The organism is Fodinicurvata sediminis DSM 21159 (assembly GCF_000420625.1).
In the GTDB taxonomy this organism is placed as follows: domain Bacteria; phylum Pseudomonadota; class Alphaproteobacteria; order Kiloniellales; family DSM-21159; genus Fodinicurvata; species Fodinicurvata sediminis.
Genome location: NZ_ATVH01000013.1, coordinates 336,070 through 450,334, shown reverse-complemented (window position 1 = coordinate 450,334; position 114,265 = coordinate 336,070). Strand labels below are relative to the sequence as shown.

Below are 114,265 nucleotides of genomic sequence, written 5' to 3'. Positions count from 1 at the left end.
CAAGAGCGACCGGCTTTATGTCCGCGAGCAGGAGTGGGAAGCGGCACAGTCCCTCTGGCTGTGGTGCGACCCCTCTGCCTCCATGGACTGGACCTCCGATCAGCGCCAACTGCCCACGAAGCAAGCGCGGGCCAATCTGCTGGCCATGGCGCTGGCCTGCCTGCTGCTCAAAGCCGGTGAACGCGTGGCCCTGCTGGAGTCGCCACGCCCACCGGCCACGGGCCGTGCGGCATTGTCCCGCCTGTGCCTGGAGCTTGAACAGCAGCAGGCCTCGACCGGGCCGGCCGCCGCAGACCTGCCGCATGATCCGCGTGTGCCCCGCTATGCCCGCCTGCTGCTTTTCGGCGACTTCCTGAAGGTCGACGACCAGATCCACGACCATTTGCGGCGCTATGCCGAGAACGGGATCCAGGGGCAACTGGTCCAGGTGCTGGACCCCGCCGAACTTGCCTTTCCCTATCAGGGCCGCATCCGCTTCCGCGGCCTTGAAGGCGAGCCCTCCTGGCTGGTCAATCGCAGTGAGAGCCTGCGCTCGGACTATCTGCACGCCCTCGAGAAGCAACGCGCCCGTCTGGCGGATGCCGCCAGGTCTCTTGGCTGGAGCTACAGCCTGCACAGCACCGGGTCCTCGGCAGAACAGCAACTTCTGATGCTGTATCAAGGCCTCAGTGACGGCCCGACAGCGGGAGAGCTCTGATGCTCGCTCTCGGCCCTCTTGCCTTTGCCAGTCCCTGGCTGTTACTGGCCCTTCTCGGCCTCCCGGCCCTCTGGTGGCTGATGCGCGTCACGCCACCGGCGCCGCGCCACCAGACCTTCCCGGCGATCGGGCTGCTGCTTGGCCTCAAGCCCGCCGAACAGACGCCTGCCCGCACGCCCTGGTGGCTGCTGGCGCTGCGCTTCCTTCTGGCCGGGCTGGTCATCCTGGCTTTGTCGCAGCCGCTTTTGAATCCCCAACCCGCGGCGCGGCAGGAGGGCGCTTTCCTGATCGTCATCGACAACGGCTGGTCGGCCGCCCGCAACTGGCAGCAAACCCGCAGCGTTGCCGAGCGCCTGCTGACACAGGCCGAACGCGAGAACCGTACCGTCTATCTCCTGACAACCGCCGATCCGGAAGGAGAGGATCCTGGCTTCGAGCCGCTGGATGTTGCCACGGCCCGCGAACGCCTGGCCGTGATCGAACCCAGACCCTGGCCACCGCAGCATGAAGATTTGGCAAGCGCGCTTCGCGAATTTCCACGCGACACCGATGTGGTGCCCTACTGGCTGAGTGACGGCGTCGTGTCCGACAACACGGACAGAGGTGGTATCGACAGCCTGGGCGATCGCCTGGACCGCCTGGGCGACCTGACGGTTTACCGACCCGCAAGCGAACGCCTGCCCCATCTTCTACAGCCGCCACGCGAGACCGCCAGTCACCTGAAAGTTGCCGTGCAGCGTCTGTCCGAAGGTTATGAGGAAAGCGTCGCACTGCTGGTACAGGATGGCGAGGGCCGGGTCCTGGATCGCCAACCGGCCGATTTTCCGCCCGGGAGTCTGGAAACCACAATTACGCTGGAGTTGCCACTTACGCTGCGCAACCGGGTCGAACGGCTGAGCCTGGAAGGCGAGGCTGGCGCCAATGTTGTGGCTCTCAGTGACGAGCGCTGGCGAAGGCGGCCTGTGGGACTGCCGCTGGCCAGCGACAGCGAACGCCGGCAGCCCTTGTTGAGTGACAGCTACTATCTGACACGTGCCCTGTCGCCCTTCACCCAGGTGACCGAGGCACCCCTGGCACGGCTTCTGGAAACGCCCCAGGCATTGATCGCCCTGCCGGACCGTATTCTGGACGAGAGCGAGGCTCAGCAGCTCGATCCCTGGATCCGCCAGGGTGGGCTGCTTCTGCGTTTCGCCGGACCGCGACTGGCCGAAGCGGAAAATCCGCGGTTGTTGCCCGTGGAGCTTCGGCAGGGGGGGCGTACATTGGGCGGCACACTGACCTGGGACCAGCCGATTGCCCTGGACGATTTTCCCAAAGACAGTCCACTGGCCGGACTGGAGGTATCGGAAGAGGTCACAGTCTCCAGCCAGGTCCTGGCCCGGCCTGACCTTGGCCTGAACGAGAAGACCTGGGCACGGCTGCAGGATGGCACCCCCCTGATCACCGCCGAACAGCGCGGAGAGGGCTGGCTGGTGCTTGTGCATACCTCGGCTGGGCCTGCCTGGAGCAACCTGCCACTCTCCGGTCTTTACGTAGAGCTTCTCCGCCGTCTTGTTGCCTTCTCGGCCGGAGTCAGCGGAGAGGGAGACGGCCCCCTGCCGGCCTGGCAGGTTCTGGATGGTTTCGGAAGACTGCAGGATCCGGCGCCCGAGGTGCACCCTCTGCCGCAAGAGGCAGGCACAGCCCAGATTGGACCGCGCCAGTCGCCAGGCTACTATGGGAGCGATATAAGCCGCCAGGCCCTGAATCTCGCACCTGCTCTGACTGACGCGGAAACCCTGCCCTCGCTTGGCGAATATGGCACGGAGCGCAGCCATGAAACCGGCCCCGAACGTCCCCTGTTGCCCTGGTTGCTGAGCGCAGCATTGGGACTGGCGCTGCTGGACCTCTTGATCTCCCTTGGCATGCGGGGACTGTTGCCGATCCGGCCCCAGCTGCGAAGGGGCACGGCTCTTCTGGCCTTCGCCCTGTTGGCTGGCCTCACCCTGTCAACCGATGTACAGGCACAGTCGGAGCAGAAGCAGCAGCGTGCGCTCCAGGCCAGCCTGGAAACCACCCTGGCCTATGTGCAAACCGGCGATCCCGAGCTGGACCAAAGCAGCCGGGCCGGTCTGGTCGGTCTCGGCCAGGTCCTGACGCAGCGCACGACCATCGAGCCGGGCCCGCCCATGGGCGTACGCCCCGGCGAGGACGAACTGGCCTTCTATCCGCTGCTGTACTGGCCCGTTTCGGAACAGCAGGCGCCTCCGGACCGGGCCGCCGAGAGGGCACTGCAGGATTATCTCGATCACGGCGGCACACTCCTGCTGGACCTGGGTGACGGGCGGGGCAGCCGCGTGGATGGGGACAGCCGACTGCAACGCCTGACATCCGGGATCGAGATACCGCGCCTTGTCCCCGTGCCGGAGGATCATGTGCTCACGCGGGCCTTTTACCTGCTGCAGGAATTCCCCGGACGTTATGCAGGCGAAACGCTTTGGGTCGAGGAGACCGACGAAACACGCCATGATGGCGTTGCCACGGTGATCATCGGCAGTCACGACTGGGCCTCGGCCTGGGCGGTCGACGAGGGCGGGCGTCCACTGTCCGCCGTGATCCCCGGCGGGGAGCGCCAGCGCGAAATGGCCTTCCGCTTCGGGGTCAACCTCGTGATGTATGCCCTGACCGGAAACTACAAGTCCGATCAGGTGCACGTACCCTTCATCCTTGAACGGCTGGGACAGTGACATGCTTGATGCACTTTCCCTGACCTTCAGTCCCGTTATACCCGCCTGGCTTCTGCTGGCTGCTGCGGTCCTGTCCTTGGGCCTGCTGCTGCTTGGCCTCTTCAATCGCGCATCTGGCCTGCTTCCACGCAGCCTGGTCCTGGCTGTACTGCTGCTGGCCCTGGCCAACCCTGCCGTAGTCCGTGAAGACCGCGAAGCGCGTGACGATGTGGCCCTGGTCGTGGTCGATCGTAGTGCCAGCCAGACCCGTATTGCCCCTCGTCCCGAGCAGACGGAGCAGGCGCTCATCCGACTGAGAGAAGAGCTGGAAACCCTGGACAATACCCGGATCCAGGTCCTGGAAAGCCGCGGTGAAGGCGGCGGCCGCGCCGCCGGCACGCAGCTGTTCCAGGACATTTCCACCAGCCTGTCCGACATCGGACGTGCACGTGTCTCGGCCATCTTCGTGATCAGCGACGGACGGATCCACGACACGCCTGAAGTGTCGCAGGACCTGGGCGTGGATGCCCCGGTTCATCATCTGAAAACCGGGCAGGAGGACGAACGCGACCGACGCATCACGGTCGAGGATCTGCCCGCCTTCGCCCTGGTGGATCAGCCCGAGCGCCTGCGCTTCCGCGTGGAGGACCTGGGCGGTGTTCAGGGCGACGGCCAGGCCGAGGTTATCCTTTCCCTGAACGGAAAGCCGGTGGAACGGCTCGAGGTGCCGGTGGGCGAAACCCGGGAACTGCCCTTTACTCTGGAACGCCGCGGCGCCTCCATCCTGGAACTGGAAGTGGCAGCCGCGCCCGAGGAACTGACCGAACTGAACAACCGCGTGGCAACCACGGTCAACGGCGTGCGCGACCGCCTGCGTGTTCTGCTGGTCTCCGGCGAGCCGCACCCGGGAAGCCGTGCCTGGCGCAACATCCTGAAGTCCGATCCCTCCGTTGACCTGGTGCACTTCACGATCCTGCGTCCCCCCGAAAAGCAGGACGGCACGCCCATCGACGAGCTGTCGCTGATCGCCTTTCCCACGCGCGAGCTCTTCGAGGTCAAGCTGCCGGAGTTCGACCTGGTGGTCTTCGACCGCTACCAGCGTCGCGGCGTCCTTCCAACCGCTTACTACAACAACATTGCGGCCTATGTGGAGAACGGCGGCGCCCTGCTGGATGTCTCCGGCCCGGACTATGTCTCGCCCATGTCCCTCTGGCGCACCGGCCTGCGCCGCGTGCTGCCCGCAGCCCCCACGGGCGAGATCTTCGAGCAGCCCTATCGGCCGGATGTGACGGAAACCGGCGAGCGACATCCCGTGACCAGCAGCCTGCTCAGACAGGTGCCGCGCGACAAGAACGGACAGCCGGCCTGGGGTGAATGGTTCCGCCTGATCGACAACGACCCTGGCCAGGCGGACGTCCTCATGTCAGGCGCCAGCGACAGGCCCCTGCTTCTGCTCACGCGGCAGGAGCAGGGCCGGGTGGCGCAGCTGTCCAGTGACCAGATCTGGCTTTGGGGCCGGGGTTATGATGGGGGCGGCCCCCAGCGCGAACTGGTGCGCCGGATCGCGCACTGGCTGATGAAGGAGCCGGATCTGGAGGAGGAGGACCTTCTGGCCGAAGTGCGCGAGGACCGTCTTGTGATCACGCGGCGCTCACTTGCCGACGACACGGACCCCGTGGAAGTCACCCTGCCGGACGGGCAGACCCGCAGCGTGACCCTGGAGCAGAGCGAACCGGGTCGATTCCAGGCCAGTCTGCCCATCGAGCAGCAGGGCCTCTATCGCGTGGAGCAGAGGGATTTGCTGGCGCTCGCCGCCCTGGGCGCGATCAACGCAAAGGAATTCGAAGATCCGCGCGCAACAGCAGAGATCCTGGAACCCTTGCGCGCGGACAGCGGTGGCGGCCTGGCCGAACTGCATGAGGAAACTGTGCCGGCCTTGCGCAAGGTTGCCCAGGGACGCGACCGTCACGGCGCCGGATGGATGGGTGTCCTGGACCGCCAGAGCTATCGCGTGACCGGTGTCGAGCGCACACCCCTGCTGCCCGGACTGCTGCTTCTGGCCCTGATCCTCGGCGGCCTCATGGCCGCCTGGTACCGCGAAGGGCGCTAGGGAAAAATATCCAACGTTTGATGCCCGCGCTGGACGGCGGCGTTGGAACCGCCGTCTCTTTTCGCTCAAACTTGCGCGGTCCCGATGAAGCGCCTTGTGGCGTCTATATACGGCTCCGGATGAGTGACGTGGGGAATATGCCCCGCCTGTTCGAAGCAATACACTTCCATTTCGGGTATGATGGCCGCTAGAGCATCAATAACGGGTGCGAACAGCGGCGGACTTTGGCCGCCGGTAGTGAGCAAAATGGGAAGACGCTGCTGTTGGAGAGCTTCGATATCGATCGCCATCATCTCACGATCATTGAACTCATCTAGAAAGGACGGGGCGTTCTCCGTCATTTCATCTCGGACCTCCTGCGGCATGTGTTCCCACGCTCCGGGGCCGAATATCACCTCATCCATGAAGCGTTCGGCTGCACGCGCATGTTCACCAGCATCGATATAGCTAGCTACGATCCCGAGCTGATGCTCGATCTCTTGTAACATTGGCCGTTGAGCCGGGTCTTCCGAGAGGAGCGAGAAAAGTGGCGGTTCGTGCGCCACGACGCCCCGCAGCAGATCTGGTCGCTCCGCCGCCAACCGAAGCGCAATCGACGCCCCGAGAGAATTGCCCACCACCCATGCGGGCGGCAGGCCAAGCTCCTCGATGAGTATAGCCAGGTCATTCACGTCCTCACGGATGCTCCCCTGACCCGGTGGACGCTCGCTTTGTGAATGCCCGCGTCGATCGTAGGTGAGCACACGGTGAGATTTGGAGAGTTCCGGAGCGACAAATTCCCAATCCCGGTGCGAAGCCCAGGATCCGTGCACAAGCGCGACGGCCTCCCCTACATTCCCAGAAAAATCGTAGAACAGATCGACACCGTTGACGTGAATCCTGGCCATGTCGCCCTCCCAGCCGCTTAATGTCTACCCATCGTGTTTAAGCTTGGTAACTCCAGCTTCCTCGGTCCAGCTCAAATGAACAGCTTCCCGAATCGAGCGCGGTTCCCGGCCATAGCTTCGGAAGCCAAGGGATTGGTAGAGGCGGAGCGCAGCTGTGTTGTTGGCAACCACGGTCAGCTGCAGCAGGGAAACCTCCTGCGCCGCCCGCTCTATCAGTTGAAGCAACAGTTCTCTTGCAATGCCTTGTCCGCGCTCGCTGGCCCGCACATACATGCCCCAGATCAGGCCCTTGTGCCGGAGCTTGCAGCCGCTCAGGCGTGCATAGCCGGAAATGCCCACCAGTTCGTCACCGCGAAAGGCCCCAAGCACATGCGTTTCGGCAAGCCGCTGTTGCGTATAGTCCAGGGGCAGGTGCTGTTCGTCGGCGGCGGAGTAGCGGAAGCTGGCCGGCTCCGAGGCGAAACCCTCGCAGCGCAGGCGGCAAAAGATTCCCGCATCTTCGTGCACAAGCCGGCGTATGCGTAGCGTCTCGGGCATGCGCGGGCCGGACCGTCAGCCTTCGGCCACCACTCCCGTGGGCAACGGGCAAGCGACCCCGGTACCATCCACGCCGCAATAGCCGCCCGGATTCTTCGCCAGATACTGCTGGTGATACTCCTCGGCAAAGTAGAACGGCCCGGCTTCCCGGATCTCGGTGGTAATGGCGCCATAGCCCCTGGCCGACAAGGCTTCCTGATAGGTCTTGGCACTTTGTTCGGCCTCCTGGCGCTGGGCTTCACTGCTGTAGTAGATGGCGCTGCGGTACTGGCTGCCCACGTCGTTGCCCTGGCGCAGGCCCTGGGTCGGATCGTGTTCCTCCCAGAAAACCTTCAGCAGGTCGCGATAGCTGACCTGGGCCGGATCGTAGACCACCTGCACGGCCTCCGTATGACCGGTGCCGCCCGAACAGACCTCTTCATAGGTGGGATTGGGCGTGGCCCCTCCGGCATATCCGACGGCGGTTAAGTAGACACCAGGAAGCTGCCAGAACAGGCGCTCGACCCCCCAGAAGCAGCCCATGCCGAAAACCGCGGTTTCCAGGCTCTCCGGATAGGGCGGTGCCAGGGGCCGCCCGTTCACATGGTGCGTACCGGGTTCGACGATCGCTTCATCGCGCCCGGGCAGTTCGCGACCGGGTGTGGGCATTTCCGCACTGCGCTTCAGGAAAAACATGGTTGACCCTTATGTCTGTCAGCAATCCCATGGGAGTTCCTGCAATATAGGGCCGCCCGTCGGTCATTTCACCCGGCCCGTTGTGTTTTCCGGCCAGTGCCCGGAAGCAGGCGGCCGATCAAGGCATCCAGAGACAGCAGGCCGGGCCCGCGCACCAGGACCAGCAGCAGCAGGAACATCCAGAAATAGTGCACCGGATTGGCGATGGCATTTTCCTGTCCCTGCGGCGTCTGGCCGACGACGAACTGGATCACGGCCGTCATGATCAGAAGGCCCAGGGCCGAGAAGCGCCCGGCCAATCCCGCCATCAGCAAAATCGACAGGCCCAGTTCACCCGCCGTGGTCAGCGGTGCTGCCAGGGCCGCCGGCAGGAAGGGAACCGGGTGAATCTGCGAGAACAGGAAGTCCTGGCTGCTCCAGTTGGTGATGCGCGCCCAGCCGGCATTGAAGAAGATCAGGCCGATCCAGATGCGCGCCGCAAGCAGCAGCAGCGGCATGCCCAGATACTCCAGTTGAGTCGTCCTGCGCCGCCATTGCGGCAACCATCTGGTCAAGAGATCACTCTGCGCCATCGTCCTTTGCTCCATTGAAGAGTCCATGATTTCCGTTTTCCTTTACCCGTCGTTCATCCGTCCGTCGGAAAGGTGAAGGCTCCAAGCGGCAGGAATTTCACCAGGAAATGCTGCAGGTCGAATGCCGGATCCCGCGCGAAAGCACGCTCCGCGGCCGCTTCCAGCCCCTGTCCCTCTGCCAGAGCCGTGAACAGGGCCGCCTCGCCGGGTCCAAGCACACAGACCGCCACTTCACGCTCCTTGCGCAGGATGGCCAGGTGACGGTCCGCTCGGGCAAGCGCGCTCCAGGTGATCTCTCCGGCCTTGTAGCGGTCCACAGGGTGAGCCAGGCAAAGCAGGTGCGTGGCCGGATGCAGCGGCAGACCCATCTTCAGGAGGGTTTCAGGCGCCAGAGTCTGCAGGGCTGGCAGCGTGATCGCGTCCGCGTCCTGGGCAAAGCCCGCCTGCAGGCAGGCCCATTCCAGACGCGCGAGATCGGCCAAGGCGGGTTTGCCGGCTGTGTGCCGGTAGGTCTCGAGATAGTCCGCCAATCCCTCGCCATAGAAGGCTAGAACAGCTCGGCGTGGCGGGTAGTCCATGATGAAGTCCCGGGCGAGCACACCGAAGTTCCCTGCCCCCAACACGCCTTCCAGGCAGGGATAGGCTGCGGCCAGGGTCTGGCGCAGGGAATCCTGGACCGTAATGCGATGGACCGCCAGGCGTTCAGCCGGCTGGACCCCGGCGACATCCATAGATTGCGCGGCGGTTCCCTGAAGCAGGGCCTGCGCCATGTCTCTTTGCAGGTCATGCAGCATGGCAGTCCGCTCCATTCTCGGCGAGCCTGCGGGCCGCCCCTCTTGCCTCTTCCAGCAGAACGGACAGAGGCGGAAGGGCTGTATCCCACTCGATCAACGTCGGGCGGGGACCGGAGAGCTCAAGAAGCCGCTCGTACAGCGCCCAGACTTCCGAACAGACCCGGCTGCCATGATCGTCCACCAGCAGCGTCCCATGATCGTCGCTCCGGCGCGCGTGCCCGGCCAGGTGAACCTCTCCAACCGCCTCAAGCGGCAAGCCGTCGAAACAGCTGGACAGGTCGCGGCCGTGATTGACGGCACAGACATAGAGGTTGTTCACGTCCAGCAGCAGGCCGCAGCCCGTGCGGCGGACCACCTCGGCCAGGAAATCATTCTCAGGTATGACACTCTCGGCAAGCGATAGATAGGTTGAGGGATTCTCTACCAGGATCCGGCGTCCAAAGGCCTCCTGGGCCCGGTCCACGTTGCGGCAGACAACCTCCAGCGCTTCCTCGCTGTAGGGCAGGGGCAGAAGATCGTTCAGGTAGACCCCATCGACCACGCTCCAGGCGATATGTTCCGACACCTGAGCCGGGGCAAAACGGTCATAGGCCTGACGCAGACGTGCCAGGTGCGTTTCGTTCAGCCCCTCGGCCGAGCCCAGTGAAAGGCCGACGCCGTGGAAGCTCAAGGGATAGTCGCAGGCGATGGACTCCAACTCGGCCAGGCGTGGTCCGCCGCACACAAGGTAGTTCTCCGAATGAACCTCCAGCCAGGCGACCTTCTGGCGTTGGGCAAGGAAGTCCGGAACGTGGCCCTGCCGCAGCCCCACTCCCGCGGCTGCGGGAAGGGGCCAGCGGCTGGCCGGGGCGGGCGTGGCCGTTGTGTCCGTCATGACTGGCCTCCCGACCCCCTGGATCAGGAGTCCTTCACGTTCTCTTCGTTGCTGCCCTCAAAGGCCTGGGTCTGGCCGCCCATGTCCTCGCAGGCTTCCTCGCTGTCTGCGGCTTTCCAGTCCTGGCCGGAATAGTCCTCGGTGGACTGTCCGGCGCAGGAGTGCGTTCCGGCAGCGTTGGCACAATCATTCTCACCGGCCTTGGCAATGCCGTAGCACTTTACCGTGTCATCGGCCTGCGCTTCGGAAATGCCGGTCTGGCCGCCCAGGGCCATGACACCGGCCAATGCGGCGGCAGCGGAAAGTGCGGATACGGATTTGCTGATAGTCATATGATTTCTCCCTAGTTCCTGTGGCGCAGAAATTTGCGCTACCAGAAAAACTAGGCCCTGGGCGAAACGAAGAGAAATCAAGTCCTATCACATGAGCGTGAGGAGCCTGTGAGACGGCAGAGGAGGCATGCCATACCGACCTTCAGGCGAAGGCCGCCAGCATGTGACCCAGTTGACGACCGCTGTCCCAGGCAGCCTCCGCACGGGCCCCCAGGCACCAGTCGCCACAGGCAGACAACCCCTTGTCGGTGTCCAGCAGGAACGGGGCGGACAGGGGCGTTTCGACCCGCGCGTAAAGCCAGCTGTGGCTTTCCAGATGACAGGGGTCGGGCAAGCGGCCGCCAAGCTGGCTTTGCCACTGTTCCAGCAGGGCCTCCGCCCGCTTTTCCGGCGTGACGTCCAGGAAGGACTGGCTCCACTCGGCATCGGCTTGAAGCACCCAGCAATCCGGGCCTGTTGGCCGCTGCGGCTTCGAGCTGTTCCGGGCCGCCCAGGGAACGGCCGCCTCGCGATCACAGATCACGTCCTGCCCCTCCCGGATGGACTCTTCGAAGGCAACCAGCGCCGTCATGCAGGGTGAGAGCATGCTGTCGGCAGCGGCATCGAACAGGGGGCTGTGCGGCTGCAGAACTGCGCGGGCCTGCGGAGCCGGTATGGCCGCAACCACCTGGTCGAAACAGCCCAGCGCTCCACCCTGGGCATCCAGCAGGCGCCATTGCGTGCCGGCGGGCTCAAGCTGCGCCACTGCCGTCTGCAAATGGACCTGAAGATGATCGGCCAGTGGCTGGACCAGCTGGCTCATGCCGGGACAGCCCACATGCCAGTCCTCCAGAGCCGGAAGGCCCTGCGGACTCCAGGCCGCTGCCGCCCCCGCGCAGCTCGCCCGATCCACCAGCTGGCGGAACCCCGGGCTGCGCGCCGTGACATACTGCGCTCCGTGATCGAAGCGCAGTGCGCCCCGGTAGCGGGTCGCCAGGCGGCCGCCCGTCCCGCGGCTCTTCTCGAAAACGGTGACATGGCCACCGGCGGCCTGCACCTCATGGGCACAGGCCAGCCCGGCAATCCCTGCGCCGATCACGGCCAGGTGAAAGCCTTTGTCCGGCTCCGCCTTCATGCAGGCTCCGGCGGATGGAACTGATACAGCCAGGTTTCGCTCAGGACGCCATTGTCATCCTTCAGGTGCAGGCGCAGTTCGACAGGCTCATCCCCCTCGATCTCAAGGTCGAACAGGGCGCGCCAGCGTTTGCTGTCGGGCACCGGCTCCGTGCTCTGGTTGGACAGCCCGCCGCGCCCGGCCGAAAGCTCCATATCCGGGGGACTGTCCGGGTCACGTCCCTGCAGGGCACCACCTTCGAACTCCACGACGAACTTCCAGACACCTTCCGGACGCTCTGTGCCTGCATTTCCGCCGCGCCCGATACGCGTGGCGCTGACATGAGCCAGCTCTTCGTTCGCATAGGGTTCGTCTTCCATCCAATGCAGGCGATAGCGGAAACGATAGGCTTGTCCCGCTTCGACGGGCTCATCCGGCACCCAGAAGGCCGCGATGTTGTCGTGGATCTCGTCATCGGTGGACAGTTCCACCAGTTGCACATTGCCGGCACCCCAGTCATCCAGCGGTTCGACCCAAAGCGACGGCCGCCGGTGGTAGTTCACACCATCCAGGTAATTTTCGGGGTTTCGATCTCGCTGCAGCAGCCCGAAGCCCCGCGGGTCCCGGTCTACAAAGCTGGAAACCACGGGCTCGGACGGATTGTTGAGCGGTCGCCAGATCCGCTCGTTGGCCCCGGTCCAGAGCGCCAACCCGTCGGAATCATGCACTTCGGGCCGCCAGTCTACCATCTTCGGGCGATTGTATTCCCCGTACCAGAACATCGAGGTGAGCGGCGCGATTCCAAAGCGTTCGATGGGCTGTCGCGTGAACAGATGGCTGTCCACTTCCATGACCACCCCATCGTTGCGCCGGATTTCGAAGCGGAAGGCACCGGTAACACTGGGGCCCTCAAGCAGGGCATGGACCTGCACGGCCTCTTGCTGATTGGGGGCCGAGGCAATGTAGAACTCGGTGAAGTCCGGGAACTCCTCGGGGCCCGCCGTGGCCGTGTCAACGGCGATGCCGCGTGCCGACAGGCCGTACTGGCCCAGTGCCCCTATGGCGCGGAAATAGGACGCCCCCAGGAAGGCCGCCCAGTCCTGGGTCTTCCAGTCGTCGCGCTGGCGAGCTTCATGCAAGCGGAAGCCGGCAAAGCCGCTGTCCTCGGGCAACTCCTTCGCAGGGCTGTCATCCGGCATCTCGAAGTAGTCCGGATCGTAGAGAATCTCTCTGGCCTTCCCATCCTCGACCATGTGCATGCGCACGCGCTTGGGAAAGAAGCGGCCAAGATGGAAAAAGGTAACGGGATAGACACCGGGCCCATCGGCAAACAGGGCGACATCGCGGTCGAACTGGATCGCGCCATGGGCATCATAGTCGATTTCCTGGACGACCTCGGGCGCCGGCTCATACGGGGCCTGATAGTCCTCCTGGGCCAATTGGCGGGCGCGCGCAATCAGGGCCTCGAAACTGAAATCCTGGGCGGAAGCAAACGATAGCGCCGTATCGGCCCAGAGCGGACCTGAAGGAACGCCCAGAGAAGCCAGCACGGCCGTGGCGGTTGCCGACTGCAGCAGATGGCGGCGGGAAAGATGAGCCATATAAACCAAGCCTTTCGACTGTCTACCTGAATCGCCTGCCTGTAGGACAGGACCTTGGCCTAATCTTGTACGCCGCCGCCCGGTTTCAATTACCGGCTGAACCTTCAGGCTTCACTTGAGTCTCTGGGCATGGAAGGACAGATGATCGTCGATGAAGCTGGAGATAAAGAAATAGGAGTGATCATAGCCCGGCTGGCGGCGCAAGGTCAGCTTTTGCCCCGCCTTGGAAGCGGCCTCCTCCAGCAATTCGGGCTTCAGCTGCTCTTCCAGGAAGCCGTCGGCCGTGCCCTGATCCACAAGAATGTCATCAAAATGTCCTGAAGCTGCATCTCTTGCGATCAGCAACGAGGCGTCATGCTGCTCCCAGGCTTCCGAGCGGGGGCCCAGGTAGGCCCCCAGGGCCTTCTCGCCCCAGGGGCAGCGGGTTGGTGAGGCAATGGGCGCGAATGCCGAAACCGAGGTGAACAGCCCGGGATTGTTCAGGGCCAGCGTCAAGGCACCATGACCGCCCATCGAGTGCCCCGAGATCGCCATGGGACCCTTGCGCGCCGGCAGTTCCTGCTGCACGACGGCGATCAGGTCCTGCGTGACATAGCTTTCCATTCTGAAATGCGGTGACCAGGGCGCCTCCGTTGCGTCCACATAGAAACCGGCCCCCTGGCCCAGGTCATAGCTGTCGTCATTGGCCACGCCCTCGCCACGGGGGCTGGTGTCCGGAGCCACCACCATCAGCCCCAGTTCCGCCGCCTTGCGATAGGCGCCGGCCTTGCTGGTGAAATTGTCTTCGGTACAGGTCAGGCCCGACAGCCAGAGCAGGACGGGGAAGGGGCCTTCACCTGGCGGCAGGTAGGCCGAAAATCGCATCTCGGTACCGGTGGCAGTGGAGGGGTGGCTGCAATAACGCACCTCGCCACCGAAACAACGGCTGCTGGCCCGGATTTCCAGGGTCATGTTTGCTCTCCCGATAGAGGCTGAAGCAGCAGGGCCGCCCCTTGAAGGCGGCCCCGGCTTGAGATGGTCAGTACGTGATCACGCTGCGGATCGACTTGCCTTCATGCATCAGGTCGAAGGCGTCGTTGATCTTATCCAGCGGCATGGTGTGGGTGATCATGTCGTCGATGTTGATCTTGCCGTCCATGTACCAATCGACAATGCGCGGCACATCCGTGCGGCCGCGTGCGCCCCCAAAGGCGCTGCCCTTCCAGGTCCGGCCGGTGATCAGCTGGAAGGGACGGGTCGAAATTTCCTCTCCGGCGCCGGCGACACCGATGATGATGCTCTGGCCCCAGCCCTTGTGTGCACACTCCAGCGCCTGGCGCATGACGGAGACGTTGCCGATGCACTCGAAGCTGTAGTCGACGCCGCCATCGGTCATCTCGACGATGGCCTGGGTGACGTTGTCCACATCGTTTGGATTGACGAAGTCGGTCATGCCGAACTTCTCGGCCAAGGGCTTCTTGTCGGGATTGATGTCGACACCGATGATGCGGTCGGCGCCCACCATGCGCGCGCCCTGGATGACATTCAGGCCGATACCGCCCAGGCCGAAGACGGCAACGGTCGCGCCGGGCTCCACTTTTGCGGTGAAGACCACGGCACCGATACCGGTGGTAACCCCGCAGCCGATGTAGCAGACCTTGTCGAAGGGCGCGTCCTGGCGGATCTTCGCCAGCGAAACCTCCGGCAGGACCGTATGATTGGAGAAGGTCGAGCAGCCCATGTAGTGGTGCAATGGCTTGCCATCCAGCGAAAAGCGGCTGGTGCCGTCGGGCATCAGGCCCTGGCCCTGCGTGGCCCGCACCTTCTGGCAGAGGTTGGTCTTGGGATTCAGGCAGAACTTGCACTCCCGGCATTCTGCCGTATAGAGCGGGATCACATGGTCGCCGGGCTTAAGGTCCTTCACGCCAGGACCGGTTTCCACAACGACCCCGGCGCCCTCGTGACCCAGGATGGTGGGGAAGAGGCCCTCCGGATCCGATCCGGACAGCGTGAAGGCGTCGGTATGACAGACACCCGTCGCCTTGATCTCGACCAGCACCTCGCCTTCGCGCGGCCCCTCCAGGTCAACCTCGGTGACTTCCAACGGCTTTCCGGCCTCGAATGCGACGGCAGCTCTTGTCTTCATGCCTTCCTCACTTCCTTCTTTCGGGCGACTCAAGGTAAACGATGCGAAAGCCTATCATTTCCTGTCGAACGAGCACGCGTCAATCACAGCGCCGCCGGAAATTCGGCGCCATGCGACAGCCCACCGGGTTCATCGTTTCCTCAGGCATCGACTTGCACTAACATTCCGCGTCCGGATAAAGCGTCGCAACGCTTTGCGGCCTGAGCAGAACAAGAAAAGAGACTGGGAATGGAAAAGAAAACGCCCCGGACGAACGCAGCCGAAGCCCTGGATTTTCACGCACAGGGACGGCCAGGAAAGCTTGAAATCACGCCCACGAAACCGCTGACCACACAGCGCGATCTGTCGCTGGCCTATTCCCCGGGCGTGGCCGAACCCTGCCTGCGCATCGCCGACGACGTCTCCCTGGCCTATGATTACACGGCGAAGGGAAACCTGGTCGCGGTCATATCCAACGGCACCGCTGTCCTGGGTCTCGGCAACCTCGGGGCCGCAGCTTCCAAACCCGTGATGGAAGGCAAGGCCGTCCTCTTCAAGCGCTTTGCCGATGTGGATGGCTTCGATCTCGAGGTTTCCACCGAGGACGTGGACGAGTTCATCAACTGCGTGCGCTTCCTGGGCGCCTCCTTCGGCGGGATCAACCTGGAGGACATCAAGGCCCCCGAATGCTTCATCATCGAACAGCAGCTGAAGGAGCTGCTGGACATCCCGGTCTTCCATGACGACCAGCATGGCACGGCCATCATCGCGGCGGCCGGCATCATCAACGCCCTGCACCTCACCGGACGTGAGATGCCCGAAGCGAAGATGGTCATAAACGGGGCCGGCGCGGCCGGCATCGCCTGCGCCGAACTGGTGAAGGCCATGGGCTTCAAGACTGAGAACGTCATCATCTGCGACACCAAGGGCGTGATCCACCAGGGCCGCAAGGAAGGCATGAACCAATGGAAATCGGCCCATGCCGTCAAGACGGATCGCCGGACCCTGGCCGAGGCCCTGGAGGGGGCGGATATCTTCTTCGGCCTGTCGGCGAAGGGCGCACTGACCCAGGACATGGTGAAGTCCATGGCCGACGATCCCGTGATCTTCGCCATGGCCAATCCCGACCCGGAAATCACGCCGGAAGAGGTGGCCGAAGTGCGCAACGACGCTATCATGGCGACCGGCCGCTCGGACTATCCCAACCAGGTCAACAACGTGCTGGGCTTTCCCTATATCTTCCGCGGAGCCTTGGACGTCCGCGCCTCGACCATCAACATGGAGATGAAGGTGGCCGCTGCCGAGGCACTGGCGGCGCTGGCCCGTGAGGATGTGCCCGACGAGGTGGACCGCGCCTATTCCGGCCGCCGCCTGCGGTACGGCCGAGAGTACATCATTCCCGCACCCTTCGACCCCCGCCTGATCGTCAAGGTTCCGCTGGCCGTGGCACAGGCGGCCGTCGACAGCGGCGTCGCCCGCAAACCTATCGAGGATATGGAGGGCTATGTACAGCAGCTCACTGGACGGCTCGACCCCACCGCCTCCAGCCTGCAGAACATCTTCGAGAAGGTCCGCCATTCGCCGCGCCGCGTGGTCTTCGCCGAAGGCGAGGAAGAGACGACGATCCGTGCCGCCCTGTCCTACTACAACGCCGGTTTCGGCACGCCGATCCTGGTGGGGCGCGAGGAACGCATAAAGGAAACCATGCAGGCCATCGGTCTGCAGGGCGATTTCGCCGAGATCGTCAATGCAGCGATCGGAAATCACAGGGAACGCTATACCGAGTTCCTCTACAATCGCCTGAATCGCAAGGGCCAGCTGTTCCGGGATTGCCAGAGGATGGTCAACCAGAACCGCAATGTCTTCGCCGGCTGCATGCTGGCCTGTGGCGAGGCCGACGCCCTGGTGACCGGGCTTACGCGGCCCTTCAACATCGCCTACGACGACCTCAGGCTCTGCCTGGACAGCCGTCCGAACCACCAGGTCTACTGCCTGAACATCATGGTCTATCGCGGCCGCTCGATCTTCATCGCGGACACCCAGATTCACGAGCTGCCACCTGCCGAAGTCCTGGCGGACATCACCGAACAGGCCGCCGAGACGGCCCGGGCCATGGGGCATGAACCCCGCGTGGCCCTGCTCAGTTTCTCCAACTTCGGCAATCCACCGCGCGAGAAGGCCGTACGCGTACGCGAAGCGCTGGATCTGTTGGACGCACGCCAGCCGGATTTCGAGTACGACGGAGAGATGCAGGCCGACGTGGCGCTGAACCATGACCTGATGATGGAGCTCTATCCTTTCTGTCGCCTCTCGGGGCCCGCCAACGTCCTGATCATGCCGGCCCTTCACTCAGCCAACATCGTCACCAAGCTGGTCAAGGAGCTTGGCTCCGGAACCATGATCGGCCCGCTGCTCATGGGTCTTGGCAAACCGGCCCAGATCGTCAGCCTGGGCTCAACCGTCAGCGACCTGGTCACCTCGGCGGCGCTTGCAGCGCACGGTGCGATCCAGAACCGCGGCGACTGACGTACAGGCCTTCCGCTGACGGTTTGCCCGGAGACCTCCGATGCAATCGGTCTGTCTCGGTTTTGTAACAGTCGTCTGCTAGGCTCTGGCTCGGCGTGGTCACCGCGTCGGGTCAAGGGTCCGTATCAGCAATTTCAGGGAAGGACAGGATGTCCCGCAAGGCCCAGCTCTGGCGCTATCTGCCGCTTGCCACCCTCGCCCTGTCGGCCCCGGCGGGACTGGTGCTGTTGCTGTTCCTCATCATCGGCCTCCTGCCCTGGACCTGGGCCTTATTGGGTTTCCTGGCCGTCCTTCTGGGAACCGGAGTTCTTCTGCGCCAGCATTTCCGGCATCTCCACGGGCTGTATGACTACCTCGAATCCATTCGCCAGCCCTCGCACCGATCGGCCCGGGGCATATTGCCCCGCCCGCCGTCGGCTGGCGCGGACATCCTCTCCCCGCATCTGGATGCCGCCATCTATCATACGGCCAGCGAACGCGAACGGCAGAAGCAGGAGCTGCAGGAGGTAACCGCCAACAGCCAGGCGATCCTTTCCGCCCTACCGGACCCCCTGCTGATGCTGGATCGGACACGTCGCATCCTGGGCGCCAACGAAGCCGCCCTGAAATTGCTGGGCAGCGATCTTGCCAAGCGCGACCTGCTCTCTGTCGTGCGTCACCCTTCGCTTGTCGCGGCCGCCGATGCCGTCATCGCCGGCGAAGCGGAGCAGGAAGTGGACTTCCAGCTGCACGACGATATAGAGCGACACTTCAGCGCCCGGGTCGTGCCGCTCCAAACGCCCGCATCCGACGGAACCATCGCCATCGTTGCCCTGCATGACCTGACGGCCGCCTATCGCGCCGAACGCATGCGCGCCGACTTCGTTGCCAACGCCAGTCATGAGCTGCGCACTCCCTTGTCCAGCCTGATCGGCTTCATCGAAACCCTGCGCGGCCCGGCCCGGGATGACAGCGAAGCCCGGGAGTCCTTCCTAACAATCATGCAGGATCAGACAAGCCGCATGATCCGGCTGGTGGAAGACCTGTTGAGCCTGTCTCGCATCGAGATGCGCGAGCACTCCCTGCCCGCCAGCGAAATCGCCTTAAATCCCCTGCTGGAAAAGCTCCTCCAGACCCTGGATTTCAGGGCCCGGGACAAGAACATTCGCCTGAAGGTCGAACTTCCGGACCTGCCGCCGGTGGTGGGCGACGCGGATGAATTGACCCAGGTTTTCCAGAATCTCGTCGACAACGCAATCAAGTACGGCCGTCCCGACAGTGAAGTGAAGATCAGTGGCGCAATCGTGCAACCCGACAGCGATGCCGGCGCGCGGCGGCTGGGGCGTTCAGGCCTGGCCATTCACGTCATCGACCAGGGCGAGGGCATCTCGCGTCAGCACCTGACCCGATTGACCGAACGTTTCTATCGCGTGGACAACGCCCGCTCGCGCGAACTGGGGGGCACCGGCCTGGGGCTGGCCATCGTGAAGCATATCCTCAACCGCCATCGCGGCTTCCTGAAGGTGGACAGCGAAGTAGGCAGAGGTTCGACCTTTACCGTCTACCTGCCTGCCGAAACCCGAGCGGAGCAGGAAAGCCTGAAGGATCGCCAATCCGACTAGACCTTGCGCATGAAACTTCGGTCCCGGGTCTGTAAAAAAAACGGCCGGGTTTCAAAAAACCGTAACACAAAGGTCATATAACCTTTTCCAAGTCTGGATAGGGTCAGCCGCATCGTTGAGGCCCGCAGGCACGTGACCTGTGCCTCAAGGGATCCAAATCTGAAACTGCACCCTTCAGGAGGTGAGCAACTCATGAAAAAGGTTCTTCTTGCCAGCACCCTGGCGGCCGCGGCCCTGGCTGTAGCCTCCGGCGCCCAGGCCCAGTCCCGCGAACAGCTTCGCGGCGTGGGTTCCTCGACCGTCTTTCCCTATTCCACGGTGCTCGCCGAGGAATTCGCCAACATGACCGGCAATGCGGCCCCGGTCATCGAGTCCACCGGCACCGGCGGCGGCATGCAGATCTTCTGCCAGGGTGTCGGCGTGGACCATCCCGACCTGACCGGTGCGTCGCGTGCCATGAAGCAATCGGAATACGAACTCTGTGGCGGCAATGGTGTCGACGACATCAGCGAACAGCTGCTCGGCTACGACGGCATTGCCCTGGCCACCAGCCGTGACGGCGAGGTTTTCGACATCAGCCTGGCCGAATTGCACCAGGCCCTGGCCGCCGAGGTCGCAGTCGATGGCGAGATCGTCGAAAACCCGCACGAGACCTGGACCGACGTGAACCCCGATTTCCCCGATGCCGAGATCCAGGTCATGGGGCCGCCACCGACCTCCGGCACGCGCGATGCCTGGGTCGAGCTGGTGATGGAAGCCGGCTGCAGCGAGTTCGAGGCCATCGAAGCCCTGCACGAAAGCGACGAGGTTCGCTATGAGGAAGTCTGCCAGCGCATGCGCGAGGACGGTAAGTTCATCGAAGCCGGCGAGAACGACAACCTGATCGTCCAGCGCCTCGATTCCGATCCCACGGCCTACGGCATCTTCGGCTATTCCTTCTTCTACGAGAATCAGGACAGCCTGCAGGTGGTCTCCATCGAGGGCGTCGAACCTGCGGAAGCCACAATCGCCGACGGTTCGTACCCTGTCTCCCGGCCGATCTTCCTCTATTACAAGAACGCCCATCGCGGTGTCATTCCAGGCATGGAAGCCTTCATCGAAGAGGCCACCAACGAGGCCGCCATCGGTCCGGGCGGCTATCTGACGGACATCGGCCTGGTGCCGGCGCCCGAAAACGAGCGGGCCGAAACCCGTGAGAGCGTGCGCAACGGCGAACACATGAGCCGCTTCGAGTAAGGATCCCTTCACCCGGCGGCGCGAGACCGACACAGTTTCGCGCCGCCATTTCTTCTTGGCAGGTACTCCAGCATCATGCCCCTGACCACCGTTGCCCTGATCGTCATCCTGCTGGCCGTCTACGGTTATTTCCTGGGCAAACGGCGCGCCTGGAAACTGGCAGGCGATGGTGCGGTGGCAGGCAAGCTGCACTCCCTGCCAGCCTATCACGGGTCTTACGTCGCACTCTGGGCGGCCCTGCCCAGCCTGGTGGTCCTGCTCTGCTGGAGCCTTTTCGGACAGGCGATCATCGACCAGATGGCCTTGTATTCCCTGCCTGCGGAACGGCTGGAAGGTGCGGACGCAGGCAAGCGCGGGCTGTTGCTAGCGACCATCAAGAACACGGCTTTCGGCGGGGGCTTCGCCTCGGACGATCCGGTCATCATTGCCGCGGCCGAGTACATGAACAGCCTGCAGGCGAGCGGCCAGTGGGCTGTCGGCATCCTGGCGCTGGCACTCTCCCTCATGGCGCTGGCCTTTGCCGCGCGTCATCTCGCCCCGCAGTTTCAGGCGCGCCATCGCGTGGAACGCACGGCCCAGGTGCTGATGATCCTCTGCTCGGTGATCGCCATCATCACGACCTTCGGTATCGTGATCTCACTGTTCTTCGAATCCCTGCGCTTCTTCGAACGCTATTCCATCATCGATTTTGTCTTCGGGCTGAAGTGGAGTCCGCAGACCGCCATCCGCGAGGACCAGGTGGGCTCCTCCGGCGCGTTCGGGGCCGTGCCGGTCTTCATGGGCACCATGCTGATCGCGGCCATCGCCATGGCTGTGGCCGTGCCCATTGGCCTGTTGAGCGCCATCTACCTGTCGGAGTATGCGCCTTCGCGCATCCGCGGTTCGATCAAGCCCGTGCTGGAGGTGCTGGCCGGAATTCCGACCATCGTCTACGGTTTCTTCGCCGCCCTTACGGTAGCGCCGGCCTTCCGGCAGGTCGGCGAGGTCCTGGGCCTTCCGGTCTCGGCCAACAGCGCCCTGGCCGCCGGCTCGGTCATGGGCATCATGATCATTCCCTTCGTCTCCTCGCTGTCGGACGACGCGATCCGCGCAGTCCCGCAGTCCCTGCGCGAAGGCTCCGCCGGCCTGGGCGCGACCAAGTCCGAAACCATCCGCCAGGTGATCTTTCCGGCCGCCCTGCCCGGCATTGTCGGCGCCATCCTGCTGGCCGTCAGCCGCGCGGTGGGCGAGACCATGATCGTTGTCATGGCCGCCGGCCTGTCCGCCAACCTGACACTCAACCCGCTGGAGCAGGTCACAACCGTGACGGTCCAGATCGTGGCCAACCTGACGGGCGACACGGCCTTCGACAGCGCCAAGACGCTGTCCGCCTTCGCGTTGGGCTTCATGCTCTTCCTGACCACGCTCTGCCTCAATGTCATGGCCATCCTGGTGGTCCGCAGATATCGCGAGAAATATGACTGATACGACCCCGAGCTCCTTCCCGACACACGGCCTGCACACCTCGGCGGCAGCCCAGGACCGCCTGCGCCGTCGCTATGCCGCCGAACGGCGTTTCCGGCTCTACGGCATTGCCGCGATCGTGGCGGCACTGGGCGTGCTCGCGGTGCTGCTCTTCACCATCGTCAGCCAGGGCTATACCGCCTTCGTGAACACGGAGATCGAGCTGGAGGTCTATGTCGATCCCGCCGACTTCACCTTCGAGGGGACGACGCCCACGGCTGAGGAAATCGGCGCCGGCAACTACCGCAACCTGCTGTCCAGCGCCCTCGCGGAAAACCTGCCGAATGCCGACGCTCCCGGCGCGGCGCGCGATCTGCGCGGCGTCCTCAGCGGCCAGGGCTACCGGCAACTGCGTGCGCGCCTGCTGGCGGAGCCGTCACTGATCGGCCAGCGCGTGTCCATGTCCTTCCTGGCCAGCAGCGACATCGACCAGGCCTTCAAGGGCAACACACCCCGCGTCGTCCCCGAGGAACGCCGGCGCGTCAGCAACCTGCAGTACGAATGGATGGACTACCTGGAGAACCAGGGGCAGATCTCCACCAGCTTCAACTCCAACCTCTTTACCCAGGCCGACAGCCGGCAGCCGGAACAGGCCGGCCTGTGGGGCGCCATCGTGGGTTCGTTCTATCTGATGCTGGTTGTCGCGGTCCTCTCGATCCCCCTCGGGGTCGGCGCCGCCATCTATCTGGAGGAGTTCGCGCCGAAGAATCGCCTGACCAGCTTCATCGAGATCAACATTAACAACCTGGCGGCCGTGCCCTCGATCATCTTCGGCCTGCTGGGCCTGGCGGTCTTCATCCAGGTCTTCGGGCTGCCGCGCTCGGCACCCCTGGTGGGCGGCCTGGCCCTGACACTCATGACCCTGCCCACCATCATCATCGCCGCGCGCGCCAGCCTGCGCTCCATCCCGCCCTCGATCCGCGAGGCCGCCTACGGCCTGGGCGCCTCCAAGATGCAGATGGTCTTCCATCACGTGCTGCCGCTGGCCCTGCCGGGCATCCTCACCGGCTCCATCATCGGCCTGGCGCAGGCGCTGGGAGAAACCGCTCCACTGCTGATGATCGGCATGAACGCCTTCATCACCTCGGCCCCGGACTCGATGTTCAGTCCCTCCACGGCGCTGCCCTCGCAGATCTATATCTGGGCCGATTCCTCCGAGCGTGGTTTCGTCGAGCGCACCTCGGCAGGTATCATGGTGCTGCTCGGCTTCCTGATCCTCATGAATGCAACAGCGATCTTCCTGCGCAAGCGGTTCGAGAAACGCTGGTAACGGGGCCGAACGAAAGCGACGATCATGAATTACGAGACCAAGACGGCGGAAAAGCTAATGGCGGCTGAGAACATCGGCGAAACGAAGATGCGGGCCCGTGACGTGAGGGTCAGCTACGGCGACAGCGAGGCCCTGCACGGTGTGAACCTGGACGTCCGCCCCAACGAGGTGCTGGCGCTGATCGGGCCTTCGGGCTGCGGCAAGTCGACCTTCCTGCGCTGCCTGAATCGCATGAACGACACCATCGACATCTGCCGGATCAGTGGCGAGATTACTTTGGATGGCCAGAACATCTACGATCGCTCCATCGATCCCGTCCAGTTGCGTGCACGGGTCGGCATGGTCTTCCAGAAGCCCAATCCCTTTCCCAAGTCGATCTTCGACAACGTGGCCTACGGTCCGCGCATTCACGGCTTCACACGCGACAAGGAGGAACTGCGGCAGATCGTGGAAACCAGCCTGCGCCGCGCCGGGCTGTGGAAGGAAGTGCACGACCGCCTGGACGAGCCCGGCACAGGCCTGTCGGGTGGCCAGCAGCAGCGCCTGTGCATCGCGCGCGCCATTGCGGTCAATCCGGAAGTGATCCTGATGGACGAGCCCTGCTCGGCGCTGGACCCCATTGCCACGGCCCTGATCGAAGAGCTGATCGACGAGATCAAGCAGAGCTATACCATCGTGATCGTCACTCACAACATGCAGCAGGCCGCGCGTGTCTCGCGCCGCACTGCCTTCTTCCATCTGGGCAACCTGGTGGAGGTTGGCGAGACCGAGCAGATCTTCACCAACCCCGGCGACCAGCGCACACAGGATTATATTACGGGCCGTTTCGGCTGATGCCCCCGGCCCTATCCGCGGAGAGTTACGATGACTTCAGAGCAAGGCGACCACATCATCCGGTCCTACGATGAGGAACTGGAACACCTGAAGGAACTGATCGCCCGCATGGGCGGTCTGGCGGAAACCCAGCTGGCCGACGCCGTGGATAGCCTGGTGCGCAATGACCAGGAACTGGCCACGCGCACCATCCGCAACGACGAGAAGATCGACGAGATCGAGCATGAGCTCGATACCTACACCGTGCGGATGCTGGCCCTGCGCCAGCCCGTGGCCTCAGACCTGCGCATGGTCATTTCGGCGCTAAAGGTGGCCAGCGACCTGGAACGCATCGGTGACTATGCCGCCAACGTGGCCAAGCGGGCGGTGGCCCTGCACCATCAGCAGCCGCTGGATCCCGTGCGCTCCCTGCCGCGCATGGCCAAGCTGGTGCAGACCAACATCAAGCGGGTCCTGGACGCCTATGCCAAACGCGATGCCAACATGGCGCTGAACGTCTGGGAAAGCGACCAGGAAATCGACGAGATGTACACCAGCCTGTTCCGCGAGACCCTGACCTACATGATGGAGGATCCACGCTCCATCACGTCGGGAACCCACCTGCTGTTCATCGCCAAGAACATCGAGCGCATCGGCGATCACGCCACCAACATCGCCGAAATCGTCTATTTCATGGCCACCGGCAACCAGATCATGATCGACCGCCCCAAGGGCGATACCTCCAGCTTCGCGGTTGTCGAACCGCCGAACGAGGACAAGACCCCCGGTTCGGGATCCAACAACGGAGATGAACAAAAATGAAGCCGGTCATCCTGATCGTCGAGGATGAAGCAGCGCTGGTCACCCTGTTGCGGTACAACCTGGAACGCGAAGGCTATGACCTGCTCGAGGCCCGGGACGGGGAAGAGGCCCTGACCGTCGCCCAGGAAGAGAAGCCCGACCTGATCCTGCTGGACTGGATGCTGCCGCTCATGTCCGGGCTCCAGGTCTGCCGCCAGCTGCGCCGCGATCGCGAGACCCGCGAAATTCCCATCATCCTGCTGACCGCGCGCGGCGAGGAAACCGACAAGGTGCGCGGTCTGGAAAGCGGCGCAGACGACTATATCACCAAACCCTTCTCGCCCGCCGAGCTGCTGGCCCGTGTGCGCGCTGTCCTGCGACGCGCGGTTCCTGCAACTTCGGGAGAAACCCTGAGTTTCGCGGACATTTCCGTGGATCTCAACGCCCACAGGGTGCGCCGGGGCGAACGCAACGTTCACCTGGGCCCCACCGAGTTCCGCCTGCTCAGCCACCTCATGCAGCACCCCGGCCGGGTCTTCAGCCGCGAGCAGCTGTTGGATGCCGTCTGGGGTCATGATGTCTATGTCGAGCCGCGCACCGTGGACGTGCATATACGCCGTCTGCGCAAGGCCCTGAACGAGGGCGAGCAGAGCGACTTGATCCGCACGGTGCGCTCGGCCGGCTACTCCCTGGACTCGCCCAGTGCCTGAAAGCCCGGCCTGATCAAGCCTTGCCCTGGGATTTGGCCGGCTCCAGCTTCCGGCTCACACGGACAACGTTGGTGTCTTCGGCCAGCAGGCGACGATCGAAGCCCAGATCCTTGACCAGCTGAAGCATGCGCGCATTCTCGCTCAGGACATCCCCCCAGACTTCCTGGATGCCGCGGCGGGCGGCATAATCCAGGATGCGCCGCATCAACAGGTACCCAAGACCCCGCCCCTTGATGTCAGAGCGCACCGCCACGGCATATTCTGCGCGCTCGTTCTCGGGATCGGCCGCAATGCGCACCACGCCCCACAAATCCTCCGGATTCTCCGGAGAGATGGCGACCAGCGCCATTTCGCGATTGTAGTCGATCTGGGTAAAGCGCGCGGCGGACTCATGGCTCAACTCGGCCATGTGCGAGAAGAAGCGCATGCGCACATCGTCTGGCGTCAGGTGCTTGTAGAGCTCATTCAGGGCCGGCTCGTCCTCGGGCCGGATCGGCCGCATGAAGATCTCCGTCCCATCCATCAAGTGCCCCCACTGCTCCAGCAGGCGCGGGTAGGGCCGGATGGCCAGGCGATAGGCAGGACCACGGCTGTTGTCCACCGCGTCGCGTGGCATCAGCCGCACGCGGGCATCCAGGGCGATCACGCCCTTTTCGTCGGCCAACAGGGGATTGATGTCGATTTCGCGCACTTCGGGCCGCTCGGCCGCAATCTGCGAGAGATGCATCAGCGCCGCTGCAATGGCGTCAAGGTCGGCAGGCGCCTGAGCGCGATAGCCCTTCAGGCGGTCGTGAATCCGGGTTTCGGCCATCAACGAATGAGCCAGTGTCATGTTGAGCGGCGGCAGGCCAACCGCCTTGTCACGGATAACCTCGACGGCAGTGCCCCCTTCACCAAACAGGATCACCGGGCCAAACTGGCGATCCTCGGTCAGGCCCAGGATCAACTCCTGAGCCCCGGGACGCCGGCACATGGCCTGGACGCTGAAGCCATCCACCTGGGCCTCGGGCCGGGCCTGCCGCACGCGTTTCAGCATTTCTTCGGCCGCTATCCGCACCCTGTCACTGTTGGCCAGGTCCAGCTTCACACCGCCCACATCGCTCTTGTGCGTGATGTCCGGGGACAGGATCTTGAGGGCAACGGGAAAGCCGATTTCCTCGGCCTGGCGCACGGCCTCGTCCGGATCAGCAGCCTTGCGGGTCTCCACTGTGGCGACGCCATAGCAGGACAGCAGGGCCTTGGCTTCAGGCTCGCTCAACCATTCGCGGCCTTCGGCCAGGGCCTCTTCCAGCAAGGCTTGCACCGATTCACGGTCCGGATCCTTCTCATCCGGCAGACTGGCTGGCGTTTCCATCAGCTCTTCCTGGCCGCGGCGGTAACGCACCAGGTGCATGAAGCCCCGTACTGCCCGCTCCGGCGTATCATAGGTAGGAATGTGGCTCTCGGCGAAGAGCGAACGTGACTCGGCCACGGCCTGGTCACCGAGCCAGGCGGTAAAGATCGGCTTTCGTTTCCGGGACGGTCGCGCTTGAACGGTTTCAATAACGCTCTCTGCCACGGCATTCGGGTCCGCCACCGCCACGGGACAATGCATGACCAGCAGGGCATCCACGCCCTTGTCTTCCAGCAGGTTCTGCGTTGCGTTCCGATAGCGTTCCGGATCCGCATCCCCGACGATGTCCACGGGGTTGCCGTGACTCCAGGTAGGCGGAAGGGCCGCTTCCAGGCCCTGCATTGTCTCGTCCGAAAGCTCTGCCAGGTGACCCTTGTGTTCGATCAGCGCATCGGTGGCCAGGACGCCCAGGCCGCCGCCATTGGTCAGGATGGCCAGCCGATCACGGTCCCCATGCCGCAGCGGTGTGGATGTCGCCAGTGTCTGTACCGCATCGAACAGTTCCTCCAGCGTGAAAACGCGCAACACGCCAGCCCGCCGGAAGGCCGCGTCATAGACCTCGTCCGCACCTGCCAGGGCGCCGGTATGCGAGGTTGCAGCCTTCGCCGCTTCGGCATTGCGGCCGCCCTTGATGACGATGACCGGCTTGATGCGTGCACAGGCCCGAGCCGCCGACATGAACTTGCGCGCGTCAGTGACCGCCTCGACATAGAGCATTACGGCACGCGTTTGAGGGTCCACCGCCAGGTAGTCCAGCATGTCCCCGAAATCCACGTCCGCCATGTCACCCAGGGAGACAACATGGGAGAAGCCGATGCCGCGCCCTGTGGCCCAATCCAGCATGGCCGTCACGATAGCCCCCGACTGGGTGACGAAAGCCATGTCTCCGGGCAGGGCGGCCTGGTGAGCGAAACTGGCATTCAGGCCCTGGTGTGGGGCCAGCAGCCCGACGCAATTGGGACCGACCACTCGCAGCGTGTGGGGTCGCGCGGCAGACAGCATCGCCTGACGCAGGTTATGACCCGTTTCCTGTCCGCCTTCGCCGAAACCGGCGGTTACCACCACGACAGCCTTGGTTCCGCGCTCGGCCAGCTCGCGGGTGAGGTCCGGCACGGTTTCCGGCGGGGTGCAGATGATGGCCAGGTCGGGCACGCGCGGCAGGGAGGCAACGGAGGGATAGGCCAGCACGCCCTCGATGGATTCCCGACGTGGATTGACCGGCATGATGGGGCCCTGGAAGCCGCTATGAAACAGGTTGCGGGCCAGAAAGTGACCGACCGATCCCTTGCGTCCGCTGGCCCCGATCAGGGCGACGCTGCGGGGGTGGAAGAAGGATTCAAGATTGCGCGTGGTCACGGTGCTGTCTCCCTGGTCCTGTCAGATCCACTTACAGGATGCCGCACTGCAGCGTAAACAGCGGGCAAGGACTGGCAAGTGTCATTCCGGGCTGTCCCCGGACAACAGGTCCCGGTAGACGGCGGCCGTTTCCTCATCGAAGACACAGAAGACGACCCTTGCGGGATGCACCTGCATCTTCATCGCCTCCCGCACGCTGGAGACCGCAATCCGCGCCGCGCGCGCCATGGGAAACCCGAAAATTCCTGTCGAGATGGCCGGAAAGGCGAGGGAATCCAGTCCGTTCTCCTCGGCCAGGCGCAGGCTGTTCCTGTAACAGCTGGCCAGTGCGTCCTCTTCACCGCTGTCTCCGCCCTGCCAGACCGGGCCCACGGCGTGAATGACATGGGTGGCAGGCAGGCCGAAACCCGGCGTGATCCGTGATTCGCCCGTGGGACAGCCGCCCAGCCTTCGGCAGGCCTCGGCAAGCTCAGGACCGGCCGCCCGGTGAATGGCGCCACAGACTCCTCCGCCGGGCCGTAGCTCGCTGTTGGCCGCATTGACGATGGCATCAACCGCAAGCTGGGTGATATCTCCCTTGTACAGCTCCAGTTTCCGCTCGGTCATGTTCGCAAGTCTATCAGGGGCTTTGTCGCGGTCAAAGTCTCAGCGTTGGTTCAATAAGTGGTTCATGGCTGATCCTTCCAGGGACGCCAACCGAAGCTGCGCTCGATCACGAAGCTGTGGAAGAAGGCCTCGCCTGGAAGCCGGGAGCGGTCGTAAGCGTCATCGGCAAAGATATATACCCGAGCCTGAGCCATCTACGCGCCGGCGCTATCCGAGATAACTGACCAGGTGCGTTCTTTCACGCAGCTAAATTGGAAATCAGCTCTCTCAGAAGAGGATTGGGAAACCGCCGTGACAGTGTCACCGCATAGAAGGTTTCACTTAGTTGCGGGAATCTCTCGATCTCGACAAGCCGTCCGTTCTCAAGCTCATCCTTGACCACGATCGGCGGCACGACGGCAAGACCGGCGCCTTCGCGCACAAGAAGTCGGATCATCGCCATGTCATCCACCTCCGCAGCGATGCGGGGGCGGATGTGGAGGCGGTCGAACAGGGCTTCGATGCTGGACCGGATGCTGCTCTCGATGGTTGGCAGAACAAGCGGTTTGTGCGCGAGCAGTTCCTCGAAGGGGACTCTTTCGCCGATCATTGCAGGTTTCCCGATGAGGCTGACCGGTTGTTCGGCAATTGCATGCGATATCCAGGGGGTCGCTGCATCGCGCGGAGGCGTTGTGTTGGCCAGAACCACATCGAGGCGATGCGCTTCGAGGTTCTGGAGCAGATCACGGAGCGTGCCCGAACGAATGACGACCTCGACATTGTCGCGACCGAGGAGCGGTCGCAGGAAGCCGATCTGGAAGTTTCTGGAGAGCGTAGCCATCGAGCCGACGCGAAGGATCTGCTTCTGGCCGGAGGGTCTTTCTCCGAGAGTGTTCAGGAGTTCTTCACCGGCCGCGAAGATTGAGTCGGCATGGTCGAGTGCGATGCGGCCCGCCTCCGTCAGGACAAGAGATCGCCCGCGTCGCTCGAACAGCGGTTGACCGAGCTGTTGCTCGAGTTGCCGGATCTGGGTGGAGACTGCGGACTGCGAGACGTTCAGCCGCTCAGCCGCACGGGTCAGGTTCCCCTCGTGCGCCACGGTATGGAAGTACCGGAGATGGTGGAAATTCAGTTCGTTCATATTGTTCTATAAAACAGAACGTTTTGTCTAGAACAATGTATTTTTATTGAGATTAAGGGTGGCGTACAAGCTGCGCAGCCCTGAACTATCCTGGAAAGACCTCCTGCCCATGCCCTACGATCTCATTCCATTGATCGCACCTGCAGTTCTTCTGCTGGCAGCACTGGTCAGCTTTCTGCAGCCGGGCCGGCGCCCGCCGCTCATTCCGAAGCTGACAGAAGCCGCGTCACTGACTGCTCTGGTCGCCTCGATCGGGTCCGTCGCCCTTCTGATCACTGCAGGCCCCCACACCGGACCGGACCTCGGGCTGAGCTGGGTCACTCTTTCCACACGGCTTGACGTGGTCAGTGCGACCATGCTGGTCCTGGTTGCATTCGTCGGCTGGATCGTGCTCCGCTATGCAGCGTCCTATCTCGATGGCGAGGCGCGACAGGGGGCTTTCCTTGGCTGGATGGCCGCTACTCTCGCCGCCGTTCTGCTTCTGGTCCAAGCGGGTAACCTCGTCCACTTCGTCATTGCCTGGATCGCAACCAGCCTGTGCTTGCATCGGCTTCTGCTGTTCTATGGCAGCCGTGTTCAGGCAATCCGGGCTGCCCGCAAGAAGTTCATTGTCGCACGGATCGGCGATGCGGCCCTCATCGGGGCTGCCGGCCTGCTGTTCATCGGCTACGGAACTTTCGACATCGCGACGATCCTGGCTGAGGCACGCGATGGCACCATGCCTGCCGGCGTATCCTGGGCCGCCGTACTTCTCGCATGCGCCGCAGTCTTCAAATCGGCGCAGTTTCCGGTTCATGGCTGGTTGACCGAGGTGATGGAGACTCCAACCCCTGTCTCGGCTCTGTTGCATGCCGGTGTCATCAATGGCGGCGGCTTTCTCTTAATCCGCTTTGCCGATGTGATGCTGCTTAGTCCCGTCGTACTGGCCGTGCTGGTCATGATCGGCGGCTTCACTGCACTGTTTGGCGGGCTCGCCATGCTTAGCCAGTCAGCGATCAAGAACGCGTTCGCCTGGTCGACCATCGCCCAGATGGGCTTCATGATCATGCAGTGCGGCCTGGCTCTCTTCCCGCTGGCGCTTCTGCACATCGTCGCCCACTCGCTTTACAAGGCGCATGCTTTCCTTGCTTCCGGTATTGCGGTTGATGTGGTTGCCCAGATCCACCGGCCCGGTCCGATCGCAATCCCGAGCAGCCGGTCAGTCGGCCGGGCCTTCGCGCTGGCGCTTGCTATCTATGCCGTCATCGGCCTTGGGATTGGCCTGGAAGCCAAATCGCCGCAGGCGCTCGCACTCGGTGCAATCCTGATCTTCGGCGTCTCCTACCTGCTCGCCCAAGGGCTCGCCGACGCCGCGCCATGGAAACTGACCCAGCGGACAGCCCTCTACGCCGTCGCCACCTCGGTCAGCTACTTCAGCCTTCAGACGGGTGCTGAATGGCTGACCAAGGAGACATTGCCGGCAACGCCGGCGCCCGGACCGCTCGAATGGGCGCTGCTTATGCTGACAGTCTCCAGTTTCTGCATGGTCGCTGTGGCCCAGGCCATGTTCCCTCTATGGTCGAATCACCCGGCGGCGGCTGGCCTGCGTGTGCACCTGGTCAACGGCCTTTACGTCAACGCGGTGTTCGACCGGCTGATCGGCAACTGGTCTACCAGACAACAGTCCTGACGCGAAGGGAGAGGCAAGGCTCATGACGAACGATATGGGAATGAATTTCACGGACCTCATTGCGCTTGAAGGGGTCGCCAAAAGGGCCGCTCGGCAGATACCACCGCTCTGGCCGCTGGCGTCCTCTGTGGCTGTGAACCCTTTCCTGGGTCAGACCGGGCAGACCCTGGCACTGACCGGCGCCCGCCTGAGACGTATTGGCGCCGTCCCCGTGACGATGCCACGGGACTGGTACAAGGAACGAATCGCCGCAGGACAGATCACGGATGAAGATCTTTCCGCTGCGCTCGCAGCTTCACCCCATGCCTGCAAGCCAGGCAGCCTTGCCGCCCTGAAGGCAGCGGTTTCCATGGCTGACCCCGAGATCGAACCGCTGACCACCGTCGCAGAACTGGCGTCCCGGAACTGCAACGTCGATTGGCCGGGCATAATCGCCGACCGCATCACTATCTGGGCGGGGGGATATTTCGACAACGGCCAGGCGCTCTGGAGCGCACCTCGAGACCGCTCGGCCTGGGATGCTTGGCGCGCCTATGCAACCCATGACCTGACGCCAGAGGTCATGGGGTTGAAGGGCTTCGCAGCTTTCGTGAAGGATGCACCCGAGAGGCCCACGGAAGCGATCGCCCGCGCGATTGAAAGGCTCGGCCTCTCTGAAGCCGCGCTCGACACCTACTTCCATCAACTCTTGCTGTCGATGGGTGGCTGGGCCCAATACGCGCGCTACGCGCTTTGGCGAGCGGAATTGTCGGAGAGCACCGACACCACGATCATCAGTCTTCTGGCAATACGTCTGCTGTGGGAAGAAGCCCTGTTTACGCAGCATGAAGCTGCAATCCGAGAGGCATGGGCAGTAACAGTCACGGCCCACGAAGCACCGATCGAACCCAGCAGAGACGATATTATCAACGAAATCCTGCAAGAGGCGGCCGAGCGCGCCGCCCAGGATGGCCTCGCCGACACACTCGCCGCGCCCGCGCCGCAGACTGCCGACGCGCGGCCCGAACTCCAGGCAGCCTTCTGCATTGACGTGCGCTCCGAGGTTTTCCGCCGTGCGCTGGAAGCTGTAGATCCGTCCATCCGCACGCTGGGCTTCGCCGGTTTCTTCGGTGTCTTCACGAAGCACCGCCGCTTCGCGTCGGATGTCGAGGAGCTGCGCCTGCCGGTATTGCTGAACCCGACTGTCACGTCCACCTCGGGCAACGAGAACGAACGGGCTGAAGATACCGCGTCACGCTACAAGGCGCGCGCCCAGCGCGCCTGGGGCCGCTTCAAACATGCCGCGGTTTCTTCCTTCGCCTTCGTCGAAGCGATGGGCCCGGTCTATTTCGCCAAGCTGCTGCGCGACGGACTGGGCCTGAGCCCTTTGCCGGTCGCGGAGGACCCTGCGCCACGCTTCGACCCCGCACTCGATCTGGAAACGCGCACCGCTGCGGCCGAGACGGTACTGCGCGCCATGTCGCTGACCAAGGGGTTTGCGCGGACCGTCCTGCTGGTCGGCCATGGAGCCAATGTGGTGAACAACCCCCATGCGAGCGGACTGCAGTGCGGGGCTTGCGGCGGTTATTCCGGCGAGGTGAATGCGCGCCTCCTGGCGCAGCTTCTGAATGACCGCGAAATGCGCCAGGTTCTTGCGGAGCGCGGCATCGCCGTGCCAAACGACACGATATTCGTCGGGGCGCTGCATGACACAACCACAGACCGGATCACCCTCTATGACCATGACATTCCGTCCGAAGACCACAGCACCGATCTGAGACATGCGCGCAGGCAACTCGAGGCCGCCGGAAGGATTGCGCGCGGCGAACGCGTAGCGTACCTGCCGCGCGCAGCCGATGAGAGCGAGATCGACAGGCGTGCCCACAACTGGGCCGAGGTACGGCCCGAATGGGCGCTCGCAGGCTGCAAGGCCTTCATCGCAGCGCCGCGTAGCCGCACTATCGGTCGAAACCTCGACGGGCGCGCCTTCCTGCACGATTATGACTGGAAGCAGGATGAGAAAAACGGGTTCAGTATTCTTGAGTTGATCATGACCGCACCGATCGTCGTTGCTAGCTGGATCAGCCTGCAATATTACGGTTCGACCGTGGCGCCAGAGACATTCGGCTCAGGCAACAAACTCCTGCACAACGTGATTGGCGGCATCGGGGTCTTCGAGGGCAATGGGGGGTCGATGCGCTCTGGTCTGCCCTGGCAGTCCGTACACGACGGCGAGCGCTATATCCACGATCCTCTGCGCCTTTCGGTCTGCATAGAAGCGCCCCGCGAAGCAATGACAGAGATCCTCAGACGCCATGAGAACGTCCGGGAGTTGTTCGACAATCGTTGGCTACACCTCTTCGCGATGAATGAGCAGGGGCGGCTTGCTGTCCGCTACACAGGCGACCTGGAATGGGAGCCGGTCAAGACCGCGCCCGTAGAGCGCAGCTTGGCTGCGGTCGCATGACACCTGCAGGGCAGCGAGCTCCGGCGGATCTCCAGCAAATGACTGAACTGGGGACAGTTTCTGTGCTTCTGCATCCTCTCGCTCAGGACCGGGCGCGCTGCACCAGAAGCTTTCGGTCTGTGCCACTTGCGATCACCGCACCGAGCGCCGTGTCAAAGCGGCGAAAGCTGATCCGTGTCGGCAAAACAGGCGCAATCCTTGATGTGACTTTTAACGGAAGAGGCCATGAAGAGTCAGCGAACAAGGCAGGCATTCTTGAAAGAGGCCGAGGATCGCATTGATTGGGTACTGAAGCATCCAGGCATGAGTGACTGGCTGAAGCAGGCGTTGAGGGATGCTCGGGAGAGGGACCCCGCAGCCGTGCTCAACGACCTTGAACTGCTGAATCAATTGCTGAAGCCGCGCGCCGAGACGCAGATAGATACATCGCTTTTCGACTGATATCGAAAATCCGGTGGTTTCAAACGTCTGGCAACGAGCCAGGGCTGAAGTAAGGGCGGATTGAGGTACAGGATATTGAGTCGGGTCAGGGTCCGGGGTCTCGTAGTGCGATCTCCATAACCCTGGCGCTCAATATCTCGAGACCGGACTACTCCGCTGCGGCCGGCCGCAACTGTCCCGCAGGATACAGCCGGCTGATCCAGATCAGGAGCAGCAGGCCCGGAATGGCCATCAGCGAAGTGGAGACGAAGAAGAGGACCCAGCCCATCTGGTCCACCAGCCAGCCACTGCCCGTGGACATCAGGGTGCGTCCGAACGCCATCAGCGATGTCAACAGTGCATACTGCGTTCCGGTGAAGGCCACGTTGCACAGGCTGGACAGGTAGGCCACGAAGGCCGCCGAGCCCAGACCGCCGGTGAAGTTGTCGACACCCACCACCACGGCCAGCAGCCAGAGGTCCGGCCCGTGCATCGCCAACCAGGCAAAGAACAGGTTGGTGACGGCCTGCAGGATGCCGCCGATGAACAGGGCCTTCAGCACACCGATCTTCGCCACCAGAACACCGCCGACGAAGATTCCGAACAGCGTGGCAAAGACCCCGAAGAACTTGGTGACGCTGCCGATTTCCACGCCGCTGAACCCGATCTCGTTGAAGAAGGGATTGGTCATGGTTGCGGCAATGGCGTCGCCGTACTTGTAGAGCAGGACGAACAGCAGGATGGCCACCCAGCCGCGCCGGGTCAGGAATTCCGCGAAGGGGTCCACGACCGCGCGCTTCAACCAGGCCAGGATCCGTTCGAAGCGGCTGTCCTGGGCCCGGCCCAAGGGTTCGCTCGCGGCCTGCGGCACCGCTGGTTCCGGCCCGATCAGAACGCCGATCATGCCGATCACCACCAGCGAGCCCATGGCGGCATAGACCCAGAACCAGGACACGAAATCGCTGAGCGCCAGGGCGCCAGCGCCGGCCACGATCATGCCCAGGCGATATCCCGTCTGGGTGACGGCGGCGCCGGCGCCCTGTTCGTTTTCCTCCAGAACTTCGATGCGATAGGCATCGATCACGATATCCTGGCTGGCCGAGAGGAAGGCCACCAGCAAGGCATAGGCGGCCATGACGAAGGGGGCCTTCTCAGGATCACTGGTGCCCAGCAGCAGGATACCGCCTGCCAGCAGCACCTGGACGGACAGGGCCCAGCCACGCCGGCGGCCAAACACCCGGCTCATGACCGGCAGCTTCACGTGATCGATCAGAGGCGCCCAGAGGAATTTCAGCGCAAAAGGTGTGGAAACCGCAGCGAAGAGACCGATGGTCGTCCGGTCCACGCCGGCCGTCGACAGCCAGTAGGACAGAGTGGAAAAGCCGAGCAGAAGGGGCAGCCCGCTGGAAAATCCCATCAACAGGATCGCCAGCATCCGACGGTCGTTATAGACCGCTGCAGCAGCCGCCCATCTGCTCAGAAGGGTCATACGGCCTCGCGTTGACGACTCTGGCGCTTGCGCGCGTGGTGATCCAGAAGTCCCTTTCGCAGGCGGATTGAGGTGGGGGTCACCTCGACCAGTTCATCATCCTCGATATAGGACAGCGCCTGTTCAAGCGACATTTCCCGGGGCGGCGTCAGGCGCACGGCCTCATCCTTGCCGCTGGCCCGGAAGTTCGTCAGCTGCTTGGACTTCATCGGATTGACTTCCAGGTCCACGTCGCGGTTGTGTTCACCGATGAGCATGCCTTCATAGACCGGCGTACCCGGCGTGATGAACATGATCCCGCGTTCCTCCAGGTTCCACAGCGCATAGGACGCCGCCTGCCCAGGTGAGTCCGCGATGATAACGCCGTTACGCCGGCCCTGGATCGGGCCCTTGTAGGGCGCATATCCGTCGAAGACACGGTGCATGATACCGGTGCCGCGCGTATCGGTCAGGAATTCCCCGTGGTAGCCAATCAGCCCGCGGGCCGGTGCCAGGAACCTCAGGCGCACCTTACCGCCGCCGGAGGGCTTCATTTCCTGCAGCTCCGCCTTGCGCTGGCTCATCTTGTCGACCACAGCGCCGCTGTAGTCCTCGTCCACATCAACCTGGACTTCCTCTATGGGCTCCAGGCGCTGTCCGTCATTCTGCTGTATCAGTACGCGCGGACGACTGATGGAGAGTTCGTAGCCTTCGCGGCGCATGGTCTCGATTAGGACGCCCAGCTGCAGTTCGCCGCGGCCGGCCACCTGGAAGGCGTCCTTGTCCTCGGTCTCGGTGATCTGGAGAGCCACGTTCCCCTCGGCCTCGCGCAACAGGCGATCTCGGATCATGCGGCTGGTCACCTTGTCACCCTCGCGGCCTGCCAGCGGCGAGTCATTGACCGAGAAGGTCATGGCCAGCGTCGGCGGATCGATGGGCAAGGAAGGCAGAGGTTCGTCCACCGAGGTCTCACAGATGGTGTCGGCAACGGTGGGCTTTTCGAGCCCGGCCACGGCCACGATATCCCCGGCCTGGGCCTCCTCCACGGGCACACGCTGCAGCCCGCGGAACGCTAGCAGCTTGGTCAGGCGCGCTTCCTGCAGACGCTCGCCGGTACGCGAGAGCGCCTTCACCGTCATGTTCATGCGGGCGCGGCCCGAATAGATGCGTCCGGTCAGCATGCGGCCCAGATAGGGGTCCATTTCCAATGTGGTCGCCAGCATGCGGAAGGGGCCTTCCTGCTGCGCCACCGGCGCCGGAACATGCTCGACAATGGTCTCGAACAGCGGCTGCATGTTCTCTCGCGGAGCGTCCGGGTCGGTTATGGCCCAGCCATTGAGTGCCGAGGCGAAGATCGTGGGGAAGTCCAGCTGTTCCTCGTCGGCCTCAAGTGCGGCGAAGAGATCGAACACCTCGTCCTGGACCTCGTAGAGCCGGGCGTCCGGCTTGTCGGCCTTGTTGATCACCACGATGGGTTTCAGGCCGCGTTTGAGCGCCTTCATCGTGACGAACTTGGTCTGTGGCATGGGACCTTCGGAGGCATCGACCAGCAGAACCACGCCGTCCACCATGGACAGGATGCGCTCGACCTCGCCGCCGAAATCGGCGTGGCCCGGCGTGTCCACGATGTTGAAGCGCTTGTCCTGCCATTCGACCGAGGTGCACTTGGCCAGGATGGTGATGCCGCGCTCGCGCTCCAGATCGCTGGAATCGAGCGCGCGTTCGGCCACCTGCTGGTTGGCGCGCACCGCGCCCGATTGCTTCAGAAGTTCGTCCACCAGGGTGGTCTTGCCATGATCGACGTGTGCGATGATGGCGATATTTCTCAGATGTTCAATTGGGGTCACGATTTATGTCCGTTGTCGGCTGTCCAGGGGTCTAGATATCCAGAGTCCGGGCGGCAAGCAGCGCGCCAAGACTCTGTTGGGGTCTGGGACCGACATGGGAAATCACTTCGCCGGCTGCCAGGGCCCCGATCCGCCCAGAGGTCGATGGAGGGTACCCCCTGGTATAGCCATAGAGAAAACCGGCGGCATAGAGGTCGCCGGCACCGGTGCTGTCCACCACCTCGCCCAGGGCTTCGGCGGGGACCTCAAAGCGGTTGCCATCCTGCAGGATCAAGGAGCCCGCCGCACTGCGCGTGACGACCGCTGTCGCGCAATGGTCTTGAAGCTGGGCGAGCGCCTCCTCGAGCGACACGCAGAGATAAAGGCTCTTGGCCTCCTGCTCGTTGGCGAAAAGCAGGTCCACGTGGTCGGCGATCAGCTCCAGGAAGCTGTCGCGATGCCGCTCCACACAGAAGGGATCTGACAAAGACAGGGCCACCTTGGTGTTGTTCGCCTTCGCCGTCTCCACGGCCTCCAGGAAAGCCTGCTTGGCTGCCTCGGCATCCCAGAGATAGCCCTCGAGGTATAGGACCCGTGCCTCGGCAATCAGCTCATGATTCAGGTCCTCTGGCCCCAGAGTCACCGAAATGCCGAGATGCGTGGCCATGGTACGCTGGGCATCCGGCGTCACGAAAACCAGGCAGCGGCCGGTGGGCGCACCTTCCTCGGCCGGCAAGGTGGTGAAGGCTATGCCTGTGGAACGGATGTCATGTCGGAAGATTTCACCCAACTGATCATCGCGAACCTTGCCGATGAAGCCGCCTTGACCGCCCAGCGAGGCCAGTCCGGCAAGCGTATTGGCCGCCGAACCGCCCGACATTTCTGTGGTCGGGCCTGTTGCGGCATAAAGCCGGCGCGCACGCTCGGCATCCACCAGGGTCATGCCGCCCTTCGGCAGTTCCTGTTCTTCCAGGAAGGTTTCATTGGACGTGGAAATGACGTCGACGATGGCGTTGCCGATGCCCACCACGTCGAAGTTCTTGTCCGTCATGCGAGGGGTCCGTAGCGACTTTGATTGAATTGCGGCGCCAACCTACACCTGTCCCCCGCTAGCGTCCAGCCTGCAACCCCTGTCCGGCCATCCAGGTCAGGCGCCGGGCAGGGTTTGCAGATGGAACGTACCCGTCGATCTACTCCACCGAAAGAGTTGCGATCTCCACCTTTGCCGCCGCACCGTGCAGGATGCTGGGCTGCTGATCCACGCTTTCCGGGGGGACCAGGGACGGCCAGAGCGGCTTCACCGCGGCGATCTGCTCCGCGATCCGTCCGACCGCGTCCTCGGCCTGCGCGCGCTGTTCCTCGGACAGTTGGTTCAGCATGTCCTCGGCCACACGCACGAAGCCAAGAGCATCCTGGTATTCATGGGCGTTGGAGACGCGCCCGTCGTCCTCCACGGCGATATCGTACTCCTTGGCCGCAGTGGCAAACAGACGGTGAATCACGGCCAGACGCGTATCCAGCCCGACCTGACCGGCCACGCCTTCGGCTTCGGATATGGCCGCCAGGAGCGATTTGTAGCGGCTTTCCACCTCATCGACCGGTTTCTCCGCCTCGACCGCCTCGGCAAGTGCCTGCAATTCCTCCGCAAAGCCTTCGGCGTCCCTGGCCTCGAGCGCCGGCACGAAATCGGCGTAGAGTTCGTCCTCGGGATGTTTCATGTGGGTGACGGACGCCTGCTGATGGCCCTGGCGATAGAGATCGACACCGACCTTCAGATGCCCCCGCATCAGGGCAAGCGTGGAAAGATAGGCGGCATCGTCGCTGACGGCCGCGGCGGCTTCGCCACCTTCGCCACCTTCACCGCCTTCACCGCCTTCACCGCCTTCACCGCCTTCACCGCCTTCACCGCCTTCACCGCCTTCACCGCCTTCACCGCCTTCACCGCCTTCGGCAAGCTGGACGGAGGTAAGTGCGGTCCGGACTTTCAAGTCCTCACCTTTCATAGATACCGAGTTGTCGGACGCGGCGGAGGCGGGGGCTGAAAGCCCCGTGCCCATCGCGGCGGCCATGCCCAATGCCGTAAATGCCTTGAGTTGTTCTTTCATGGCAGGAATCCTTTCTCAGTCTTTCGGAATATCGAAGGACATGCTAAAGCAAGACCATAATTGATGATGATAATCAATATCAATACTGACGTCATGTTCCGTGCATCCGGCAGGCCTTCCCATGCTCTACGTCATCGATAACATTCTCTCGACGGCGGAATGCCAGGCCATGCGGGAGGCCATGGACGATCCCGCCCTGTTCGAGGATGGGCGCAACAGCGCCGGCTGGCATGCCCGTCAGGTAAAGAAGAACCGACAGCTGAAGGGCGGTGCGCAGCGCGATGGGGTGGTCCGAAAGGTGGAGCAGGCGCTCTCGCGGCATGTGGTGTTCCGGGCCGCGGCCTGGCCCAAGCGCTTCGTGAAACTGCTTGCAAGCCGCTACGAGCCTGGCATGGAATACGGGCTTCACGTGGACGATGCGCTGATGGGCGGCCAGCGCACGGATCTCTCCTTCACCCTGTTCCTGAGCGATCCCCAGGATTACAGCGGCGGCGAACTGATGATCACGGAGAGCAGCCTGGAACGTGCGGTGAAACTGCCGGTGGGCCAGCTCGTGCTCTATCCCTCCGACAGCCTTCATCGCGTGGCGCCGGTCGAGGAGGGACTGCGCCTGGCCGTGGTAGGTTGGGTGCGCAGTTACATCCGCCGGGATGATCAGCGTGCCATCCTGTTCGACCTGGAAACCTCGCTCAAGGAAGTCTACCAGCGCGAGGGCAAGAGCAGCCTGTTCGATCGTCTGGCCCGCACCCGCAGCAATCTGCTACGTCAATGGTGCGATGATTGAGGCCATTACCGACCTCGACCTGCCCAGATTCCCCCTTGCCTGCGGCGAAAGGGCATTCTAAGCCTTCGGGTCATGATTTCCGATTTCATGAAAGCGCTGGGCATCCTGACCGAACCGGAATCGCGCCGGGTCATGCGCAATTCCTTTGGCCTGACACTGCTGACCTTCATTGTGCTCTGGGTCGCCGCCACCTTCGGGCTGAGCGCCTTCGGCGAGTATGTCTATGACTGGGCCAATGCCCAGGGCTGGGGCGACTTCTGGCTGAGCATTATCCGTTTCCTCTATGCCACGGCCGCGGTTAGCGGTGTCCTGATCGTCAGTTTCCTGCTGTTCCCGGCCGTCATCGGCCTGGTTCTCTCTGTTTATCTGGATCCGATCTGCGATGCCGTGGAAAGGAAGCATTACCCGGAACTGCCGCCGGCCCGGGACCAGCCCGTCATGGAGATGACGGGCGATGCCCTGCGCATGACGCTGGTCATCGTCCTGATCAACCTCGCGGCACTGCCGCTCTACCTGATTCTGCTGTTCTTTCCGCCCTTCAATCTACTGGTCTTCTACAGCGTGAACGGTTATCTTCTGGGACGGGAGTTCTTTGAGATTGCGGCCGTGCGCCGGATGTCCTCTGAGGAGGCCAATCGGCTGCGGCGAAGGCAGCAGGGGCGTATTTTCCTGACGGGGGTTGTCATAGCCATATTATTGACTCTTCCCGTCATCAACATCGTCATGCCAATCGTGGCAATTGCCTTCATGCTGCATGTTGTCGAGAAGATTCGGCGGCGGGAGGGCTATTCCATCCGATAGCCGCGTGAATCCCATGCGGTGATCGGCCTTTCATCCAGAAGGAGACAGGTACAGCGATGTTCGGAAAGCGAAAGAACGAGGCAGAAACCGGCACAAGGCCGGGGCCTGCAGATCCCCGCAACCAGGGGGGCGCAAAGGGACGCACCTCAAGCCGACCGGATGCTTCCGCCGTTCTCGACCGCCAGCCCGTCCCGCCCGTCCGCAGGCCTGCGGAGCAGAGTGGCGGCGCCGAGCGTCGTGGAGCGGAACAGGCAGAAGCCAGGGAAGGGAACGTGACCGAGATGAAAAACGAGGAAGGTGAAGGCAAGAAGCTGATCGTAGGCCGTGGCATAAAGCTCTCTGGCGAGATCAACGCGTGCGAGAAACTGGTGGTCGAAGGCGAAGTCGAAGCGGACCTCAGTGGGGCCCAGGTTCTGGAAATCTCGGAACACGGGCTCTTCCGCGGCCGCGCCATGGTGGACTATGCCGAGATCAGTGGAACCTTCGAAGGTGAACTGACAGTTCGCGACCGCCTGTTGCTGCATTCCAGTGGCCAGATCGATGGCGAGCTTCACTATGCCGAGATCGAGGTCGAACGCGGCGGCCGCATTCGTGGCAAGGTGTCCGAGGGCGAAGACAAGTCCAGCAAGGCCAATGCAACGGCCACGGCCAAGACAAGCGGCAGCGAAGCACCATCCGGCAGCAAACCGGCCGCCGCTGCTGCGGATAGCAGCGATGCCGGCAAGGATGAGAAGGCAACAGCGGCCGGCTGACAACAACCAGAGGCGTGGATCGGGTCTGTAGTGTCGTTCATTGTGAAGTTCCCCGTCTTGTCCCTTGTCCTCCTGTTGTTGGTGGGGGGCTGCGCCGCAACGATACAGGATCCCGGATCAGCGGGAGCCCCGGGGGTTCCCGCCTCCACACTGCACAACCAGCCGGAAAGCCTGATCGGCCTGGACCGGACAAGCTTGAGTTCGACTCTGGGTGAGCCGCGCATGCTGCGCCACGAAGCTCCAGCCGAGATCTGGCAGTACCGCAGCCAGAGCTGTGTCCTGGATGTCTTCCTTTATGAAGCGCCCGGCGGGGCAGAAAAGGTCAAGCACCTGGAAAGCCGCAACAACCTGGCAGAGGCGGTGGCAATGGACCGCTGCATGAAGTCGGTCCTGCGGAAAACCTGACGTGATCGGCTGTCAGTTGGCCGTGGTCTTTGCCTTGTAGCTGCAATAGGGCTCAACCACACAGACCGCACAATCCGGCCGACGCGCCTTGCAGACATAGCGTCCATGCAAGATCAGCCAGTGGTGAGCGTGCTGCTTGCGGTCTTCGGGAACAATCTTTTCCAGTTTCTTCTCGACCTCGAGCGGTGTCTTGCCTGGCGCCAGGCCCGTGCGATTGCTGACGCGGAAGATATGAGTGTCCACGGCAATGGTCGGTTCGCCGTAGGCGATGTTCAGGACGACATTCGCGGTCTTGCGGCCCACGCCGGGCAGCTTTTCCAGTGCCGCACGGTCCCGCGGGACCTCTCCGCCATGCTCTTCAACCAGCTGATGGGAGAGCGCGATCACGTTCTTGGCCTTGGTGTTGAACAGGCCAATGGTCTTGATGTAGTCGCGCAGCCGTTCCTCACCCAGGTCGAGCATCTTCTCGGGCGTATCGGCCACGGCAAAGAGCGGTTTCGTGGCCTTGTTGACTCCGACGTCGGTGGCCTGGGCCGACAGCACCACGGCCACCAGCAGGGTATAGGGATTGACGAACTCCAGTTCGCCCTTGGGCGCGGGATTGGTTTCTGCCAACCGGTCGAAAAAGGCAGCGATATCAGCCTTGCGCATGGGTCATTCGTCCTGAGTTACAACAGCCTTGGTCCAAGACCTTTAGAGCAGGAAATGACGGCTTGTTCAAACCCCTGGCGGCTGGCCGCCAGGGGCGGTCGCCGGCCTGGCCGGCTTGTCGGCATGATTGTCGGCCTTGCAGCCTGCCCGCCTTTCCTTTACCTCCGGACTTCTCAGCAGGAAACGGGATCCACATGAACGACAAGACAGCTCGGCACGAAGACGCTTCCTCCGAGGACGGCCTCGACCCGCTGGCCGAGACCATTCTGGCACTATTGGCGGAAAAGGGCCCTGACGGCCGGATCACGCCGACGGATGCCGCGCGCGCCTATGCCGCCACCCGTCCCGAAGCGAAGAAGAGCCGCGAACTCTGGCGCCGATACCTGCCGGCCGCACGGCAGCAGGCGCTGTTCCTGGCACGGCGTGGCGACATCGTCATCTATCGCCGCGGCGCCCCCCAGGACCCGCATGCACCGATCAAGGGCCTGATCCGCCTGGGGCTGGCCACCCCGGAGCAGTGATCCGGATTCGAGCAGCTAACCCCGGTTCCTGGAGATCCCAGATACAGTTTGTCAGGCTTGGTCTGATTGAAGATTTTGAAGGATTCCCTGGAAACGGAACGCTACCTGGCGCGTAAGAGCTCCACTATTTCCGAGAACTGCTCCGCAGGATACTCCGCATTGGTGCGTATCATGAGAAGATGATCATGGAGGGCAGTAAGCAGGACATCGCCACCTTGCGTCATTTCACCCTCGTACACTGCCGCCTTATCCATGCCTATCTCGAAGTTGGCCTCTTCATTGTCGAGCGAAACCAAGGCAATAATAGAGCCGATGGACGGATTCTCGCCAAGGCTCACCTGTAACGGGCGTTCTGTATCGACAAGCCGCATAAGCGCTTGGGAAAGATAGGCATCCTCGGGCAACCGTTTGAAGACAGCCTGAAAGTCCTCCCCTTCATTGCGATAAACCACCCTATTCTCGTCCAGGAATTCGTAGGTTAATGTAAATTCACCTTCATCTTCGGGATAGGTGATTATTATGCGATCCCCGGATACCTCATAATGCCCGCCAGAAAATCCGTTCGCCCGATCAACATTGACATCAAGGCCACGTAGGCTGCCATCAGCGCCAAGTGATTCAATCAAATAGATTTCGCTCAGATCGAATTCTTCTGAGCCTGTCGAATCGTACCAATAGCCTTGAAAACGCTCATCGGCCAGAACGGGCATGGCCGCAAACGCGAGGCATGTCGTAAGTGCGAATTTGACAAAGTTTTTCATGTCCATTCCTCAATCTGCAGCTTTCTGCGCCGATGCAATGCTCTCTTGCATGATCGTGATCATCTCGTCGAAGGCTTCGTCTGGATAGGCCGTGCCCAATCTGAAGGCGGCAAGATGCCTAGAGACAGTGGAAACCACAGGCACGCCATTCCGGTTGATTTGCCCGCGGAAGGCCTGACGTCTGTCGCTGAACAGGATGAATTGCGCGAATGGATCTTCGGTGGTCACCAGCACGGATCGCTCACCAAAGTCGCTGTCGACCTCGAGCTCCGCTTCCTCGAGCTGGCCGTTTTCGGCCAGTCCCAGAAGAGCCAGGGTTAGATGTGCATTATCGGGAAGCCGCCTGTAATACGTCTTGGCATCTTCAGGGTTTTCATAATCCCCGGCTTCATCCGTATAGAGCAGGGTATCACTATCGATGAGTTCGTATCTGTAAGGATGGCGTTCAGGCTCCTCATCCGATCCACGCGGATAGATGAATGTGATTTCATCACCTTCAACACTGTACTCTGCAGAGGTGTAGCTGCTCACTTCTTTGCCGTTGGAGCTCAGGTTTAGGATCGTACCATCAGCATAGAGGGCCCCGATATGGACGTCGTCTATTGTGAAACCAGGCGCCCCCTCTTCGAGATACCAATACCCCAGAAGCTGTTCATCGGCCTGTGCCGTCAATACTGGCAATGCCAGCCAGACAAGAAGACTCCCCAACAAACCCCTCATTAAGCCCTACCCCTTTTTTGTTCGATTTCAACGGACAAGCTACAGCTCCCCGGAGAAAAGTCCAGTCTTCAGGGCAAATGGATATGGCACATCTTTGCCCTCTGGCACTGAAGCCTGTCATGAAGACAAGGCATGCCCTAGCGGGTCGATAACCCTCTGACCAGCCGCTCGAAACGTGGCAGAAAGCTTTCCGGTCCAAGGGCCAGCGCGACGACATCATGTGAGACCGGAACCACCCAATCGTGCCCTTGACGTGTGACAGCGCCATCACTCCGCGCCCCCTCGAAGCCCAGCAGGAGAATCGACCCCCTCGCTGCATCAAGGTAGACCCGCGCTGCCTTTGGTGCCCCCAGAATATGCCGGCCATCGCCGTTCAGGAGCTGGATCGATCGTACTTCACCGCTTTCGGCAAGCTTCACTGCGGCAGCCCACAAACCGCTTTTCCCGGAGAGCGCATGGAATTCCATCGAACGATCACTACCCGATGAAAGAATAAGGGTATCCTCCCCCTCGAACCCGATCTGATGGTGGCTTTGGTCCCTGTCCGGAAAGGCAAAAGTCAAATCCTTCCCGGTAACCTCGAAGCGGCTCTCGGTGAAGATCTCCATGCGTTTGCTTGGGTCAATGAAGATCTCGACCAGGTTTCCACCTGGTCTCATCACCATGATGTATTCGGCATTCTCTACAATGGGCCCCGCCCCATCAGGAACGCGAAACCACGCACCCTGGATGCCCTCGTTGGCACTGACCCCCATTGCGAAGAGACAGAGTGCAATCGCCAGTGCACAGCGTTTCACCTTGATCATTCATCTTCCGGGAGAAGAGGACGCGAGGCTTCGGAAAGCAGGCGCGTCACCTTCGCCGGTGCTGAACCGGGAGTGAGCCAGAAGGCCATGACGTTCGGACCGAGGGGCCTCCCCCAAGGCGCCTCATCAATCTTGATGGCCCCTTCCAGTCGAGCATTTGGCATATGCACCAGCAGAAGCCGCCCATTATCGTCTTTCAGATCGACAACAACCCTCTCCGCGTCTCCGAAAAAGTCATCCGTGACAGCGGGTTGGTATCGCGCCACCTCGCCGGTCAAGGCCAGACGCAGAAGAGCAGCATGCAGGTGTGCATCCTCTGGCATTCGCCGGAGGAAGAACTCACCTTTCATGTTCACGAAGTGGATCAGATCTGCATTGAGCGGCTCATAGTAGTATTCGCTGTCATACAGAACCTCGGATGAGGTGAAGACAGCTATGTTACCCTGGATCTCGACATCCATGAATGCGATCGACTCCGCATCAGCAGACAGGGCCCTTGGAAGTATGGCTAGGCGTCCATCAGGATGAAGGGCATGGAGGGTATCTGTCCGGGCAAAGTCGGGGAAACCGTCGCGACCAGAGAGAAACCAGTAGCCATGAATCCGATCATCGGCGAGCGGGAAACTCGGCGTAAAGACCGCCAGCGAAAGAAGCACCAGCAGGGTGCGGACCATCATTACTCCTTGAGATAGGCTTAATTTCTTGCCGCGAGGAGTGCGTCCATGAGGCCGTCAACCCGATACCAGAGCGTATATTTTTCACCGTTGTCCTTGCGGAATATCAGGGAAATGCGCGGGTCCTGCATCCGGGAAAGATTAAAGGCAAACTTGCTATAGGAAACCGTGACATCCAGGGCGATGATCTGATCATCGCGATCACATGGCATGGCACGGCCCGACTTGCCGCCGGCAATCTGCGAGAAGGACTTGTGGCAGCTCGCGCAAACGGCAAAACCATCTGTCTTGGTACAGGCCTGTTCTGGCGACAGGGTCGCAAGTTCGGTTGTATCCTCACTTGCCTGATCTTCGAGTCTGAGTCCTTCAAAGCGGGCAAGATAGAACTCACGCCTCTCAAGTACCGTTTTGTGCACTAAGGAACTGAATTGCAGGCGGGCCTTCCCGACGGACTGCCCGTACAAGCACAAGGCGCGCTGTTTTCTGCCATCCTCCGATCGCTTGACGTATCCCAGTTCAGCACATTTCTCCATGGCATCCGCCAGTGCCGGCGGAAAGGGCGGTAAGAACGGACCGTCCGGATCGGTCTCGTATTCTCCAGCAACCGCATCACCCCAGTCCGCAATCCGCTTCAGGATCCTGTCGCCACCATCCCTAATATCCAGCCATTTGGACGGCAGACTGTAACTGACCATGGATCTGAGGTTGACCGTCATCATATCGAAGCGCGAATGGTTGGGCGTAATGTACATGGCCGATCCCCGATCACGTCCGCTTGCCCTTGCCTCAAGCGCGCGCCATCGCCGCTCCTTGATTCGGGGATCATCAACCTCCTCGTGGGCCAAGAGGTCGGCCATGCCATCGACCGCATCCTTGTAATCTTCCGCCCGGACATCAGCAGTCTGCCCGAGAAGGAAAATCGCGATCAAAAGCGTAACAATATGTGGATGCCAACGCGACGCTGCTTTCACATGTCGGATGATGACATGCGCCGAACTCTGTCTCATGTGGCTAATGCCCCCTGATTATGTGCCCCTGACACTAATGCCTTTTTATCCTTATCCCACAGAGTGATGGCAATCGCGACAGATAAACTTAACGGGAAGCACCGGCAGGAGCAGATCCATGAAAAAGGGGCGGATGCCTTCACCGCATCCGCCCCTGTTCTCAGGCTTATTTCACGGCCGTATCAGGCCGCCTTGTCGGACTTCATCAGGTTGCGCAGCACGTAGTGCAGGATGCCGCCGTGGCGGAAGTATTCCACCTCGTCCTCCGTGTCGATGCGACAGAGCAGCGAGACCTCCTTGGTCTGGCCGTCGGCGTAGTGAATCTGCGCCGGCATCTTCTTGCGCGGCTGGATGCCCTCTTCCAGACCCTGGATGTCGAAGGTCTCAGTGCCCTTCAGGCCCAGGGTCTCGCGGGTGGTGCCTTCCTCGAACTGCAGGGGCAGGACGCCCATGCCGACCAGGTTCGAGCGGTGGATGCGCTCGTAGGACTCGGCGATCACCGCCTTCACGCCCAGCAGGCGCGTGCCCTTGGCCGCCCAGTCGCGGGACGAGCCGGTGCCGTACTCCTTGCCTGCGACCACGACCAGGGGCGTGCCCTCGGCCTGATACTTCATGGCAGCGTCATAAATGAACATCTGTTCGCCGTCGGGCTGATGGACAGTCACGCCGCCCTCTACACCCTGTACCATCTCGTTGCGGATGCGGATGTTGGCGAAGGTACCGCGCATCATGACCTCGTGGTTGCCGCGGCGCGAGCCGTAGGAATTGAAGTCCTGCGGGCGCACCTGGTGCTCCATCAGGTACTGGCCGGCGGGGCTGTCCTTCTTGATGGCACCGGCCGGCGAGATATGGTCGGTGGTGACCGAGTCCCCCAGAATGGCCAGCGGGCGGGCACCCTTGATATCCGAGAAACTGCCCGGCTCCGGCGAGATGTCCTGGAAGAACGGCGGGAAGCGCACATAGGTGCTTCCGTCATCCCAGTCATAGGTCATGCCGGTTGCCGTCTTGATGCCCTTCCACTGCTCGGGGCCTTCGAAGACATTGCTGTAACGGCTACGGAACATCTCCGGAGTCAGGTTCTTGCGCAGGACCTCCTCGATCTCGTGATTGCTGGGCCAGATATCCTTCAGATAGACGTCCTGGCCATCCTTGCCCTTGCCCAGCGGCGCCTTGAAGACGTCGATCAGGGTATTGCCGGCCAGCGCATAGGCCACCACCAGCGGCGGCGAGGCCAAGTAGTTCAGACGTGTCTGCGGATGGATGCGGCCCTCGAAATTGCGGTTGCCGGACAGCACCGCCGCCACGTGCAGGTCGCCGTCATCGATGGCCTTGGCGATGTGGTCGGGCAGCGGGCCGGAGTTGCCGATGCAGGTCGTGCAGCCATAGCCCACCAGCTCGAAGCCCAGGGCATCCAGATCGTCCTGCAGGCCGGCCGCCTCCAGATAGTCGGTCACCACTTGGCTGCCGGGTGCCAGCGAGGTCTTCACCCAGGGCTTGGTCTCAAGACCCAGTTCCAGCGCCTTGCGGGCCAGCAGGCCGGCGGCAATCAGTACGGAAGGATTCGAGGTATTGGTGCACGACGTGATGGCGGCGATCACCGCCGCACCGTTGTCCAGGCTGTAGTCCGCGCCTTCCACCGGTACGCTCTTGGCGGGATCGGCCTTGGCGTCCGTGATGGTCGTCCGCGCATTGTTGGACAGCTCGGACAGCGCGACGCGATCCTGTGGGCGCTTCGGCCCGGCCAGGGAGGGTTCAACCGTGGAGAGGTCCAGTTCGACCACGTCGCTGAAGACCGGCTCGGGCTCGCTTGGGTCGTACCAGAGGCCCTGTTCCTTGGCGTAGGCTTCGACCAGCGCCACGATCTCGTCGCTGCGGCCGGTAAAGGCCAGATAGCGCAGGGTTTCGTCATCGATGGGGAAGAAACCGCAGGTGGCGCCATATTCGGGGGCCATGTTGCCGATGGTGGCACGATCGGCCAGCGTCAGCTTGGGCAGGCCAGGGCCGAAGAATTCCACGAACTTTCCGACCACACCCTTTTTGCGCAGGATTTCCGTTACCGTCAGCACCAGGTCGGTGGCCGTGGCCCCTTCCTTCAATGCACCGGTCAGGCGCATACCGACAACTTCTGGGATGACCATGGTGACCGGCTGTCCCAGCATCGCGGCTTCCGCCTCGATGCCGCCAACGCCCCAGCCCAAGACAGAGAGGCCATTGATCATGGTGGTGTGGCTGTCGGTGCCAACCAGGGTATCCGGGTAGGCGACACGCTTGCCGTCGATTTCCTGGTTCCAAACCACCTCGGCCAGGTACTCCAGGTTCACCTGGTGGCAAATGCCGGTGCCCGGGGGCACGACACGGAAGTTGCCGAAGGCGTTCTGGCCCCAGCGCAGGAAGGCGTAACGCTCGCCGTTGCGCTCGAACTCGTGATCGACGTTTTCCTTGAAGGCCGCGTCACTGCCGAAGGCATCGACCATGACCGAGTGGTCGATCACCAGATCGACCTGGGACAGCGGATTGATCTTGCGTGGATCCCCGCCTAAGTCATTCATGGCTTCGCGCATGGCGGCCAGGTCGACCACACCCGGCACACCGGTGAAGTCCTGCATCAGCACGCGGGCCGGACGATAGGCGATCTCCTGGTCCGAGCGCTTGTCCTTCAGCCACTGCGCCACGGCCTTGATGTCCTCGACGGTGACGCTCTTGCCGTCCTCGTGGCGCAGCAGGTTTTCCAGCAGCACCTTGAGCGAGGATGGCAGGCGCGAGACATCGCCCAGCGTCTCTTCAGCAGCCTTCAGGCTGAAATAGTCATAGTCCGTTCCCTTTACGGAAAGCGTACGGCGGGTCTTTAGGGTGTCCTGTCCGAGGCTCACGAAATCTCTCCTTCGTTCTTGACGCCGGATCGGGAGCTGCAGGAGGGGCCCGTCGCCTCGATCCGGTGTCAGTGGGTCGCTCGCGCCGGCTCTCCAGGGCAGATCCGAACGAACCTGCCTAGAGCCGCGCAGCGCTCCGCAACCGGTAGCGACCATGTCTGCGGGTAGACGCTCTGTGTGATTTATGCGCCTTATATACGCATCACGACCTGTTCAGCCAAGCCCCATGCGAACCGAATTATCGCAAGGAAGCGTTACAGGATGAACTTGGTCAGGTCGGAATTGCGCGCCAGCTCGGCCACATGGTTGTGAACCATCTCGGCGGTGATCTCGATGTGCTCGCCGCTGCGGTCGCTGGCCGTGAAGGAGATTTCCTCCAGCAGCTTCTCCATCACGGTGTGCAGACGCCGTGCGCCGATGTTCTCCACCGAGGAATTGATTTCGGCGGCCAGGTCGGCCAGCGCGTCGATGGCCTCGTCCGAGAAAACCAGATCCACGCCCTCGGTATCCATCAAGGCCTTGTACTGACGGATCAGGCTGTTTTCCGGTTCCGTCAGGATACGCTTGAAGTCGTCGCGGGTCAGCGCCTCCAGCTCCACGCGGATCGGCAGGCGGCCCTGGAGTTCGGGCAGCATATCCGAGGGTTTCGCCACATGGAAGGCACCCGAGGCCACGAAAAGGATGAAGTCGGTGTTGACCTGCCCGTGCTTCGTGGTGACCGTCGTGCCCTCGATCAACGGCAGCAGGTCGCGCTGCACGCCCTCGCGGCTGACGTCGCCACCGCCCTGCTGGCTGGACCGCGCCGTGATTTTGTCGATCTCGTCCAGGAAGACGATGCCGTTCTGTTCCACATTGCGGATTGCTTCGGCAGTCACCTTTTCCTCGTCCAGCAGCTTGTCGCTTTCCTCTGCGATCAGGACGTCATAGGAATCGGCCACTGTCATGCGGCGCGACTTGGTGCGCCCGCCAAAGGCCTTCCCGAACATGTCGTTCAGGTTGATCATGCCCATCTGGCCGCCCGGCATGCCGGGAATGTCCATTGTCGGCATCTGCATGCCGCCGCTGTCCTGGACCTCCAGATCGACTTCCTTCTCGTCCAGCTGGCCATTGCGCAGCATACGGCGGAACTTGTCCTTGGTTTCTTCGCCGGCCTTTTCGCCAACAAGGGCCTCGACCAGGCGGCTCTCGGCATTCAGTTCGGCCCGGGCATGGACCTCGCGGCGCATGCGCTCACGTGTGATGTTCAGCGAGGCCTCGAGCAGATCGCGGATAATGGATTCCACGTCACGGCCCACATAGCCGACCTCGGTGAATTTGGTGGCCTCGACCTTCAGGAAGGGCGCCTGGGCCAGCTTGGCCAACCGGCGTGCGATCTCGGTCTTGCCGACGCCGGTCGGACCGATCATCAGGATGTTCTTGGGCAGCACCTCGTCGCGCAGGTCCTCGGGCAGCTGCTGCCGACGCCAGCGATTGCGCAGGGCCACGGCCACGGCCCGCTTGGCCTCGCGCTGGCCGACGATGTAGCGGTCCAGCTCCGAGACGATCTCGCGCGGGCTGAATGCATTGGCGCTGGTCTCGGGCGCCTGTGCTTCGGGATGGTAGGCGGTTTCTTCCTGCACGTCAGATACTTTCGACAATGATGTTGTCATTGGTGTAGATGCAAATCCCAGCAGCTATGGACATGGATTTTCGGGCGATCTCCTCGGCCTCCAGGCCGTCGATGTCCACCAGGGCACGGGCGGCGGACAGCGCATAGGCCCCACCCGATCCGATGCCGATCAGGCCGTCTTCCGGCTCGAGAACATCTCCGTTGCCGGTCAGCACCAGCGAAGTCGAGGTGTCGGCCACGGCCATCATGGCCTCCAGGCGGCGCAGGTAGCGGTCGGTGCGCCAGTCCTTGGCCAGTTCCACCGACGCCCGCATCAACTGTCCCGGATGGTTTTCCAGCTTGGCCTCCAGGCGCTCGAACAGCGTGAAGGCATCGGCCGTGGCGCCGGCGAAGCCGACGATGACATCGCCGTCGCGTCCCAGGCGTCGAACCTTGCGTGCGTTGGACTTCATGACCGTGTTGCCGAAGCTGACCTGGCCATCACCAGCGATGACAGCCTTGTCGCCCTTGCGTACGGAAAGGATGGTGGTGCCCCGCCAGGATGCGGGACCGTTCTGTTCTGCTTCACTCGACATGGCCCCTCAAATGGCAGCAGAGGGCCGACGGATCAAGATATCAAGTCACGCTTTTTCGCGGAGGTGGCTTTTCCGGCCACGGCTTGGTAAAACCGCGCCGGTTCATCATCGAACCGCTCATACTGGAAAGCGGGAAGCAGGCCATGCGCACGGGCCAAATCGAGAGAAACACCAAGGAGACCCGAATCTCCGCCAGCGTCAACCTGGACGGCAACGGAAGTTATGACATCGCCACGGGTGTCGGTTTCCTGGATCACATGCTGGAACAGCTGTCACGCCACAGCCTGATCGATATCACGCTGCGCGCCGAAGGCGACCTGCACATCGATTTCCACCACACCACCGAGGACAGTGGCCTGGCCCTGGGTGAAGCCGTTGCCCAGGCTCTGGGCGAGCGCCGGGGCATTCGCCGCTATGGCTCGGCCCTGATTCCCATGGATGAGACGCTCAGCCGCGCGGCTCTGGACATTTCCAATAGGCCCTACCTGATCTGGAAGGTGGATTTCACCCGCGACAAGCTTGGCGAGATGGACACGGAACTCTTCAAGGAATGGTTCCAGGCCTTTGCCCAAAAAGCCGGATTGACGCTGCACGTGGAAACGCTGTATGGCACCAACAATCATCACATGATCGAGTCCTGCTTCAAGGCACTCGCACGCGCCTTGCGTGAGGCCATCGAGATCGACCCGCGCAAGGCCGAGGACATTCCCTCGACGAAGGGCAGTCTCTAGTTTCGGATAACCGCCGAATGACCTGTGTAATCATTGACTACGGTTCGGGCAATCTGCGCTCGGCCGCCAAGGCGCTGGAACGTGCAGCCGCACAGGGCGGCCTTGATACCGCCATCAAGGTCAGCGACCGTGCCGAAGACTTGGCCAATGCCGAGCGTATCGTCCTGCCCGGCGTCGGGGCCTTTGGCGACTGCCGGCAGGGCCTGGCCACGGTGCCCGACATGATGGACGCACTCGACATGGAAGTCCGTCAGAAGGGCAAGCCTTTCCTGGGTATCTGTGTCGGCATGCAACTGATGGCCGACCGTGGAGTCGAACATGGCACCTATTCGGGTCTGGGCTGGATCGGTGGCGAAGTGAAGCGGATCGAAGCGCCCGCCGGCTACAAGATTCCCCATATGGGCTGGAACGACCTGAACTTCAGGCCGGGCGCGCGCCACCCGGTCCTGGAAGGCCTGGACCAGGGGGTTCACGCCTATTTCGTGCACAGCTACAGCCTGCGCGCCGAGGATCCGGGTCAGGTCCTGGCCTGGACCGATTATGGCGCACCCGTCACATCCGTGGTGGGGCGAGACAACCTGATTGGAACCCAGTTTCACCCCGAGAAGAGCCAGGCCGCCGGCCTGCGCCTGCTAGCTAATTTCCTGAGGTGGACACCGTGAACAACAACTCCTCCATCAATCCGGGCAAGACTCCAGAAACCCGCGTGGAAGGTCTGACCGAGTTTGCCGGATCCGACCTGCACGATCTCTGTGACGCGGCGGAGGCCGCGATTGTCGATGGGGGCGGCTTCGGCTGGCTGACACCACCACCGCGCGAGGTGATGGAAGCCTACTGGAAAGGGGTGCTACTGATTCCCGAACGTGAGGTCTTCGTGGCCCGCCTGGACGGCGTGATCGCCGGTTCGGCGCAATTGCTTCGGCCGCCCAAGAACAATGAAGCCGGCGCCGCCTGTGGCAGCCTGACCACCTTCTTCATAGCCCCCTGGGCGCGCGGTCACAGCCTTGCACCGAAATTGGTAGGCCGGGCCGAATCTGCCGCACGCAAGGCAGGCTTCGAGGTGCTGAACCTGGATGTCCGCGCAACCCAGACCCGTGCAATCCAGGTCTATGAACAGCTGGGCTTCGTACGCTGGGGCACACACCCCTATTACGCCTATGCCGACAGCCGCTGGCTTGAGGGGCATTATTACTACAAGGACCTGACCCTACAGGACTGAGAATGAGATCGGACTCAGCATGATCCTCTATCCCGCCATCGACCTGAAGGACGGCCAGGCCGTACGCCTGCTGCGCGGCGACATGGACAAGGCCACGGTCTTCAACAAGGACCCCCTTGACCAGGCGCGTGCTTTTCAGTCCGCGGGCTTCACCTGGCTACACCTGGTGGACCTGAATGGCGCCTTCGAGGGAAAGCCGGTGAATGCCGAGGCAGTGGAGCGCATAGCCAGCTCGATCGACTTGCCCATCCAGCTTGGGGGCGGAATCCGTACGCTTGAAACCATCGAACGCTGGCTGTCCGCCGGTGTGGCCCGCGTGATCCTGGGGACCGTGGCGGTCAAGAACCCCGAGTTGGTGCTTGAAGCCTGCCGGCGCTTCCCGGGCCGCATAGCGGTGGGCATCGACGCCCGCGACGGCCGTGTGGCCGTGGAGGGCTGGGCCGAGACCTCGGACCTCTTGGCCAGTGAACTGGCGCGTCGCTTCGAAGACGCTGGTGTCAGTGCCATCATCTATACCGATATCGATCGGGACGGCGCCCTGCAGGGGGTGAATGTCGCCTCGACAGCCGAACTGGCACAGGCGGTCAACCTGCCCATCATCGCCTCGGGCGGTGTGGCAGGACTGGACGATATTGCCGCCCTGGCAGATGTCGGGCAGCAATCGGGACAGACAGAAATTGCCGGCGTGGTCTGCGGTCGTGCGCTCTATGACGGGCGACTGGATCCGGAGGCAGCGCTGAAGCTTCTGAATGAAAGGGCAGGTACCTGATGCTGAAGGTCCGGATCATACCCTGCCTGGACGTGAAGGACGGGCGCGTGGTCAAGGGCGTGAATTTCGTCGACCTGCGCGATGCCGGCGATCCCGTGGAGCAGGCGCGGATCTATGACGCCGCAGGGGCCGACGAGCTCTGTTTCCTGGATATCACGGCCAGTCACGAGAATCGCGGTACGATCCTGGATGTCGTCCGCGCAACCGCGGAGCAGTGCTTCATGCCGCTGACGGTGGGCGGCGGCGTGCGCACGCTGGAAGACATTCGCCAGCTGCTTCTGGCCGGAGCCGACAAGGTGTCCATTAACACCACCGCCGTCCACAATCCCGAATTCGTGCGCGAAGCGGCCGAGAAGTTCGGGACTCAGTGCATCGTCGTGGCGGTGGATGCCAAGCGGGGGGAAAGTGGCCAGTTCGAGATTTTCACCCACGGCGGACGCAAGCCGACAGGGTTGGAGGCCGTTGCCTGGGCGCAACGCATGGCGGATTACGGTGCCGGCGAAATCCTGCTGACTTCCATGGATCGGGACGGCACGAAGGCAGGCTTCAATCTAGAGCTGACGCGAGCGGTGGCCGACGCCGTGGAGGTTCCCGTCATCGCCTCAGGCGGTGTGGGCAGCCTGGACCATCTGGTCGAAGGCATACGCGACGGCCATGCAGCAGCCGTTCTGGCAGCCTCGATCTTCCACTTCGGCACCCATAGCATTGCCGAAGCCAAGGCCCACATGGCCGCGGCCGGCATTCCCGTACGTCCGATGGAAGAGGCCGGATCATGAGCGCGCAGGACAGCACGCCCGAAAACGCCCATGTGCTGGACGAGCTCTACGACGTCATCCTGGAACGCCGAAATGCCGATCCCGAGAGCTCCTATACAGCGAAGCTCTTTGCCAGGGGTGAAAACAAGATCGCTCAGAAGCTGGGCGAGGAAGCCGTGGAAACCGTGATCGCGGCCCTCAAGGAGGATCACGCGGCTCTGGCATCGGAAAGCGCGGACCTGCTCTACCACCTGCTGGTTCTCTGGGCCGAGAAGGGTATCGCTCCCGAAGAGGTCTGGGACAAGCTGGAGAAACGAAAGGGCACGTCCGGTATTACCGAAAAGGCCATCCGCAAGCCCGAATAAGGCCACATGACATAAACGAGTCCGGAAAAAGCCACAGCTTACAATCGCTCAAGATCTGGCCCAGGGGTGGTGTTCTCTTGTCGATTCCCCCATATGCTTGGGCGTGATACGCTTCCCAAGGGTTGATAAGGACCCGAAGCGGACCACAGCCAAAACAAGAATCGAAGGGGAAGCTGACGTGACGGATACCGCCGTTTCCTACGATCCCGAGAACATCTTTGCAAAGATCCTGCGCGGGGAAATTCCCTGCGACAAGGTCTTCGAGAACGAGCATGCGCTCGCCTTTAACGACATTAATCCCCAGGCGCCGGTTCACGTACTGGTGATCCCAAAGGGCGAATACGTTTCACCCGAGGATTTCACCGCGCGGGCCAGTGATGCCGAGATCGCCGGCTTCATGCGCGCGGTCGGGGAAGTGGCACGACAGCTCGGCCTCAACGAGAATGGCTACCGCTTGCTGGCAAACCACGGACGGGATTCCCGCCAGGAGGTCCCACACCTTCACGTTCATATTACCGGTGGTCGCGACCTGGGTCGCCTGCTGGTACCGGAAGGCTAACATCCTGCCTATTCGAACTTCGAATAGCGCACTGCTTTCATAACAAGAAGGACTCACCTCATGGGTGTCGAAGTTACAGGCATTTTCGGCCTGCTCCTCCTGATCCTTGTGATCTATGCCATAGTCAAGACAGTGCAGAGTGGCGCCTCGACGGGCGGTAAGGTGATCTGGATCGTCGTCTTGATCCTGCTTCCGCTGCTGGGCTTCATCCTCTGGCTGTTGTTTGGGCCCAAGTGATAAACTAGCAGAACGCAGCGGCTGGCTGCTGAGGAGGCCTAGCCGCTGCGTTCCTCGCTGTCTGCCTTGCTGGAACTCTCGTTTTCCTGACGCAAATCCTGGACTTCCTGCTTGATTTCGCGCACTTCAGTCAGGATCGCTTCGGCATCGGCATGGGCCGCTTCGCGTTCGGCCTCGATGTCTGTATCATGCTGGGACTGCATGGCATTCACGATGATCGCGATGAAGAGGTTCAAGACCGTGAAGCTGGTCAGCAGGATGAAGGGCACGAAGAACAGCCAGGCCAGTTCGTAACGTTCCATAACCGGACGTACGATGTCCATGGACCAGCTTTCCAGGGTCATGATCTGGAACAGCGTATAGGACGAAGCTCCAATGGTGCCGAACCACTCGGGAAAGGTCTCGCCGTAAAGCTTCGTTGCCATGACCGAGAAGACATAGAACACCAGCCCCAATAGGGCGACGATCGAGCCCATGCCCGGGATCGCGCTCAGCAGCGCCCCCACCACACGACGCATGGAAGGTACGACCGAAACCAGGCGCATGACGCGCAGGATGCGTAAGGCACGCAGGACCGACAGGCTTCCCGTGGCCGGAACCAGGGCAATCCCCACCACCAGGGTATCGAAGACGTTCCAGGGATCCTTCACGAAACGCCAGCCGTAGGCCACCATCTTGGCCAGAATTTCCAGGACGAAAACCGTCAGGATCACCCGGTCCGCAGCAACCAGGAAATCCCCTGCGGTTGCCATGGCGGTCTTGCTGGTTTCCAGGCCAAGTGTAATGGCGTTGATCACGATCAGGCCCGTGATGAACAGCTGGGTCCGGCGATGTTCCACCAGTTTACGCAAGCCGCCGCGCAGACGGCTCTCGGTCCCGCTCGTACCATCATCCGGCCGGGCTCGCTGCCTGCTCATGCCTCACTCCTCTCCGCACTCTGACTGGAAAAGGCCATGTAACAGTTGTGCGCCTGCCTGACCTTCGGGCGCAGACATAAGACGAAGCCGGGGTTGCCTGACAAGCCTTTTTCGCATGACTGGCGAAGGGCAATGGCCTCAGGCCTGCCCAGCGCCGAAGATCTCCTCCTCCTGGCGCACCGCCTGGCCGGTGATCTTCTCCACCGCCCGGGCCGCGCCATCATTGAAGGGGTTGAGCACCACGTCCGCACCCGCCTTCACCATTTGACGGGCATCCCAGAGGTCATGACTGGTCACGGCAATGCGGCCCTTGTAGCCGTTGTCTCGCAGGGTTTGTATCAAAGCGACACGCTGGTCCACCCCTATCAGGGCCGTACGCTGCGGCGGCGTCGCCATGATGACCCACTCTGCCGTGCGATAGGGCAGGTGCAGCAGAAACTCGGGATCCGAAACGTCGCCATAGAGCGCCGGATTACCGCGTGCTTGGTAACGTTTTAGCGTCTCCGGATCGAAGTCGACGCCCAGGATGGATTTTTCCTGTTCGATCAGGTCGCGGGCGATTCCCCGTCCGTAACGTCCCAGTCCGAAGAGGATGACGTCATAGGTACCCTCGGCCACCGCGCCTTCGTGCGCCTGTTCTCGATGGGCCATGCGACGCTCGAAGATGCCGAGCAGGGGCTCCAGCCAGCGATAGAGCTGTTGGGAATAGGTGATCAGATAGGTGGACAGCATGATGGTGACCAGCCCCACTAGGGTGACCAGACCCATGGCCTCGTCCCCGACATGCCCCAGCGACAGCCCCATGGCCATGAAGATCAGGGAAAACTCGCTGATCTGCGAAACCGTCAGGCCAGCCAGGAAACCGGTGCGCTTGCGATACCCCATGACGCCCATAATGATCAGCACGATCAGGGGATTCCCGATCAGGACGAAGAGCGACAGAATGGTGGCTGGCCCCACCTGGCTGCCAAGCAGGTCCAGGTTCAGCCCCATGCCCAAGGAGATGAAGAAGAACAGTAGCAGGAAGTCACGCAGGCTGGACAGACGTGTCGCCACGTTGTCACGATAGCCTGAAGAAGCCAGCGACACGCCGGCCAGCAGGCCGCCAAGCTCCTTGCCGACCCCCACCAGTTCACCCAGGGCCGCGAAGATGACGGCCCAGGTGATCGCGAAGATGATCAGAAGTTCGGGCACGCGCGCCAGGCGGCGCAACAGGGGGTCTGCCAGATACCGAATGAAGACGACGACGGCCGCGACCAGCAGTAGACCGCCGCCCAAAGCCGTCAGGACCGCCATGGTCCCGCCATCCCCACCAGCGCCCGCGCCAATGCCTACCGCCGAAAGCACCACCATGGCCACCACGACGGCAATATCCTGGACAATCAAAAAGCCCAGGGCGATGCGCCCGTAGAGGGAATCGATCTCGCCCTTGTCGGACAGCAGCTTGACGATGATGATCGTGCTAGAAAAGGTCAGGGCGACAGCCACATAGAGACTGACGATCGGGCTGAGCCCCATTGCCAGACAGATGAGATAGCCAAAGACCGAGGTGAAGATCACCTGACCCAGACCGGTGGCCACCGCAACCGGCCCCAGGGTTCGGACCAGTTGCAGGTCCAGCTTCAATCCCACCAGGAACAGCAGCAATGCTATGCCAATTTCCGCCAGTAACGAAATGGCCTCGTTGGCGCTGGCGAAGCCGGTGACATCCGGACCCGCGATGATGCCGGCGGCAATGAAACAGACCAACAGGGGCTGCCTGAGGGAAACGCCAATCAGTCCAACGAAGGTTGCAAGGCCAAGAAGACCGGCCACCTCATAGAATACCGTGTGGTCGATGTGTTCCACCTGCCCCTACCTGTCTGTTCCACGCAGGCCAGCAGAGTAACATGTAAGTGCCAAGTGGAAAGACCGGCCTGCTGGATATCGATCATCCGGTTATGCCATCGCAGCCATCATGCGCCGATAGCCTAGGGCCTCCGCGACATGCAGGCGCCGCACGCCGTCACAGTCCTCCAGATCAGCCAGGGTACGGGCCACACGCAGGACACGGTGGTAACCGCGGGCCGAGAGTTTCATGCGATTGGCCGCCTCCTGCAGCAGGCTGCGCCCCTCATTGTCAGGCGCTGCACAGTTCTCCAGGTGCTGGCCATCCAGTTCGGCGTTGGTCAGGCTGCGCCCTTCGATACCGCCCTCCACAGCGACGTTACGCGCGGCCTGTCGCTCGCGCGCCCGGGCCACGCGCACGGCGACTTCGGCACTGCCCTCGGCGGGCGGGGGCAGGGCCAGATCAGCCGCACTGACGGCCGGAACATCTACATGCAGATCGATGCGGTCGAACAGCGGACCCGAGATGCGCGCCTGGTAATCCTGCCCGCATCGGGGGGCCTTGCTGCAGGCAACCGCCGGATCATCCAGGTGGCCGCAACGGCAGGGATTCATGGCGGCCACCAGCTGGACCCGCGCCGGATAGGTTACATGGGCATTGGCCCTGGCGATGGAAACACGGCCCGTTTCCATCGGCTGGCGTAGGGATTCCAGGGTGGCGCGGGCAAATTCCGGTAGCTCATCCAGGAAGAGCACACCGTGATGTGCAAGGGACAATTCGCCCGGCTTGGCACGGTGACCCCCACCGACCAGTGAAGGCAGGGACGCAGAGTGGTGCGGGTCACGGAAGGGGCGATGCCGCAACAGCTTGCCTTCCTCCAGGGTCCCGGCCACGGAATGAATCATGGAAACTTCAAGAGCCTCGGCTGGCGACAACGGGGGCAGGAGGCCGGGCAAACGCTGGGCCAGCATGGACTTCCCGGATCCGGGAGGGCCGGTCATGAGAAGGTTGTGATTCCCGGCCGCCGCAATCTCCAGCGCACGCTTGGCGCTTTCCTGGCCCTTGATCTCTGCCAGGTCCGGTATGGACGTGCCGGATTCGGCCAGGGCGGCTTCGGGTTGGGCGAGTACCTGGGTGCCCTTGATGTGGTTGACCAGGGCCACGAGATCACGCGGCGCCAGGATGTCGATATCCGGGGCCCAGGCGGCCTCACCCCCCTGCGCGGCAGGGCAGATCAAGCCCAATCCGCAGGCCGAGGCATGGATTGCCGCCGGCAGGACTCCCGCCACTGGATTGATGCGTCCATCCAGGGAAAGCTCGCCCAGTGCCACATGGGTGGACAGGGCGTCCGCCGGCAGAACCCCCATCTCGGCCATCAGGGCCAGGGCAATGGGCAGGTCGTAGTGGCTGCCTTCCTTCACAAGGTCGGCCGGCGCAAGGTTGACCACGATCCGCTTGGGCGGCAGCGAAAGACCCAGCGCCGTCAGCGCCGAGGTCACACGCTCGCGGCTTTCCCCCACCGCCTTGTCGGCCAAGCCAACCACCAGGAACCTTGGCATGCCCGAAGTTGCCTGAACCTGGACATCCACATCGACAACCTCGACCCCCTGGAAGGCCACCGTTCCGATACGTGCGACCATGCAACGCCCCTACCTGCCCGATTACCACCATTTGGTGTTACGGCAGACAGCATAAAAAGTCACTCTTTTTCGAAGGTGTTTTAGGCGCATCCGATTGAATTCGGAATTCGTTCGCTTGTTGGAGCGCAGGCACTACGCCGCGCGCAGCTGCGATTCCCGAGGGAGCAGTGCCGTGAGCAAGCCAAGGAAGGGCAGGAAGGCGCAGAGCTGATAGACGAAGCCGATCCCATAGGCATCCGCAAGAACCCCCAGGATGGCTGCGCCCAACCCCCCCATGCCGAAGGCAAAGCCGAAGAACAGTCCGGAAATCAGGCCCACACGTCCCGGAACCAGCTCCTGGGCATAAACGACAATGGCCGAGAAGGCCGAAGCCAGAACCAGGCCGATCACCACCGACAGCACGCCGGTCCAGAAGAGGTTGGCGTGCGGCAGCATCAGCGTGAAAGGCAGCACGCCCAGGATGGAGATCCAGATCACCGGACGCCGACCGATGCGATCGGCAAGGGGCCCACCCAGGATGGTGCCGACCGCTGCCGCCCCTAGAAATACGAACAGCAGAATCTGGGAATGACGAATGGTCACCCCGAAGGTGTCGATCAGATAGAAGGTATAGTAGCTGGTCAGGCTGGAGAGATAGACGTACTTGGAGAAGATCAGCATCGCCAGCACAGCGATGGCGAAGAGGATACGCCGGCGCGGCAGGGGCAGCGTGCGCGAGGCTTCCGTTGAGGTCCTGCGTGCCTGGAGATGCTGTCGCTTCGCCCAGGAGCCCACCCACCAGAGGATCAGCATGCCCAGCAGGGCCACGGCGGAGAACCAGGCAATTCCGGGCTGTCCCAGCGGCAGGACCACATAGGCGGCAAGCAGCGGGCCCACGGCCGTGCCTGTGTTGCCGCCCACCTGGAAAATGGACTGGGCCAGGCCGAAGCGCCCGCCCGAGGCGGAGCGAGCCAGCCGAGAGGCGTCGGGATGGAAGATCGAGGACCCCAGGCCCACCGCACAGGCTGCGAACAACAGGAAGATATAATGCTGCGCGCTGGCCAGCAGCAGCAGTCCCACCAGGGTGCACCCCATCCCCACGGACAGCAGCCGAAACCGCTGGCGGCGATCCGTATAGAAGCCAACAGCCGGCTGCAGCAACGAAGCTGTCACCTGGAAGGCCAGATGCAGGACGCCAATCTGCGTGAAGCTGAGGGCGAAGTTCTGTTGCAGGACGGGATAGATCGCCGGCAGCAGCGACTGCATCATGTCATTCAGGAAATGACAGAGGCTCAGCGCACTGAGCACGAGAAATGCCGTTCTGTTGGCGCTGGTCGATCCTGCCGTATCTGCTGCTGTTGTCATGACTTTAACCTCTACTGCAACAGCATATGGCCCCACAGTCCGAGAAGAAAGCCGGCAACTGCACCCAGCGGGGGCGCCCAGTGACGCTCAAGGTGGGCCTGAGGGGCGATGTCCTGGAAATTCAGGTAGAGTATACCGCCAGCGGCAAAGAACATGATGCTGCCCAGCAGGTCCTCCAGGGAATGAAGGAAGCTGAAGCCGACCCAGGCGGCCAGCGGACCCAGCAGGACGATTGTACAGAAGGCAGCGAGGATGCGGCCGGCCGGCAGGCGAGTCCCTGAGCGCAATTCGCGATAGGCATTGAAGCCCTCAGGCAGGTTCTGAAGGGCAATCAAGCCGGCCAGAAGAAGCCCGGTCGCCTTTCCAGTGGCCAGCATGGCCCCCAGCGCCAGGGATTCCGGGACAAAATCCAGCAGCATGGCCAGCAACTGGGAAGCCGCGCCGCCAGCCCGGGCGATCAGGTAATCAACCACGAAGAAACAGACACCGCCAAGGGTGAAGGCGGGCAGCGCCAAGGTCGGCGATGTCAGCTTCATGCCTTCGGGAATCAGGACCAGAGCCACCGCAGCCAGCAAGGCACCCCCACCAAAGGCGATCACCGAATGGCGGAATTCCGTTTCCAGCCAATGGGGCCGGAAATCCTCGATCCGCGCGGCAAGACCGCCCAGTGGAATGGTCGCACCGGCCACAAAGGCATAGGCGATGGCACTGAAGACATCAGGCAAGTGCGCCCCCTTATATAGCTGCTCCGACTATAGCTACCGCGACCCTGGACTGCAGGCGCACTACTCCGGCATCAGGCCTTCGAAGCGTGATTCGATCGCATCCCAGATCAGGCCAGCGGCATTGACGTTGTCGAAGCGTTCCAGTTCCTGAAGCCCGGTGGGCGAGGTCACGTTGATTTCGGTAAGATAATCGCCGATCACGTCGATGCCGACGAAGATCAGGCCGCGCTCCTTCAGGATCGGACCGATGGTCGTGCAGATCTCCCGATCACGCTTTGAGAGTTCTACCGCCATGGCACGGCCGCCAACGTGCAGGTTCGAGCGGGCCTCCCCCTCGGCCGGAACCCGGTTGATGGCGCCCACGGGTGTCCCATCGACCAGGATGATCCGCTTGTCCCCCTTGCGGATCTCGGGCAGATACTTCTGCACGATCACCGGTTCACGCGAGATCTGCGTGAAGATTTCCAGCAAAGAGTTCAGGTTCTCGTCATCTTCCTTCAGGTGGAAGACCCCGGCGCCACCATTGCCGAACAGGGGTTTGACGATGATGTCCCTGTGGGTACGGCGGAAATATTCGATCTCCGCCTTGCTGCGCGTGATCATCGTCGGCGGCATCAGTTCCGGAAAATGGGTGACGAACAGCTTTTCAGGCGCATTGCGGACTTCTGCGGGATTGTTCACCACCAAGGTCGAGGCCGGCAGGTGCTCCAGCAGGTGAGTCGCCGTGATATAGGACATGTCGAAAGGTGGATCCTGGCGCATCAGCACCACGTCCATGGCAGCAAGGTTCAAGCTCTCGGCTTCACCCAGGGTGGCCGCCATGCCCGCTTCGTGTTGAAAAACGGCTGGCCGCACAGTGGCATAGACCCGGTCGTCGTAGTAGGTCAGATCCTGGGGCAGGTAATGATAAAGTCCGTGCCCCCTGCGTTGCGCCTCCATTGCCAGGGCAAAGGTACTGTCGGCATTGATATCGATGGGTTCCACTGGGTCCATCTGAATGGCAACGGCAAGTGACATGACTTCTCCTCGATCACGCGTGTCCAGTCTGCGGCCTGTTGCAGGGCCTTTAGCATTCCCCGACAGCTATTCCCAGCCGTAACACGGCCTTTCCGTCAGCTTTGAACTTCAATTCAGACGCCCACGCATCTCTTCCAGCAGGCGGGCGGTGTCCTGCCTGTTCTTATCCGGTCCTGCTAGGTCGAGGTACTGCTCCAATGCATGAATTCCCTGGTGCAGCTGGCCCAGATGATTGTGGATCAAACCGGCTTCCCGCCAAAGCTCTGCCCGTTGCGGGGCAAGCAGCAGCATGCCTGCCACCACCGGCAGCGCTTCATCGGCTCTTTGCGCCTTCAGCAGCCGTAGTTTCAGGTTGTTCTGGAGTCTGAGAAGAATGTCCAGGTTTCCGCTGGCGCTGTAATGGTCGCGGGTCAGCTCCGCTTCGACCCCCGCCATGGCCTTGAGAAGCTGGCGCATGTCCGCAGGCGTGCAGCTGCGCCCCTCATTGAAGGGATCCAGTATATCGCGTTCGCCGCCAAAGCCGACGCGGATCAGGAAATGCCCCGGGAAGGACAGGCCAACCGCTTCACAATCCAGGCGGCGCGCCACATGAAGATAAAGGATGCCGAGCGCCACCGGCAGCCCACGGCGCCGGTCCATGACCGACATCAGGTTGGCATTGTTCAGGTCGTCATAGCTCTCGTCATCGCCCTTGTATCCGAACTGCTCGTAGAGCACCCGGTTTATGGCACCGACGATGTTCTCCAGGCTGTCGCCCGCATTCTCGGCAATCAGGCGTGCGCCGGCTTCCCGCGTCATTTCCGAAAGATGCCGTTCATAATTGAACAGCTCTGCACCGGGGCGCTCAAGAGCCGCCAACAGCAGAGCGGTGTGCGCCAGGTCGATCTCTTCGTCGGGCAGGCGTCCGATATCCTGTAGTTCGCTCTCGATATCCTTGCGGGTCGTTGCGGGTATGCTGTTCACCCGTGAACCTCCTCCAGTTTATCAGTCTGGCAGTTTATCAGTCTGGTCGCGTTGTTTCTTTGTCATCCTCCAGAACGCGCAGGTAATCCGTCACGCCCTTAACATAAGGCACGGACTTGGCATGCGCCACGACCCGTTCGCGTTCGCTCTCGCTGCGTGCAAGCCCGATCAGGTAGACCCTCTGGTTCACCACCTCAGTGGAATAGTTGATGTCCTTGACGTCCACGTCAAACAGCAGGAGCGTATCCAGGCGCAGTTCTATCCAGCGGTCCAGCGCAGCATCGCTCAGTCCCGAGGTGTCATCGACAGTCATTTCGTCTATGACCTCGTTCACGCCCTCCGGCCGCCATGCCAGGCGGAAGACCTGAACCTTGTCCTCGGGTGTCGGCACATTGCCACTCAAGAGTACGCGTCCTTCCTCGACCTGAAGGTGGACGGCATTGTAGATCTCGAAATCCTCCTGCAGCAGCAGGGCATTCAGTTCGAAACGGATACGCGTGTCATCTGCTGCAGTCGTAAAGCCCTTGTCCTTGCTGGCTGCCACACCCCCCGTAGCTGCCGCGCCCACGATCATGCCGGTACGACTGCATCCTCCCGATAGCGCCAGTAGCAGGACAAGACTCAACAGGAAAAGACCGCGTACAGTGCACACGTACAGGAAGACGAAGGGTAACCTGACCGGCATGGCTGTCTCATTCGGTTGCCAATGCAAGCTGTTTCTCCAGGAAAAATGACGAACGCGTTGTCCCCATGTGAAGAAATGGAACCTTATGCCATTACCGCAGGGACTGAACAGGGCGGCTTTCATGGACGCCAAAGATCCGGCAGGTGGTGTGGCAAGCGCCCTGGAATCAGCAAGAGCCCGTCAAAGCGCAGTTGGTGGTCGGCAAGTTCAGGCCTGCGGGAGAGATAATAGGTTGCCGCCCGTTCTATGCGATGGCGCTGGCGGTCTGTTATGGCCAGCAAGGCCTGTTCATGCGTGGCCCGATGCTTGACCTCCACGAAAGCCAGCACACCGCCCCGGCGCACCACCAGATCGATTTCGCCAACCGGTGTCCGCAAGCCCTGGGCCAGGACACTGTAGCCCTTCATGCGCAGCCACAAGCGGGCAAGCGTTTCGGCACGTCGGCCCCTCTTCCAGGCCGCAAGCCGCACGGACCTGCTCATTTTCCGGATCTGCCCGTCAATTCCAGGGCCCGGGCGTAGACACGCCGCCGCGGCAGGCCACTTTCCGCGCTGACACTGTTCACGGCATCGCGCAGGCTGCTCTCGGCCAGCGCAGACTGGAGCCGTTCATCCAGGTTATCCTCTGCCTCGGCGTCGCGCGCGCTGTCGGTCTGGGGGCCAACCAGGATGACGACTTCCCCCTTCGGCGATCCCTCCCGTTCATAATGCGCGGCCAGGGCCTCAAGGCTGTCGCGGCGCACCTCCTCGTAAAACTTGGTCAGTTCACGCGCCACGGCTGCCCGGCGATGGCCTCCGAAAACATCTCTCATGTCCCGCAGGCTGGCGCCAAGCCGGTTGGGGGATTCATAGAACACCAAGGTCCCAGGTATGCTCTGCAGGCTCTGTAGCTCGTTGCGGCGCGTGCCGCTGCGTGTTGGCAGGAAACCGGCAAAGAAGAAGCGGTCCGGCGGCAAGCCCGAAACCGTCAGAGCGGCCAGAACGGCCGAAGCGCCGGGCAATGCTGTCACTTCGTATCCGGCCTCATGAGCCTCACGGGCCAGCTTGTAGCCGGGATCCGAAACCAGCGGTGTTCCTGCATCGCTGACCAGCGCCACAGATTTGCCACCGCTCAGGGCATCCAGAAGCTTGGGGCGCACACGCCCGGCGTTGTGTTCATGGTAGGCCGTCAGGGAGCGCTCAATTCCATGCGCCTGTAGAAGTCGCGACGTCATGCGCGTATCCTCGCAGGCCAGCACATCAACCCTGGAAAGTACGTCCAGGGCCCGTAGAGTGATATCTGCGAGGTTGCCGATCGGTACCGCAACAAGGTAAAGCTGCGGTGCCAACGGCTGTGAAGAGGGCTGCATTCCCGTTTGCACCTTTCAGCCGGAAGGCCGCTTTGTTGTTAGGAGATCGTCCATGAGCCTGCTGCCCACCCGTCTTCTCGCCATCTTCCTGATCCTCGGCCTTGCCGCCTGCCAGTCACAGCAGGCTACGCAGCCGGACAGCGGCGCGCAACAGGTCGGAGAGAGAACTGCACCAGAAAGCCAGGCCGGCATGGATGGGGATGCTGCCCTTGATGATGGGCGAACCCGCGTTGCCCTGCTCGCTCCCCTCAGCGGCGAACACCGCCCCTTGGGACAAAGCCTGGTGAATGCAGCACAGATGGCGCTCTTTCGGCTGGCCGGAGATGACTTCGAACTGGTGATCAAGGATGCCGGCAGCACAGCACGTGAAGCGCAAGCTGCAATGGACGAGGCCTTGAACGAGAACGTGCAGCTGGTCCTTGGCCCTCTGTTCTCCCAGTCCGTTTCGGCGATCGGGCCGCAAGCCACACGGGCCGGCGTCCCCGTTCTGGCCTTTTCCAACGACCGGTCCGTTGCGGCCCCCGGCGTTTATGTGATGGGTATCGGGCCGGCCAACGACGTCACCCGCGTGATCCAGTACTCGGTGGAACAGGGCCGCGACCGGATCGCCATCCTTGCCCCCCGTAACTCCTATGGACAGGCCGTTCAGGAAGCCGCCCGGCGTGCCGCTTCACGTTACGGAGCAAGCATCACGACAAGCGCCTCTTACGATCCGGCAGCCGTGGACAAAACCAGCGCCGTACAAGGGCTGGCCCAATCCGCCAGCCAGACCAGCAGCGACGAAGCCACCGTAAGCGGCTCCGGCCTGGGCGTGACCGGCTTCAACAGCCTGCTGCTCCCGGCTGGTGGCCGCGAAGTGGAGAACATTGCACCCTTGCTGCCTTACTACGACATCAACCCCGAAAATGTGCAGCTGCTGGGCTCGCGTCTCTGGGAGAACGGAAATCTTGGGCGCGATCCTGTGCTTGCTGGGGGCTGGTTTGCAGCACCGGACAACGACAGATGGCAGACCTTTGCCCGTCAGTACGAAGATCTCTTTGGCCAGAAGCCGCCACGGGTCGCCTCCATTGCCTATGATGCGACGGCGCTCACGGCCGCCTTGGCGCGGGATGCCGAAACCGGCGACAATCCGATGGTCTTCGACCAGGCTGTGCTGACCGACAGTGACGGTTACACCGGCGTGGACGGCCTGTTCCGCTTGCTCCCCGATGGCGAGGTGGAGCGGGGTCTGGCGATTTACGAACTGACCGACGACGGCTTCCGGCGTCTGGAATCAGCGCCAGGCAGCTTTGAGCCACTGGTGAACTGAGGCGCGCCAGGCGACAGGGCGCGCTTATCCCAGCAGATAGCCAAGCAGGGCATCGAGGCGCTGGCGTCCGGCCGGCAGGGCGCGCAGACGCTGGGGCGTCAGTTCCAGGTATCCGGCTTCGCAAAGGGCTTTCAGCCGGGCCGGATCCACGAGCGCCTCAAGCGACCGTCCCTGTTCGGCCTCGACCGTCGCCCGGTTAATGCCAGCGGCCAGCCGCAAGCCCATCATCAGGCGTTCAGTCAGGCGCTCCTCCAGCGTGAGAGCGTTTTCCGCGCGGGTGGCATGCCCCTGGCTCTCCACGCTTTCCAGCCAGGCTTCGGGGGCCCGGTGCTGACGCAGGGCATAACGCGCGCCGTCGAAGCTCAGGCGACCATGCGCGCCCGGTCCGATGCCCACATAGTCGCCATGGCGCCAATAGACCAGGTTATGGCGGCTTTCCGCGCCGGGACGGGCGTAGTTCGAGATCTCGTAGCCTTCCAGGCCGGCCGGCTTCAGGATATCCGCTGTGCATTCATAGAGCTGCGCCTGGCAGTCTTCGGGGGGCAGTTCCAGTTCGCCGCGCCGCCAGTCTCCATGAAAGACGGTGTTGGGTTCGATGGTCAGCTGATAGAGAGAGATATGCTCGGTGCCTTCCTGAAGGGCACTTTTCAGCTCGGCTTCCCAGCTTGCCAAGCTCTGCTCCGGCCGGGCATAGATCAGATCGAAGGAAAAGCGCGGAAAGTGCCGCCGGGCCAGCGCGATGGCCTCACGCGCCTCAGCCGCCGAGTGGCGTCGCCCCAGGAAGGCAAGTGCGTTGTCGTCAAAGGACTGCACACCCAGGGACAGCCGGTTGACCCCGGCCGTGCGATAAGCGGCGAACTTGCCGGCTTCGGTCGAAGTGGGGTTGGCCTCGAGAGTCACTTCCAGATTGCTGTCCAGCTGCCAATAGCGAGGCAGTACATCCAGCAACGCGCCCACGGTTTCAGGCGCCATCAACGAGGGGGTTCCGCCTCCGAAAAAGACGGAGGTCAGCCTGCGGCCGGCCGTGCGCTTGGCGAAATGCTCCAGCTCGCGCAGAAGGGCCTGACGCCAGCGATCCTGGTCGATGCTCTCCCGGACATGGCTGTTGAAATCGCAATAGGGGCACTTGGACTGACAGAACGGCCAGTGAACGTAGAGTCCGAAACCAGGATCATCAGCACCAGTTTCGGGAAGACTGTCGCGACTGGACATATGCAGGTCCCTGTTGGCTGTCACCCGGCCCTGCGCAACCAGGTTTCAAAATCGCGGAATGCACGCGCCCTGTGGCTGATGGCATGCTTTTCCGCGGGATCCATTTCCCCGAAGGTCTCCTGGCGTCCATCGGGCAGGAACATGGGATCATAACCGAAACCCAGGCTGCCCCGGGGCGGCCAGACCAGGGTTCCATCCACACGCCCTTCGAAAACCCGGGTCTCACGGCCGGGTTGGGCCAGGGCCAGTGCACAGACAAAGTAGGCGTGGCGATCCCGGCTGTCGCCGAGTTTCTCGTTCACCTTGTCCATGGCCAAACCAAAGTCCTTGTCCGGACCCGCCCAGCGGGCCGAGTAAATCCCGGGTTCGCCATCCAGGGCCGGAACCACCAGGCCGGAATCATCCGACAGGGCCGGCAATCCTGCAGCTTCGGCTGCGCTTTCCGCCTTCAATGTCGCGTTCTCGGCAAAGGTCCGTCCCGTTTCCTCGGGTTCCGGCAGTTCAAGCTCGCCAGCCGAGAGGACCTGGATGCCGAAAGGCTCCATCAGCTCGGCGATTTCCCGGACCTTGCCCGGGTTATGGCTGGCTATGACCAGTCGCTCTCCCGGGACAATCCCTTCAGCCATTCGATTTCTCACTCCGTCTTTAGTGCGGCGCGCTGGACCTCGGTCAACTGCTTGATGCCGGCCTCGGCCAAACCCAGCAGGTGATCAAACTGCTCGCGGCTGAAGGGGACGTCCTCGGCCGTGGCCTGAACCTCGACGATGCGGCCGCTGGTCGTCATCACGAAGTTGGCGTCAGCGCCAGCCTCGGAATCCTCGGAATACTCCAGGTCCAGGATCGCGTCGCCACGATAGAGACCACAGGAAACCGCTGCCACCTCTTCGGACAGCGGAATATCCGTCATGATGCCCAGACGCCGCATATGATCGAACGCCATGTGGAGCGCCACATACGCGCCTGTGATGGCGGCCGTGCGTGTTCCTCCGTCTGCCTGCAGGACATCACAGTCCAGGCGAATCTGCCGTTCGCCGAAAGCCGTCAGGTCGGTCACGGCCCGCAGGCTGCGGCCTATCAGGCGCTGGATCTCCTGAGTGCGTCCGGTCTGCCGTCCGCGGGCGGCCTCGCGATCCGTGCGCCCGTCCGTCGCCCTGGGCAGCATTCCGTATTCCGCGGTCACCCAGCCGCGTCCGCTGTTGCGCAGCCACCCAGGCACGCCAGGATCGACACTGGCCGTGCACAGCACATGCGTGTCCCCGAAACGGGCCAGGCACGAACCCTCCGCATACTTGTTGACGTTGGTTTCCAGCACGATATCGCGAAGCTGGTCGGCGGACCGGCCACTGGGGCGCATGAGCGAACTCCCTTCCAGGGTTTGGGCAGGCGGCACACGCCGCCCGAAGACGGCGCGAACCTAACGCCTCCGCACAGGGCCGTCCAGCCGCAGCAGGCCGTTGAAACCGCAGCGATCAGGGATTAAATGCTGGGACGTACATGCACCGGGGGAAAAATCCCCTCGGACAACTGATTTTCTCCGGTATACTCACAGTCATGACATCCATGTCCAGGCGTCCACCGAAGTCCCTAGCCGATCGCCCCGAACTGGGCGCGCTGAACGAACGTTCGCGCGAGATCCTGCGCATGATCGTCGATTCCTATGTGGAGACCGGAGCGCCCGTCGGCTCGCGCACCCTTTCGCGGAACATGGGCCTCGACCTCTCCCCGGCGACGGTCCGCAATGTCATGGCCGACCTGGAGGATCTGGGGCTGCTGATGGCGCCACACACCTCGGCCGGCCGCCTGCCCACGGAACAGGGCCTGCGCCTTTACGTGGATGGTCTGCTGGAACACGGGAACATAGGCCAGGACGAGCGCGAGATCATCGAGGGGAAGTGTGCGGCCTCGGGGCGTTCCCTGTCGCAGGTCCTTGAAGAGGCGACCACGCTTCTCTCCGACCTGTCCCACTGTGCCGGCCTGGTAATGGCGCCCAAGCAGCAGGACGACACCCTGAAGCATATTGAATTCGTCTCCCTGGGTCCGGGTCGCGCACTGGTTGTCCTGGTGGGTGAGTCGGGGAACGTGGAAAATCGCGTGATCGATGTTCCCGTCGGCCTGCCGCCCTCTTCCCTGGTCGAGGCCTCCAATTTCCTCTCGGCGCACCTGCGCGGGCGGACCCTTGAGGATACACGCCAGATCGTCAGCCAGGAAATGGATACCGAGCGGGCCAGACTGGACGAGTTGACCTCGCGCGTTGTTGAGGCCGGCCTGGCAACCTGGGCCGACAACTCCAGCGGCGGCGCTCTGATCGTGCGGGGCCAGGCACAGCTGCTCAGCGATGTGCAGGCACTGGAAGACCTGGAACATATCCGTCAGCTCTTCACCGCCCTGGAGAAGAAGGAGGCCTTGCTGCGCCTGCTCGACCTGACCGACGATGCTGAGGGTGTCCAGATCTTCATTGGCGCGGAAAACGAGTTGTTCGGCATGGCCGGATGCTCCATGGTCGTCGCACCCTACAACAACAGCAAGCAGCAGATCGTGGGCGCCATCGGCGTGATCGGTCCGACACGGATCGACTATGCCCGGATCATCCCGATGGTCGACTACACGGCCAAGGTGATTGGCCGCTTGATCGGCTGACCCCTTAACATAGCCCGGTCATTCACACAGATAATCAGGCTGGATCAGTTACATTTATTCGGAAAGGACTCATGGCAAAACGTCCCCAGCAATCAGAAACGACACAGACCCCTACGGAAGAAGAGCTCGCCGAACAGGGCAAGACAGCCGAGGGTGACGAGGCCGTCGAACCGGAAGTCGCGGCGAATGAAGATGTCGGCGAGGTGCCGCCTCCGGGTGAGAATGAACTCGACGAGACTGATGCCCTGCGCGCCGAGGTCGCCCAGTTGAAGGAGCAGCTGCTACGCGCCATGGCGGACGCGGAGAACACCCGCACCCGCGCGCGCAAGGATCGCGACGAGGCCGCAAAGTATGCCGCCAGCGGCATCGCCAAGGACCTCCTGTCCGTGGCCGACAACCTGCGCCGCGCTCTTGAAAGCGTTCCCGCCGAAGCCATCGAGCAGAACGAGCATCTCAAAAGCCTCGTCACCGGGGTGGAGATGACCGAGAAGTCTCTTCTGGAAGCCTTCGAGAAGAATCACATCAAGCGGATCGATCCCGTGGGCGAACGCCTGAACCCGCATTACCACGAAGCCATGGTCGAGATCGAGGATCCCGAGCGGGCCGCAGGCACGGTCTCGCAGGTTTTCGAACCGGGTTACGTATTGCACGACCGCCTGCTGCGCCCTGCCAGGGTGGCCGTCTCGAAGGGTGGTGGTCAGAACAGCGGGCCTGGTGGCCAGGTGGATACTCAGGCCTGATATTCTGTAACAGGATCAGGATCGTCCCCCGTCCGGGTTTTGGTCCTGGTCCTGTTGAGTGCTTTGACGAGATCGCTTCGCCTCGCGTATGCCGAGCCAGCGGAAAAAGAAATAGAGGGCTCCGGCCACAAGCATCAGTCCCGTTCCGAACTGGCTGGCTGCAGAACTGTCGAGGAGCCTTTCCCCAAAAAGGGCAAGAAGGGCGCCAACCACAATATTTGCCACCATCAACCAGAGGATGGTCAGATATATGCCATTGTTCGGAAAGGGAGGGTGGTTCCTGTAGAACATGGGGTCATCCTGCCCCCCTTCCGAATGCGAGACAAGCCGAAGAAGAAAGCCAAAGCCCGCCTTGTAGGCTGAGGCGAAAGCCTTATATATGCGAACGTAGGCGGCATTCGCCGCCAACTGATAAATCAACAGGTTTGATGGTCCCCTCCGGACCGAACCTCCAAGGGACTAGGGACGGCGCTTTATGAGGCTGTCTCACAAGTCTGCTGCGAAAGAGAGGATGTAAATGAGCAAAGTTATCGGTATCGACCTCGGAACGACAAACTCCTGCGTGGCCGTCATGGACGGCAAGGACGCACGGGTGATCGAGAATGCGGAAGGCACACGCACCACACCTTCCATGGTGGCCTTCACCGACGATGGCACACTGGTCGGCCAGCCGGCCAAGCGCCAGGCGGTCACCAATCCGGAAAACACCCTGTTCGCCATCAAGCGACTCATCGGCCGGCGCTATGACGACCCCACCACGAAGAAGGACAAGGATCTTGTCTCCTACAAGATCGTGGAGGGCCCGAACGGCGACGCCTGGGTCCAGGTGAACGACGAAAAGTTCAGCCCCAGCCAGGTTTCCGCCCAGATCCTTCAGAAGATGAAGGAAACCGCGGAAAACCATCTGGGTGAAAAGGTCGAGCAGGCCGTGATCACCGTTCCGGCCTACTTCAACGACGCCCAGCGTCAGGCCACCAAGGACGCCGGCAAGATCGCCGGACTGGAAGTCCTGCGCATCATCAACGAGCCCACGGCCGCCGCGCTCGCCTATGGCCTGGACAAGAAGACATCCGGCACCATCGCGGTCTATGACCTGGGTGGCGGTACCTTCGACGTCTCTGTCCTGGAAATCGGCGACGGTGTCTTTGAGGTGAAGTCCACCAACGGCGATACCTTCCTGGGTGGTGAGGACTTCGACAGCCAGATCATCGAGTACCTGGCCGACGAATTCAAGAAGGAGCAGGGCATCGACCTGCGCCAGGACAAGCTGGCCCTGCAGCGCCTGAAGGAAGCTGCCGAGAAGGCGAAGATCGAGCTGTCCAGCAGCACGCAGACCGAAGTGAACCTGCCGTTCATCACGGCGGATTCCTCGGGACCGAAGCATCTGAACATCAAGCTGTCCCGCGCCAAGCTGGAAGCCCTGGTGGATGATCTGGTCAAGCGCACCATCGAGCCCTGCAAGGCGGCCCTGAAGGACGCCGGGGTGAGCGCCGGCGAAATCGACGAGGTGATCCTGGTCGGCGGCATGACCCGCATGCCCAAGATCATCGAGAACGTGAAGAACTTCTTCGGCAAGGATCCCCACCGCGGCGTGAACCCGGACGAGGTGGTTGCCATTGGTGCCGCCATTCAGGGCGGTGTCCTGAAGGGCGACGTGAAGGACGTCCTGCTGCTGGACGTGACCCCGCTGTCCCTGGGTATCGAGACCCTGGGCGGTGTCATGACCAAGCTGATCGAGCGCAACACCACGATCCCAACCAAGAAGTCTCAGGTCTTCTCGACCGCAGAGGACAACCAGACGGCCGTGACCATCCGGGTCTTCCAGGGTGAGCGCGAAATGGCCGCGGACAACAAGATGTTGGGTCAGTTCGACCTGGTGGGCATTCCGGCCGCACCGCGCGGCGTCCCGCAGATCGAGGTGACCTTCGACATCGACGCCAACGGCATTGTGAACGTGGCGGCCAAGGACAAGGCCACCAACAAGGAACAGACCATCCGCATCCAGGCCTCCGGCGGCCTGTCCGAGGAGGACATCGAGCGCATGGTCAAGGAGGCCGAGGAAAATGCCGAGGCCGACAAGAAGAAGCGCGAGCTCATCGACGCCCGCAACAACGCAGAGAGCCTGATCCACACCACGGAGAAGACCCTCAGCGAAAGCGGGGACAAGGTGGATGCCACGGCCAAGGCCGAAGTGGAACAGGCCATTGCCGACCTGAAGGAAATCAAGGACGGCGAAGACCTGGAAGCCATCAAGGAAAAGACCGAGGCGTTGGCACAGGCCTCCATGAAGGTCGGAGCCGCCATGTACGACACCGAGGATGGCAGCGGTGCTGCTCCGGGTGACGGAGCCGCGGCGGATGGTGAAGCCGCGGACTCGGGAAGTCAGGATGACGACAGTGTCGTCGACGCCGACTTCGAGGAAGTCGACGATGACAAGAAGGGCAAGTCTGCCTGATCATGAAAGCGCGACGGGGCCGTTTAACGGCCCCGTCGTCTTTTGTTTTCCTGATAACCGGATCGCCCAAGGGGACAGCGCAACCTGAACCATGGCAAAACGTGATTATTATGAAATCCTGGGCGTCAGTCGTGACGCTGGCGACGACGAGATAAAGAAGGCCTACCGCAAACTGGCCATGAAGTATCACCCGGACCGCAATCCGGGGGACAGTGATGCGGAGGTCAAGTTCAAGGAAGCCAGCGAGGCCTATGAGGTCCTGAAAGACGCGGACAGCCGCGCCACCTATGACCGTTTCGGGCATGCCGCATTCGAGCAGGGCGGCGGCCGTCGTCCCGGTGGTGGGGGCGGTTTCGGTGGTTTCGAGGGTTTTGCCGACATCTTCGACGAGATGTTCGGCGACATGATGGGCGGTGGCCGCCGCGGCGGCGGTGCCCCGCATGGCGCAGACCTGCGCTATGACCTGGAAATCACTCTGGAAGATGCCTTCAACGGCAAGGACACCCAGATCCACATCCCCACCTGGGTCAGTTGCGAGACCTGTGAAGGCTCGGGAGCGCAACCGGGCTCGAAACCGGTTACCTGTCCGACCTGTGGCAGCCGTGGCCGCGTGCGCATGCAGCAGGGTTTCTTCACCATCGAGCGTGCCTGCCCAAGCTGTCATGGCCAGGGCAAGGTGATCGAGGACCCCTGCGATGACTGTGACGGCGTCGGCCGACAGCAGCAGGAAAAGACCCTTCAGGTCAACATTCCCGCCGGTGTCGAGGACGGCACCCGCATCCGCCTGGCCAACGAGGGCGAGGCTGGCTTGCGCGGTGCGCCGCCGGGCGATCTCTACATCTTCCTCTCTCTCAAGCCGCACCGTTTTTTCCAGCGCGATGGGGCGAATCTCTTCTGCCGCGTGCCCGTGCCCATGACCACGGCCGCCCTGGGTGGCGAGATCGAGGTTCCGACCATGAATGGTGGACGGGCGAAGCTGAGCGTACCGGCCGGTACACAGTCAGGAACCCAGTTCCGTATGAAGGGCAAGGGCATGCCGGTCCTGCGCTCCAATGCCAAGGGCGACCTCTATATACAGGTTTCCGTCGAGGTTCCGGTCAACCTGACCAAGCGTCAGCGCGAGCTACTGGAAGAGTTTCGGGAAGAGTCAGGCGAGGACAGCGACCGCCATCATCCAGAAAGCCATGGCTTCTTCTCGCGCGTGAAGGAATTCTTCGAAGATCTGAGGGATTGAGGCAGGTTAAAAGATATACAGTATATACATCTTTTCTCTGGACACAGGGCGCTGTCTGCCCCACATCTGTCTTGCAAACGGATAAAGAGAAGGGAACCTGTTCATGAAAAGCAGAAACGCATCCGCCATCTGGAATGGAGATCTCAAGGGCGGCAATGGCCGTATCTCCAGTGATAGCGGCGTCCTTGATAAGAGTGCCTATTCCTTCGCCACACGCTTCGAGGATGGCAAGGGAACCAACCCAGAGGAACTGATCGCAGCTGCGCATGCAGGGTGCTATTCGATGGCGCTGTCCAACGAACTGGCTGGTGACGGCATGTCCCCGGAAAGCGTCGAAACACGGGCCTCTGTCACGCTGGACCAGGTCGAAGGCGGTTTTGCTATCACCAAGATTCATCTGGATGTCAAAGCCAAGGTTCCGGGCGCCAGCCAAGCAGACTTCGACGCAGCTGCAGAGCGTGCCAAGACCGGCTGCCCTGTCTCCAAGCTGATGAACGCCGAGATCACGCTGGCCAGTCAGTTGGACTCCTGAGATCCGGCGTCCAAGCGGGCCTGTGCTGTTTCCTCTGCCTCCTGCATGACGGAAAGCAGGGCGTCTATACGCTCCTGCGGCAAGGTTGAAACCGTCTCTGACAAGCGGTTTGCCAGCTCCGTGGCGGCAGGGGAAAGGCCCGCTGTATCTATGGTCACACGTGGATGCGACAAGGCTGCCAGGCGTTCGAGCGCCTCTGCCTCATCCCAGATGATACCAAGATACTGACAGACTGCATGAACGAAATGCAGGCTTGGTCGCCCCCTGTGGCCGTGTTCCAGCGCCGAGAGATAGGCGGGTGAAACCTCCAGGCCCGCCGCCATTTCCTTGAGGGTCAAGCCTCGTTCGGCCCTGATTCTCCGCAATTCGGCTCCGAAAGGGGTCATCTGGCCGTCTCCCGATTTTCGCGCTGTCGGCGCAACAGGATGTAGAGCGCCCCCGAGCCCCCATGTTGTGGACGCGCATAATCGAAGGCCAGAACCTTCTCCCGATTGGTGGGTAGATTTAGCCATTTCGGCACCTGTTTACGCAAGATGCCACCCTCTTCACTGAAACGCCCCTTGCCGGTAATGACAAGAACACACCGCAGTCCCTGGGCCTGGGCGCGTGCCAGGAAGCTGTCCAACTGGCTGTGCGCATCCTGTTGACCCAGGCCATGCAGATCCAGGCGCGCGTCAATGGACATTTTTCCACGACGCATGCGCTCGGCTGAGCGGCGATCGAGACCGGCAACCGCGCCATGCGACAGTTCTGTGCGCGTGTTTGGAGCTGCGCGGCTGACCTTGCGCGGCGGGGGATTCGAGACCTTCTTCGCCGCCGCCTGTTTCTCACGGGGTGAAGAGGTCTCCTGCTCGGCCGTGTCATCGGAAAGCGTGGTGGCCGTGGAGCCCTTCAGGCGCATACGCTCGGGCAGGGGATGCGCATCCCGCACCACATGCTGCCAGAGGCGTGCCTCCTCACGGCTAAGGCCCGTTTTTCCGCGACGGGACATGGCTTATCAATCCTCTGGGTCTCCGACAACGAGGATATGTAACCGTCGCGGTCCATGTGCACCAAGTTGAATCGTCTGTTCAATATCTGCCGTGCGCGAGGGCCCGGTTATCATGTTGACGGTCCGTGGCAGCCGCCCATCGTTCTGCGCCCGCAAGCGATCCCAAACCTGTTCGTAGGTACCGGTGATGTCCCGTGCTTCCAGCATGACGATGTGCGTATCCGGCAGGAAGTTCAGGCCCGTCGGACGCTCGGCGCCAGAATGCAGAATCAGTGTGCCGGTTTCCGCCACGGCGGCAAAAGCCGGAACCAGCGAGACGGCATCCGTGGCCTCGACACAGCCAGCCTGGACTTCCAAACCAGAAGCCTGACTCGTCCAGGGCAGATCGATCAGTTTTCTGTCCGGCGCCATCCGAAGCGTGGCTGGAAGATTCCGTTCCCGCAGGTAACTTGCGACTGCCTGAGGAATCTCCTGAACAGCCTGAAGCCGCGATACCGTGGCATCCACCGCAGTGGCCTGCTGGATAAAGAGCGCCAGACGTTCTTCTGCAGACAACTGGGCGCGTGCCGGAATCGGACCACGTGGGTGTTCGGCCAGCCGGTGATCCACCACATCATCCTGAACCGCGGCACGGCTGCGTCGTATCTGATCGAGAATGCGCGCCCTGCTGTCTGTCACCTTCCTGCCTCCGGCGTTTTTCCGGCACGGCGTTGCCTGGCCCAGAGCTGCTGGAACGTGGCGCCTTGCGGCGCCGGAAGATCACGATGATCGGTCCAGCCCGAGGCCAGCGGCAAGCGTGCAAAGCGCCCGCGTCGCCGTCCCAATAGTCCCAGCAGCGGCATCACGAGACGCGTCGCTGCGTGATAGAGGGCGGGGCGGCGTGCAAAGTAGGCCCAGAAAGACAGGCCCGTGCGCGCTGCGGCCGGCGTCAGGTGGCGCTCGTATTCCTGCTCGCGCCAGTGCCGCATCATCTTGGGCAGGGGAATCTTCATGGGGCAGACCGCCTCGCAACGACCACAGAAGCTGGAGGCATTCGGCAAGTGCCCGGCTTCCTCCACCCCGGTCAAGGCTGGCGTCAGAACCGCCCCCATCGGGCCGGGATAGACCCAGCCATAGGCGTGCCCGCCGATCGCGTGATAGACGGGACAGTGGTTCATGCAGGCGCCGCACTTGATACAGCGCAGCATTTCCTCGAATTCGCTTCCCAGCATGGCTGAGCGGCCGTTGTCCAGAAGGACGACATGGTATTCGTCCGGTCCGTCGGCATCCTCCGCACGGCGTGGCCCTGTCGAGAAGGTCGTGTAGCTCGAGAATTCCTGGCCCGTGGCCGACCGGGCCAGTAACCTCAGGATCGTCGAGGCATCCTCAAGGGTCGGAACCACCTTCTCGATGCTGGCAATCACAATATGCACCCGGGGCAGGGACTGGGTCAGGTCACCATTGCCCTCGTTGGTGACGATCACACTGCTGCCCGTCTCGGCGATCAGAAGGTTGGCGCCTGTAATGCCCACATCGGCATCCAGATAACGCTGGCGCAGCATGTTGCGGGCTTCTTCCACCAGCTGGCTTGGCTGGCTCAGATCCCGGTCGCCAGGCAGGTCCTTGTGTTCCCGGCGAAAATCGTCCGCGACCTGCTCCTTGTTGAGATGCACGGCGGGTGCAATGATGTGGCTGGGTGCTTCGTGGCGCAGCTGGATGATGTACTCGCCCAGGTCCGTTTCAACCGGAACAATGCCCTTCTCTTCGAGAAAATCGTTCAGGCCGATTTCCTCGGCCACCATGGATTTGCCCTTGGTGACGCTGCGGGCGTTCTGCCGCCGACAGATATCCAGAATGGCCGTGCGGGCTTCCTCGGCCGTGGCACACCAGTGGACCTGGCCGCCATCCTCGCGAACCCTGGATTCGTAGCGTTCCAGGTAATGGTCCAAATGGGCCAGGGCATGGTCCTTCACGGCCCGGGCCGCCTCGCGCAACTCCTCGAACTCGGGAAGCTTCTCGACAGCGGCAAGGCGCTTGTCGATAAAGTTCCGCTTAACGTTGCCCATGGCCTTTTGAAGCTGATCGTCAGCAAGGGCGTGGCGGACGTTATCCTTGAAGTTGCGGCTAGTCGATTCCATGGGCGGCTAGCGGCTCCTGCGTTGCATTCGGGAAGCGGCCTCAGCATCCGACGAACCGATTGAGGGCGAATCAAGTTGTCCTGCCAGGACTTCTGCCACATGGCGGACCTGCATTTCCGATCCCTGCCGACGGAGTTTTCCCGCGATGTTCATCAAGCACCCCAGTTCGCCGGCCAGAAGCATTTCCGCACCGCTTTCCTGGACAGCCTTGCTCTTGTCCTCGACCATGGCATTTGAAATGTCGGGATACTTCACACAAAAGGTCCCGCCAAACCCACAGCAAACTTCCCGGTCTTTCAATTCCTTCAATTCAAGTGCTTCCACAGCCTGAAGGAGCTGGCGCGGCTGAGTGGAAACGCCCAACTCTCGCAGGCCGGAACAGCCGTCATGATAGGTCACACTGCCCTCAAGCTGTCGGCTGGCAGGGCGGAAGCCGCAGATATCCACCAGGAATGAGGTCAGTTCGTGCGTGCGCGCAGCCAGTGCTTCGACTTCTGGAAGCAGGTCGGGAGAATCGCGGAAAAGCCGCGGGTAATGCTCACGAATCATGGCCGCACAGGAGCCGGACGGGGCAACAACGTAATCAAAGTCGCAAAAAGCTTCCACGGTGGCGCGTGCAATCGCGCGCGTATCTTCACGGTCACCGGAATTATAGGCCGGCTGTCCACAGCAGGTCTGGTTCTGTGGCACCTCGACTGTACAGCCGGCGTCCTCAAGCAGGGCAACAGCGGAAAAACCCACGGTGGGCCGGAACAAGTCCACTAGACAGGTGATGAACAAGCCCACACGGGGACCTGGTTGGTTCTGTCGGGTCTGGTTTTCGTCAGATGCCGGCTGCTGTGCCGTTTCTTGTTTCATGGACAAAGTCATTCTCCTTGCCTGAAAAATGGTATGACCAGTTGGAAAAGGCAAGCAAGGAGAAGGAGTCAGCTTTCCGAAGCGTCAGGCGTCTGGGCCCCGTGGCGCTCGGCAACGCTGCGCGGAAGCAGGATCCAATAGCGTCCCGGCTCCTTCATGCGGCCCGCTCTTTCGAAAGCAGCTTCACCGCTGCCCCAGAAGAAATCGCCACGCACCGGCCCAGTTATCGCGCTGCCTGTATCCTGGGCCAACATCAGTCTATTGAGTGCTTCCTGGCTGTTGGGCCAATAGCTTTCCAGCCAAAGCGGGACTCCCAGAGGCAGGAAGTTGCGATCCACAGCCAGTGAGCGACCCGGGGTCAGGGGAACGCCCTGGGCACCAATGGGGCCTGCCTCATCGATTTCCCGGAAAAAGATATATCGGGCATTCCGCTCCATCAGGGCACGTGCGCGTTCGGGATTGTCATTGAGCCACGCCCGAATTGCCTGCATGGACGCTTCATCACGCGACACGACGCCTTCCTCGATCAGGGCCCGTCCAATGGCATAGAAGGGATGACCATTGGATCCGGCAAAACCGACGCGTTGGCGACTTCCGTCCGGCAGCGTAGCCACCCCCGATCCCTGTATATGAAGGAAGAAGACATCCACGGGATCATCGGCCCAGAGCACGACATCAGCCTTGCCCTTCAGAGCGCCTTCCGCAATCTCACGGCGTGAATGATAGGGTTCAAAGCTGTTTCCCGAAACGCGCCCGATCAGTTTCTTTCCGGAAAGCTCGGAGTCGAACGCACCCAGATCCGCCGTGATCAGGTCCGCAGGCGGCGCATGGAGCGGTACATCATAGCCACCCCCCGGTTGGCGTGCCGCGCGAATTTCCGCTTCGTAATAGCCCGTAAAGAGGCCATCCTGCCGCGGCCTTGCCTCGACGGCAAAAGGCCGGAACTCTCGTTCCAGGAAGGCCCGCAGTTCGCCGTCACCGGTGAAATTCCCATCCTGGAGCCCGCGGCAGACCTCTTCCCAGTCAGCAATCGTGCCGGCCTTGCCTTCAGGGCCAAGCTTGCGATCGGAAGGCTGCTGCTGCAAACGCTGGCAGGAACGGCGAAAGGCGGGCAGGGCTTCCAGCAAATTGTCCTGCTGCCAGCCCGAAAGATCGGAAAAGCGCGCCGGAACGAAAACAGCTTCTGCTTCGTCGGGTGCAACGGGCTTCTCTTCCGCCGGCTTGTCCAAGGGTGCCTGGCAGGAGGCAAGGACCAGTGCACCCAAAACGGCAAGAACACGCGCACCTAGACCAATCATGCAGGACAGCTCACGGAAGGATGCTCCTCTGTGCGGATCAGGTCGGGCTTTCCGTGGCCGTCAGGGCCCAGTTCGGATCCCGGTTGCGTGTGTTGCGTTCGAAAGTCCAGACGTCGGTAACGTTGATGATTTCGTTCGGATCGCCTTCGATGATGCGATCCTCCTCATCCCGGGTCACATTGATCTGCTCACTGACGAATTTCACATCGATGGAGGCGATACGGTTTTCCAACCGGGCATCCACGATATCGGCCGACTTGATGCTGACAATGGTTGTCTGAAGGCTCTCATTGTTCTTCTCGCGTTCGTCGATTGCCTTCGAGAAATCCTCGTACACCTGATCGGCCAGCAGGCCGCGCAGGGTTTCGCGATCACCGGCGGCAAAGGCGGATACGATCATCTCGAACGCAGAGCGCGCACCTTCCAGAAAGCCCTGTTCATCGAACGAGCTGTCCGCCAGCTTGATCTGGGTCAGACCGGCCGCGGCTGGCCCTTCCGTCCGAAACTCGGTTTGCTGCTCTTCTGCAGTTTGCTGCTGGCCTTTCTGGTTGGGCAGGTGAACCACCTTGTCCTGACTCTCAGGGCCCTTCTTCTTGGCCGTCTGGTTTTCCTCGTTCTGCTTGAAGGGGTCGAAATCGGAACGTGACTCATTCCCGTTTCGTCGCCCCAGGACAGAACGCAGGCGCAGGATAAGGAAGGCCGCTATCGCTGCGAAAAGTATAATGTCTAGAAGTTGAAAGCCTTCGCCCATCAGATATCCTGTTCATGACCGGCGCAGGTCTGGTCGGGAGCGGCCGGCCTCACCGAGCGTCCCCTGTGCCGATCCGCATGTGTGAAACAAGCAACAGACCTTGTCATCCTTTGGTCTCTACCCCAGTACATAGGGGAGCATCAAGGAAAGAACAAGCATGGCCCTTTATATACTCATCGCCTTTATCGCTATTCCCCTGATTGAAATCGCACTTTTCATTGAGGTCGGGGATTGGATCGGACTCTGGCCCACTCTGGCTGCCATTGTGCTGACCGCACTTGCCGGAACGACCATGCTGCGCATCCAGGGGCTGGCAACCCTGAGCAGAGCGCGCTCGGAAATGGATCGCGGAGAACTGCCCGCCCGGGAGCTCTTCGATGCTTTCTGCCTCGGCATAGCCGGCGTTCTCCTGCTGGTACCCGGTTTCTTTACCGACGCCATCGGGCTGCTGTTGTTCATACCCATCTTCCGAACCTGGCTGCGCCGGGTCCTGGGGCACAATATCAAGGTCCACAGCATGTCCGCCCACGGGCATGCCGCCTACCGACAGCAACGCGACAGCAACACCATCGATGCCGATTATGTGGACATCACGAATGAGGATGATCCCCAGCACGAGGAGTCATCTCCCAAGGAGTTGACGAACGATGAGGACTCCGATCCTTCGAAACGCGGTGAGGGCGGCAGCAAATGGGTCCGATAGATCCAACAAGCTGTGCGCTTGTGCCCGCAACCGCTTCCATGCTAGCCAACCGGCACTTGTTTCACGAACATCCGCGTACTCTCCAGCCCAGATCAAGAGGCCTCTCATGAACGACACCACTCCAGGCGCGGCACCGGCCGGCGCAAATCCCCAGGATCAGCAGCAGGGCAACAAGGAATCACCGCTTGTTGTTCATGTGCAGTACCTGAAGGACCTCTCGTTCGAAAGTCCGAATGCACCGACCATCCTGACCAACATGGGCCAATCGCCCAATCTGGATATCCAGCTCAATGTCGGTGCACGCCCGCTTCAGGACCGCATCTACGAGGTGGTCCTGAACCTCAAGGTCACGGCAAAGCAGAAGACCGAAGAGGACGAGCGAACCGCCTTCGTCGTCGAACTGGAATACGCCGGCGTGGTCACCGTTGGCCAGGCGGTCCCGGACGAGCGTGTCGAACAGGTTCTGCTGATTGATTGCGCAAGCATGCTGTTCCCCTTCGCACGGCGCGCCGTTGCGGACACCACGCGCGAAGGCGGGTTCCCGCCTGTCTTGATCAATCCCGTGGACTTCGTGCAGCTCTATCGCCAGCGGAAGGCACGTGAAGCCGCTGCGGCCGGCAACGAGCAATCCGGCAACACCGCAGGCAGCGGAAACGGAGAAGACACCCAGTCCTGATCAGCTGTCACTCCGCGCTCGAGGGCAAACCCCATTCGGGGCTGTTCTCGAGCGCGGATGTCCTGTCTATCCAGGAGTGAGTACTCTAGTGGGTCCAGATGGGATCCTTGAGTTTTTCCAGCATGCGCGCATGGGCTTCTTCTTCATCGGGACTTGTTGCATGCGGCCGCGGAGCACGATGTGGCCGACTGGCGCGCAATGCCTCTGACGTAGTCTGCGAGGACTTGTCGTCAGCCAGTATCAGGCCTGGCTGACGTCCGCCCATCAATTCCAGGTAAACCGCAGCCAGCAGCTGACAGTCCAACAGGGCGCCATGCAGGCTGCGCTCCGACAGGTCTATCTCGAAGCGGCGGCACAGGGCATCAAGACTGGCCTGGGCGCCGGGAAAGCGGCGCCGCGCGATCTGTACCGTGTCTATGGCCTGTTCCGTGGGAATGGCGGCGTAGCCGCAGCGAACCAACTCCGCATTCAGGAATTTCAGGTCGAATTCGGCATTGTGGATGACGAGTTTCGCATCCGCTATGAACTCCAGGAAACGCTCCGCCACATCACCGAACAAAGGCTTGTCGGAGAGAAAGTCCAGGCTCAGTCCGTGTACCTTGAAGGACTCTTCGGGAATATCCCGTTGAGGATTGAGGAAGAGCTGCAGATTGTTGTTTGTCGGAACATGATTTTCCAGTTCGACACAGCCGATCTCTATGACCCTGTGGCCGGCATCCGGGTCCAGGCCCGTGGTTTCGGTATCCAGAACAACTTCACGCATGAATGCTTCCCTCTCTACCCCTATCTCTCACGAATTTTCCCGTACCTGCGCAATTTGCGCACAATGCGGGAAAGCTGCCGAAAAGTCAGCGCCTTGCTCAGCCCTGTTTGAACCACATAATCCGCCCGCCGCCGTTTCAGGGCATCGGGCATCTGCCGCGCCAGGACAGCGCGAAAGGCTTCCTCGTTCATGTTGGGGCGTCTCAGGACTCTCTGCCTTTGTATGCGCAGTGGCGCGCTGACGACGATGACATGATCGCAGAGTTCTTCTCCGCCGGTTTCGTAAAGCAAGGGAATATCCAGGACGACGAGAGGGGAACGCCATCTTCGGTGACGCTTCAGGAAATCCAGCGCTTCCTGGCGCACCAGCGGATGCACCAGGGATTCCAGCAGGTGCAAGGCGGCATCATCGGCAAAAACGCGTTCGCCCAACCTCTTGCGGTCGATGGCGCCGTTCAGGATAGCCTCCGGAAAATGTCGTTCCACCGCCGGTACAGCGCGTCCTCCCTTTGAGAACAGGCGATGAACTGCCTGGTCCGCGTCGTGCACCGGAAGTCCCAGGCGCCGCAACATTCCTGCTGCGGTCGTTTTGCCCATGCCAATGGACCCTGTGAGCCCGAGGACCTGCATTAGCCTTCCAGAACGAAGTGCCGCAATTCCTCGTCCACTTCGGGGGTTCGCTCGAACCAGCCGGTGAAACCGGGAACTGCTTGATGCAGCAGCATGCCCAGGCCATCCACCACCCAGTTTCCTCGTTCACGCGCACGTAGCAGCAGATCCGTTTCCAGAGGTGCATAGACAATGTCGTTGACCAGAGCAGTCCCGGGAAGTGCACTCAGGTCGATATCCAGAGGAGGTTGTCCGCTCATGCCCAGACTTGTGGCATTGACCAACAGATTCGCGCCGGAAAGCATGTCCGACCAATGCCCCCATTCAACGATCCTGAGCCGCTCACCGCCAGAATCCTGGGACAAGCTGTCTGCCAGTTTCTCGGCACGTGTGCGCGTACGGTTTGCGATCAGGATTTCCGGTGCGCCCGCATCCATCAAGGCGACACAAAGGGCACGGGCCGCACCACCCGCCCCAAGAATCACGGCCGGACCAGAGGTGGCCTTCCATTTCGGACAGCCTTCGAAGAGATTCTGGATGAAACCGTAGGCATCGGTGTTGTCGCCCAGGATACGCTCGTCATGGAAGAAGAGTGTATTTACGGCGCCAATACGGCGCGCACTGCTGGTTACTTCGTCACAGACGCGAAGGGCCGCCTCCTTGTGCGGCACTGTCACGTTTGCGCCGAGGAAGCTCAGGTTCGCCAAGGCCGTCACGGCCGATGCAAAGCTTTCAGGACGTACCGGCAAGGGAACATAGGCGCCATCGATTCCATAACGCTCCAGCCAGTGATTGTGCAGCCGCGGAGAACGGGAGTGACCAACCGGCCAGCCCAACACTCCGGCAAGACGACTTCTTCCCGTAAGTATCATCCCAATATGGCTCCTCGTTGGCGCAGATAACCCACCAAGGGTAGCAGTGGCAGTCCCAGGATCGTGAAGTAATTTCCCTCTATATGACTGAAAAGATGTGCCCCATGGCTTTCCAGGCAATATCCGCCAACTGATCCAAGGGCAACATCTCCTGCAACTCCAAGATAGGTCTGAATGAAGTCTTCATCAAAGCTGCGCATTGTCAGCCGAGATGTTTCATTGTGATGCCAGAGACGTTCTCCGTCACGCACGACACAGACTGCGGTTTCCAGTGTATGCGTACGTCCGGACAGGGCTCTGAGATGAGCTGCGAGGTGATCCCTGTCCTCAGGTTTGTCAAACCAAGTCCCATTGCAATCAAGCATCTGATCGGCGCCGATGACAAGTGCACCGGGACAAAGGCGGCTGACCCGGCCAGCCTTCAGTTCAGCAAGTGTCTCGGCAACCTGCAAGGCTGTCGCCCCTTCCGCTGCCAGAGATTTCTTGATCTCCATCTCATCGACGGCCGCCGCCTGATGATCGAAAGCCAGGCCTGCATTCTCCAGGAGCTGGCGGCGTGCGGCACTTCCCGATGCCAGCACCAGACCTTCTCCATCAGGCTTCATGAAATCCGCAGTCTTTTTCATTCTGCTGCCTTCGCACGATGGCGCTGATAAAGGGTCAGGATAGCCGCAGCGGTTTCCTCGATCGAACGGCGGGTGACATCTATGACGGGCCAGTGATGGCGTGCATAGAGCCGCCGAGCTTCCTTGACCTCCTCTGTCACGGAATCGATATCGGCGTAATTTCCAGCTTCATCCCGGTCATTCATGACACGCAGCCGGCTTCTTCTTATGTCGACCAATCGTGCCGGATCCTTTGTCAGACCAATTATCAGCGTGCCCTGAAGTTGAAACAACGCCTCGGGCAGGGGAACGTCCGGTACATAAGGAACATTTGCCGCACGTACACCTCTTTGTGCCAGGTAGACGCAGGTCGGTGTCTTTGAAGTGCGCGATACACCGACCAGCACGACATCCGCCAGCGTCAAATCTTCGTTCAATTGCCCGTCATCATGGGCAAGCGCGAAATTCATGGCTTCAATGCGATCGAAATATTCATTGTCGAGCGTGTGCTGCTTGCCGGGACGGCCCACGCTGGTGCGTTCATAGTGCAGACCGAGTGCATGCATGACCGGATCCAGAACCGCCACGCAAGGCACGCCGATGGTACGACAGTTCTCTTCCAGGAGGCGCCGCAATCCCTCGTCCACCATGGTGTAGACAACCGGGCCAGGTTCCCGGCGAATATGTTCGACAATCTTTTCCACATGGCCCCGTGTGCGGACCAGTGTCCAGATGTGCTCCTGCGGTTCAATGCCCTCGAACTGGGCAACACAGGCCCGGGCAACAGAATTGACGGTTTCTCCGGTGGAATCGGAGACCAGGTGGAGATGATGATGCAAGGTCATGTCACAGGCATACCCAAGGGGACAGATAGGGGATTATGGGGATAAGCATTACGCAATCAAAGCCTACCCGAAAAGCATACCCATAGCGCAGGATTCCATGCGAAGGCTTGTCCCCTGTTGATTGTCCAGCAAAACCGCTCTGGATCCAGTGGATGAAAGTCTCCTTGTCTGACCATGAACTCCATTTCTTCACGCTTTTCACAGCCGCCTTGAAAGCCCGAAAAACCATGCATGATTCTTGGATTATGCTCAGATGCATCCTCAGAAAAGAACTGTTTCAGGCAACTTGCACCAAGCTGTGGACAGACCTGATGATGAAAATTAATCCCCAGCTTTCCACCATCCTACAACGACTCCAGATTCCTTTCTTAATAATATAATTGATAGTAGGACTGTGGATCCTTCTGTCCTGGCTTCCTGCTAAGTGGATCTTTGATTGAAACCTCTACTCCGTGCCCTCGCAGGGGAAACCCTCGATCCGCCACCTGTTTGGATGATGCGCCAGGCTGGACGCTACCTGCCGGAATACCGTGAGCTCAGAAGCCAGGCCGGATCTTTCCTGGATCTCTGCAAAACACCGGAGATGGCGGAAGAAGTCACACTACAGCCAATTCGCCGCTATGGCCTGGATGGTGCCATCCTCTTCTCGGACATTCTTGTCGTTCCGCAGGCCCTGGGGCAGAAGCTCTGGTTCGAGGAAGGCCTGGGTCCGCGCCTGGAACCCCTGGATGAGACAGCCGATCTGTCACGGCTGTCCACCTCGGCTTTCCATGAAAGACTGCAACCGGTCTACGAAACTCTCAAACGCCTGAGTCAATCCGTGCCCCAGGAGGTTACACGTCTGGGATTTGCCGGCGCCCCCTGGACCGTGGCCAGCTACATGATCGAGGGAGGGTCCAGTCGCGATTTCTTCAAGTCCAGGCTTTGGGCCTATCGAGATCCTGCTGGTTTCGAAAAGCTGATCGATCTGTTGGTTGACGTGACCAGCGAATACCTCATCCAGCAGGTCCTGGCGGGGGCAGAAACCGTCCAGCTATTCGATTCCTGGGCCGGAATCTGGACTGATGAAGGATTTCGGCGTTGGTCGCTTGCACCTTCACGCCGCATCATCGAGAAAATCCATGAAGCCTGTCCCGGGGTTCCGGTCATCTTTTTCCCGCGGGGTGCCGGTGTCCTGTACCAGGAATGTGCCATGGAAAGCGGGGCCCAGGCTCTTTCTCTGGACAGTTCGGTTCCACTGGAGTGGGCAAGGGATAACCTGCAGCCTCATGTGGCGCTTCAGGGCAATCTGGATCCGGCATGCCTGATGGCTGGAGGAACGGTCCTGGATGAAGCCACACGGCGGTTGGTGAGTGTTCTGGGCAAGGGTCCCTTCATCTTCAACCTGGGACATGGGATCGATAAGGCCACTCCGCCCGAGAATGTGAACAGGATGCTGGAGGTTCTTCGCGGCAAAAGCGCACAGTAGGACATCCGCCCTTTCCAGTGAAGCGGAGCGTTCTAGTTTTCGGTGTATCATGAGAAGCCACAGCAGGATCGCGGCAATGCAGGAGACAGCTTTTCCAGCCGACCACCCAAAGGTTCCCCTTGGCAAGATCGGAGTCCTGCTTGTCAATCTTGGCACGCCGGATGGCACGGATTATCGCTCTATGCGGCGTTATCTCTCCCAGTTTCTGAGCGACAAGCGGGTTATTGAGCTGCCCAGTCTGCTTTGGCAGCCTCTGCTGCAGGCCGTCATCTTGAGCCGCAGGCCACAGCGTAGCGGTGAAGCCTATGAAAAGATATGGAACCGCGAGAAGAATGAATCTCCGCTGCGCACTATTACTCGCAGCCAAGCAGAGGCCATAGCGGAAACCTTCTCGCAAGATCCGGAAACCCAGGACAAGGTCGTCGTGGACTGGGCCATGCGCTATGGAAGGCCGAGCATCGACGAGGTCTTCGCCAGGCTGAATGAAGCAGGCTGCCGTCGCATCCTGATATTTCCTCTCTATCCTCAGTATAGCGCTGCAACGACCGCATCAGCTTGTGACATGGTGTTCCGTGCGCAACTGCAGTTACGCTGGCAGCCGAGCCTGAGGACAGCGCCCTCGTATCATGATGCGCCGGGTTACATCGACGCACTGGCACAGAGCGTCACGGAACAACTGGAGAAACTGTCCTGGGAACCCGAGAAGCTGCTCGTATCTTTTCATGGCTTGCCCCGCGAGAACCTGGACAAGGGCGATCCCTATCACTGCCACTGTCAGAAAACGGCCCGTCTGCTTGGGGAAAGACTTGGAAAGAGTGCCCCACCCGTGCAGATCGTCTTCCAGTCGCGTTTCGGGCCCAAGGAATGGTTGCAGCCCTATGCTGATGTTACCACGGCAGAACTTGCGCGCCAGGGAACACGGCGCCTGGCTGTCATCAGTCCAGGATTTGCTGCCGACTGTGTGGAAACCCTGGAAGAGCTGAATATTGGACTGCGTGAAACCTTCATGGAAAATGGAGGGGAGGAATTTACCTATATCCCCTGTCTCAATGACAGCCAGTCCCATATGGACATGTTGACTGGACTCCTGAAGCGGGAGCTTTCAGGCTGGCTCGAGACGAAAGAACAGGCTTGAAGAGGAGTATCCATGACCTGGCTTGCTGATGCCTATCCTTGGATCAAGGCGCTCCATGTCATTTCTGTCATTGCCTGGATGGCTGGGCTTCTCTACTTGCCGCGTCTCTTTGTCTATCATGCCGGAACAGAGCCGCACAGCGAGATGTCCGAGACCTTCAAGGTGATGGAGCGCCGCCTTCTCAGAGCCATCACAACACCAGCCATGATCGCCAGCCTGGTTTTTGGCCTTCTGCTGCTTGCCACACCAGGAATCTTCCAGCAGGGTTGGTTGCACGCAAAGATTCTGCTGTTGCTGGGCATGTTTGCCATGCACGGTTTCATGGCCCGTTGGCGCAAGGACTTTGAGGCCGACCGGAACCGTCATCCCGCACGCTTTTACCGTTTCATGAATGAAATCCCCACTGTTTTGATGGTGATAATCGTACTGCTGGCTGTGGCAAAGCCGTTCTGAAGCCGGAAAGAGTCCGGTTGGGCTTGACTTGTAAAGGGCAGTTGCATAAGACTACTGACAAGTGCAGGTCGACCGCCTGGACGATTTCCCTTCAGAATCAAGATACGGATCCCTGAAGAACGTGGCGTCGAGATAATCGACGCAGTTTCCTGATCCGTAAAGGCAACTGATCCTTCCCATTCGGCGACAGAGCGGACTTCTTCAACGCTCATCGGCCTTCCAAGCCAACACGCGTCAGAGCACCCACAATGAATCTCGCAGAACTCAAAGCCAAGTCACCGGCAGATCTCCTGGCCTTTGCCGAGGAACTGGAAATCGAGAATGCTGGAACCCTGCGCAAGCAGGACATGATGTTTGCCATTCTCAAGCAGCTGGCCGAGAACGACGTTGCCATCTATGGCTCGGGCGTTCTCGAGGTGCTTCCGGATGGTTTCGGGTTCCTGCGCAGTCCGGAGTCCAACTACCTGCCCGGGCCGGATGACATCTATGTCAGCCCAAGCCAAGTGCGACGTTTCGGTCTGCGGACGGGCGATACGGTTGAGGGCGAAATACGCTCACCGAAGGATGGGGAGCGCTATTTCGCGCTTCTCAAGGTCAATTCGATCAACTTCGATCCGACGGAAGCCACGCGCCATCGCATCAATTTCGATAACCTGACCCCGCTGTATCCGGAAGAGAAGCTGAACCTGGAAGTCGAGGATCCAACGATCCGCGATATGACCAGCCGTGTGATCGACCTGACGACACCTCTGGGCAAGGGACAGCGCGGCCTGATCGTGGCTCCGCCGCGCACCGGCAAGACCATGATTCTGCAGAATCTGGCACGCTCGATCGCCACCAATCATCCTGACATCTACATGATTGTCCTGCTGATCGACGAGCGGCCCGAAGAGGTGACGGACATGGACCGCTCCGTTAAGGGCGAAGTTGTCTCCTCGACTTTCGACGAGCCAGCCCAGCGCCATGTCCAGGTCGCCGAGATGGTGATCGAGAAGGCCAAGCGGTTGGTGGAGCACAAGAAGGATGTCGTGATCCTGCTGGATTCCATCACGCGCCTGGCACGCGCCTACAACACCGTCGTGCCATCCTCGGGCAAGGTTCTCACCGGTGGTGTGGATGCCAATGCGCTGCAGAGGCCGAAGCGTTTCTTCGGTGCCGCGCGCAACGTCGAGGAGGGCGGTAGCCTGACGATCATCGGTACGGCTCTGGTGGATACCGGAAGCCGCATGGACGAGGTGATCTTCGAGGAGTTCAAGGGCACCGGAAACTCTGAAATTGTCCTGGACCGCAAGCTGGCTGACAAACGGACCTTCCCGGCCATCGACATCGCCAAGTCCGGTACCCGCAAGGAAGAGATGCTTGTCGAAAAGAACACCCTGTCGAAGATGTGGGTGCTGCGCCGGATCCTGATGCCCATGGGCACGGTGGATTCCATGGAGTTCCTGCTGGACAAGCTGAAGCAGTCCAAGAACAACGCAGACTTCTTCGCCTCCATGAACCAGTAGCGTAGCCCGCGGCCCTGAGGCCGCTCGGGACAGAACGGCTTTAGTTCACCCGTCCTGCCCCAAATTTTCGCGCTTACGGCAAGAGGATCGTTGAGCCGGTTGTTTTCCGTGCTTCCAGATCGCGGTGGGCCTGCGCCGTTTCCGAGAGGGGGTAGGTCTGGTTGATCTCGATCTTGACGGCCCCTGACTGCACCACTTCGAAGAGTTCGTTCGCAGATGCGACCAGATCGGCCCGCTTGGCCGTGTAGGTCATCAGCGATGGCCGTGTTACGAACAGGGATCCCTTGGCAGCCAGCATGCCCAGATCGAAAGCGTCCACAGGGCCGGAGGCGTTCCCGAACGAAACCATCGTGCCCAGGGGCTGGAGGCAATCCAGTGAACGCTCGAAAGTTTCCTTGCCGATCGAATCATAGACGACGGGCACGCCGACGCCGTGTGTCAGTTCCTTGACCTTGGCGACGAAATCCTCATCGCGGTAATTGATGGTGTGCGTGCAGCCGTAAGCCTTGGCCAACTCGGCCTTTTCATCGGAGCCCACGGTGCCAATGACCTTGACCCCCAGCGCCTTGAGCCACTGGCAGGCAATCAGACCGACTCCGCCAGCTGCGGCATGAAACAGGACGGTTTCTCCGGCCTTTACCCGGTAGGTACGGCGTATGAGGTATTGGACTGTCATGCCCTGCAGCATCATGGCCGCAGCTGTCTGGTCATCGATGCCATCGGGCAGCCGGACCAGGCGATCTGCGGGCATGTTACGTTCCTGTGCATAGGAGCCAATGGGCGGGGACGCGTAGGCCACACGCATGCCCGCTTCCAACTCCTCAACGCCTTCACCGACCGCCTGGACCGTTCCGGCAGCTTCCAGGCCAATGGTCACGGGAGGCTCTCCCGTCGGATAGAGGCCGGTTCTATGATAGACATCGATGTAGTTCAGCCCCACAGCCGCGTGCTTCAGGCGCACTTCTCCCGGTCCGGGTGATGGCAGGTCCACGTCTTCCCAGACGAAAACCTCAGGGCCTCCATGATCATACAGGCGGACGGCTTTGGTCATGCTCTTGAACCTCCGATCAACTCAGGTTGGACTTGAGGAAGGCCAGAGTCCGGCTGTTTGCAGTCTCGGCGGCCTGCGGGTCGTAGTGCTTCCCGCCTTCACGGGCAAAGGCGTGGTTGTTGCCCTGATAGACATGGGTGGTGACCTTGGGATGGTCTGCCAGTTCCTTCTGCACTTTCTCGCGGCCTTCTGCAGGGAAGAACTCGTCTTCTGAAGCAATATGCAGCATCAAGGGTCTGGAGATGGAATCGGCTTCACCCAGCAGGTCGTCCAGTCCAACCCCGTAGTAACTGACATTGGCATCAGCGTCCGTGCGGGTCGCCATCATGAAGGCCAGCCGACCCCCGAGGCAGTAGCCGATCGAACCGATTTTGCCCGTGCAATCCTCGTGATTTCTCAGGAAATCCACTGTGGACTGCAGATCTTCGATGCCCTTGTCCTGGTCGAAGCGTTTCATGTAGCCGAAAGCCTGCTGCCACTCCTCTTCGGTCTGGTCGGTCAGCTGGACACCGGGCTCCAGGCGCCAGAAAAGGTCGGGACAGCAGGCCAGATAGCCTTCACCGGCCAGCCAGTCACAAATGTCCTGCATGACCTTGTTGACGCCGAAAATCTCCTGAATGACGACAATTCCGGCTGCAGGCGTTCCTTTCGGTTTGGCCAGATAGCCAGCAAAGCTGCCACTGCCGTCCTTTGAAGTGATTTTCACATCGGTCATGGAAATGCTCTCCTCGTTCCGTGATGGGATTTGGATGGGATTCACCGGCTTCAGGTGGTTGGCGGAACAGACAGGTCGCCTTGGGAAGCCGAGCGTTCTTCGTGCAGAGCTTGGCGCAGCTCCGCTTTGTCTTGCAAGGGCAGTGAACAGCTTTGCCCACGACAGAGGTAAACCGTTTCCCGTCCATCGAGCGCAGACTTTCCGGCAGCCGGATGGATGGAGGGCAATTGCTTCTGGCTCCGTGGTTGCAGAAGAACTCGATTGGGTGCGCTGGTGAGGGCGATGGTTTTCAGAAGCCCGTTCTGCTTGCCGTCTTCACCCGAGAGAACGACAAGTTGCAAGGCATCCTGGAGCATCACGGCGCTGTTCAGGAGGGTGGCATAGGGAAAGGCGGTGCGTTGGAGTTCACCGGAGAAGGCAGCAAGGAGATTTTCACAACGCTGAAGATAACGCTCCTCTCCCGTTAGATGATAGAGCCTGGCCAGGACATCTGCCAGGGTGCCATTTCCCGAGGGAACGGCATTGTCGTGAGCATTCTTTGGGCGCATCACCACGTCGTCGCTGTCGTCCGCCGTGATGAAGTATCCGCCCGCTTTGTCCCTGAAATGAACTTCAATGCTGTCAGCCCAGCTTTCGGCCTGGGTCAGATAAGAGGCGTCCCCCGTAATCTCGTAAAGGGTCAACGCGGCCGCGGTCATCTGTGCATAGTCGTCCAGCAGGCCCTTGTGCCGCAGCTGGCCGTGCCTCCAGCTGTGGTAGAGGCGGGTTCCGTCTGACATCTCGTTCTGGACAAAGGCGAAGGCGTCCTGAGCCGCCTTTAGCCATTCAGGCTCAGCGAAGGTGAAGCCGACCCGAGCCAGAGCAGATATGGTCAATCCGTTCCAGTCCGCCAGCACCTTGTCGTCCCAACCAGGGCGGACACGCTTGCTGCGTTCCTGGAAAAGGCGTGCCCGGGCACGGGCGAGTTGTTCCTCCTCTTGATCGGAACGGAATTCAGAATGCTTTGAGCGGTTGAGAATGGTTTTGCCTTCCCAGTTCCCCCCCGGCTGCACGTCATAGACCTGTTTGAACAGGGCGCTGTCTGGTCCGAGTATGCGATCGACTTCCGCTTCGCTCCAGACATAGAAGCGACCTTCTTCTCCCTCGCTGTCGGCATCGAGAGAGCTGGCAAAGCCACCGCAAAGTGGTCCGCCGGGTTCTCGTTCGGCCCGCATTTCACGGAGAAGCCACTCCACCGTTTCACGGATACGCAGGGCGTAGAGGGTGTGACCGGTTTCCTTCCAGGCTTCGTTCAGAAGGTCGAGAATCTGGGCGTTGTCATAGAGCATCTTTTCGAAGTGCGGAACCAGCCACTTGTCGTCCGTGGCATAGCGGGCATAGCCACCACCCAAATGATCGTAGAGACCACCCTGGCTCATGCGCTCCAGAGTCCTCAGTACGGCATTGCGCTCCTCGTCCCGACCGCTGCGGATGCCGGCCAGCCAGAGCAGCTTCAGGATCGGTGGCTGAGGAAATTTAGGAGCGCTGCCCAGGCCTCCTTCCACTGGATCGATGTGACGCACGAGGCTTCGTGCGGCAAGATCATGGGCTTGAAGGGAAATGCCTTCGCCGGATTGAGGTTGTGAGAGCTTCTGCAGGGCTTCACGCAGGGCCGCTACATTCTGCTGCACGGCTTCGGGTTTGTCGTGATAGGCCTGAGACATGGCGTCGAGGACATCCACAAATCCAGGGCGGCCGAAACGCGCTGTTGCAGGAAAATAGGTTCCCCCCCAAAAGGGCTCACCCTCTGGTGTCAGGAACATGGTCAAAGGCCAGCCCCCCTGTTCGCCAAGCAAGGCCAGCGCGGACTGGTATATTCCGTCCAGGTCGGGGCGCTCTTCGCGATCCACCTTGATGTTGACGAACAGACGGTTCATCCGCCCGGCGATTTCTGCGTTCTCGAAGGATTCATGGGCCATGACATGGCACCAGTGACAGGCAGCGTAGCCAACCGACAACAGGATCGGCTTGTTTTCCTGCTGCGCCTTCTCCAGGGCCTCCTGACCCCAAGGGTACCAATCGACAGGGTTGTGCCGATGCTGCAACAGGTAGGGGCTGGTTTCCCGTGCGAGTCGATTGTCCTGGGCTGTGTGCTGTTCGGTCATGGCTGTCCTTTGCGCACTGCTGTGTTTCATCTTATATGGAGGGCAGGGAGCGGGACAGACAAGCAGGGGCTGCGACTTTCCTTTGGTGCGCTGTCACGCTGGTCGAAACAAAAAGCGGGAGCCAGTTCTCATGAAGATCAAGATAGACATAGATTGTACACCCGAGGAAGCCCGCAGCTTCCTGGGCCTTCCGGACGTGGCCCCGATGCAGAAGGCGGCCATGGAGGAAATCGAGAAGCGCATGCTTTCAGGTTTGCAGGCCATGGATCCTGAGACCCTCTATAAAACCTGGCTGCCCAGTTCGATGCAGGGCTGGGAACAGCTGCAGAAGGCTTTCTGGAACCAATTTGCGGGCGGCGGCAATCAAGGTCAGGAGAAGTCGGACAAGACGAATAAGGACTGATCCGTCGGATCACCGGTCCCTGGGAACCAAAAGACACATTAGGATGGGAGTTTCAGATTTATGGATGCCATGACTTTGCTGCATGGACGCCGCTCGGCAGATGCCAAGAAACTTGCCGAGCCCGCACCGAACGAGGAAGAAATGAATCAGATCCTGGCCGCCGGTCTCACGGCACCGGATCACGGCGCCTTGCAGCCCTGGCGCTTCTTCTTGATCACGGGCCCGGCGCGCGAACGACTGGGAGATCTTTTCGTCGAGGCAACCCGCGCCCGTGAACCTGACATGCCGGCCAAGAAGCTGGAGGAGCAAAGGGGCAAACCCCTGCGGGCTCCCCTGATCATCGCAGTGGGCGCGCGCATCCATGCAGACCATCCCAAGGTACCGGTCATCGAGCAATATGAGGCCGCAATGGCCGCAGCGCAGAATATGCTGCTGGCCACGGAGGCGCTGGGATATGGCGGTGTGTTCCTCAGTGGTCCGAACACGTATGATGCGCAGGTCAAATCAGCCTTTGGGTTGGAAGAGAAGGATGCCCTGGCTGGGTTCCTTTATATAGGCACCCCAAGCGAGCCCCTCAAACCCAAGCGGCGCCTGTCGCCCTGGCAGGTGACACGCACATGGACGGAACCAGGCGTCTTTGAGCCCCTGGAGAAGCCAACTGAAATCCAGGGATGACCAAGGCCTATCCTGAGAACACGATCTATGCGCTCTCATCAGGCAGGGGGCGTTCGGCGGTCGCGGTCGTTCGTCTGTCGGGTCCTGCTTGCGGGCCGGTTCTGGATCGGCTTTGCGGTGTCCGCCCGCCGGCACGTGAAGCGCGTGTGAGGTCCGTGCGGGATCCTGTCTCCGGTGAAATACTGGACCGCACCCTGGTGCTCTGGTTTCCGGGACCGGGCAGTTTCACAGGGGAGGACAGCGCTGAACTTCATCTGCATGGCAGCCAGGCTGTGGTCTCGGCTGTTCTGCGTGTCCTTTCGGAGTTCGAAGGCGTACGTGCCGCCGAAGCGGGTGATTTCACCAGGCGGGCGTTTGACAACGAGAAGCTGGACCTGACGGAGGTCGAAGGTCTCGCCGACCTGATTGACGCCCAGACAGATGTGCAGAGACGGCAGGCGCAACGGCAGTTTGATGGTGCTCTGGCGAACCAGGTGGAAGGCTGGCGTGAAAGGCTGATTCACCAGGCGGCGCATTTGGAAGCTGCGATCGATTTCAGCGAAGAGGATATTCCCGAGGGGCTTCTGGATAGCTGTCTGTCGGAAGTCCAGCAGCTTCGTGAAGAACTTCAGGCCTATCTCGCCACAAGCCATGTCGGTGAACGCATACGGCAGGGGCTTCAGATCACGCTCCTGGGCGCTCCGAATGCGGGAAAATCCTCATTGTTGAACAGGCTGGCGAAACGCGAGGCGGCCATTGTTTCGGAGATTGCAGGAACGACCCGGGATGTCATCGAGGTGGCCATGGATATTGCCGGTTTTCCGGTGCTTCTCAGCGATACAGCGGGCCTGCGTCAGGAGGGTACCGCGGATGCGATTGAAGTCGAGGGCATGCGCCGCAGCAAGCAAAGGGCACAAGAGGCGGACCTGAAACTTGTTCTCTTCGATGGTCTGGAATGTGCGCAGCCCGACAGGCAAAGCTTGGAGCTGTTGGACGACACGGCCTTGGCCGTGATCACCAAACGGGATTTGGTATCGCAACCACTTCCTAACTCAATGGGAACACACAAGGCCTATCCGCTTTCGGTGAAGACGGGCGAAGGTCTTGAGGCTTTGCTTGACGCCATCGAGCAACAGCTCACCAGGCTCTATGACGCGGCAGATGAAACGCCCATACTGCTGACGCGACAGCGCCATTGTGAAAGCCTGACCGCTTGCGCCGAGGCGCTTCAGCGTGCGGAATCGGCGCCAGAAATCTCGTTGATGGCCGAGGATATCCGCTATGCTCTGGCCACGCTTGGCCGGATAACGGGCCGTGTCGACGTGGAGGATCTACTGGACGTCATCTTCCGGGATTTCTGTATCGGAAAATGAATGTTTCACGTGAAACAGCGATCAACCGCCCTTTGTCAGCTTGACTTGGCACGGGCCTGTCGCGCATTTTCCGCCCATGATGGGAAAACAAGAACTCTGGGATGTGATTGTTGTCGGCGGCGGTCATGCCGGTTGTGAAGCCGCAGCCGCGGCGGCACGCTGTGGCGCAAGCACCCTGCTGGTCACCCACAAGAAATCGACCTTGGGGGTTATGTCCTGCAACCCGGCGATTGGCGGGTTGGGAAAGGGGCACCTGGCGCGCGAGGTTGATGCGCTGGACGGCCTTATGGGGCGTGCCATCGACCAGGCGGGGATCCAGTTCCGGACCCTGAATCGCAGCAAGGGCCCGGCGGTTCGTGGGCCGCGCGCCCAAGCCGATCGGCGCCTCTATAGGGAGGCAATCCAGACCCTGCTGTCGCAACAGGAGAACCTGGTCATTTTGGAAGCTGCCGTCGAGGATCTGCTCGTGGAGAATGGCCGATGCCAAGGGGTCGTGACCGCCGATGGCCAGGCGCTTTCGGGAGCAAGCGTGGTCTTGACCACAGGCACCTTTCTGCGCGGCTTGATTCACATCGGGGATCGAAAGATTCCTGCGGGTCGTGTGGGCGATGAACCGGCCAGAGGCCTGGCCTTGAGGTTGGAGCAGGCCGGTTTTTCCCTGGGACGCTTGAAAACGGGAACCCCGCCGCGGCTGGATGGGAACAGCATCAATTATGATGTGCTGGACGTGCAGCCTGGTGACGATCCGCCGGAACCCTTTTCCTGGATGACGGACCGGATCCAGCAGCCACAGATCAGCTGTCATATCACGCACACCTCGTCTGCTAGCCATGCCCTGATACGGGACAACCTTCATCGCGCTCCTTTGTATTCAGGACAGATTGGGTCCACAGGCCCACGTTACTGTCCCTCGATTGAGGACAAGGTCGTTCGGTTTGCGGATAAGGACAAACATCAGATATTTCTGGAGCCGGAAGGTCTGGACGATTCCACGGTTTATCCCAATGGGATCTCGACGTCGCTGCCGGAGGATGTCCAGGCGTCACTTCTGAAGACCATTCCCGGATTGGAGGCGGCTCGGATACTGCAGCCGGGCTATGCCATTGAATATGATTATGTGGATCCCCGCGAGTTGGGGCGGGATCTCCAGACAGCACGGATCCCGGGACTCTATCTCGCGGGCCAGATCAATGGCACGACCGGCTATGAAGAAGCTGCAGCCCAAGGACTTATAGCTGGTCTCAATGCTGCTTTGAGGGCCGGAGGGCAGGAGACACCGGTCCAGTTGGATCGGGCGGAAGCTTATATCGGTGTTCTCATTGATGACTTGATCACGCGCGGGGTGACGGAACCCTATCGCATGTTCACGAGCCGGGCCGAGTATCGTCTGCATTTGCGCGCCGACAACGCGGACCAGCGTCTGACGGATAAGGGACTATCCTGGGGGTGCGTTGAAGGCCCTCGCCAGAAACGTCATGCGGCGCGCAAAAGAGAACTCGAAGAAGCTCTGCAGCTTGTCCAGTCGTTGGTGGCCACGCCCGATGCCTTGCGTAAGGCCGGATTCGCCATCAATCGAGATGGCCAGCGGCGCAATGCCTTTGACCTTTTGCGTTATCCCGAGATCACGCTTGAGCGGTTGAAACAGTATTGGCCCGAATTGACTCAGTTGAAGACGTCGATCGCGGAACAGATCGCGACTGATGCTCGCTATGCCGCCTATCTGGAACGCCAGGACGCGGATATACGGGCCTACCGCAAGGATGAGGCCCTGGAACTGCCGGGAGACCTGGATTATGGCCAGATTGTGGGCCTGTCAAACGAGGTTCGGGAGAAACTCGAGATCGCGCGTCCGGCAACACTGGGCGCAGCCGGGCGCATTCCAGGGGTAACGCCAGCGGCCACGTTGCTTCTGTTGCGGCACGTGCGGCGCCGACGCTCCGCTGCTGCGTGAGACTGCTGCGTGACTTGCTATACGGAAAACGATTTCGCCCGGGACCTGGATGTTTCACGTGAAACATTGGAGCGCTTTCGGATTTACGCGACGCTTCTCGAGAAATGGAACGCGCGGATTAATCTGGTTGGCCGCGCGACAGTCCCGGATCTTTGGCGGCGTCATTTTCTGGATTCGGCACAACTGCTTTCCTTCCTGCCAGATGCACCGAGGCGGGTGCTGGATCTGGGCAGCGGAGCAGGATTCCCCGGGCTGGTACTCAGTCTTCTGGGGGCGGGCGAGGTACATTTGGTGGAATCCGACACCCGGAAATGCACTTTTCTGAGGGAAGTTTCACGTGAAACAGGAAGTTCGGCAATCATTCATAACCAACGTATCGAAAGCATGGAACTTCCCAAGATGGCGTATGTCACGGCCCGTGCCTGCGCCAGCCTGGAACGGCTTGTTGATTATGCCAGACCACACCTCATGGATGGGGGCTATTGCCTATTCCTGAAGGGCGCCAGTTTGGATGAAGAATTGACGCTTTTACGGAAAGCGGGGAAGATGCCAGCGGATCCTTGCAAAGCGGAGGTCATGACCAGCCGCTCCGACAAGGAGGGCCGGATTCTCCGTCTCGGTCCGTTCACTCGTTGATCAGGGACAGCTTCATGAGCGACAGCACTGCCAAGCACACGCGATCGGAACCCCGTATTCTGGCCGTAGCCAACCAGAAGGGCGGTGTCGGCAAGACCACGACGGCCATAAATCTCGCCACAGCTCTGGCAGCCTGTGGTGAGAAGGTCCTGATCATCGATCTGGATCCCCAGGCCAATGCGACGACAGGTCTTGGACTTGACCATGACGAATCCCGTCGGACGGTCTACGAAGTTCTGCATGCTTCATCGGAAATCGATGACATTGTCCTACCAAGCCGGGTTCCAAACTTGGATATCCTGCCGTCCTCCGTAGAGTTGTCCGGGGCTGAGCTGGAACTGGTCAACCTGCCGCAGCGCGACCGCCGCCTTGCCGAGGCCTTGTTGCGCAGCTCGCGCGCCTGGGATTACATCCTGATCGACTGTCCGCCTGCATTGGGGTTGTTGACAGTCAACGCTCTGGTCGCTGCTCATGCGCTGGTGGTGCCCTTACAGGCAGAGTTCTATGCCTTGGAGGGTCTAAGTCATCTTTTGAAAACCGTTGAACGTGTGCGGCAGACCCTGAACCCAGACCTGGAACTTCAAGGAGTCGTGCTAACCATGTTCGATAGCCGCAACAACTTGTGCAACATGGTCGCGGATGACGTTCGCGCTTTCCTGGGCGAGCGGGTGTACGAAACGGTCATTCCACGAAATGTCCGCGTTTCCGAAGCGCCGTCCCATGGCAAGCCGGTCCTGCTCTATGACCTGCGTTGTGCGGGCTCTCAGGCTTACCTCCATTTGGCTCGCGAAGTCTTGCGTCGTGAAGGGCGTGCCCTGCCAACGGAAGCCCTAGCGTCCTGACCTTGTTGTATTGGTCGTTCGAGGTGCGTTGAAAAAGGAGCACAAACAGAAATGAGCGAATCCCAGTCGTCGAAGCGCAACAACCTGGGACGTGGCCTGGCCTCGCTGCTTGGGGAAGCAGCAGGGGACTATGCAGATCTGGATCGTCAGCGCGCCAACAAAACCGTTCCGATCGAGCATCTGCATCCCAGCCGGGTGCAGCCCCGACGTCATTTCGATGAAGCGGCCCTGGATTCCCTTGCAGAATCCATCAAATCCCAGGGCCTCCTGCAGGCCATACTTGTGCGCCGGCATCCCGAACGTCCGTCGGAGTACGAGATCATCGCGGGTGAACGCCGCTGGCGTGCCGCTCAACGCGCCCAATTGCACGAAGTTCCGATCCTGGTGCGCGAGCTGGATGATGGGACGGCACTTGAACTGGCCATTGTCGAAAACGTCCAGCGGCAGGATCTGGACCCCATCGAGGAGGCGGAAGGCTATCGCCGGCTCATCGACGACTTTTCACACAGCCAGGAAGAATTGAGCCGGCTTATCGGAAAAAGCCGCCCCCACATTGCCAATACCTTGCGCCTGCTGAATCTGCCGGACCGGGTGAAGGAACGTGTTGGAGAGGGCAGCCTGTCGGCTGGTCATGCACGCGCCCTGCTGTCTGCGGAGGATCCGGAAGCGCTGTCCGAAGAGGTAGTGCGTCGCGGTTTGACCGTTCGGGATACGGAGCGGTTGGTCAGCAATCGAAAGGGCGGCGCGCAAACAGACGGTAAGAGTAAATCTGCAACAGGCGGCACAAGGCGAAGGGCGGAAAAGACAGAGTCTGCAAAGGATTCCGATACATTGGCCCTGGAACGCGATCTTTCATCCCTGCTGGGATTGAAGGTGAATATTGCGCTTCATGGCACGGGTGAAGGCGGCATCCTCACGGTACATTATGACACGCTCGACCAGCTTGATGATGTGCTGCGGCGTCTCAATCAGGCACCGGCCCAGGGCAGTGGTTTGTGAATTCCGTATTCCATGAGTAAGCGCTTTCCCTGGCGCTGATGTAGGCAAAGCGTGATCCGCTCTAGCGTTGAGGTGAGCGTGCCTGCTTGCGTTGCATGGGTGCGCCCCGCGCTATTGCAAACAGGCTGTCGGAGCAAAGCAGATTATCGGCCGCACCTGTCTTCTTGCAGGCCGCTTCGGTCTCCATCAGGCGTTCGAGTGCGCGGGTCAGGTGACCTCTTGGCCAGGCGCGGACCTGAGCCTTGAAACGATCGGCCACTTTCCAGAAGACCGGCGGCCGCAGCTTTTTCATGGCCGAGTCGATGTCCTCACCGTTTGCAAGAAGACCCGAGGTGAGGTGGAGTCGCTGAAAATGACGCGAAACCGTCCGAAGGACCGCCACGGGATTGGCCCCTTCATCCAGGCTGCGATTCAGCGCGCGGTCGAGTTCGGAAAGGCGTCCCTCGGCAACGGCAAAAGAAAGATCATCCAGTGAAAGGGCTGCGGAATCCCCGATGCTCGTGCGCGCATCTTCCAGGTCTATGCTGTGCTTGCCCCCGGCGTATAGGGACAGCTTCTCGAGCTCGCGACGCGTCAGTTGCCGATCGCCACCCAGATTGGCCGCCAGATAGCTGCGCGCGTCCTTGTCCAGCTGCTGCCCCTGTTCCTGGAAGAAGGCATCGATGAAGCGGCCCAGGCTGGCGCCTTCATCACGGTAACAGGCAACCGCACCCACGGAGTCGTCGCCCTTCTCGAAGAGCTTCACCAATTCCGATTTTCGGGGTATTTCACCGGCTTCAGCAACGAGCAGCGCTTCGCCGGGAAGCTCAGCCAGGTAATCTCGCAGCAATCCGGCGTCATTGCCCAGTCCACGCAGGCGAATGACGCGTTGGCCGCCGGAAAAGGACAGGGATGAGGCCTCGTCATTCAGGCGTGCAGGCTCGTCCTTCAATTGGGCCGGTGTGAGTTCGACAAGGCGGAAGGGATCCTCGATATGCCCCAGGACCGAGCGTACAGCCGCATTCGCCCGTTCTTCCACAAGTCCACGATCCGGCCCATAGAACAGCAGGGCCCGGAAATTGAGAGGGCCAGCCTTCATCTTCTTGTCGAACTGATCGCCCTTCAGTTCCATTGTTCAGGCATGTGTCCATGTAGAGACGGGTTATTACTCATCGCCCTGGAACGTGGCTTCGTCCTCGTCATCCTCGTCATAGGTGGACCAGGCTTCAGGTGAGGGGCCCTGTATATGTGTATCCGGTCCGATACCTTCCTCACGGGCAGCGAAGTAAAGCCCGACGCGCCGGCGGATCTCCTGGGCAAGTCCCTCCAGGGCCCTTTCCTTGCCGTCCTGTTCGGAAACATAGGTGGCGAAACCTGATGGATTGACGTTGTATCCGACGGTGCCAATGGCCAGTCCACGGGTCTGGTCTTGACGTGTTTGACTGTCCTGAAGCGCAAAATTGGCTTCGATGGTAAGGTTCTCGCGGGTCGCCGTTTCACTGCGCCGCACGGCCGTAAAGTCTCGGGATTCCCGAAGTCGGACCACCAGGACATAGTCTGGATCACTGGGTTGTCCATAGGGATTGAGCAGGTTGCGCAGCTTGTTGTGCAGGATCTGGCCTTCCCGGTCCGGGATGGGTGCTATGCGGATTGAAGAAAATGCCTCCTGGCTGGTTTCTCCCATGCCGCCCGGTGCATAAAGCGGCCGCACGGAGCAGGCAGCAAGCAGCATTCCTGCCGTCAGGACGATTGCCAGCGCAAAGAGCTTCCTAGAGTACGACATTGACGATCCGGTTCGGCACGACAACCACTTTACGCGGCTGCTTGCCCTCAAGATAGCGTTGAACGGTTTCATCGCCTAGAGCGGCTTCACGCAGCACGCTTTCTTCACTGTCACGTGGTTGCTGAAGCTTGGCGCGCAGTTTGCCGTTGACCTGGACGGCAATGGTAACCGTTTCGTCCTGAATCAAGCTGGTATCCGCCATGGGCCAATCCTGCTCGGCCAGCAGGCCATCGCGACCCAGGGCCTGCCACAACTCTTCAGCCAGATGCGGCATCATCGGCGCGATCAGGCGAACCAGGCTCTCGCAACCTTCGCGGAGCGCCCAGCCCATGCCGTCTTCGTTCCGCGAAGCCGAGGCTGAGGACAGCGTATTCGTCAGTTCATAGAGGCGGGCCACAGCCTTGTTGAAATGAAAGGCCTCGATGTCTTCGGTCAGGCCCTGGATTGTCTTGTGAACCTGTCGACGCAGGCCAAGAGCCTTTTCACCGAAGGCTTTCGGGGCCGCACTACCGGCTGCTGGTAACACGTCATCGTCGGTCATCTCGCGCACCAGGCGCCAGAGACGCTGAGTAAAGCGCCAGGCGCCCTCAATGCCCGCGTCCGTCCACTCCATTTCACGATCCGGCGGGCTGTCGGACAGCATGAACCAGCGTGCCGTATCAGCGCCATAGCTGCTAATGATCTCGGCTGGATCGACAGTGTTGCGCTTGGATTTGCTCATCTTTTCGACCCGGCCGACTGTGACCGGGTTGCCGGAGGAGTCCACAAGTGAACCCGCCGAATCGCGCGTGACGTCCTCAGGTCCCAACCAGCGACCATCCTGTCCGCGATAGGTTTCGTGACAGACCATGCCTTGGGTGAACAGCCCGGAAAAGGGCTCCTCGACATTCAGGTAGCCTGCCTTTTTCAGGCCGCGCGTGAAGAAGCGGGAATAGAGCAGGTGAAGAATGGCATGCTCAATTCCACCAACGTACTGATCCACCGGCAGCCAATAGTCCACATCCCGGCGAACAAGGGGTGTATCCTCCGAACGCGGGCTGCAAAAGCGTGCAAAATACCACGAGGAATCCACGAAGGTGTCCATGGTATCAGTATCCCGCTGGGCCGCTTCTCCGCAACGAGGACAGTTTACATGCTTCCAGGTCGGGTGATGATCCAGGGGATTGCCGGGCTTGTCGAAGGTAACGTCACGGGGCAGTTCTATGGGCAGTTGCTCCTTGGGCACCGGAACGGCCCCACACTCGGGGCAGTGAATGACCGGTATGGGACAGCCCCAGTAGCGCTGTCTCGAAACACCCCAATCGCGCAGGCGAAACTGAACCGTGCCCTGACCATGGCCATCCTGTTCCAGACGCTCGATCACCTTGCGCTTGGCATCCGCCACCGGCAGGTCATCCAGGAAATCGGAATTACAGAGCACGCCTTCGCCTGTGTAGGCTTCATTCTCGATACTCCATTCGGCAGACGGCACGTCCTTCGGGCGCACCACAGGAATGACATCCAGGCCGTATTTGCGGGCAAAGTCCAGGTCGCGCTGGTCATGGGCGGGACAGCCGAAAATCGCGCCGGTGCCGTATTCGACAAGAATGAAGTTGGCAACGTAGAGCGGCAGTGTCTTGCCCTCGATGAGGGGATGGCGCATACGCAGGCCCGTGTCATAGCCGCGCTTGTCCGCTTTCTCGATTGCCTCTTCACTGGTGCCCAGGCGATCGCACTCGGCAATGAAATCCTTGAGAGCGGGATCTTGCTCAGCCAGTTCGGCAGCAAGCGGGTGATGAGGGGAAAGCGCCCCGAAGGTGGCCCCATACAGGGTATCCGGACGGGTGCTGAAAACTTCCAGGGGCGCTTCGCGGCCTTCGATATCGAAGAAGACACGTGCGCCCTCCGAGCGTCCGATCCAGTTCTGCTGCATCAGCCGGACCTTCTCGGGCCAGCGATCAAGACTCTCCAGGCCCTCCAGAAGTTCGTCGGAGAAGGCGGTGATGCGGAAAAACCACTGGGAAAGGCGGCGCCGCTCGATATCCGCACCCGAGCGCCAGCCCTTGCCGTCGATCACCTGTTCATTGGCCAGCACGGTCTGATCCACGGGATCCCAGTTGACCCAGGATTCCCGGCGCTCGATCAGCCCAGACTGCATGAAATCCAGGAAGAGGGCCTGCTGGTGGCTGTAATAGCCGGGGTGGCAGGTGGCAAACTCTCGGCTCCAGTCGATGGACAGTCCCATGGACTTCAACTGCGAACGCATGGCGTCGATGTTGGAATAGGTCCAGTCGGCCGGGTGTACGCCGCGTTCGGCCGCTGCGTTCTCGGCCGGAAGTCCGAAGGCATCCCACCCCATGGGATGGAGCACATTGAAACCACGGGCCCGCTTGAAGCGCGCGATTACATCCCCGATCGTGTAGTTGCGCACATGTCCCATGTGGATGCGCCCGGACGGATAGGGAAACATCTCAAGGACGTAGTATTTGGGACGCTCGGGATCCGTCTTTGTCAGGAAGCAGTCGGCCGTCTCCCAGGCTTTCTGCCACTTGGTTTCGGTTTCCTTCGGATTATAACGGCTCATATTTTCTGGTCCGCGGCGGATTTCACAGGGCTGCGCCGCGGAGCCATTTTCCGGCGAGCGGCGTATCGCCGTGAACCTCTTTCCGCCTTCTTTACTGGCTAGGGATCGGGTCGGTTTGTGGAGGCAAAACCCTTGTTCAATTCAAGCCGGCAATACGCAATTCACGCGCACGGGTCAGGATGGAATCCTCGATCTCCCGATTGCTTTCCGGCTCTACTTCGGCATCAACCCAGCTTCCATTCTGGTCGCGTTCCTGACGGAAGACCGTCGCGCGTACACCGTCTGCGCGCAGGTCGCGTCCCAAAATGAAGATGTTGACCTTGAAGCGTTCATCCGGAGTTTCGGGCGGCGTGTACCATTCTGTCAGGATCACACCTCCGAAGGGATCTGCCGAGGCCAGGGGCATGAAAGACAGGGTGTCCAGCGAGGCGCGCCAGAGATAGGCATTCACGCCAATCCCGGAGCCACCGCCCCCTTGCTGAGGGTCCTGTTCGCGCTCGCCGACTAGAAGGATACCGTCTGTCCCGAAAACCCCGGGCTCCGTCTCGGACTGATAGACGGTACGTCCTCTCCTGTCCGTTTCCACAGGATAGTCGTACTCCCTCTCCGTGGAGGAGCAGGCGAGGAGCAGACCGGAAAGACTCACAACGGCAAAGAACCGGAAGAGCTGGCTTGTTTTCATCTGGATCACGTTCCGCATAGGCTTGACAACGCGGTCTGGCAGACCGACGCGCGGCACTATGCCAGCATTTCCCCTGCAGGTAAAACAGATCGTTGTGCCAATGCAGGGTTTTGTTCTGGTTTCCGCCTGGCTCGCCCGGAGTCAGCTGTTCCAGTCGTTCCCCTGGTTGTCCCGGTCATCCAGATTGGGGTTGTTGCGGGGGAACAGCGCGCGACTGATATCCTGAAGGCTGCGGTGCAGCCGGGGGTCGTCTGGCCCCGTGATCCCTTCGGGCAGGGTCACACGCGTACTTGTCACGCGACTGCCGCCTCGACAGTAGGCTGCAAAGACCCTGTGGGGCTGTCCATCGGCGCTCGCGACACTTTCCAGCTCGTGTCCGCGTGTTGTGCCACAGACTTCACTGGCTGCCGTGCTTTCCGGTGTGTCGAAGGCCAGGGCCACACCCCAGCTACGCGAGGAATCTTCGGAGTTTCGTGGACGAATCGCCACCTGTGGCGCATAGCCAGGCACACGCATGTGATCCGAGAAGGATTCGGCGGCTTTTTCCGAACTCAGGCCATAGGGTGTTCCGTTGACTGAAAGCGGCAAGCCATCATCCTTTCCCGCCCACCAGAGATCAGTGACCTTGTATGAAGGCTCAATGGTGACCGGGTCCATGGTAACCGCGGTGCAGCCGGCAAGGATTCCGCCTGTCAGAAGGACGGCGAATGCAGCGGAAAGACGTTTCATGAGATCATCCTGGACACTTTTCTGTCATCTCCAGCTTTATCATAAGAATTGGTTCGCGAAGGTTCAAAGTCATCCCCTTGCGGCTGAAAAACATGCGGGACTGGGAACCATCCCCTGAAGCATGAAAAGCTGTGAGTAGCACACGATAAAATCTATCAGCCTTGCAGCCATTCTCCCAGGTTTTGCCGCATGGCCTGTTCCATCTCGCGGTCAAAGCGCCGCATCAGGTCTTCGGTCAGCTGGAACCAAATGGCTTCGCGCTCGGTCAGGCTTGCATCTTCGGGGACGGTTACGGAGCGCCGCACATCGGCACTTATGCTCTTGCTTTGTCCGCTCAGGCGATCGTTCACTTCAAGTTCGACGCGCAAGCGCCCTTGATAGCGTTCGCTCTGGTCAATCACGAAAAAACGTTTCAGTCCCTGGGTTGTGGGCAGCTCTTCCTCGATGACGGAAGCTTCCAGGATCCTGAAGCGTGCCTGTGCCTCTCCACCAGCGGCCTTCAGGCGCTGTCGGCCCCAACGTTCTGCAACATCCGGCAGGGGATCAGGGAAGCGATGGCCGACATGAGGGGCTTCCCGGGGCATTTGATAGACCCGCTGGATATCTATGCTGTTCACTTGGAGTTTCAGGGGCTGCAGATGACCGAAACCAATTTCCGCGTAGTTGTTTTGTGGCGGAGTCATTTCACAAGCGGGCAGGGCGACCACAGCGGCCAGTGACGCCAGAAGCGAACGACGGGAAAGGGGCGACATAGTTTTGAGACCTCGAGTTCTTGTTGGCCAGGACGCTTTTTCCGTCTGTCTTCCTAGAAACAGAATAAGGCAAAGCCAAGACACATGGCTTACTCCAGATAGCCGGGATCAGGTCTCTGACGCGCCCTTACTCTGCAAAAGCGCGTCAAGCTCCTGCGGCGTAAGATGATAGTCGGTGTTGCAGAACTCGCATTTCATGGTAACCGAGCCGTCTTCATGACTGAGTTCGCGCACCTGATCCTCAGGGAGCGAGCAAACCACGTTCAGCACCTTCTCTCGTGAACAGCGACAGTTGGAATCGAGTTTCTGCGACTCGAAAACCCTGACTCCGTCCTCGTGGAACAGGCGGAAGATCAACCGCTCCGCCGAGATGGACGGATCGACGAGCTCTTCCTCGGTACAGCTGGACATGAGAATCAGGGCGCGGCGCCAGTCTTCCTCAGAAATATCGGTGACATCGCCTTTGGCACTGTCCGGCAGGCGTTCAAGCAGCACGGCCCCACCACGCCAGCCCTCTTCGGTGCGACGGACCGCGACCAGGATGCCGGCATTGATCTGTTGGGACTGCCGAAAATAGTGGCGCAGGGAATCTGCCAGGCGCGGGCCCTGCAGTTCCACCATGCCTTGATAGCGTTCGCTGTTCTCGCCCTGATCCACGGTGAAGGCCATGTAGCCATCGCCCAGCCATTCCACGATGTCTTCCGGTTGGTCGCCTACTTCCTGGCGCAACTGCGTCACAGCCTCTGCATCATATCCGACATAACCGCGCAGGCTGCCACTGCTGGTCATGTCGCTGACCATTGTCTTGAGTGCACCATCCGCCTTGACCTGCAGCGTGAAGATGCCGTCGTACTTCAGGGTGCTGCCCAGAAGGCTGCCCAGGGCCACCAGTTCCCCGAGCAGTGAGGCGACGGGATCCGGCAGATTTGCGCGCTCAAGGATGGTATCGAGCACAGTTCCGAGACGGACATAGCGTCCCCGGATGCCGGTTCGCTCGATCAGGAAGGGCTGAACCAGGTTGTCATCAGGCGTGTAGTCGACGGGACGTACCTCTTCACTCATGCCAGACACCAGAGCAGGATTCCTTTCTGCGCGTGCAAACGGTTTTCAGCTTCGTCCCAAACAGCGGAACGCGGGCCATCTATGACAGCAGTGGTCACCTCCTGTTCGCGATGCGCAGGCAGGCAGTGCATGAATATGGCTTCTTCCTTGGCCAGGGCCAACAGGTCCTCGGTGACCTGGAATGGCTTGAGAAGATTGTGGCGGCGCATGGAATCGCCGACATCATCGCCCATGGACACCCAGGTATCGGTGACGACGCAATCGGCGTCCTGCATGGCAGACTTCACATCGTCGGTGACCAGGATCTGGCCGCCTTCCTGCTGTCCCCAGGCCACGACCTCGCGCGGCGGTGAAAGAGCGGCCGGGCAGGCCAAACGCAACTCGAATCCAAAGCGAACCGCTGCATGAATCCACGAGGTTGCCATGTTGTTGCCGTCACCCGACCAGACGACGGTTTTCCCCTCGATGGGTCCCAGGTGCTCTTCGAAGGTCATGACATCTGCCATCAACTGACAGGGGTGCGTGCGGTCGGTTAGGCCATTGATCACCGGGACCGTGGCAAATTCCGCAAGCTCCAGCAGCTTTTCTTCCTTGGTGGTACGGATCATGATGGCATCCACATAGCGGGAGAGCACACGTGCCGTGTCGGCAACCGTCTCACCGCGACCGAGCTGTGATCCGCTGGGTTCCAGAACTATGGGCTCACCGCCCAACTGGCGTATGCCGACCTCGAAGGAGACACGGGTTCGTGTCGAGGGTTTTTCGAAGATCATGGCCAGGGACTTTCCGGCCAGCGGTTTCTCCGCTCCGGCGCGTCCGGATTTGCAGGCCTTGCCCAGGTCCAGGATTTTCCGCAGTTCCTCCGACGAGAAGGTATCAAGGTCAAGAAAGTGACGCAGTCCGGTTTCACTTGCGCTGGACATGATGTTACTCCGCCGCTTGACGAAAGTCTTCCGCCACTGAATTCAGAATGCCAATCGCCTTTTCAATCTCGGCATCGGTGATGATGAGCGGCGGGAGAAGGCGAACAACATTGTCGCCCGCCCCGACCGCCAGCAGACCCTTCTGGCGCAGGGCCGCAATCACATCCGTATTGGGCACCGCACAGCGCAAGCCGAGTAGCAATCCCATTCCGCGTACCTCGGCATAAACGTCCGGGTGTTCCTGTATCAATGTGTCCAGTTGTCCGCGCAGGGTGTGGCTGACCGTCTGTACCTGTTCCAGGAATCCTGCTTCCAGCATCACGTCCATCACGGCATTGCCGCAGGCCATGGCCAGGGGATTGCCGCCGAAGGTCGTGCCGTGGTTGCCGGGACCAAAGGAGCTGGAAACCTCTTCCGTGGCCAGGAGGGCGCCGATGGGAAAGCCGCCCCCCAAGCCCTTCGCCAGCATCATGATGTCTGGAGCGATGCCGGCCTGTTCATAGGCAAAGAGCGTTCCCGTGCGCCCCATGCCGCACTGGATTTCGTCGAAGACCAGAAGCAGTCCGGCTTCATCGCAGATTTTCCTGAGCGCTCGCAGATAGTCCAGTTGGGGGGCGCGAATACCGCCTTCGCCCTGAATCGGTTCCACCAGGATGGCCGCGGTTTCGTCGGTGATGGCGCCGCGCAGTTCATCGGGGTCTTCAAAGGCCACTTGGGTAAACCCGGGGACGTGTGGTGCGAAGCCCGCCATGTACTTCTCGTTGCCGGCCGCGGAAATTGCGGTGAGGGAACGTCCATGGAAGGCGCCGTTGCAGGTGATCACCTGCCAGCGATCCGGCTCGTTCCTGTCGTCGAAGTACTTGCGGACCAGCTTCGTTGCTGCCTCGAAGGCCTCGACACCGGAATTGCAGAAGAAGACACGGTCGGCAAAGGAGTTTGCAACTAGGCGCTCGGCCAGGCGCTCACCCTCGGGAATGCGGAACAGGTTGGAGCAGTGCCAGAAATGTGCGGCCTGCTCCTGCAGGGCCTTGACCAAGTGTGGATGCGCATGACCCAGAGACGTTACGGCAATGCCGCTGGCAAAATCCAGGTAGCGATCCCCTTCCCGGGTGATCAGATAGGGGCCTTCGCCGCGCTCGAATGCAATGTCGGCACGGGCGTAGGTGTTCATCAAGGCATCACTCACGTCGGCAATCCTTATCTTCTGCTGCCATGGCTGAATCTTCTGCGGCTGTCAGCTTGCGCGGCTTTCGCCCGCACAACGGGAAAGGCGTGACGATGCCGGGTTGCCCGTGACCTGTCAACGCTGGCTCCAGCCGCCGCCGCGCCTGTGTTCAGACGGTCATGCGGTAGCCCCGCGCAAAGAGAC

At 61.2% G+C, this 114,265-nt stretch carries 112 protein-coding genes (2 of these 112 running past the window's edge); 46 read left to right on the top strand and 66 right to left on the bottom strand.

Translation table 11 applies throughout. The features are described from left to right. The 3 genes in view from G502_RS0107205 to G502_RS0107195 are tightly spaced (at most 1 nt apart) and all read left to right on the top strand, a layout consistent with a single transcriptional unit that may run on beyond the window. Nucleotides 1–697 carry the 3' portion of a DUF58 domain-containing protein gene (locus tag G502_RS0107205; RefSeq protein ID WP_022727989.1) on the top strand. It extends 230 nt beyond the left edge of the window, so only the last 697 of its 927 coding nucleotides appear in the window; its start codon lies beyond the left edge, outside the window; the stop codon is at nt 695–697. Further along, nucleotides 697–3,423, top strand: coding sequence for a DUF4159 domain-containing protein (locus tag G502_RS0107200; RefSeq protein WP_022727988.1), 2,727 nt, complete (start codon nt 697–699; stop codon nt 3,421–3,423). Before G502_RS0107205 ends, G502_RS0107200 begins: the two co-directional genes overlap by 1 nt. 1 nt (nt 3,424) lies before the next feature. Continuing rightward, on the top strand, nt 3,425–5,512 hold the full coding sequence (locus tag G502_RS0107195; protein WP_022727987.1) for a membrane protein: 2,088 nt from the start codon (nt 3,425–3,427) through the stop codon (nt 5,510–5,512). A 65-nt stretch (nt 5,513–5,577) separates the two neighbouring features. On the opposite strand, the gene G502_RS0107190 is transcribed toward G502_RS0107195, so the two are convergent. The 11 genes from G502_RS0107190 to G502_RS0107140 form a co-directional block, all read right to left on the bottom strand. Beyond that, nucleotides 5,578–6,399: an alpha/beta fold hydrolase gene (locus G502_RS0107190; protein WP_022727986.1), complete on the bottom strand. Its 822-nt coding sequence runs from the start codon at nt 6,397–6,399 to the stop codon at nt 5,578–5,580. Between the two features lie 24 nt (nt 6,400–6,423). Then, the gene (locus G502_RS19135) at nt 6,424–6,936 is read right to left on the bottom strand and encodes a GNAT family N-acetyltransferase (protein ID WP_022727985.1); all 513 of its coding nucleotides are present in this window, start codon (nt 6,934–6,936) and stop codon (nt 6,424–6,426) included. A gap of 15 nt (nt 6,937–6,951) precedes the next feature. After that, nucleotides 6,952–7,611, bottom strand: coding sequence for a peptide-methionine (S)-S-oxide reductase MsrA (gene msrA, locus G502_RS0107180; protein ID WP_022727984.1), 660 nt, complete (start codon nt 7,609–7,611; stop codon nt 6,952–6,954). Nucleotides 7,612–7,679: 68 nt separating this feature from the next. Beyond that, on the bottom strand, nt 7,680–8,210 hold the full coding sequence (locus tag G502_RS19130) for a DoxX family protein (protein WP_211217805.1): 531 nt from the start codon (nt 8,208–8,210) through the stop codon (nt 7,680–7,682). 26 nt (nt 8,211–8,236) lie between these two features. Beyond that, complete coding sequence (locus G502_RS21355; protein WP_162140955.1) at nt 8,237–8,977, bottom strand: HvfC/BufC N-terminal domain-containing protein; 741 nt, start codon at nt 8,975–8,977, stop codon at nt 8,237–8,239. After that, a complete protein-coding gene (bufB, locus tag G502_RS19120; protein WP_022727981.1) occupies nt 8,967–9,851 on the bottom strand; it encodes an MNIO family bufferin maturase in 885 nt (294 codons plus the stop codon). The genes G502_RS21355 and bufB overlap by 11 nt, the downstream gene beginning before the upstream one ends. Nucleotides 9,852–9,874: 23 nt before the next feature. Further along, nucleotides 9,875–10,183 carry a BufA1 family periplasmic bufferin-type metallophore gene (locus G502_RS19115; protein ID WP_022727980.1) on the bottom strand — a complete coding sequence of 103 codons (309 nt, stop codon included), beginning with the start codon at nt 10,181–10,183 and terminating at the stop codon, nt 9,875–9,877. A gap of 142 nt (nt 10,184–10,325) precedes the next feature. After that, nucleotides 10,326–11,297, bottom strand: coding sequence for an NAD(P)/FAD-dependent oxidoreductase (locus G502_RS0107155; RefSeq protein WP_022727979.1), 972 nt, complete (start codon nt 11,295–11,297; stop codon nt 10,326–10,328). After that, nucleotides 11,294–12,877, bottom strand: a complete 1,584-nt coding sequence (locus tag G502_RS0107150) for an OpgD/OpgG family glucan biosynthesis protein (RefSeq protein ID WP_022727978.1) — start codon at nt 12,875–12,877, stop codon at nt 11,294–11,296. The genes G502_RS0107155 and G502_RS0107150 overlap by 4 nt, the downstream gene beginning before the upstream one ends. Before the next feature lie 111 nt (nt 12,878–12,988). After that, on the bottom strand, nt 12,989–13,828 hold the full coding sequence (gene fghA / locus G502_RS0107145; RefSeq protein WP_022727977.1) for an S-formylglutathione hydrolase: 840 nt from the start codon (nt 13,826–13,828) through the stop codon (nt 12,989–12,991). Between the two features lie 67 nt (nt 13,829–13,895). After that, nucleotides 13,896–15,002, bottom strand: a complete 1,107-nt coding sequence (locus G502_RS0107140; protein WP_022727976.1) for an S-(hydroxymethyl)glutathione dehydrogenase/class III alcohol dehydrogenase — start codon at nt 15,000–15,002, stop codon at nt 13,896–13,898. Between the two features lie 228 nt (nt 15,003–15,230). Here G502_RS0107140 and G502_RS0107130 point away from each other — a divergent pair, with 228 nt between their 5' ends. The 8 genes from G502_RS0107130 (at nt 15,231) to phoB (ending at nt 25,441) form a co-directional block, all read left to right on the top strand. Continuing rightward, nucleotides 15,231–17,507, top strand: coding sequence for an NADP-dependent malic enzyme (locus G502_RS0107130; protein WP_022727975.1), 2,277 nt, complete (start codon nt 15,231–15,233; stop codon nt 17,505–17,507). Between the two features lie 149 nt (nt 17,508–17,656). After that, nucleotides 17,657–19,108 (top strand): ATP-binding protein, encoded by a 1,452-nt coding sequence (locus G502_RS19105; protein WP_022727974.1) that lies wholly within the window; start codon nt 17,657–17,659, stop codon nt 19,106–19,108. Between the two features lie 192 nt (nt 19,109–19,300). After that, nucleotides 19,301–20,344 carry a substrate-binding domain-containing protein gene (locus G502_RS0107115; RefSeq protein WP_022727973.1) on the top strand — a complete coding sequence of 348 codons (1,044 nt, stop codon included), beginning with the start codon at nt 19,301–19,303 and terminating at the stop codon, nt 20,342–20,344. Nucleotides 20,345–20,419: 75 nt separating this feature from the next. Further along, a complete protein-coding gene (gene pstC / locus G502_RS0107110; RefSeq protein ID WP_022727972.1) occupies nt 20,420–21,808 on the top strand; it encodes a phosphate ABC transporter permease subunit PstC in 1,389 nt (462 codons plus the stop codon). Continuing rightward, complete coding sequence (gene pstA / locus G502_RS0107105; protein ID WP_022727971.1) at nt 21,801–23,117, top strand: phosphate ABC transporter permease PstA; 1,317 nt, start codon at nt 21,801–21,803, stop codon at nt 23,115–23,117. Before pstC ends, pstA begins: the two co-directional genes overlap by 8 nt. 24 nt (nt 23,118–23,141) lie before the next feature. Next, complete coding sequence (gene pstB / locus G502_RS0107100; RefSeq protein WP_022727970.1) at nt 23,142–23,951, top strand: phosphate ABC transporter ATP-binding protein PstB; 810 nt, start codon at nt 23,142–23,144, stop codon at nt 23,949–23,951. Between the two features lie 30 nt (nt 23,952–23,981). Continuing rightward, a complete protein-coding gene (gene phoU / locus G502_RS0107095; protein WP_022727969.1) occupies nt 23,982–24,752 on the top strand; it encodes a phosphate signaling complex protein PhoU in 771 nt (256 codons plus the stop codon). Further along, complete coding sequence (phoB, locus tag G502_RS0107090) at nt 24,749–25,441, top strand: phosphate regulon transcriptional regulator PhoB (RefSeq protein WP_022727968.1); 693 nt, start codon at nt 24,749–24,751, stop codon at nt 25,439–25,441. Before phoU ends, phoB begins: the two co-directional genes overlap by 4 nt. Before the next feature lie 13 nt (nt 25,442–25,454). On the opposite strand, the gene G502_RS0107085 is transcribed toward phoB, so the two are convergent. From G502_RS0107085 to G502_RS0107070, 4 genes are all read right to left on the bottom strand, one after another. Continuing rightward, nucleotides 25,455–28,190 (bottom strand): bifunctional acetate--CoA ligase family protein/GNAT family N-acetyltransferase, encoded by a 2,736-nt coding sequence (locus G502_RS0107085; protein ID WP_022727967.1) that lies wholly within the window; start codon nt 28,188–28,190, stop codon nt 25,455–25,457. A gap of 81 nt (nt 28,191–28,271) precedes the next feature. Next, a complete protein-coding gene (locus G502_RS19100; RefSeq protein ID WP_022727966.1) occupies nt 28,272–28,796 on the bottom strand; it encodes an O-acetyl-ADP-ribose deacetylase in 525 nt (174 codons plus the stop codon). 62 nt (nt 28,797–28,858) lie between these two features. Then, nucleotides 28,859–28,990 (bottom strand): hypothetical protein, encoded by a 132-nt coding sequence (locus tag G502_RS22775; RefSeq protein ID WP_022727965.1) that lies wholly within the window; start codon nt 28,988–28,990, stop codon nt 28,859–28,861. A 44-nt stretch (nt 28,991–29,034) separates the two neighbouring features. Continuing rightward, on the bottom strand, nt 29,035–29,916 hold the full coding sequence (locus tag G502_RS0107070; RefSeq protein WP_022727964.1) for a LysR family transcriptional regulator: 882 nt from the start codon (nt 29,914–29,916) through the stop codon (nt 29,035–29,037). 109 nt (nt 29,917–30,025) lie between these two features. On the opposite strand from G502_RS0107070, the gene G502_RS0107065 reads away from it, so the two are divergent. From G502_RS0107065 to G502_RS19095, 3 genes are all read left to right on the top strand, one after another. Next, nucleotides 30,026–31,585 carry a proton-conducting transporter transmembrane domain-containing protein gene (locus G502_RS0107065; RefSeq protein ID WP_022727963.1) on the top strand — a complete coding sequence of 520 codons (1,560 nt, stop codon included), beginning with the start codon at nt 30,026–30,028 and terminating at the stop codon, nt 31,583–31,585. Between the two features lie 22 nt (nt 31,586–31,607). After that, nucleotides 31,608–34,031 carry a YbcC family protein gene (locus G502_RS0107060; RefSeq protein ID WP_022727962.1) on the top strand — a complete coding sequence of 808 codons (2,424 nt, stop codon included), beginning with the start codon at nt 31,608–31,610 and terminating at the stop codon, nt 34,029–34,031. A 255-nt stretch (nt 34,032–34,286) separates the two neighbouring features. Continuing rightward, a complete protein-coding gene (locus G502_RS19095) occupies nt 34,287–34,472 on the top strand; it encodes a hypothetical protein (protein ID WP_155957809.1) in 186 nt (61 codons plus the stop codon). A 148-nt stretch (nt 34,473–34,620) separates the two neighbouring features. Here G502_RS19095 and G502_RS0107050 read toward each other — a convergent pair whose 3' ends face one another. From G502_RS0107050 to G502_RS19090, 4 genes are all read right to left on the bottom strand, one after another. Next, nucleotides 34,621–35,940, bottom strand: coding sequence for an AmpG family muropeptide MFS transporter (locus G502_RS0107050; RefSeq protein ID WP_022727960.1), 1,320 nt, complete (start codon nt 35,938–35,940; stop codon nt 34,621–34,623). Next, nucleotides 35,937–37,757, bottom strand: coding sequence for a translational GTPase TypA (gene typA / locus G502_RS0107045; protein ID WP_040487857.1), 1,821 nt, complete (start codon nt 37,755–37,757; stop codon nt 35,937–35,939). The genes G502_RS0107050 and typA overlap by 4 nt, the downstream gene beginning before the upstream one ends. A 40-nt stretch (nt 37,758–37,797) precedes the next feature. After that, on the bottom strand, nt 37,798–38,796 hold the full coding sequence (locus G502_RS0107040; protein ID WP_022727958.1) for an adenosine kinase: 999 nt from the start codon (nt 38,794–38,796) through the stop codon (nt 37,798–37,800). Between the two features lie 139 nt (nt 38,797–38,935). After that, entirely contained in the window at nt 38,936–39,850 is a 915-nt protein-coding gene (locus G502_RS19090) for a 4-helix bundle domain-containing protein (protein WP_022727957.1), read from the bottom strand. Nucleotides 39,851–39,971: 121 nt separating this feature from the next. Between G502_RS19090 and G502_RS0107030 the strand changes: the two genes are divergently transcribed. From G502_RS0107030 to G502_RS19075, 4 genes are all read left to right on the top strand, one after another. Continuing rightward, complete coding sequence (locus G502_RS0107030) at nt 39,972–40,634, top strand: Fe2+-dependent dioxygenase (RefSeq protein ID WP_022727956.1); 663 nt, start codon at nt 39,972–39,974, stop codon at nt 40,632–40,634. 87 nt (nt 40,635–40,721) lie between these two features. Further along, nucleotides 40,722–41,435, top strand: coding sequence for an EI24 domain-containing protein (locus G502_RS19085; RefSeq protein WP_162140954.1), 714 nt, complete (start codon nt 40,722–40,724; stop codon nt 41,433–41,435). A gap of 56 nt (nt 41,436–41,491) precedes the next feature. Beyond that, the gene (locus G502_RS19080; protein WP_022727954.1) at nt 41,492–42,187 is read left to right on the top strand and encodes a bactofilin family protein; all 696 of its coding nucleotides are present in this window, start codon (nt 41,492–41,494) and stop codon (nt 42,185–42,187) included. Nucleotides 42,188–42,244: 57 nt separating this feature from the next. Then, complete coding sequence (locus G502_RS19075; protein ID WP_155957808.1) at nt 42,245–42,592, top strand: hypothetical protein; 348 nt, start codon at nt 42,245–42,247, stop codon at nt 42,590–42,592. Nucleotides 42,593–42,604: 12 nt separating this feature from the next. Here the strand turns inward: G502_RS19075 and nth are convergent, their stop codons facing one another. Beyond that, complete coding sequence (nth, locus tag G502_RS0107010; protein WP_022727952.1) at nt 42,605–43,243, bottom strand: endonuclease III; 639 nt, start codon at nt 43,241–43,243, stop codon at nt 42,605–42,607. Nucleotides 43,244–43,437: 194 nt separating this feature from the next. Here nth and G502_RS0107005 point away from each other — a divergent pair, with 194 nt between their 5' ends. Continuing rightward, entirely contained in the window at nt 43,438–43,764 is a 327-nt protein-coding gene (locus G502_RS0107005) for a DUF3253 domain-containing protein (RefSeq protein WP_022727951.1), read from the top strand. A gap of 101 nt (nt 43,765–43,865) precedes the next feature. Here G502_RS0107005 and G502_RS0107000 read toward each other — a convergent pair whose 3' ends face one another. The 8 genes from G502_RS0107000 to hslV all read right to left on the bottom strand — a co-directional run bounded on the left by G502_RS0107000 (nt 43,866) and on the right by hslV (nt 52,786). Further along, a complete protein-coding gene (locus G502_RS0107000; protein WP_155957807.1) occupies nt 43,866–44,525 on the bottom strand; it encodes a hypothetical protein in 660 nt (219 codons plus the stop codon). A 9-nt stretch (nt 44,526–44,534) separates the two neighbouring features. Further along, entirely contained in the window at nt 44,535–45,197 is a 663-nt protein-coding gene (locus G502_RS0106995) for a hypothetical protein (protein ID WP_155957806.1), read from the bottom strand. A gap of 185 nt (nt 45,198–45,382) precedes the next feature. Next, nucleotides 45,383–46,051, bottom strand: coding sequence for a hypothetical protein (locus tag G502_RS0106990; RefSeq protein WP_022727948.1), 669 nt, complete (start codon nt 46,049–46,051; stop codon nt 45,383–45,385). Then, nucleotides 46,048–46,725, bottom strand: coding sequence for a hypothetical protein (locus G502_RS0106985; RefSeq protein ID WP_155957805.1), 678 nt, complete (start codon nt 46,723–46,725; stop codon nt 46,048–46,050). Before G502_RS0106985 ends, G502_RS0106990 begins: the two co-directional genes overlap by 4 nt. A 20-nt stretch (nt 46,726–46,745) precedes the next feature. After that, a complete protein-coding gene (locus tag G502_RS0106980) occupies nt 46,746–47,732 on the bottom strand; it encodes a hypothetical protein (protein WP_022727946.1) in 987 nt (328 codons plus the stop codon). 182 nt (nt 47,733–47,914) lie between these two features. Further along, a complete protein-coding gene (gene acnA / locus G502_RS0106975; protein ID WP_022727945.1) occupies nt 47,915–50,602 on the bottom strand; it encodes an aconitate hydratase AcnA in 2,688 nt (895 codons plus the stop codon). Nucleotides 50,603–50,856: 254 nt separating this feature from the next. After that, nucleotides 50,857–52,221, bottom strand: a complete 1,365-nt coding sequence (gene hslU, locus G502_RS0106970; protein ID WP_022727944.1) for an ATP-dependent protease ATPase subunit HslU — start codon at nt 52,219–52,221, stop codon at nt 50,857–50,859. 1 nt (nt 52,222) lies between these two features. After that, nucleotides 52,223–52,786, bottom strand: a complete 564-nt coding sequence (gene hslV, locus G502_RS0106965) for an ATP-dependent protease subunit HslV (protein ID WP_022727943.1) — start codon at nt 52,784–52,786, stop codon at nt 52,223–52,225. A 143-nt stretch (nt 52,787–52,929) separates the two neighbouring features. Here hslV and hisB point away from each other — a divergent pair, with 143 nt between their 5' ends. The 8 genes from hisB (at nt 52,930) to G502_RS21930 (ending at nt 57,421) form a co-directional block, all read left to right on the top strand. Continuing rightward, nucleotides 52,930–53,517: an imidazoleglycerol-phosphate dehydratase HisB gene (gene hisB / locus G502_RS0106960; protein WP_026989176.1), complete on the top strand. Its 588-nt coding sequence runs from the start codon at nt 52,930–52,932 to the stop codon at nt 53,515–53,517. Nucleotides 53,518–53,534: 17 nt separating this feature from the next. Continuing rightward, the gene (hisH, locus tag G502_RS0106955; RefSeq protein ID WP_022727941.1) at nt 53,535–54,179 is read left to right on the top strand and encodes an imidazole glycerol phosphate synthase subunit HisH; all 645 of its coding nucleotides are present in this window, start codon (nt 53,535–53,537) and stop codon (nt 54,177–54,179) included. After that, on the top strand, nt 54,176–54,736 hold the full coding sequence (locus G502_RS0106950) for a GNAT family N-acetyltransferase (RefSeq protein ID WP_081649724.1): 561 nt from the start codon (nt 54,176–54,178) through the stop codon (nt 54,734–54,736). The genes hisH and G502_RS0106950 overlap by 4 nt, the downstream gene beginning before the upstream one ends. 19 nt (nt 54,737–54,755) lie before the next feature. Then, nucleotides 54,756–55,505 carry a 1-(5-phosphoribosyl)-5-[(5-phosphoribosylamino)methylideneamino]imidazole-4-carboxamide isomerase gene (gene hisA, locus G502_RS0106945; protein ID WP_022727939.1) on the top strand — a complete coding sequence of 250 codons (750 nt, stop codon included), beginning with the start codon at nt 54,756–54,758 and terminating at the stop codon, nt 55,503–55,505. Beyond that, nucleotides 55,505–56,281: an imidazole glycerol phosphate synthase subunit HisF gene (hisF, locus tag G502_RS0106940; RefSeq protein ID WP_022727938.1), complete on the top strand. Its 777-nt coding sequence runs from the start codon at nt 55,505–55,507 to the stop codon at nt 56,279–56,281. Before hisA ends, hisF begins: the two co-directional genes overlap by 1 nt. Beyond that, complete coding sequence (locus G502_RS0106935; protein ID WP_022727937.1) at nt 56,278–56,625, top strand: phosphoribosyl-ATP diphosphatase; 348 nt, start codon at nt 56,278–56,280, stop codon at nt 56,623–56,625. The genes hisF and G502_RS0106935 overlap by 4 nt, the downstream gene beginning before the upstream one ends. Before the next feature lie 178 nt (nt 56,626–56,803). Next, the gene (locus G502_RS0106930; protein ID WP_022727936.1) at nt 56,804–57,184 is read left to right on the top strand and encodes a histidine triad nucleotide-binding protein; all 381 of its coding nucleotides are present in this window, start codon (nt 56,804–56,806) and stop codon (nt 57,182–57,184) included. Between the two features lie 60 nt (nt 57,185–57,244). Continuing rightward, nucleotides 57,245–57,421: a PLDc N-terminal domain-containing protein gene (locus G502_RS21930; protein ID WP_022727935.1), complete on the top strand. Its 177-nt coding sequence runs from the start codon at nt 57,245–57,247 to the stop codon at nt 57,419–57,421. A 38-nt stretch (nt 57,422–57,459) separates the two neighbouring features. Here G502_RS21930 and G502_RS19070 read toward each other — a convergent pair whose 3' ends face one another. The 10 genes from G502_RS19070 to rsmI all read right to left on the bottom strand — a co-directional run bounded on the left by G502_RS19070 (nt 57,460) and on the right by rsmI (nt 67,888). Then, complete coding sequence (locus G502_RS19070) at nt 57,460–58,338, bottom strand: ion transporter (protein WP_022727934.1); 879 nt, start codon at nt 58,336–58,338, stop codon at nt 57,460–57,462. Between the two features lie 138 nt (nt 58,339–58,476). Next, nucleotides 58,477–60,186: a cation:proton antiporter gene (locus G502_RS19065; RefSeq protein ID WP_022727933.1), complete on the bottom strand. Its 1,710-nt coding sequence runs from the start codon at nt 60,184–60,186 to the stop codon at nt 58,477–58,479. Between the two features lie 90 nt (nt 60,187–60,276). Further along, complete coding sequence (locus G502_RS0106910; RefSeq protein ID WP_022727932.1) at nt 60,277–61,806, bottom strand: YifB family Mg chelatase-like AAA ATPase; 1,530 nt, start codon at nt 61,804–61,806, stop codon at nt 60,277–60,279. Nucleotides 61,807–61,938: 132 nt separating this feature from the next. Then, nucleotides 61,939–63,150: an MFS transporter gene (locus G502_RS0106905; RefSeq protein WP_022727931.1), complete on the bottom strand. Its 1,212-nt coding sequence runs from the start codon at nt 63,148–63,150 to the stop codon at nt 61,939–61,941. Between the two features lie 11 nt (nt 63,151–63,161). Then, nucleotides 63,162–63,875, bottom strand: coding sequence for a ZIP family metal transporter (locus G502_RS0106900; protein ID WP_022727930.1), 714 nt, complete (start codon nt 63,873–63,875; stop codon nt 63,162–63,164). A gap of 60 nt (nt 63,876–63,935) precedes the next feature. Then, nucleotides 63,936–64,892 carry a glutathione synthase gene (gene gshB, locus G502_RS0106895; protein ID WP_022727929.1) on the bottom strand — a complete coding sequence of 319 codons (957 nt, stop codon included), beginning with the start codon at nt 64,890–64,892 and terminating at the stop codon, nt 63,936–63,938. A gap of 108 nt (nt 64,893–65,000) precedes the next feature. Further along, entirely contained in the window at nt 65,001–65,855 is an 855-nt protein-coding gene (locus G502_RS0106890; RefSeq protein ID WP_022727928.1) for a SirB1 family protein, read from the bottom strand. Between the two features lie 37 nt (nt 65,856–65,892). Further along, nucleotides 65,893–66,540, bottom strand: a complete 648-nt coding sequence (locus G502_RS0106885; protein ID WP_022727927.1) for a BON domain-containing protein — start codon at nt 66,538–66,540, stop codon at nt 65,893–65,895. Nucleotides 66,541–66,659: 119 nt separating this feature from the next. Next, nucleotides 66,660–67,022, bottom strand: coding sequence for a YraN family protein (locus tag G502_RS0106880; protein ID WP_022727926.1), 363 nt, complete (start codon nt 67,020–67,022; stop codon nt 66,660–66,662). Continuing rightward, nucleotides 67,019–67,888 (bottom strand): 16S rRNA (cytidine(1402)-2'-O)-methyltransferase, encoded by an 870-nt coding sequence (gene rsmI, locus G502_RS0106875; RefSeq protein ID WP_022727925.1) that lies wholly within the window; start codon nt 67,886–67,888, stop codon nt 67,019–67,021. Before rsmI ends, G502_RS0106880 begins: the two co-directional genes overlap by 4 nt. 52 nt (nt 67,889–67,940) lie before the next feature. Between rsmI and G502_RS0106870 the strand changes: the two genes are divergently transcribed. Beyond that, nucleotides 67,941–69,197 carry a penicillin-binding protein activator gene (locus G502_RS0106870; protein WP_022727924.1) on the top strand — a complete coding sequence of 419 codons (1,257 nt, stop codon included), beginning with the start codon at nt 67,941–67,943 and terminating at the stop codon, nt 69,195–69,197. A gap of 24 nt (nt 69,198–69,221) precedes the next feature. Here the strand turns inward: G502_RS0106870 and hemW are convergent, their stop codons facing one another. The 3 genes from hemW to rph are packed head-to-tail and all read right to left on the bottom strand — an operon-like array spanning nt 69,222 to nt 71,763. Next, the gene (gene hemW / locus G502_RS0106865; RefSeq protein ID WP_022727923.1) at nt 69,222–70,409 is read right to left on the bottom strand and encodes a radical SAM family heme chaperone HemW; all 1,188 of its coding nucleotides are present in this window, start codon (nt 70,407–70,409) and stop codon (nt 69,222–69,224) included. Nucleotides 70,410–70,429: 20 nt separating this feature from the next. Continuing rightward, a complete protein-coding gene (gene rdgB, locus G502_RS0106860) occupies nt 70,430–71,035 on the bottom strand; it encodes an RdgB/HAM1 family non-canonical purine NTP pyrophosphatase (RefSeq protein ID WP_022727922.1) in 606 nt (201 codons plus the stop codon). Nucleotides 71,036–71,043: 8 nt separating this feature from the next. Continuing rightward, nucleotides 71,044–71,763 carry a ribonuclease PH gene (gene rph / locus G502_RS0106855; protein ID WP_022727921.1) on the bottom strand — a complete coding sequence of 240 codons (720 nt, stop codon included), beginning with the start codon at nt 71,761–71,763 and terminating at the stop codon, nt 71,044–71,046. A gap of 206 nt (nt 71,764–71,969) precedes the next feature. Between rph and hrcA the strand changes: the two genes are divergently transcribed. The 5 genes from hrcA (at nt 71,970) to G502_RS0106825 (ending at nt 78,007) form a co-directional block, all read left to right on the top strand. Next, the gene (gene hrcA, locus G502_RS0106850; protein WP_022727920.1) at nt 71,970–73,046 is read left to right on the top strand and encodes a heat-inducible transcriptional repressor HrcA; all 1,077 of its coding nucleotides are present in this window, start codon (nt 71,970–71,972) and stop codon (nt 73,044–73,046) included. Between the two features lie 71 nt (nt 73,047–73,117). Next, nucleotides 73,118–73,786, top strand: coding sequence for a nucleotide exchange factor GrpE (grpE, locus tag G502_RS0106845; RefSeq protein WP_022727919.1), 669 nt, complete (start codon nt 73,118–73,120; stop codon nt 73,784–73,786). A 517-nt stretch (nt 73,787–74,303) separates the two neighbouring features. Next, a complete protein-coding gene (gene dnaK / locus G502_RS0106835; protein WP_022727917.1) occupies nt 74,304–76,241 on the top strand; it encodes a molecular chaperone DnaK in 1,938 nt (645 codons plus the stop codon). Nucleotides 76,242–76,332: 91 nt separating this feature from the next. Next, entirely contained in the window at nt 76,333–77,475 is a 1,143-nt protein-coding gene (gene dnaJ, locus G502_RS0106830) for a molecular chaperone DnaJ (RefSeq protein ID WP_022727916.1), read from the top strand. Nucleotides 77,476–77,578: 103 nt separating this feature from the next. Continuing rightward, nucleotides 77,579–78,007 (top strand): OsmC family protein, encoded by a 429-nt coding sequence (locus tag G502_RS0106825; protein WP_022727915.1) that lies wholly within the window; start codon nt 77,579–77,581, stop codon nt 78,005–78,007. On the opposite strand, the gene G502_RS0106820 is transcribed toward G502_RS0106825, so the two are convergent. The 7 genes from G502_RS0106820 to G502_RS0106790 all read right to left on the bottom strand — a co-directional run bounded on the left by G502_RS0106820 (nt 77,992) and on the right by G502_RS0106790 (nt 84,022). Beyond that, nucleotides 77,992–78,393, bottom strand: a complete 402-nt coding sequence (locus G502_RS0106820) for a helix-turn-helix domain-containing protein (protein ID WP_022727914.1) — start codon at nt 78,391–78,393, stop codon at nt 77,992–77,994. The genes G502_RS0106825 and G502_RS0106820 overlap by 16 nt on opposite strands. Beyond that, nucleotides 78,390–78,998 carry a Smr/MutS family protein gene (locus tag G502_RS0106815; RefSeq protein WP_022727913.1) on the bottom strand — a complete coding sequence of 203 codons (609 nt, stop codon included), beginning with the start codon at nt 78,996–78,998 and terminating at the stop codon, nt 78,390–78,392. Before G502_RS0106815 ends, G502_RS0106820 begins: the two co-directional genes overlap by 4 nt. A 6-nt stretch (nt 78,999–79,004) precedes the next feature. Further along, the gene (locus G502_RS0106810; RefSeq protein ID WP_022727912.1) at nt 79,005–79,676 is read right to left on the bottom strand and encodes a LutC/YkgG family protein; all 672 of its coding nucleotides are present in this window, start codon (nt 79,674–79,676) and stop codon (nt 79,005–79,007) included. Beyond that, nucleotides 79,673–81,115, bottom strand: coding sequence for a LutB/LldF family L-lactate oxidation iron-sulfur protein (locus G502_RS0106805; protein ID WP_022727911.1), 1,443 nt, complete (start codon nt 81,113–81,115; stop codon nt 79,673–79,675). The genes G502_RS0106810 and G502_RS0106805 overlap by 4 nt, the downstream gene beginning before the upstream one ends. Before the next feature lie 6 nt (nt 81,116–81,121). Continuing rightward, a complete protein-coding gene (locus G502_RS19060) occupies nt 81,122–81,973 on the bottom strand; it encodes a (Fe-S)-binding protein (protein WP_022727910.1) in 852 nt (283 codons plus the stop codon). Nucleotides 81,974–82,041: 68 nt separating this feature from the next. Further along, nucleotides 82,042–83,271, bottom strand: coding sequence for a murein transglycosylase A (mltA, locus tag G502_RS19055; RefSeq protein ID WP_022727909.1), 1,230 nt, complete (start codon nt 83,269–83,271; stop codon nt 82,042–82,044). 37 nt (nt 83,272–83,308) lie between these two features. Beyond that, nucleotides 83,309–84,022: a Tim44/TimA family putative adaptor protein gene (locus G502_RS0106790; RefSeq protein WP_022727908.1), complete on the bottom strand. Its 714-nt coding sequence runs from the start codon at nt 84,020–84,022 to the stop codon at nt 83,309–83,311. 157 nt (nt 84,023–84,179) lie between these two features. Here G502_RS0106790 and G502_RS19050 point away from each other — a divergent pair, with 157 nt between their 5' ends. Together G502_RS19050 and secB are read left to right on the top strand one after the other, a co-directional pair. Then, complete coding sequence (locus tag G502_RS19050) at nt 84,180–84,725, top strand: FxsA family protein (RefSeq protein WP_022727907.1); 546 nt, start codon at nt 84,180–84,182, stop codon at nt 84,723–84,725. Nucleotides 84,726–84,831: 106 nt separating this feature from the next. After that, nucleotides 84,832–85,401, top strand: coding sequence for a protein-export chaperone SecB (gene secB, locus G502_RS19045; protein WP_022727906.1), 570 nt, complete (start codon nt 84,832–84,834; stop codon nt 85,399–85,401). A gap of 85 nt (nt 85,402–85,486) precedes the next feature. On the opposite strand, the gene dnaQ is transcribed toward secB, so the two are convergent. From dnaQ to G502_RS0106755, 5 genes are read right to left on the bottom strand one after another with little or no spacing between them, the layout of a single operon-like run. Next, on the bottom strand, nt 85,487–86,164 hold the full coding sequence (gene dnaQ, locus G502_RS0106775) for a DNA polymerase III subunit epsilon (RefSeq protein WP_022727905.1): 678 nt from the start codon (nt 86,162–86,164) through the stop codon (nt 85,487–85,489). Between the two features lie 20 nt (nt 86,165–86,184). Continuing rightward, complete coding sequence (gene coaE / locus G502_RS0106770; RefSeq protein WP_022727904.1) at nt 86,185–86,793, bottom strand: dephospho-CoA kinase; 609 nt, start codon at nt 86,791–86,793, stop codon at nt 86,185–86,187. Then, nucleotides 86,793–87,644, bottom strand: coding sequence for a shikimate dehydrogenase (locus G502_RS0106765; protein WP_022727903.1), 852 nt, complete (start codon nt 87,642–87,644; stop codon nt 86,793–86,795). The genes coaE and G502_RS0106765 overlap by 1 nt, the downstream gene beginning before the upstream one ends. After that, nucleotides 87,641–88,270 (bottom strand): Maf family protein, encoded by a 630-nt coding sequence (locus G502_RS0106760; protein WP_022727902.1) that lies wholly within the window; start codon nt 88,268–88,270, stop codon nt 87,641–87,643. The genes G502_RS0106765 and G502_RS0106760 overlap by 4 nt, the downstream gene beginning before the upstream one ends. Beyond that, a complete protein-coding gene (locus tag G502_RS0106755) occupies nt 88,267–89,094 on the bottom strand; it encodes a pyruvate, water dikinase regulatory protein (protein ID WP_026989168.1) in 828 nt (275 codons plus the stop codon). The genes G502_RS0106760 and G502_RS0106755 overlap by 4 nt, the downstream gene beginning before the upstream one ends. A gap of 436 nt (nt 89,095–89,530) precedes the next feature. On the opposite strand from G502_RS0106755, the gene hemE reads away from it, so the two are divergent. The 4 genes from hemE to rho all read left to right on the top strand — a co-directional run bounded on the left by hemE (nt 89,531) and on the right by rho (nt 93,655). After that, the gene (hemE, locus tag G502_RS0106745; RefSeq protein WP_026989167.1) at nt 89,531–90,562 is read left to right on the top strand and encodes a uroporphyrinogen decarboxylase; all 1,032 of its coding nucleotides are present in this window, start codon (nt 89,531–89,533) and stop codon (nt 90,560–90,562) included. A gap of 76 nt (nt 90,563–90,638) precedes the next feature. Further along, nucleotides 90,639–91,697 (top strand): ferrochelatase, encoded by a 1,059-nt coding sequence (hemH, locus tag G502_RS0106740; protein WP_022727898.1) that lies wholly within the window; start codon nt 90,639–90,641, stop codon nt 91,695–91,697. Nucleotides 91,698–91,709: 12 nt separating this feature from the next. Beyond that, nucleotides 91,710–92,150: a protoporphyrinogen oxidase HemJ gene (hemJ, locus tag G502_RS0106735; RefSeq protein ID WP_022727897.1), complete on the top strand. Its 441-nt coding sequence runs from the start codon at nt 91,710–91,712 to the stop codon at nt 92,148–92,150. A gap of 248 nt (nt 92,151–92,398) precedes the next feature. Continuing rightward, entirely contained in the window at nt 92,399–93,655 is a 1,257-nt protein-coding gene (rho, locus tag G502_RS0106730) for a transcription termination factor Rho (protein ID WP_022727896.1), read from the top strand. A 73-nt stretch (nt 93,656–93,728) separates the two neighbouring features. On the opposite strand, the gene G502_RS0106725 is transcribed toward rho, so the two are convergent. The 3 genes from G502_RS0106725 to G502_RS19040 are packed head-to-tail and all read right to left on the bottom strand — an operon-like array spanning nt 93,729 to nt 97,565. Further along, the gene (locus G502_RS0106725) at nt 93,729–94,706 is read right to left on the bottom strand and encodes a quinone oxidoreductase family protein (protein WP_022727895.1); all 978 of its coding nucleotides are present in this window, start codon (nt 94,704–94,706) and stop codon (nt 93,729–93,731) included. Between the two features lie 16 nt (nt 94,707–94,722). Further along, nucleotides 94,723–95,421, bottom strand: coding sequence for a dienelactone hydrolase family protein (locus tag G502_RS0106720; RefSeq protein ID WP_022727894.1), 699 nt, complete (start codon nt 95,419–95,421; stop codon nt 94,723–94,725). A gap of 50 nt (nt 95,422–95,471) precedes the next feature. Then, nucleotides 95,472–97,565, bottom strand: a complete 2,094-nt coding sequence (locus G502_RS19040) for a thioredoxin domain-containing protein (RefSeq protein ID WP_022727893.1) — start codon at nt 97,563–97,565, stop codon at nt 95,472–95,474. A 130-nt stretch (nt 97,566–97,695) separates the two neighbouring features. Between G502_RS19040 and G502_RS0106710 the strand changes: the two genes are divergently transcribed. The 7 genes from G502_RS0106710 (at nt 97,696) to G502_RS0106680 (ending at nt 104,423) form a co-directional block, all read left to right on the top strand. After that, a complete protein-coding gene (locus G502_RS0106710) occupies nt 97,696–97,968 on the top strand; it encodes a DUF6489 family protein (RefSeq protein ID WP_022727892.1) in 273 nt (90 codons plus the stop codon). Between the two features lie 60 nt (nt 97,969–98,028). Then, entirely contained in the window at nt 98,029–98,643 is a 615-nt protein-coding gene (locus G502_RS19035) for a nitroreductase family protein (protein WP_022727891.1), read from the top strand. After that, entirely contained in the window at nt 98,640–99,995 is a 1,356-nt protein-coding gene (gene mnmE / locus G502_RS0106700; RefSeq protein WP_022727890.1) for a tRNA uridine-5-carboxymethylaminomethyl(34) synthesis GTPase MnmE, read from the top strand. The genes G502_RS19035 and mnmE overlap by 4 nt, the downstream gene beginning before the upstream one ends. A 76-nt stretch (nt 99,996–100,071) precedes the next feature. After that, entirely contained in the window at nt 100,072–101,946 is a 1,875-nt protein-coding gene (gene mnmG, locus G502_RS0106695; protein WP_022727889.1) for a tRNA uridine-5-carboxymethylaminomethyl(34) synthesis enzyme MnmG, read from the top strand. A gap of 9 nt (nt 101,947–101,955) precedes the next feature. Beyond that, nucleotides 101,956–102,582, top strand: coding sequence for a 16S rRNA (guanine(527)-N(7))-methyltransferase RsmG (gene rsmG, locus G502_RS0106690; RefSeq protein ID WP_022727888.1), 627 nt, complete (start codon nt 101,956–101,958; stop codon nt 102,580–102,582). Nucleotides 102,583–102,596: 14 nt separating this feature from the next. Continuing rightward, nucleotides 102,597–103,424 carry a ParA family protein gene (locus tag G502_RS0106685; RefSeq protein WP_022727887.1) on the top strand — a complete coding sequence of 276 codons (828 nt, stop codon included), beginning with the start codon at nt 102,597–102,599 and terminating at the stop codon, nt 103,422–103,424. Nucleotides 103,425–103,475: 51 nt separating this feature from the next. Continuing rightward, nucleotides 103,476–104,423 (top strand): ParB/RepB/Spo0J family partition protein, encoded by a 948-nt coding sequence (locus tag G502_RS0106680; protein WP_022727886.1) that lies wholly within the window; start codon nt 103,476–103,478, stop codon nt 104,421–104,423. A gap of 61 nt (nt 104,424–104,484) precedes the next feature. Here G502_RS0106680 and holA read toward each other — a convergent pair whose 3' ends face one another. The 10 genes from holA to G502_RS19030 form a co-directional block, all read right to left on the bottom strand. Continuing rightward, nucleotides 104,485–105,534, bottom strand: a complete 1,050-nt coding sequence (holA, locus tag G502_RS0106675; RefSeq protein WP_022727885.1) for a DNA polymerase III subunit delta — start codon at nt 105,532–105,534, stop codon at nt 104,485–104,487. A 33-nt stretch (nt 105,535–105,567) separates the two neighbouring features. Further along, a complete protein-coding gene (lptE, locus tag G502_RS0106670) occupies nt 105,568–106,185 on the bottom strand; it encodes an LPS assembly lipoprotein LptE (RefSeq protein WP_162140953.1) in 618 nt (205 codons plus the stop codon). Next, nucleotides 106,172–108,748: a leucine--tRNA ligase gene (gene leuS / locus G502_RS0106665; RefSeq protein ID WP_022727883.1), complete on the bottom strand. Its 2,577-nt coding sequence runs from the start codon at nt 108,746–108,748 to the stop codon at nt 106,172–106,174. Before leuS ends, lptE begins: the two co-directional genes overlap by 14 nt. A 136-nt stretch (nt 108,749–108,884) precedes the next feature. Beyond that, on the bottom strand, nt 108,885–109,430 hold the full coding sequence (locus G502_RS0106660; protein ID WP_026989164.1) for a DUF3576 domain-containing protein: 546 nt from the start codon (nt 109,428–109,430) through the stop codon (nt 108,885–108,887). Between the two features lie 141 nt (nt 109,431–109,571). Further along, nucleotides 109,572–110,159 (bottom strand): hypothetical protein, encoded by a 588-nt coding sequence (locus G502_RS0106655; protein WP_022727881.1) that lies wholly within the window; start codon nt 110,157–110,159, stop codon nt 109,572–109,574. 155 nt (nt 110,160–110,314) lie between these two features. Beyond that, a complete protein-coding gene (locus G502_RS0106650; RefSeq protein WP_022727880.1) occupies nt 110,315–110,911 on the bottom strand; it encodes a hypothetical protein in 597 nt (198 codons plus the stop codon). Between the two features lie 108 nt (nt 110,912–111,019). After that, the gene (gene hslO, locus G502_RS0106645; RefSeq protein ID WP_022727879.1) at nt 111,020–111,973 is read right to left on the bottom strand and encodes an Hsp33 family molecular chaperone HslO; all 954 of its coding nucleotides are present in this window, start codon (nt 111,971–111,973) and stop codon (nt 111,020–111,022) included. Then, nucleotides 111,970–112,896 (bottom strand): ornithine carbamoyltransferase, encoded by a 927-nt coding sequence (gene argF / locus G502_RS0106640; RefSeq protein WP_022727878.1) that lies wholly within the window; start codon nt 112,894–112,896, stop codon nt 111,970–111,972. The genes hslO and argF overlap by 4 nt, the downstream gene beginning before the upstream one ends. Nucleotides 112,897–112,900: 4 nt before the next feature. Further along, nucleotides 112,901–114,082: an aspartate aminotransferase family protein gene (locus G502_RS0106635; protein WP_022727877.1), complete on the bottom strand. Its 1,182-nt coding sequence runs from the start codon at nt 114,080–114,082 to the stop codon at nt 112,901–112,903. Nucleotides 114,083–114,230: 148 nt separating this feature from the next. Continuing rightward, nucleotides 114,231–114,265 carry the 3' end of an ABC transporter permease gene (locus G502_RS19030; RefSeq protein ID WP_022727876.1) on the bottom strand. 748 nt of this gene lie beyond the right edge of the window, so 35 of the gene's 783 nt are visible here — the last part of the coding sequence; its start codon lies off the right edge, out of view; the stop codon is at nt 114,231–114,233.

Coding starts and splice junctions, on each gene's coding strand:
- nth (WP_022727952.1), bottom strand. CDS start 43,243: ATGCGCAAGGCTGATATCGCTGCCTTTTTCGACCGGTTGGCAGAAACC.
- G502_RS0106820 (WP_022727914.1), bottom strand. CDS start 78,393: ATGACCCCTTTCGGAGCCGAATTGCGGAGAATCAGGGCCGAACGAGGC.
- hisA (WP_022727939.1), top strand. CDS start 54,756: ATGATCCTCTATCCCGCCATCGACCTGAAGGACGGCCAGGCCGTACGC.
- hisF (WP_022727938.1), top strand. CDS start 55,505: ATGCTGAAGGTCCGGATCATACCCTGCCTGGACGTGAAGGACGGGCGC.
- G502_RS19100 (WP_022727966.1), bottom strand. CDS start 28,796: ATGACCGAGCGGAAACTGGAGCTGTACAAGGGAGATATCACCCAGCTT.
- hslV (WP_022727943.1), bottom strand. CDS start 52,786: ATGTCGAGTGAAGCAGAACAGAACGGTCCCGCATCCTGGCGGGGCACC.
- G502_RS19130 (WP_211217805.1), bottom strand. CDS start 8,210: ATGGACTCTTCAATGGAGCAAAGGACGATGGCGCAGAGTGATCTCTTG.
- G502_RS19085 (WP_162140954.1), top strand. CDS start 40,722: ATGAAAGCGCTGGGCATCCTGACCGAACCGGAATCGCGCCGGGTCATG.
- dnaQ (WP_022727905.1), bottom strand. CDS start 86,164: ATGCGTGAAGTTGTTCTGGATACCGAAACCACGGGCCTGGACCCGGAT.
- G502_RS0106655 (WP_022727881.1), bottom strand. CDS start 110,159: ATGAAACGTCTTTCCGCTGCATTCGCCGTCCTTCTGACAGGCGGAATC.
- G502_RS0106685 (WP_022727887.1), top strand. CDS start 102,597: ATGAGCGACAGCACTGCCAAGCACACGCGATCGGAACCCCGTATTCTG.
- G502_RS19035 (WP_022727891.1), top strand. CDS start 98,029: ATGGATGCCATGACTTTGCTGCATGGACGCCGCTCGGCAGATGCCAAG.
- G502_RS0107155 (WP_022727979.1), bottom strand. CDS start 11,297: ATGAAGGCGGAGCCGGACAAAGGCTTTCACCTGGCCGTGATCGGCGCA.
- mnmG (WP_022727889.1), top strand. CDS start 100,072: ATGATGGGAAAACAAGAACTCTGGGATGTGATTGTTGTCGGCGGCGGT.
- G502_RS0106680 (WP_022727886.1), top strand. CDS start 103,476: ATGAGCGAATCCCAGTCGTCGAAGCGCAACAACCTGGGACGTGGCCTG.
- pstB (WP_022727970.1), top strand. CDS start 23,142: ATGAATTACGAGACCAAGACGGCGGAAAAGCTAATGGCGGCTGAGAAC.
- G502_RS0106885 (WP_022727927.1), bottom strand. CDS start 66,540: ATGCCGGTCAGGTTACCCTTCGTCTTCCTGTACGTGTGCACTGTACGC.
- pstA (WP_022727971.1), top strand. CDS start 21,801: ATGACTGATACGACCCCGAGCTCCTTCCCGACACACGGCCTGCACACC.
- coaE (WP_022727904.1), bottom strand. CDS start 86,793: ATGCAGGTCCTCGGGCTCACAGGGTCCATTGGCATGGGCAAAACGACC.
- bufB (WP_022727981.1), bottom strand. CDS start 9,851: ATGACGGACACAACGGCCACGCCCGCCCCGGCCAGCCGCTGGCCCCTT.
- G502_RS0106905 (WP_022727931.1), bottom strand. CDS start 63,150: ATGACAACAGCAGCAGATACGGCAGGATCGACCAGCGCCAACAGAACG.
- G502_RS0107070 (WP_022727964.1), bottom strand. CDS start 29,916: ATGAACGAACTGAATTTCCACCATCTCCGGTACTTCCATACCGTGGCG.
- rsmI (WP_022727925.1), bottom strand. CDS start 67,888: ATGCAGCCCTCTTCACAGCCGTTGGCACCGCAGCTTTACCTTGTTGCG.
- G502_RS0106935 (WP_022727937.1), top strand. CDS start 56,278: ATGAGCGCGCAGGACAGCACGCCCGAAAACGCCCATGTGCTGGACGAG.
- rph (WP_022727921.1), bottom strand. CDS start 71,763: ATGCGCCCCAGTGGCCGGTCCGCCGACCAGCTTCGCGATATCGTGCTG.
- phoU (WP_022727969.1), top strand. CDS start 23,982: ATGACTTCAGAGCAAGGCGACCACATCATCCGGTCCTACGATGAGGAA.
- mnmE (WP_022727890.1), top strand. CDS start 98,640: ATGACCAAGGCCTATCCTGAGAACACGATCTATGCGCTCTCATCAGGC.
- G502_RS0106815 (WP_022727913.1), bottom strand. CDS start 78,998: ATGTCCCGTCGCGGAAAAACGGGCCTTAGCCGTGAGGAGGCACGCCTC.
- G502_RS0107000 (WP_155957807.1), bottom strand. CDS start 44,525: ATGAAAAACTTTGTCAAATTCGCACTTACGACATGCCTCGCGTTTGCG.
- G502_RS19040 (WP_022727893.1), bottom strand. CDS start 97,565: ATGACCGAACAGCACACAGCCCAGGACAATCGACTCGCACGGGAAACC.
- G502_RS0107115 (WP_022727973.1), top strand. CDS start 19,301: ATGAAAAAGGTTCTTCTTGCCAGCACCCTGGCGGCCGCGGCCCTGGCT.
- G502_RS0106985 (WP_155957805.1), bottom strand. CDS start 46,725: ATGGTCCGCACCCTGCTGGTGCTTCTTTCGCTGGCGGTCTTTACGCCG.
- G502_RS0107150 (WP_022727978.1), bottom strand. CDS start 12,877: ATGGCTCATCTTTCCCGCCGCCATCTGCTGCAGTCGGCAACCGCCACG.
- G502_RS0106760 (WP_022727902.1), bottom strand. CDS start 88,270: ATGAAAAAGACTGCGGATTTCATGAAGCCTGATGGAGAAGGTCTGGTG.
- dnaK (WP_022727917.1), top strand. CDS start 74,304: ATGAGCAAAGTTATCGGTATCGACCTCGGAACGACAAACTCCTGCGTG.
- G502_RS22775 (WP_022727965.1), bottom strand. CDS start 28,990: ATGGCTCAGGCTCGGGTATATATCTTTGCCGATGACGCTTACGACCGC.
- G502_RS0107040 (WP_022727958.1), bottom strand. CDS start 38,796: ATGACGGACAAGAACTTCGACGTGGTGGGCATCGGCAACGCCATCGTC.
- G502_RS0107190 (WP_022727986.1), bottom strand. CDS start 6,399: ATGGCCAGGATTCACGTCAACGGTGTCGATCTGTTCTACGATTTTTCT.
- hemJ (WP_022727897.1), top strand. CDS start 91,710: ATGACCTGGCTTGCTGATGCCTATCCTTGGATCAAGGCGCTCCATGTC.
- G502_RS0106870 (WP_022727924.1), top strand. CDS start 67,941: ATGAGCCTGCTGCCCACCCGTCTTCTCGCCATCTTCCTGATCCTCGGC.
- pstC (WP_022727972.1), top strand. CDS start 20,420: ATGCCCCTGACCACCGTTGCCCTGATCGTCATCCTGCTGGCCGTCTAC.
- G502_RS0106650 (WP_022727880.1), bottom strand. CDS start 110,911: ATGTCGCCCCTTTCCCGTCGTTCGCTTCTGGCGTCACTGGCCGCTGTG.
- G502_RS0107050 (WP_022727960.1), bottom strand. CDS start 35,940: ATGACCCTTCTGAGCAGATGGGCGGCTGCTGCAGCGGTCTATAACGAC.
- mltA (WP_022727909.1), bottom strand. CDS start 83,271: ATGATTGGTCTAGGTGCGCGTGTTCTTGCCGTTTTGGGTGCACTGGTC.
- hemH (WP_022727898.1), top strand. CDS start 90,639: ATGCAGGAGACAGCTTTTCCAGCCGACCACCCAAAGGTTCCCCTTGGC.
- G502_RS19115 (WP_022727980.1), bottom strand. CDS start 10,183: ATGACTATCAGCAAATCCGTATCCGCACTTTCCGCTGCCGCCGCATTG.
- phoB (WP_022727968.1), top strand. CDS start 24,749: ATGAAGCCGGTCATCCTGATCGTCGAGGATGAAGCAGCGCTGGTCACC.
- G502_RS0107060 (WP_022727962.1), top strand. CDS start 31,608: ATGACGAACGATATGGGAATGAATTTCACGGACCTCATTGCGCTTGAA.
- G502_RS0106980 (WP_022727946.1), bottom strand. CDS start 47,732: ATGAGACAGAGTTCGGCGCATGTCATCATCCGACATGTGAAAGCAGCG.
- hrcA (WP_022727920.1), top strand. CDS start 71,970: ATGTCCAGGCGTCCACCGAAGTCCCTAGCCGATCGCCCCGAACTGGGC.
- G502_RS0107140 (WP_022727976.1), bottom strand. CDS start 15,002: ATGAAGACAAGAGCTGCCGTCGCATTCGAGGCCGGAAAGCCGTTGGAA.
- G502_RS19090 (WP_022727957.1), bottom strand. CDS start 39,850: ATGAAAGAACAACTCAAGGCATTTACGGCATTGGGCATGGCCGCCGCG.
- hslO (WP_022727879.1), bottom strand. CDS start 111,973: ATGAGTGAAGAGGTACGTCCCGTCGACTACACGCCTGATGACAACCTG.
- G502_RS0107005 (WP_022727951.1), top strand. CDS start 43,438: ATGAACGACAAGACAGCTCGGCACGAAGACGCTTCCTCCGAGGACGGC.
- G502_RS19070 (WP_022727934.1), bottom strand. CDS start 58,338: ATGAGCAGGCAGCGAGCCCGGCCGGATGATGGTACGAGCGGGACCGAG.
- G502_RS19050 (WP_022727907.1), top strand. CDS start 84,180: ATGGCCCTTTATATACTCATCGCCTTTATCGCTATTCCCCTGATTGAA.
- hemW (WP_022727923.1), bottom strand. CDS start 70,409: ATGTCCAGTCGCGACAGTCTTCCCGAAACTGGTGCTGATGATCCTGGT.
- G502_RS0106710 (WP_022727892.1), top strand. CDS start 97,696: ATGAAGATCAAGATAGACATAGATTGTACACCCGAGGAAGCCCGCAGC.
- msrA (WP_022727984.1), bottom strand. CDS start 7,611: ATGTTTTTCCTGAAGCGCAGTGCGGAAATGCCCACACCCGGTCGCGAA.
- leuS (WP_022727883.1), bottom strand. CDS start 108,748: ATGAGCCGTTATAATCCGAAGGAAACCGAAACCAAGTGGCAGAAAGCC.
- G502_RS0107130 (WP_022727975.1), top strand. CDS start 15,231: ATGGAAAAGAAAACGCCCCGGACGAACGCAGCCGAAGCCCTGGATTTT.
- G502_RS0106660 (WP_026989164.1), bottom strand. CDS start 109,430: ATGAAAACAAGCCAGCTCTTCCGGTTCTTTGCCGTTGTGAGTCTTTCC.
- rdgB (WP_022727922.1), bottom strand. CDS start 71,035: ATGGCTGAAGGGATTGTCCCGGGAGAGCGACTGGTCATAGCCAGCCAT.
- G502_RS21355 (WP_162140955.1), bottom strand. CDS start 8,977: ATGCTGCATGACCTGCAAAGAGACATGGCGCAGGCCCTGCTTCAGGGA.
- G502_RS19105 (WP_022727974.1), top strand. CDS start 17,657: ATGTCCCGCAAGGCCCAGCTCTGGCGCTATCTGCCGCTTGCCACCCTC.
- gshB (WP_022727929.1), bottom strand. CDS start 64,892: ATGTCACTTGCCGTTGCCATTCAGATGGACCCAGTGGAACCCATCGAT.
- rho (WP_022727896.1), top strand. CDS start 92,399: ATGAATCTCGCAGAACTCAAAGCCAAGTCACCGGCAGATCTCCTGGCC.
- G502_RS0106765 (WP_022727903.1), bottom strand. CDS start 87,644: ATGATACTTACGGGAAGAAGTCGTCTTGCCGGAGTGTTGGGCTGGCCG.
- G502_RS0106790 (WP_022727908.1), bottom strand. CDS start 84,022: ATGGGCGAAGGCTTTCAACTTCTAGACATTATACTTTTCGCAGCGATA.
- G502_RS0107065 (WP_022727963.1), top strand. CDS start 30,026: ATGCCCTACGATCTCATTCCATTGATCGCACCTGCAGTTCTTCTGCTG.
- G502_RS21930 (WP_022727935.1), top strand. CDS start 57,245: ATGGGTGTCGAAGTTACAGGCATTTTCGGCCTGCTCCTCCTGATCCTT.
- fghA (WP_022727977.1), bottom strand. CDS start 13,828: ATGACCCTGGAAATCCGGGCCAGCAGCCGTTGTTTCGGTGGCGAGGTG.
- G502_RS0107195 (WP_022727987.1), top strand. CDS start 3,425: ATGCTTGATGCACTTTCCCTGACCTTCAGTCCCGTTATACCCGCCTGG.
- argF (WP_022727878.1), bottom strand. CDS start 112,896: ATGTCCAGCGCAAGTGAAACCGGACTGCGTCACTTTCTTGACCTTGAT.
- G502_RS0106910 (WP_022727932.1), bottom strand. CDS start 61,806: ATGGTCGCACGTATCGGAACGGTGGCCTTCCAGGGGGTCGAGGTTGTC.
- G502_RS19135 (WP_022727985.1), bottom strand. CDS start 6,936: ATGCCCGAGACGCTACGCATACGCCGGCTTGTGCACGAAGATGCGGGA.
- dnaJ (WP_022727916.1), top strand. CDS start 76,333: ATGGCAAAACGTGATTATTATGAAATCCTGGGCGTCAGTCGTGACGCT.
- hisB (WP_026989176.1), top strand. CDS start 52,930: ATGCGCACGGGCCAAATCGAGAGAAACACCAAGGAGACCCGAATCTCC.
- G502_RS19060 (WP_022727910.1), bottom strand. CDS start 81,973: ATGAAACAAGAAACGGCACAGCAGCCGGCATCTGACGAAAACCAGACC.
- G502_RS19080 (WP_022727954.1), top strand. CDS start 41,492: ATGTTCGGAAAGCGAAAGAACGAGGCAGAAACCGGCACAAGGCCGGGG.
- G502_RS0107030 (WP_022727956.1), top strand. CDS start 39,972: ATGCTCTACGTCATCGATAACATTCTCTCGACGGCGGAATGCCAGGCC.
- G502_RS0106725 (WP_022727895.1), bottom strand. CDS start 94,706: ATGACCAAAGCCGTCCGCCTGTATGATCATGGAGGCCCTGAGGTTTTC.
- G502_RS0106805 (WP_022727911.1), bottom strand. CDS start 81,115: ATGGAATCGACTAGCCGCAACTTCAAGGATAACGTCCGCCACGCCCTT.
- G502_RS0106990 (WP_022727948.1), bottom strand. CDS start 46,051: ATGATCAAGGTGAAACGCTGTGCACTGGCGATTGCACTCTGTCTCTTC.
- G502_RS0106880 (WP_022727926.1), bottom strand. CDS start 67,022: ATGAGCAGGTCCGTGCGGCTTGCGGCCTGGAAGAGGGGCCGACGTGCC.
- G502_RS0106755 (WP_026989168.1), bottom strand. CDS start 89,094: ATGACCTTGCATCATCATCTCCACCTGGTCTCCGATTCCACCGGAGAA.
- lptE (WP_162140953.1), bottom strand. CDS start 106,185: ATGTCGTACTCTAGGAAGCTCTTTGCGCTGGCAATCGTCCTGACGGCA.
- G502_RS0106720 (WP_022727894.1), bottom strand. CDS start 95,421: ATGACCGATGTGAAAATCACTTCAAAGGACGGCAGTGGCAGCTTTGCT.
- holA (WP_022727885.1), bottom strand. CDS start 105,534: ATGGAACTGAAGGGCGATCAGTTCGACAAGAAGATGAAGGCTGGCCCT.
- hisH (WP_022727941.1), top strand. CDS start 53,535: ATGACCTGTGTAATCATTGACTACGGTTCGGGCAATCTGCGCTCGGCC.
- secB (WP_022727906.1), top strand. CDS start 84,832: ATGAACGACACCACTCCAGGCGCGGCACCGGCCGGCGCAAATCCCCAG.
- G502_RS0107200 (WP_022727988.1), top strand. CDS start 697: ATGCTCGCTCTCGGCCCTCTTGCCTTTGCCAGTCCCTGGCTGTTACTG.
- G502_RS0106825 (WP_022727915.1), top strand. CDS start 77,579: ATGAAAAGCAGAAACGCATCCGCCATCTGGAATGGAGATCTCAAGGGC.
- grpE (WP_022727919.1), top strand. CDS start 73,118: ATGGCAAAACGTCCCCAGCAATCAGAAACGACACAGACCCCTACGGAA.